Source organism: Sphaerimonospora mesophila (assembly GCF_001417795.1).
Classification (GTDB): Bacteria; Actinomycetota; Actinomycetes; order Streptosporangiales; family Streptosporangiaceae; genus Sphaerimonospora; species Sphaerimonospora mesophila.
In genome coordinates this window covers 57,672-171,062 of record NZ_BCBX01000039.1, presented here as the reverse complement: position 1 = coordinate 171,062, position 113,391 = coordinate 57,672, and the positions used below count along the sequence as shown (strand labels likewise).

106 protein-coding genes, 2 tRNA genes and 1 pseudogene (3 of these 109 only partly in view) are annotated in these 113,391 nt (G+C 69.9%); 54 read left to right on the top strand and 55 right to left on the bottom strand.

Annotated features, from left to right (window positions below):
- Positions 1–783, top strand: partial view of a hypothetical protein gene (locus tag AP234_RS21125; RefSeq protein WP_055481411.1) — the 3' portion only. The gene continues 543 nt to the left of window position 1, outside the view; the window shows 783 of its 1,326 coding nt (coding positions 544–1,326); the start codon falls outside the window, past its left edge; the stop codon is at positions 781–783.
- A 63-nt stretch (positions 784–846) separates the two neighbouring features.
- Complete coding sequence (locus AP234_RS21120; RefSeq protein WP_055481410.1) at positions 847–1,101, top strand: hypothetical protein; 255 nt, start codon at positions 847–849, stop codon at positions 1,099–1,101.
- A gap of 155 nt (positions 1,102–1,256) precedes the next feature.
- On the opposite strand, the gene AP234_RS21115 is transcribed toward AP234_RS21120, so the two are convergent.
- From AP234_RS21115 to AP234_RS21105, 3 genes are read right to left on the bottom strand one after another with little or no spacing between them, the layout of a single operon-like run.
- A complete protein-coding gene (locus tag AP234_RS21115; protein WP_055481409.1) occupies positions 1,257–2,168 on the bottom strand; it encodes a carbohydrate ABC transporter permease in 912 nt (303 codons plus the stop codon).
- Positions 2,165–3,193 carry an ABC transporter permease subunit gene (locus tag AP234_RS21110; protein ID WP_083502293.1) on the bottom strand — a complete coding sequence of 343 codons (1,029 nt, stop codon included), beginning with the start codon at positions 3,191–3,193 and terminating at the stop codon, positions 2,165–2,167. The genes AP234_RS21115 and AP234_RS21110 overlap by 4 nt, the downstream gene beginning before the upstream one ends.
- Positions 3,194–3,195: 2 nt before the next feature.
- Positions 3,196–4,866 (bottom strand): extracellular solute-binding protein, encoded by a 1,671-nt coding sequence (locus tag AP234_RS21105; RefSeq protein WP_055481408.1) that lies wholly within the window; start codon positions 4,864–4,866, stop codon positions 3,196–3,198.
- A 211-nt stretch (positions 4,867–5,077) separates the two neighbouring features.
- Between AP234_RS21105 and AP234_RS21100 the strand changes: the two genes are divergently transcribed.
- The 3 genes from AP234_RS21100 (at position 5,078) to AP234_RS21090 (ending at position 10,272) form a co-directional block, all read left to right on the top strand.
- Positions 5,078–6,289: an ROK family protein gene (locus tag AP234_RS21100; protein ID WP_152990545.1), complete on the top strand. Its 1,212-nt coding sequence runs from the start codon at positions 5,078–5,080 to the stop codon at positions 6,287–6,289.
- Positions 6,290–6,496: 207 nt separating this feature from the next.
- Positions 6,497–9,274 carry a glycoside hydrolase family 3 C-terminal domain-containing protein gene (locus AP234_RS21095; protein ID WP_055481407.1) on the top strand — a complete coding sequence of 926 codons (2,778 nt, stop codon included), beginning with the start codon at positions 6,497–6,499 and terminating at the stop codon, positions 9,272–9,274.
- Positions 9,271–10,272: a LacI family DNA-binding transcriptional regulator gene (locus tag AP234_RS21090; protein WP_055481406.1), complete on the top strand. Its 1,002-nt coding sequence runs from the start codon at positions 9,271–9,273 to the stop codon at positions 10,270–10,272. The genes AP234_RS21095 and AP234_RS21090 overlap by 4 nt, the downstream gene beginning before the upstream one ends.
- 12 nt (positions 10,273–10,284) lie before the next feature.
- On the opposite strand, the gene AP234_RS21085 is transcribed toward AP234_RS21090, so the two are convergent.
- Both AP234_RS21085 and AP234_RS21080 read right to left on the bottom strand, forming a co-directional pair.
- Positions 10,285–10,995 carry a DoxX family protein gene (locus tag AP234_RS21085; protein WP_055481405.1) on the bottom strand — a complete coding sequence of 237 codons (711 nt, stop codon included), beginning with the start codon at positions 10,993–10,995 and terminating at the stop codon, positions 10,285–10,287.
- Positions 10,996–11,042: 47 nt separating this feature from the next.
- Positions 11,043–12,572: an MFS transporter gene (locus AP234_RS21080; protein WP_055481404.1), complete on the bottom strand. Its 1,530-nt coding sequence runs from the start codon at positions 12,570–12,572 to the stop codon at positions 11,043–11,045.
- A 274-nt stretch (positions 12,573–12,846) separates the two neighbouring features.
- On the opposite strand from AP234_RS21080, the gene AP234_RS21075 reads away from it, so the two are divergent.
- A complete protein-coding gene (locus tag AP234_RS21075; protein WP_055481403.1) occupies positions 12,847–15,237 on the top strand; it encodes an AAA family ATPase in 2,391 nt (796 codons plus the stop codon).
- 119 nt (positions 15,238–15,356) lie between these two features.
- Positions 15,357–17,075: an ABC transporter family substrate-binding protein gene (locus AP234_RS21070; RefSeq protein WP_055481402.1), complete on the top strand. Its 1,719-nt coding sequence runs from the start codon at positions 15,357–15,359 to the stop codon at positions 17,073–17,075.
- Positions 17,076–17,145: 70 nt separating this feature from the next.
- Here AP234_RS21070 and AP234_RS21065 read toward each other — a convergent pair whose 3' ends face one another.
- Positions 17,146–18,645 (bottom strand): hypothetical protein, encoded by a 1,500-nt coding sequence (locus tag AP234_RS21065; RefSeq protein ID WP_055481504.1) that lies wholly within the window; start codon positions 18,643–18,645, stop codon positions 17,146–17,148.
- A 150-nt stretch (positions 18,646–18,795) separates the two neighbouring features.
- Positions 18,796–19,071 carry a hypothetical protein gene (locus AP234_RS21060; RefSeq protein WP_055481401.1) on the bottom strand — a complete coding sequence of 92 codons (276 nt, stop codon included), beginning with the start codon at positions 19,069–19,071 and terminating at the stop codon, positions 18,796–18,798.
- Positions 19,072–19,514: 443 nt separating this feature from the next.
- On the opposite strand from AP234_RS21060, the gene AP234_RS21055 reads away from it, so the two are divergent.
- Together AP234_RS21055 and AP234_RS21050 are read left to right on the top strand one after the other, a co-directional pair.
- On the top strand, positions 19,515–21,599 hold the full coding sequence (locus AP234_RS21055; RefSeq protein ID WP_055481400.1) for a SpoIIE family protein phosphatase: 2,085 nt from the start codon (positions 19,515–19,517) through the stop codon (positions 21,597–21,599).
- Positions 21,600–21,817: 218 nt separating this feature from the next.
- On the top strand, positions 21,818–23,560 hold the full coding sequence (locus AP234_RS21050) for an RNA polymerase sigma factor (RefSeq protein WP_055481503.1): 1,743 nt from the start codon (positions 21,818–21,820) through the stop codon (positions 23,558–23,560).
- 138 nt (positions 23,561–23,698) lie between these two features.
- Here AP234_RS21050 and AP234_RS21045 read toward each other — a convergent pair whose 3' ends face one another.
- Complete coding sequence (locus AP234_RS21045; RefSeq protein WP_055481399.1) at positions 23,699–24,451, bottom strand: YaaA family protein; 753 nt, start codon at positions 24,449–24,451, stop codon at positions 23,699–23,701.
- A 68-nt stretch (positions 24,452–24,519) separates the two neighbouring features.
- Between AP234_RS21045 and AP234_RS21040 the strand changes: the two genes are divergently transcribed.
- Positions 24,520–25,281 (top strand): GNAT family N-acetyltransferase, encoded by a 762-nt coding sequence (locus AP234_RS21040; protein WP_055481398.1) that lies wholly within the window; start codon positions 24,520–24,522, stop codon positions 25,279–25,281.
- Between the two features lie 72 nt (positions 25,282–25,353).
- On the opposite strand, the gene AP234_RS35185 is transcribed toward AP234_RS21040, so the two are convergent.
- Positions 25,354–25,581, bottom strand: coding sequence for a DUF7455 domain-containing protein (locus AP234_RS35185; RefSeq protein ID WP_083502290.1), 228 nt, complete (start codon positions 25,579–25,581; stop codon positions 25,354–25,356).
- A 294-nt stretch (positions 25,582–25,875) separates the two neighbouring features.
- Here AP234_RS35185 and AP234_RS21035 point away from each other — a divergent pair, with 294 nt between their 5' ends.
- Positions 25,876–27,948, top strand: a complete 2,073-nt coding sequence (locus AP234_RS21035) for a DNA gyrase/topoisomerase IV subunit B (protein ID WP_083502289.1) — start codon at positions 25,876–25,878, stop codon at positions 27,946–27,948.
- A gap of 35 nt (positions 27,949–27,983) precedes the next feature.
- Here the strand turns inward: AP234_RS21035 and AP234_RS21030 are convergent, their stop codons facing one another.
- From AP234_RS21030 to AP234_RS21020, 3 genes are all read right to left on the bottom strand, one after another.
- On the bottom strand, positions 27,984–28,310 hold the full coding sequence (locus AP234_RS21030; protein WP_055481396.1) for a hypothetical protein: 327 nt from the start codon (positions 28,308–28,310) through the stop codon (positions 27,984–27,986).
- 13 nt (positions 28,311–28,323) lie between these two features.
- Positions 28,324–29,316 carry an SPFH domain-containing protein gene (locus AP234_RS21025; RefSeq protein WP_055481395.1) on the bottom strand — a complete coding sequence of 331 codons (993 nt, stop codon included), beginning with the start codon at positions 29,314–29,316 and terminating at the stop codon, positions 28,324–28,326.
- Between the two features lie 137 nt (positions 29,317–29,453).
- Positions 29,454–29,954: a beta-class carbonic anhydrase gene (locus tag AP234_RS21020; RefSeq protein WP_055481394.1), complete on the bottom strand. Its 501-nt coding sequence runs from the start codon at positions 29,952–29,954 to the stop codon at positions 29,454–29,456.
- A gap of 258 nt (positions 29,955–30,212) precedes the next feature.
- Between AP234_RS21020 and AP234_RS21015 the strand changes: the two genes are divergently transcribed.
- On the top strand, positions 30,213–31,145 hold the full coding sequence (locus tag AP234_RS21015; protein WP_431998898.1) for an SDR family NAD(P)-dependent oxidoreductase: 933 nt from the start codon (positions 30,213–30,215) through the stop codon (positions 31,143–31,145).
- Positions 31,146–31,290: 145 nt separating this feature from the next.
- On the opposite strand, the gene AP234_RS21010 is transcribed toward AP234_RS21015, so the two are convergent.
- Positions 31,291–32,151, bottom strand: a complete 861-nt coding sequence (locus AP234_RS21010; protein ID WP_055481392.1) for an SDR family oxidoreductase — start codon at positions 32,149–32,151, stop codon at positions 31,291–31,293.
- Here AP234_RS21010 and AP234_RS21005 point away from each other — a divergent pair.
- The gene (locus AP234_RS21005) at positions 32,111–32,896 is read left to right on the top strand and encodes a TetR/AcrR family transcriptional regulator (protein ID WP_431998896.1); all 786 of its coding nucleotides are present in this window, start codon (positions 32,111–32,113) and stop codon (positions 32,894–32,896) included. The two genes, AP234_RS21010 and AP234_RS21005, sit on opposite strands and share 41 nt — an antisense overlap.
- A 246-nt stretch (positions 32,897–33,142) precedes the next feature.
- Here AP234_RS21005 and AP234_RS21000 read toward each other — a convergent pair whose 3' ends face one another.
- Positions 33,143–35,611, bottom strand: a complete 2,469-nt coding sequence (locus AP234_RS21000) for a DNA gyrase/topoisomerase IV subunit A (protein ID WP_055481502.1) — start codon at positions 35,609–35,611, stop codon at positions 33,143–33,145.
- Between the two features lie 184 nt (positions 35,612–35,795).
- Here AP234_RS21000 and AP234_RS20995 point away from each other — a divergent pair, with 184 nt between their 5' ends.
- Both AP234_RS20995 and AP234_RS20990 read left to right on the top strand, forming a co-directional pair.
- On the top strand, positions 35,796–36,230 hold the full coding sequence (locus AP234_RS20995; protein WP_055481390.1) for an ester cyclase: 435 nt from the start codon (positions 35,796–35,798) through the stop codon (positions 36,228–36,230).
- Between the two features lie 71 nt (positions 36,231–36,301).
- On the top strand, positions 36,302–38,437 hold the full coding sequence (locus tag AP234_RS20990) for a DEAD/DEAH box helicase (protein WP_055481389.1): 2,136 nt from the start codon (positions 36,302–36,304) through the stop codon (positions 38,435–38,437).
- A 22-nt stretch (positions 38,438–38,459) separates the two neighbouring features.
- Here the strand turns inward: AP234_RS20990 and AP234_RS20985 are convergent, their stop codons facing one another.
- Entirely contained in the window at positions 38,460–39,353 is an 894-nt protein-coding gene (locus AP234_RS20985) for a carbohydrate kinase family protein (RefSeq protein ID WP_055481388.1), read from the bottom strand.
- Positions 39,354–39,647: 294 nt separating this feature from the next.
- On the opposite strand from AP234_RS20985, the gene AP234_RS20980 reads away from it, so the two are divergent.
- From AP234_RS20980 to AP234_RS20965, 4 genes are all read left to right on the top strand, one after another.
- Positions 39,648–42,287 carry a GNAT family N-acetyltransferase gene (locus AP234_RS20980; RefSeq protein ID WP_055481387.1) on the top strand — a complete coding sequence of 880 codons (2,640 nt, stop codon included), beginning with the start codon at positions 39,648–39,650 and terminating at the stop codon, positions 42,285–42,287.
- Positions 42,288–42,381: 94 nt separating this feature from the next.
- Complete coding sequence (locus tag AP234_RS20975) at positions 42,382–42,972, top strand: DUF5998 family protein (protein WP_055481386.1); 591 nt, start codon at positions 42,382–42,384, stop codon at positions 42,970–42,972.
- Positions 42,973–42,993: 21 nt separating this feature from the next.
- Positions 42,994–44,163 (top strand): nucleotide pyrophosphatase/phosphodiesterase family protein, encoded by a 1,170-nt coding sequence (locus tag AP234_RS20970; RefSeq protein WP_235558305.1) that lies wholly within the window; start codon positions 42,994–42,996, stop codon positions 44,161–44,163.
- 38 nt (positions 44,164–44,201) lie between these two features.
- Positions 44,202–45,032 (top strand): sulfurtransferase, encoded by an 831-nt coding sequence (locus AP234_RS20965; RefSeq protein WP_055481500.1) that lies wholly within the window; start codon positions 44,202–44,204, stop codon positions 45,030–45,032.
- Here the strand turns inward: AP234_RS20965 and AP234_RS20960 are convergent.
- From AP234_RS20960 to AP234_RS20945, 4 genes are all read right to left on the bottom strand, one after another.
- Positions 45,029–47,671 carry a CHAT domain-containing protein gene (locus AP234_RS20960; RefSeq protein WP_152990543.1) on the bottom strand — a complete coding sequence of 881 codons (2,643 nt, stop codon included), beginning with the start codon at positions 47,669–47,671 and terminating at the stop codon, positions 45,029–45,031. The genes AP234_RS20965 and AP234_RS20960 overlap by 4 nt on opposite strands.
- Positions 47,672–47,750: 79 nt before the next feature.
- Positions 47,751–48,212 (bottom strand): hypothetical protein, encoded by a 462-nt coding sequence (locus AP234_RS20955; RefSeq protein WP_055481384.1) that lies wholly within the window; start codon positions 48,210–48,212, stop codon positions 47,751–47,753.
- On the bottom strand, positions 48,209–48,751 hold the full coding sequence (locus AP234_RS20950; RefSeq protein WP_055481383.1) for an RNA polymerase sigma factor: 543 nt from the start codon (positions 48,749–48,751) through the stop codon (positions 48,209–48,211). Before AP234_RS20950 ends, AP234_RS20955 begins: the two co-directional genes overlap by 4 nt.
- 56 nt (positions 48,752–48,807) lie before the next feature.
- Positions 48,808–49,827 carry a S8 family peptidase gene (locus tag AP234_RS20945; protein ID WP_055481382.1) on the bottom strand — a complete coding sequence of 340 codons (1,020 nt, stop codon included), beginning with the start codon at positions 49,825–49,827 and terminating at the stop codon, positions 48,808–48,810.
- Positions 49,828–50,023: 196 nt separating this feature from the next.
- On the opposite strand from AP234_RS20945, the gene AP234_RS20940 reads away from it, so the two are divergent.
- Positions 50,024–50,521 carry a DUF3145 domain-containing protein gene (locus AP234_RS20940; RefSeq protein WP_055481381.1) on the top strand — a complete coding sequence of 166 codons (498 nt, stop codon included), beginning with the start codon at positions 50,024–50,026 and terminating at the stop codon, positions 50,519–50,521.
- A 139-nt stretch (positions 50,522–50,660) separates the two neighbouring features.
- On the opposite strand, the gene AP234_RS20935 is transcribed toward AP234_RS20940, so the two are convergent.
- From AP234_RS20935 to AP234_RS20895, 9 genes are all read right to left on the bottom strand, one after another.
- Positions 50,661–52,082 (bottom strand): carboxyl transferase domain-containing protein, encoded by a 1,422-nt coding sequence (locus AP234_RS20935; protein ID WP_055481380.1) that lies wholly within the window; start codon positions 52,080–52,082, stop codon positions 50,661–50,663.
- Positions 52,083–52,095: 13 nt separating this feature from the next.
- On the bottom strand, positions 52,096–53,328 hold the full coding sequence (fabF, locus tag AP234_RS20930) for a beta-ketoacyl-ACP synthase II (protein ID WP_055481379.1): 1,233 nt from the start codon (positions 53,326–53,328) through the stop codon (positions 52,096–52,098).
- A gap of 58 nt (positions 53,329–53,386) precedes the next feature.
- A complete protein-coding gene (locus AP234_RS20925) occupies positions 53,387–53,626 on the bottom strand; it encodes an acyl carrier protein (RefSeq protein WP_055481378.1) in 240 nt (79 codons plus the stop codon).
- A 93-nt stretch (positions 53,627–53,719) separates the two neighbouring features.
- Complete coding sequence (locus AP234_RS20920) at positions 53,720–54,676, bottom strand: beta-ketoacyl-ACP synthase III (protein ID WP_055481377.1); 957 nt, start codon at positions 54,674–54,676, stop codon at positions 53,720–53,722.
- The gene (locus tag AP234_RS20915) at positions 54,673–55,569 is read right to left on the bottom strand and encodes an ACP S-malonyltransferase (protein ID WP_055481499.1); all 897 of its coding nucleotides are present in this window, start codon (positions 55,567–55,569) and stop codon (positions 54,673–54,675) included. The genes AP234_RS20920 and AP234_RS20915 overlap by 4 nt, the downstream gene beginning before the upstream one ends.
- A 145-nt stretch (positions 55,570–55,714) precedes the next feature.
- On the bottom strand, positions 55,715–56,815 hold the full coding sequence (locus tag AP234_RS20910; RefSeq protein ID WP_055481498.1) for a PucR family transcriptional regulator: 1,101 nt from the start codon (positions 56,813–56,815) through the stop codon (positions 55,715–55,717).
- Between the two features lie 154 nt (positions 56,816–56,969).
- Entirely contained in the window at positions 56,970–57,428 is a 459-nt protein-coding gene (locus AP234_RS20905) for a DUF350 domain-containing protein (RefSeq protein ID WP_235558288.1), read from the bottom strand.
- Positions 57,429–57,436: 8 nt separating this feature from the next.
- On the bottom strand, positions 57,437–58,600 hold the full coding sequence (locus AP234_RS20900) for a glutathionylspermidine synthase family protein (RefSeq protein ID WP_055481496.1): 1,164 nt from the start codon (positions 58,598–58,600) through the stop codon (positions 57,437–57,439).
- Positions 58,601–58,604: 4 nt separating this feature from the next.
- Positions 58,605–59,018: a hypothetical protein gene (locus AP234_RS20895; RefSeq protein WP_055481376.1), complete on the bottom strand. Its 414-nt coding sequence runs from the start codon at positions 59,016–59,018 to the stop codon at positions 58,605–58,607.
- Positions 59,019–59,173: 155 nt separating this feature from the next.
- Between AP234_RS20895 and AP234_RS20890 the strand changes: the two genes are divergently transcribed.
- A complete protein-coding gene (locus tag AP234_RS20890; RefSeq protein WP_055481375.1) occupies positions 59,174–59,632 on the top strand; it encodes a WYL domain-containing protein in 459 nt (152 codons plus the stop codon).
- A gap of 23 nt (positions 59,633–59,655) precedes the next feature.
- Here AP234_RS20890 and AP234_RS20885 read toward each other — a convergent pair whose 3' ends face one another.
- Entirely contained in the window at positions 59,656–61,467 is a 1,812-nt protein-coding gene (locus AP234_RS20885) for a S1 family peptidase (RefSeq protein ID WP_235558287.1), read from the bottom strand.
- A gap of 166 nt (positions 61,468–61,633) precedes the next feature.
- On the opposite strand from AP234_RS20885, the gene AP234_RS20880 reads away from it, so the two are divergent.
- The gene (locus tag AP234_RS20880; RefSeq protein ID WP_055481373.1) at positions 61,634–62,188 is read left to right on the top strand and encodes an RNA polymerase sigma factor; all 555 of its coding nucleotides are present in this window, start codon (positions 61,634–61,636) and stop codon (positions 62,186–62,188) included.
- Complete coding sequence (locus AP234_RS20875) at positions 62,185–63,021, top strand: hypothetical protein (RefSeq protein ID WP_055481372.1); 837 nt, start codon at positions 62,185–62,187, stop codon at positions 63,019–63,021. Before AP234_RS20880 ends, AP234_RS20875 begins: the two co-directional genes overlap by 4 nt.
- Before the next feature lie 70 nt (positions 63,022–63,091).
- Here AP234_RS20875 and aceE read toward each other — a convergent pair whose 3' ends face one another.
- Positions 63,092–65,854, bottom strand: coding sequence for a pyruvate dehydrogenase (acetyl-transferring), homodimeric type (gene aceE / locus AP234_RS20870; protein WP_055481371.1), 2,763 nt, complete (start codon positions 65,852–65,854; stop codon positions 63,092–63,094).
- Positions 65,855–66,292: 438 nt separating this feature from the next.
- Between aceE and AP234_RS20865 the strand changes: the two genes are divergently transcribed.
- The 7 genes from AP234_RS20865 (at position 66,293) to AP234_RS20835 (ending at position 69,622) form a co-directional block, all read left to right on the top strand.
- Entirely contained in the window at positions 66,293–66,499 is a 207-nt protein-coding gene (locus tag AP234_RS20865; RefSeq protein ID WP_055481370.1) for a DUF1918 domain-containing protein, read from the top strand.
- 9 nt (positions 66,500–66,508) lie between these two features.
- Positions 66,509–66,916 (top strand): secondary thiamine-phosphate synthase enzyme YjbQ, encoded by a 408-nt coding sequence (locus tag AP234_RS20860; protein WP_055481369.1) that lies wholly within the window; start codon positions 66,509–66,511, stop codon positions 66,914–66,916.
- A gap of 138 nt (positions 66,917–67,054) precedes the next feature.
- Positions 67,055–67,483: a DUF3052 domain-containing protein gene (locus AP234_RS20855; RefSeq protein ID WP_200926632.1), complete on the top strand. Its 429-nt coding sequence runs from the start codon at positions 67,055–67,057 to the stop codon at positions 67,481–67,483.
- Positions 67,484–67,603: 120 nt separating this feature from the next.
- The gene (locus tag AP234_RS20850; RefSeq protein ID WP_055481367.1) at positions 67,604–68,077 is read left to right on the top strand and encodes a peroxiredoxin; all 474 of its coding nucleotides are present in this window, start codon (positions 67,604–67,606) and stop codon (positions 68,075–68,077) included.
- Positions 68,078–68,159: 82 nt separating this feature from the next.
- Positions 68,160–68,516 (top strand): hypothetical protein, encoded by a 357-nt coding sequence (locus AP234_RS20845; RefSeq protein ID WP_055481366.1) that lies wholly within the window; start codon positions 68,160–68,162, stop codon positions 68,514–68,516.
- A complete protein-coding gene (locus tag AP234_RS20840; protein ID WP_235558286.1) occupies positions 68,513–69,535 on the top strand; it encodes an ROK family protein in 1,023 nt (340 codons plus the stop codon). The genes AP234_RS20845 and AP234_RS20840 overlap by 4 nt, the downstream gene beginning before the upstream one ends.
- A gap of 15 nt (positions 69,536–69,550) precedes the next feature.
- A tRNA-Val gene (locus AP234_RS20835) sits at positions 69,551–69,622 on the top strand.
- A gap of 40 nt (positions 69,623–69,662) precedes the next feature.
- Here the strand turns inward: AP234_RS20835 and AP234_RS39615 are convergent.
- From AP234_RS39615 to AP234_RS20820, 3 genes are read right to left on the bottom strand one after another with little or no spacing between them, the layout of a single operon-like run.
- Positions 69,663–70,838, bottom strand: coding sequence for a tyrosine-type recombinase/integrase (locus AP234_RS39615; protein ID WP_431998888.1), 1,176 nt, complete (start codon positions 70,836–70,838; stop codon positions 69,663–69,665).
- Positions 70,835–71,041 carry a helix-turn-helix domain-containing protein gene (locus AP234_RS20825; protein WP_055481365.1) on the bottom strand — a complete coding sequence of 69 codons (207 nt, stop codon included), beginning with the start codon at positions 71,039–71,041 and terminating at the stop codon, positions 70,835–70,837. Before AP234_RS20825 ends, AP234_RS39615 begins: the two co-directional genes overlap by 4 nt.
- Positions 71,038–71,901, bottom strand: a complete 864-nt coding sequence (locus AP234_RS20820; RefSeq protein ID WP_200926631.1) for a replication initiator — start codon at positions 71,899–71,901, stop codon at positions 71,038–71,040. The genes AP234_RS20825 and AP234_RS20820 overlap by 4 nt, the downstream gene beginning before the upstream one ends.
- 123 nt (positions 71,902–72,024) lie before the next feature.
- On the opposite strand from AP234_RS20820, the gene AP234_RS20815 reads away from it, so the two are divergent.
- From AP234_RS20815 to AP234_RS20795, 5 genes are all read left to right on the top strand, one after another.
- Positions 72,025–72,525, top strand: coding sequence for a DUF4265 domain-containing protein (locus tag AP234_RS20815; RefSeq protein WP_055481364.1), 501 nt, complete (start codon positions 72,025–72,027; stop codon positions 72,523–72,525).
- A gap of 179 nt (positions 72,526–72,704) precedes the next feature.
- Positions 72,705–73,331, top strand: coding sequence for a Crp/Fnr family transcriptional regulator (locus tag AP234_RS20810; RefSeq protein WP_235558285.1), 627 nt, complete (start codon positions 72,705–72,707; stop codon positions 73,329–73,331).
- A 68-nt stretch (positions 73,332–73,399) separates the two neighbouring features.
- On the top strand, positions 73,400–74,155 hold the full coding sequence (locus AP234_RS20805; protein ID WP_152990542.1) for a hypothetical protein: 756 nt from the start codon (positions 73,400–73,402) through the stop codon (positions 74,153–74,155).
- Entirely contained in the window at positions 74,152–76,179 is a 2,028-nt protein-coding gene (locus tag AP234_RS20800) for a hypothetical protein (RefSeq protein WP_055481361.1), read from the top strand. Before AP234_RS20805 ends, AP234_RS20800 begins: the two co-directional genes overlap by 4 nt.
- 1 nt (position 76,180) lies before the next feature.
- On the top strand, positions 76,181–77,017 hold the full coding sequence (locus AP234_RS20795) for a hypothetical protein (protein WP_055481360.1): 837 nt from the start codon (positions 76,181–76,183) through the stop codon (positions 77,015–77,017).
- On the opposite strand, the gene AP234_RS20790 is transcribed toward AP234_RS20795, so the two are convergent.
- Positions 76,998–77,570: a Pycsar system effector family protein gene (locus tag AP234_RS20790; RefSeq protein ID WP_055481359.1), complete on the bottom strand. Its 573-nt coding sequence runs from the start codon at positions 77,568–77,570 to the stop codon at positions 76,998–77,000. The two genes, AP234_RS20795 and AP234_RS20790, sit on opposite strands and share 20 nt — an antisense overlap.
- 108 nt (positions 77,571–77,678) lie before the next feature.
- Between AP234_RS20790 and AP234_RS20785 the strand changes: the two genes are divergently transcribed.
- The 3 genes from AP234_RS20785 to AP234_RS36470 all read left to right on the top strand — a co-directional run bounded on the left by AP234_RS20785 (position 77,679) and on the right by AP234_RS36470 (position 78,474).
- Entirely contained in the window at positions 77,679–77,882 is a 204-nt protein-coding gene (locus AP234_RS20785; RefSeq protein WP_063843019.1) for a hypothetical protein, read from the top strand.
- A 1-nt stretch (position 77,883) separates the two neighbouring features.
- The gene (locus AP234_RS20780) at positions 77,884–78,297 is read left to right on the top strand and encodes a PIN domain-containing protein (RefSeq protein ID WP_055481357.1); all 414 of its coding nucleotides are present in this window, start codon (positions 77,884–77,886) and stop codon (positions 78,295–78,297) included.
- Positions 78,298–78,392: 95 nt separating this feature from the next.
- Positions 78,393–78,474: transfer RNA gene (locus AP234_RS36470), tRNA-Val, on the top strand.
- On the opposite strand, the gene AP234_RS39610 is transcribed toward AP234_RS36470, so the two are convergent.
- The 4 genes from AP234_RS39610 to AP234_RS20770 all read right to left on the bottom strand — a co-directional run bounded on the left by AP234_RS39610 (position 78,434) and on the right by AP234_RS20770 (position 80,445).
- Positions 78,434–79,081, bottom strand: a complete 648-nt coding sequence (locus AP234_RS39610; RefSeq protein WP_083502288.1) for a tyrosine-type recombinase/integrase — start codon at positions 79,079–79,081, stop codon at positions 78,434–78,436. The two genes, AP234_RS36470 and AP234_RS39610, sit on opposite strands and share 41 nt — an antisense overlap.
- Positions 79,082–79,351: 270 nt before the next feature.
- On the bottom strand, positions 79,352–79,705 hold the full coding sequence (locus tag AP234_RS39605; protein ID WP_083502287.1) for a DUF6193 family natural product biosynthesis protein: 354 nt from the start codon (positions 79,703–79,705) through the stop codon (positions 79,352–79,354).
- A 46-nt stretch (positions 79,706–79,751) separates the two neighbouring features.
- Complete coding sequence (locus AP234_RS20775) at positions 79,752–80,204, bottom strand: DUF6228 family protein (RefSeq protein ID WP_200926630.1); 453 nt, start codon at positions 80,202–80,204, stop codon at positions 79,752–79,754.
- A gap of 28 nt (positions 80,205–80,232) precedes the next feature.
- Positions 80,233–80,445: a hypothetical protein gene (locus tag AP234_RS20770; RefSeq protein ID WP_152990541.1), complete on the bottom strand. Its 213-nt coding sequence runs from the start codon at positions 80,443–80,445 to the stop codon at positions 80,233–80,235.
- Between the two features lie 520 nt (positions 80,446–80,965).
- On the opposite strand from AP234_RS20770, the gene AP234_RS36465 reads away from it, so the two are divergent.
- Together AP234_RS36465 and AP234_RS20765 are read left to right on the top strand one after the other, a co-directional pair.
- Entirely contained in the window at positions 80,966–81,175 is a 210-nt protein-coding gene (locus AP234_RS36465; RefSeq protein ID WP_152990540.1) for a hypothetical protein, read from the top strand.
- Positions 81,176–81,509: 334 nt separating this feature from the next.
- Entirely contained in the window at positions 81,510–81,872 is a 363-nt protein-coding gene (locus tag AP234_RS20765) for a hypothetical protein (protein ID WP_152990539.1), read from the top strand.
- A 47-nt stretch (positions 81,873–81,919) separates the two neighbouring features.
- Here the strand turns inward: AP234_RS20765 and AP234_RS39255 are convergent, their stop codons facing one another.
- The 3 genes from AP234_RS39255 to AP234_RS20755 all read right to left on the bottom strand — a co-directional run bounded on the left by AP234_RS39255 (position 81,920) and on the right by AP234_RS20755 (position 84,653).
- Positions 81,920–82,042: a hypothetical protein gene (locus tag AP234_RS39255; protein ID WP_268778073.1), complete on the bottom strand. Its 123-nt coding sequence runs from the start codon at positions 82,040–82,042 to the stop codon at positions 81,920–81,922.
- Between the two features lie 400 nt (positions 82,043–82,442).
- Positions 82,443–83,885: a hypothetical protein gene (locus tag AP234_RS20760; RefSeq protein WP_055481354.1), complete on the bottom strand. Its 1,443-nt coding sequence runs from the start codon at positions 83,883–83,885 to the stop codon at positions 82,443–82,445.
- 105 nt (positions 83,886–83,990) lie between these two features.
- A complete protein-coding gene (locus tag AP234_RS20755) occupies positions 83,991–84,653 on the bottom strand; it encodes a class I SAM-dependent methyltransferase (protein ID WP_055481353.1) in 663 nt (220 codons plus the stop codon).
- Between the two features lie 110 nt (positions 84,654–84,763).
- Here AP234_RS20755 and AP234_RS20750 point away from each other — a divergent pair, with 110 nt between their 5' ends.
- Positions 84,764–84,964 (top strand): hypothetical protein, encoded by a 201-nt coding sequence (locus AP234_RS20750; protein ID WP_055481352.1) that lies wholly within the window; start codon positions 84,764–84,766, stop codon positions 84,962–84,964.
- 13 nt (positions 84,965–84,977) lie between these two features.
- Here AP234_RS20750 and AP234_RS20745 read toward each other — a convergent pair whose 3' ends face one another.
- Together AP234_RS20745 and AP234_RS20740 are read right to left on the bottom strand one after the other, a co-directional pair.
- Positions 84,978–85,796, bottom strand: coding sequence for a PIG-L family deacetylase (locus AP234_RS20745; protein WP_055481351.1), 819 nt, complete (start codon positions 85,794–85,796; stop codon positions 84,978–84,980).
- Between the two features lie 56 nt (positions 85,797–85,852).
- The gene (locus AP234_RS20740) at positions 85,853–87,103 is read right to left on the bottom strand and encodes an MFS transporter (RefSeq protein ID WP_055481350.1); all 1,251 of its coding nucleotides are present in this window, start codon (positions 87,101–87,103) and stop codon (positions 85,853–85,855) included.
- A gap of 203 nt (positions 87,104–87,306) precedes the next feature.
- On the opposite strand from AP234_RS20740, the gene AP234_RS20735 reads away from it, so the two are divergent.
- On the top strand, positions 87,307–88,221 hold the full coding sequence (locus AP234_RS20735) for an NAD-dependent protein deacetylase (RefSeq protein ID WP_431998924.1): 915 nt from the start codon (positions 87,307–87,309) through the stop codon (positions 88,219–88,221).
- A 12-nt stretch (positions 88,222–88,233) separates the two neighbouring features.
- Here AP234_RS20735 and AP234_RS20730 read toward each other — a convergent pair whose 3' ends face one another.
- A complete protein-coding gene (locus tag AP234_RS20730) occupies positions 88,234–88,833 on the bottom strand; it encodes a DUF1349 domain-containing protein (protein ID WP_055481349.1) in 600 nt (199 codons plus the stop codon).
- Positions 88,834–88,893: 60 nt separating this feature from the next.
- Positions 88,894–89,631 (bottom strand): annotated as a pseudogene (locus tag AP234_RS38100) (endo-1,4-beta-xylanase).
- Between AP234_RS38100 and AP234_RS38090 the strand changes: the two are divergent.
- Positions 89,615–90,253: a hypothetical protein gene (locus tag AP234_RS38090; protein WP_235558284.1), complete on the top strand. Its 639-nt coding sequence runs from the start codon at positions 89,615–89,617 to the stop codon at positions 90,251–90,253. The pseudogene AP234_RS38100 and the gene AP234_RS38090 sit on opposite strands and share 17 nt — an antisense overlap.
- Before the next feature lie 51 nt (positions 90,254–90,304).
- On the opposite strand, the gene AP234_RS20720 is transcribed toward AP234_RS38090, so the two are convergent.
- From AP234_RS20720 to AP234_RS20710, 3 genes are all read right to left on the bottom strand, one after another.
- On the bottom strand, positions 90,305–91,438 hold the full coding sequence (locus tag AP234_RS20720; protein ID WP_055481348.1) for a cation diffusion facilitator family transporter: 1,134 nt from the start codon (positions 91,436–91,438) through the stop codon (positions 90,305–90,307).
- 100 nt (positions 91,439–91,538) lie between these two features.
- Positions 91,539–92,297, bottom strand: coding sequence for an SRPBCC family protein (locus AP234_RS20715; protein ID WP_055481347.1), 759 nt, complete (start codon positions 92,295–92,297; stop codon positions 91,539–91,541).
- Position 92,298: 1 nt separating this feature from the next.
- Complete coding sequence (locus tag AP234_RS20710; protein ID WP_200926627.1) at positions 92,299–92,901, bottom strand: ArsR/SmtB family transcription factor; 603 nt, start codon at positions 92,899–92,901, stop codon at positions 92,299–92,301.
- A gap of 174 nt (positions 92,902–93,075) precedes the next feature.
- Here AP234_RS20710 and AP234_RS20705 point away from each other — a divergent pair, with 174 nt between their 5' ends.
- The 4 genes from AP234_RS20705 (at position 93,076) to ligD (ending at position 98,090) form a co-directional block, all read left to right on the top strand.
- Positions 93,076–94,023: a hypothetical protein gene (locus AP234_RS20705; protein WP_055481346.1), complete on the top strand. Its 948-nt coding sequence runs from the start codon at positions 93,076–93,078 to the stop codon at positions 94,021–94,023.
- Between the two features lie 22 nt (positions 94,024–94,045).
- Positions 94,046–94,432, top strand: a complete 387-nt coding sequence (locus tag AP234_RS20700) for a hypothetical protein (RefSeq protein ID WP_152990538.1) — start codon at positions 94,046–94,048, stop codon at positions 94,430–94,432.
- 150 nt (positions 94,433–94,582) lie between these two features.
- Positions 94,583–97,072: a S8 family serine peptidase gene (locus tag AP234_RS20695; RefSeq protein ID WP_152990537.1), complete on the top strand. Its 2,490-nt coding sequence runs from the start codon at positions 94,583–94,585 to the stop codon at positions 97,070–97,072.
- Positions 97,073–97,121: 49 nt separating this feature from the next.
- Positions 97,122–98,090: a non-homologous end-joining DNA ligase gene (ligD, locus tag AP234_RS20690; RefSeq protein ID WP_055481343.1), complete on the top strand. Its 969-nt coding sequence runs from the start codon at positions 97,122–97,124 to the stop codon at positions 98,088–98,090.
- Positions 98,091–98,181: 91 nt separating this feature from the next.
- Here ligD and AP234_RS20685 read toward each other — a convergent pair whose 3' ends face one another.
- Complete coding sequence (locus AP234_RS20685; protein ID WP_055481342.1) at positions 98,182–98,451, bottom strand: DUF1876 domain-containing protein; 270 nt, start codon at positions 98,449–98,451, stop codon at positions 98,182–98,184.
- Positions 98,452–98,565: 114 nt separating this feature from the next.
- The gene (locus tag AP234_RS20680; RefSeq protein WP_055481341.1) at positions 98,566–98,988 is read right to left on the bottom strand and encodes an Hsp20/alpha crystallin family protein; all 423 of its coding nucleotides are present in this window, start codon (positions 98,986–98,988) and stop codon (positions 98,566–98,568) included.
- Between the two features lie 187 nt (positions 98,989–99,175).
- On the opposite strand from AP234_RS20680, the gene AP234_RS20675 reads away from it, so the two are divergent.
- A complete protein-coding gene (locus AP234_RS20675; RefSeq protein WP_055481340.1) occupies positions 99,176–100,060 on the top strand; it encodes a universal stress protein in 885 nt (294 codons plus the stop codon).
- Between the two features lie 270 nt (positions 100,061–100,330).
- Here the strand turns inward: AP234_RS20675 and AP234_RS20670 are convergent, their stop codons facing one another.
- Complete coding sequence (locus AP234_RS20670; RefSeq protein WP_055481339.1) at positions 100,331–100,621, bottom strand: hypothetical protein; 291 nt, start codon at positions 100,619–100,621, stop codon at positions 100,331–100,333.
- A gap of 131 nt (positions 100,622–100,752) precedes the next feature.
- On the opposite strand from AP234_RS20670, the gene hrpA reads away from it, so the two are divergent.
- Both hrpA and AP234_RS20660 read left to right on the top strand, forming a co-directional pair.
- Positions 100,753–104,733, top strand: coding sequence for an ATP-dependent RNA helicase HrpA (hrpA, locus tag AP234_RS20665; protein ID WP_055481338.1), 3,981 nt, complete (start codon positions 100,753–100,755; stop codon positions 104,731–104,733).
- Positions 104,734–104,759: 26 nt separating this feature from the next.
- Positions 104,760–105,428: an HAD family hydrolase gene (locus tag AP234_RS20660; protein ID WP_235558283.1), complete on the top strand. Its 669-nt coding sequence runs from the start codon at positions 104,760–104,762 to the stop codon at positions 105,426–105,428.
- A gap of 45 nt (positions 105,429–105,473) precedes the next feature.
- Here AP234_RS20660 and AP234_RS20655 read toward each other — a convergent pair whose 3' ends face one another.
- Positions 105,474–106,271, bottom strand: coding sequence for a tyrosine-protein phosphatase (locus tag AP234_RS20655; RefSeq protein ID WP_055481337.1), 798 nt, complete (start codon positions 106,269–106,271; stop codon positions 105,474–105,476).
- A gap of 130 nt (positions 106,272–106,401) precedes the next feature.
- On the opposite strand from AP234_RS20655, the gene AP234_RS20650 reads away from it, so the two are divergent.
- From AP234_RS20650 to AP234_RS20640, 3 genes are all read left to right on the top strand, one after another.
- Positions 106,402–107,658, top strand: a complete 1,257-nt coding sequence (locus tag AP234_RS20650) for an SGNH/GDSL hydrolase family protein (RefSeq protein WP_063843017.1) — start codon at positions 106,402–106,404, stop codon at positions 107,656–107,658.
- A gap of 42 nt (positions 107,659–107,700) precedes the next feature.
- A complete protein-coding gene (locus AP234_RS20645; protein WP_055481335.1) occupies positions 107,701–109,287 on the top strand; it encodes a serine/threonine protein kinase in 1,587 nt (528 codons plus the stop codon).
- Between the two features lie 96 nt (positions 109,288–109,383).
- Positions 109,384–110,115 carry an NYN domain-containing protein gene (locus AP234_RS20640; RefSeq protein WP_055481490.1) on the top strand — a complete coding sequence of 244 codons (732 nt, stop codon included), beginning with the start codon at positions 109,384–109,386 and terminating at the stop codon, positions 110,113–110,115.
- A 195-nt stretch (positions 110,116–110,310) separates the two neighbouring features.
- Here the strand turns inward: AP234_RS20640 and AP234_RS20635 are convergent, their stop codons facing one another.
- Both AP234_RS20635 and AP234_RS20630 read right to left on the bottom strand, forming a co-directional pair.
- Positions 110,311–111,372 (bottom strand): Gfo/Idh/MocA family oxidoreductase, encoded by a 1,062-nt coding sequence (locus tag AP234_RS20635; protein ID WP_055481334.1) that lies wholly within the window; start codon positions 111,370–111,372, stop codon positions 110,311–110,313.
- A gap of 1 nt (position 111,373) precedes the next feature.
- Entirely contained in the window at positions 111,374–112,279 is a 906-nt protein-coding gene (locus AP234_RS20630; protein WP_055481333.1) for a proteasome assembly chaperone family protein, read from the bottom strand.
- Positions 112,280–112,527: 248 nt separating this feature from the next.
- Between AP234_RS20630 and AP234_RS20625 the strand changes: the two genes are divergently transcribed.
- Positions 112,528–113,391 carry the 5' portion of a 4-epi-cubebol synthase gene (locus tag AP234_RS20625; RefSeq protein ID WP_055481332.1) on the top strand. 105 nt of this gene lie beyond the right edge of the window, so the window shows 864 of its 969 coding nt (coding positions 1–864); it begins with the start codon at positions 112,528–112,530; its stop codon lies off the right edge, out of view.
- A protein-coding gene (locus AP234_RS20620; protein WP_235558282.1) for an ATP-binding protein crosses the window boundary here: on the bottom strand, positions 113,389–113,391 show its end. Its footprint extends 2,280 nt past the window's final position; the window shows 3 of its 2,283 coding nt (coding positions 2,281–2,283); its start codon lies beyond the right edge, outside the window; it ends in the stop codon at positions 113,389–113,391. The two genes, AP234_RS20625 and AP234_RS20620, sit on opposite strands and share 108 nt — an antisense overlap.

The following is a 113,391-nucleotide window of genomic DNA, read 5'->3' as shown; positions in this document are numbered from 1 at the left end:
CAGGGCGTGGGCCGCGTCGGCAACGTGGTGTTCCAGGTGAAGTACGAGGCGAACCAGAAGGACAAGGAAGCGGCCATCTTCTCGACGGACACCACCCAGTCCATCACCGAGGAGAACGCGCTGCGCGAGGTCGAGAACCTGCTGGGCCAGCTCGGGAAGTCGGTCACCGCGTGGCAATCCGGGCAGGCGATGCCGTTCAAGCCGCGGCCGAAGCCGAGCCCGAGTCCGTCGCCCAAGCCCACCCTGATCGCGCTGCCGGAGCCGTGCGTGAGCGTGCAGTCGCTGGTCAAGACGCTGGTGCCCAAGACCGAGGGAGTGGCGGCCCGCAGCGTGGAGGACGGCGCCACGGTCACCCAGTGTCAGTGGTGGAACGACAAGCTGCCGATCGGTCAGGGCAAGGTGCGGTGGCGGAACCTCCGGATCAACATCTACGCCTTCGCCGACGCGGATTCCGCCCGCTACCGCTTCATCGACGAGCGGGCCAAGGCCAAGACGACGGCGGCGAGCAGGATCGGCGGCATCCGGTGGGGCAAGCTGCGCAAGCTGCCGGGGTTCGGCCAGGACTCGTTCGGCCAGGCCATCCGGCAGCGCACCGACACCGCGCAGTCGAACCGCTACGAGATCTACATCCTCGACGGCACGAAGGTCGTCTGGGTGCTCTTCTCGGGCAGCGACCGGCCGGAGAACACGCCGATCAACGCGCCGGACTCGCTGCTGATGGACTCGAAGGAGGCGGCCGCCGGGGCGAGATCCGTGGCGCGGACCGTGCTGGGAGCCCTGTAGCAGGGTGTTCGCCCTGAACAGGGCGGGTATGCAACCCCTCGACTACCTGCCGATGGAGGGACCATGGCTACCTGTGAGGTCTGTGGCAACGACTACGACATGGCCTTCGAGGTCCACAGCCAGGGGGCGGTGCACGTCTTCGACAGCTTCGAGTGCGCGATCACGCGGATGGCGCCGATCTGCGAGCACTGTGGATGCCGCATCGTGGGCCACGGTGCCGAGGTGGACGGGCGGTGGTACTGCTGCGCCCACTGCGCCCGCGAGTCGGGGGCGACCACCATCGTGGACAAGGAGGTCACGGCGGCCGGCAGCCGGTAGTGCGCCGTCCTCCGACGTCAACGGGGGATCCGCCGAGCTCACCCGGTGCAAGGGAGCGAGGACCGCACGCGAAAGCCCGCCGGAGCGGGCTTTCGCAACCGGAGCCTCCTCCCGGCGCACCCCCGGGGTGGAGGGACCGGGCTCCCGGAAAGTGGTCAGCCCTTGATGGCGCCGATGATGACCCCCTTGGTGAAGTGGCGCTGGACGAACGGATAGATGATCAGCGCGGGCACCACCGCGACCATCACGATCGCCATCTTGATGGCCAGCGTCGGCGGGGCAGCCTGGCCGTAGGCGACCCCCGCGGTGCCCGCCGGCAGCGCGGCGGCGTTGACGACGTACTCGCGCAGCACCAGCGCGAGCGGCCACTTGGCCGAGTCGTCCAGGTAGAGCATGGCGTTGAACCAGGCGTTCCAGTAGCCGACCGCGTAGAACAGCGCGATCACCGCGGTCACCGCCTTCGACAGTGGCAGCACGATCCGCCACAGGATGCGGAACTCGCCGGCGCCGTCGATGCGGGCGCTGTCGAGCAGCTCATGCGGGATGTTCATGAAGAAAGCCCGCAGCACCACGATGTTGAACGCCGACACCGCCGACGGCAGGATCAGCGACAGGTAGTCGTTCTTGAGCCCGAGCGAGGCGACCAGCAGATAGGTCGGGATCAGGCCGGGGAAGAACACGAACATCAGCAGCACGCTGAACAGCAGCGGCCGGTGCAGGAACGAGCCCGGCCGCGACAGTCCGTACGCGCCGAGCACGCTGACACCGAGGCTGAAAGCGGTGCCCACCACGGTCACCCCGGTGCTGACCAGGATCGCGTGGCTCACCACGGTGTCGGAGAAGATCTGCCGGTAGGCGTCGAACGTGATGCCGTCGGGCACCAGCACGAGCCCGCCCGCCTCGTTGACGGTCTTCGAACTCGACAGGCTCGTCAGCAGGATCGTGTAGAGGGGGAAGAGCACCAGCAGCAGGACGACCACTATCGTGCCGCCCTTGCCGAGCCGCCCGGCGAGCGACCCCGGCTCCTCCCACGGCGCCCGTCCGGGCTTCCGCGCGATCGCGCTCACTTGGAATACACCCCCCGCTCGCCCAACGAGTGGGCCACCCGGTTCGCCACCAGGATCAAGATCAGGCCTACCAGTCCCTTGAACAGACCGGCCGCCGCGCCGTACCCGAAGTCCCCGGTGCGCAGACCCGAGTAGTAGGCGAACGTGTCGAACACCTCGGACACCGCGCTGCCGACGGCGCTGCGCTGCAGCATGAACTGCTCGAAACCGACGTTCAGCGCGTCGCCCAGGCGGAGGATCAGCAGGAGCACGATCACCGGACGCAGTCCCGGCAGCGTGACGTGCCACATCCGCCGCCACCGCCCGGCACCGTCGACGGCGGCGGCCTCGTAGAGGTGGGGGTCGATCGTGCTGAGCGCCGCCAGGAACACGATCGACCCCCACCCCGCGTCCTTCCAGACCGTCTGCGAGGTGACGAGCAGGATGAACGTCTCCGAGTGCGTCATGATGTCGACGCCCTCGTGGCCGTGCTCACGCAGGATCTGCGCGAGCAGGCCGGCGCCGCCGAGCATCTGCTGGAAGATCGCGACCACCAGCACCCAGGAGAAGAAGTGCGGCAGGTAGACGACGCCCTGCACGAAGGCGCGCAGGCGCGGCGACATGATGCTGTTGAGCAGCAGTGCGAGCGCGATCGGCACCGGGAAGTAGAAGACGAGCTGGAACGCGGTGATGCCGAGGGTGTTGACCACCGCGTGCCCGAACTGCGGGTCGCCGAGCAGCTGCGCGAAGTTGGTGAAGCCGATGATCGGGCTGCCCAGGATGCCCCCGCTGTAGGGGTTGTAGTCCTGGAGCGCGATCACGTTGCCGAGCGTCGGCACCCACCAGAAGGCCGTGACGAGCACGACCATCGGCGCGGCCATCACCAGCAGCGGCCAGTCCCGCCGCAGCCTGGCCCGCCGGTCGGCGGAGCGTGGTGCGGAGGGTGCGGAGGAGGGCTCGGCCCGGGTCAGGTCGGGCCGAGCCCCGTCTCTGCGATCCCGGGCTGCGCGGCCCCCGGCTCCGCGAGCCTTGGATCCGGTCGTCATGCTCACAACCGGCCGTTCTCCCGGGCGACCTTCATGTAGAACTCCCGCGCCTCGTTGCCGCCCTGCTCCTGCCAGTCCTTGACGACCTGCTTCCATTCGGAGATCGGCCGCTTGCCGCGGAAGATCTCCTGCATCTTGTCCTCGGTCGGCGTGACCAGCCCCGACATCTTCGCCGGCATCTCCACGCGGATGCCGACGAAGGGGTCGCTCTCCAGGTGGGCCGCCGCCTTGGACTGCCAGCCGTGATAGGCCTGCACGTAGTCCGGGTACTGCGACTCCGTGATCGCGCCGGGACGGCCGGACAGGAACATGTAGGTGGGCTGGGCCTCCTTCTCGCCGAGCGCGGTCCGCTGCACCAGCCCGTCCTTGATCGTGTAGTGCTCGCCCTCGACGCCGTTGGCGAGCAGGTCGGCCTCCATCGTCCCGAACGGCGCCGAGCACCAGTTGGCGACGCCGAGGATCTCGTGCATCCGATCGTCGGGCAGGCCCTTCTTGATGAAGCAGAACATGCCGGCCGGCTCGTTGCGCCAGATGATGACCTTGCCGCCGGCATGCGCGGGGTACGGATCGACGGCGGCGATGCGCAGCTTGGGGTTGTCGGCCAGGTAGGTGCCGTACAGCTCGTGCCAGGCGCCGGGACCCTCCCGGTAGATGACGAGCTGACCGGAACCGAAGAGCGGCTTGTGGTCGGCGTCCTTGTTGGCGACGACATCCGGGTGCACCCAGCCGCTTTCGAACAGCTTGACCACGAACTCGATGTGCTGCTCGAACTCGGGGGTCTCGTACTTGTAGACGAGCGTGCCGTCCGGCTGCTTGCGCCACTCCCTCGGCACGCCGAACGCCCGCTGAACCTCCTGGTCCATGCCGCCGAACGCCCAGCGCTTCTTCTTGGGGTCGGTCAGTTGCTTGCCCAGCGTGAGCAGGTCGTCGGCGCTGGCCGGCATGGGCAGGCCGAGCTCGTCGAGGATGTCCTTGCGGGCCAGGGTCAGCAGTACGTAGGGTGCGTTCTGCCACGGGATGCCGTGCAGCACCCCGCCGTACACGCCGAACTGCCAGGCCGCGGTGTCGTAGGCCGCGAGCATGGGGTAGGCCTTGGCCTTGTCGCCGGCCAGGTAGGGGGACAGGTCGGCGAAGAGCTTGTTGGCCGCCTCGGGGAAACGCGCGATCTTGTTGGCCTCCCAGCCGGGGATCTGGATCATGTCGGGCACCTCCCCGCTGGCCAGGATCGCGGTGAGCTTCTCGCCGTAGGTGTTGCCGTCCTGGATGTTGAACCGTACGACCCCGCCGAGCTGCTCGTTGACCGCGTCGTAGTAGGCGTTGTCGCCCAGCCCCGGAGGCACCTTGCCCCACAGCGGGGTCATCGCGGTGATCTCCTTGCCGCTGGTGATCGGCTTCTCGGTGATCGCCTGCACGAACGTGGCGGGCCGGGACAGGAAGCCGGGCTCGACGAAGTCGCCGCCCGGGAGGTCGGGGGTGAGGCCCGGTACGCTGAACGGGATCCGGTTCGGCACGAGCGTCTTGAGCTTGTCCGCCGCGACGGCCGTGCCCTTGGACACTTCCTTCTTCGCGGCGCAGCCCGTGAGACCGCCGGTGGCGGCCAGCACCGCGCCGGCGCCCACTATGCCGAGAAAACCTCGTCGGCTCGTCGTCGCGCCTTCGGGGGATGGTGACATGGCGCGCTCCCTTCACTGGATTCGGATAGAGTTTCCGAGTTAAAGTTAGTTAGTCTGGCAGCCAAACAAACTAGTCGAGGGGTCCGGTTGCCACAAGGGAGTGACCCGTTGATCTTTGCCGTGGCGAGGCGCCACCCCGGCGACCACGGTAGGTAAGAAGATCTATGGGAAACGACCGGAAGATGAGGCCGAGCGGGAACGGGGACGACTCTTGATCACATCGCACAACGGGCCCCAACCGGCCGACTTCGCCGACGTCCGGGCGACCAACCTGGCCGTCGTGCTGCGGTTCGTGCGGGAGAACGCGCCGTGCTCACGCGCCGACATCGCCGCCTCGACCGGGCTCAACAAGGCCACCGTGTCGAGCCTCGTCGCCGACCTGATCGACCGCAGGCTGCTGCGCGAGACCGGGCTGACCGAGCACCGGGTCGGCCGGCCCGCCACCATGCTCGTCCTGGACGGCTCGCCGTACGCCGCGATCGGGGTCGAGGTCAACGTCGACTACATCAGCGCGGTCGCCGTCGACCTCAAGGGCGAGGTGCTGGTGAACTGGCGGCGGTCCTTCCCCGGCACGACCTCGACGGCGGGGCAGGCCGTGGTCGCGGTGGCGGCGATCGCCCGGCGGGTGATCAGCCGGATGGCCAAGGAGGCCAGGCAGGTCCTGGGCCTGACCGTGGCCGTGCCCGGGCTGGTCGACCTGAACGGTTCGGTGCGGGTGGCCCCCAACCTCGGCTGGCGGGACGCCGACCTGTGCGGCGACCTCACCAAGGCGCTGCGCGACCCGGGCTTCCCGGTGCTGGTCGACAACGAGGCCAACCTGGCCGCGCTCGCCGAGCACCGGTTCGGCCGGCACGGGAACGCGTCCGACCTCGTCTACCTCACCGGCGAGGTCGGCGTCGGCGCCGGGATCATCCTGGACGGCCGGCTCAGGCGCGGCGGGCAGGGCTACAGCGGGGAGATCGGCCACATCGAGATCGACCCGGGCGGACGCCCGTGCCGGTGCGGCCGGCGGGGCTGCCTGGAGGCCGTCGCCGGAGTGGACGCGATCCTGTCCCTGACCGCGCCCGACGCCTCTCCCGCCGAGCTGGAGCCGGAGATCGACGAGGTGGCGCAGCGGGCCGGCAACGGCGAGCCGGAGATCCTGGAGTTGCTGGACGACGTCGGCCGCCACCTGGGCAGGGGCGTGGCGGTGCTGGCCAACCTGCTCGACCCCGAGGTGATCGTCCTCGGCGGCTACTACATCCCGCTCGCGCCGTGGCTGGTCGCCCGGGCCGAGGAGGAGATGCGCCGCCGGGTCATCGCGCCCGGCGGAGGCGGCTGCCGGCTGGAGGTCTCGACCCTCGGGTACGGCGCGGCCGCCCTGGGTGCGGCCGCCCGGGTGCTGGACTCGGTCGACTCCGGCCGTCTTCCGTCCCATCAGTGAAGCGGACGCCGAATGGGTCTTGACCGAGGGCGGTGCAGGGGGCACTCTTCCGGATAAGCCCGAAACGACACCCCCCGCAAGCCTTGGAATCCCTTCGAAGCGCTTCGACGAACGGCGAACGCCCGGCGCTTCCCCCCCAACCTCATCAACCCGAAACTTCGGCGCAACCGGCATCGAAGCGCTTCGACACGAAGGGCAGGTCTTCAGATGAACGAACCGCCGGCCTTCCGGAACCCCGGCCTGCCCACCGCCGAGCGCGTGCGCGACCTGCTCGGCCGGCTGACGCTGGAGGAGAAGATCGGCCTGCTGCACCAGTACCAGGCCCCGGTCGAGCGACTCGGCCTGCGGCCGTTCCGCACCGGCACCGAGGCGCTGCACGGCCTGGCCTGGCACGGCCCGGCGACCGTGTTCCCCCAGGCCGTCGGGCTGGCCAGCACCTGGGATCCGGAGCTGGTCCGGCGGGTGGGCTCGGCCACCGGGGACGAGGTGATGGCCTTCCACCACAAGGATCCCCAGGCGGTCGGCCGCAACGTGTGGGCCCCCGTGGTCAACCCGCTGCGCGATCCGCGGTGGGGCCGAAACGAGGAGGGCTACTCGGAGGATCCCTGGCTGACCGGCCTCATGGGCGCCGCCTACTCCCGCGGCCTGTGCGGCGACGGCGGCCCGGACGGCAGCGGCGTGCTGAAGACCGCGCCCACGCTGAAGCACTTCCTCGCCTACAACAACGAGACCGACCGGTGCGTCACCTCCAGCGGGCTGCCGCCCCGGGTGCTGCACGAATACGAGCTCAAGGCGTTCCGCCCGGCGATCGAGGCGGGCGCAGCGGTGGCCGTGATGCCGTCGTACAACCTGGTCAACGGGCGCCCGGCCCACCTGTCGCCGCTGATCGAGTCCGCGCTGCGCACCTGGGCACGCGACGACATCATGGTGGTCAGCGACGCCTACGCCCCGGCGAACCTGACCGGGATGCAGGCCTACCACCGGGACCTGCCCGAGGCGTACGCGCACGCGATCAAGGCCGGGCTGGACAGCTTCACCCAGGACGACGACGATCCGGCCGCCACGCTCGGCCACATCCGCACGGCGCTCGACCGCGGACTGCTCACCGAAGGCGACATCGACCGGGCCGCCCGGCACCTGCTGTCGATCCGGGTCAGGCTCGGCGAGTTCGACCCGGCCACGCCGTACGACCAGATCACGCAGGACGTCGTGAACAGCCCGGAGCACCGGCGCCTGGCCAGGGAGGCGGCCCGGAAGTCGATCACACTGCTCAAGAACGACGGCATCCTCCCGCTCGCCTCGCCCAGGACGGTCGCGGTGATCGGCCCGCTGGCCGACCTCCTCATGGAGGACTGGTACAGCGGCACGCTGCCGTACCAGATCACGGCGCGCGGCGCGCTGGCCGAACGGTGCGAGGTCGTCCACTGCGAGGGCGTCGACCGGGTGGCGCTGCGCGCCGAGAGCGGCCAGCTCGGCGTGTTCGACGTGTTCGACTGGGGTGGCGGGGCGCTCGCGTTCCGGTCGGCGGCCAACGGGCTGCACCTGTCCGTGGGGGAGGACGGCGTCCTGGTCAGCGACCAGCCCGGGCCGAACGGCTGGGAGGTGCGGCAGACGTTCCGCATGGAGGAGCGGCCGCGCGGCGTCGTGCTGCGGCACATCTCCACCGGCCACTACGTCGCCGTCGACGGTGACGTCGCCCGGATCACCGAGGACCCGGACGCGGCCGCCGTGCTGACCGTCGAACTGGTCGACTCCGGCACGGCCAGGGCGGCGGAGGCGGCGGCCCGGGCCGACGTCGCCGTCGTCGTGCTGGGCGACCACCCGCTCGTGAACGGCCGCGAGACCGAGGACCGGGCCGATCTCCGCCTGCCCGCCCGCCAGGAGACGCTGCTGCGGGCGGTCCACGCGGCCAACCCCGCGACCGTGCTCGTCCTCAGCAGCGGCTACCCGTTCGCGGTGACCTGGGCCGATGAGCATCTGCCCGCGGTCGTGTGGTCCGCGCACGGCGGGCAGGAGTACGGCAACGCCCTCGCCGAGGTGCTGTTCGGCGACGAGGACCCCGGCGGGCGGCTCACCCAGACCTGGTACCGCTCGGCCGCCGATCTGCCCGACCTGCTCGACTATGACATCGTCACGACGGAGGCCACCTATCTCTACTTCCGGGGCAGGCCGCTCTACCCGTTCGGGCACGGCCTCAGCTACGCGAGCTTCGCCTACTCGGATCTGACCCTGTCCGCCGCCGAGGTGGCCGAGGGTGACACGCTGACCGTGACGGTCACCGTGACCAATACGGGGGACCGTGAGGGCGAGGAGGTCGTGCAGGTCTACACCCGTCAGCAGCGCTCCCGGGTCAAGCAGCCGCTCGCGCGGCTGTGCGGGTTCGGCAGGGTACGGCTCGCGCCCGGCGAGAGCCGTACGGTGTCGGTGGAGATCCCGGTCGCCGAGCTGGCGATCTGGGACGTCACCCGCGGCCGGTTCGTGCTGGAGGACGCCCCGCACAAGGTGCGGGTGGGGCGGTCGTCGCGGGACATCCGCCTGTGCGCGCCGCTGCGGGTGAACGGCGAGACGATCCCGCCGCGCGCGCTGACCGCGCCGACCGGACGGGGGGGTCTGAGCGCGGCCGACAACGACGAGTACGAAGGGGTCGTGCTGTGCGCCGCCGCGATCGACGTCGGAGACGCGGTCCGGGCCGCCGAGGCGGGAGCCTGGATCGTGTTCCGCGACGCCGATTTCGGAGACGCCGGCACCGGTCCGTCCGGATGCGTGCTGAGCGTGTCGAGCGCGGAGGGCGGCGTGCTCACGCTCCGGCTCGACGACCCGCTGTGCGGGGAGGCGATCGGGGCGGTGACCGTGCCGCCCACGGCGAACCGGCACGATTTCGTCCAGGTCGGCACGCCGCTGGCGGAGACCGCCGGAGTGCGCGATCTTTATGTCGTGTTCGAGAGCGAAGGGGTGACGGTGAGCACGTTGGAGTTCGCCCGGTGAGGACGGTCACGATCGCCGACGTGGCCAAGCACGCGGGGGTCGCGGTCAGCACCGTGTCGTACGTGCTGAGCGGCAAACGGGCCATCTCCGCCACCACCCGGCAGCGGGTGCTCGACAGCGTGCGCGCCCTCGGATATCACCCCAACGCCGGTGCGCGTGCCCTGGCCAGCAAGCGGGCCAACGTGATCGCCCTGGTGCTCCCGCTGCGCGCCGGCATGAACCTGCCGGTCCTCATGCAGTTCGCGACGTCCGTGGTGACCACCGCCAGGCAGTACGACCACGACGTGCTGCTCATGACCGCCGACGAAGGGCCGGACGGGCTGCACCGGGTGGCGGCCAGCGCCCTGGTCGACGGGCTGCTGCTGATGGACGTGGAGATTCACGACGCCCGTGTGCCGCTGCTGCGTGAGCTGGTCGAGCCGAGCGTGCTGATCGGTTTTCCCGCCGACCCGGCCGGGCTCACCTGTGTCGACCTCGACTTCGCCCGCGCGGGCGCGCTGTGCGCCGACCATCTCGCCGATCTCGGTCACCGGCGGATCGCGCTGCTCGGCGCCCCGAGTGTGGTCTACGAGAGGGGCACCGGCTTCGCCGAGCGCACGCTGGCGGGGTTCACCGAGGCGGCGCGGCGGCACGGGGTCGAGGCGTGGGCACGGCCGTGCGAGGAGTCCTTCGATGAGGTGCACGCGACCGTGAAGGTGCTGCTCGACGAGCACCCCGGCCTTTCGGGGCTGGTCGTGCACAACGAGGCGGCGGTCGGCCACGTGCTGGCCGCGCTGCGCATGCTCGGCAGGCGGGTGCCCGGCGACATGTCGGTCGTGGCGATCTGCCCCGACGACGTCGCCGAGCGGGCCAGCCCGGCGCTGACCTCCGTGCTCATCCCCGCCGAGGACGTCGGGCGTCAGGCGGTGCGGCTGCTGATGGCGAAGCTGGACGGCCAGGCCGTACCGGAGTCGACCCTGCTCGAACCCCGCCTGACGGTCCGGGACAGCACAGCCTGATCACGGCGCTGATCAGGGCTCGCCTCCCTCACCGCCGGCGCGCCTGTTCTTCCGTACGCGGGCCTTGGACCCGGCGGGCGGCGTGCCCGCCCCTGGCTCGCCGTTCGCGGGCTCGCCGTTCGTGGATTCGGCGCCCGCCGGTTCGGTCTTCGCCGACCCGGTCTTCGGGGGTTCGGTGTCGTCCGACCCGGCCGTGCCGCGGGGTTCCTTCCCACGGGGCTCGCTGTCCCGGAGCCCGCTGTCCCGGGGCTCGCGCAGCGAGGCGATGACCGCGTCGGCCTCGGTGTCCGCCGCGAGGTCGTCGGCCTCCGCGGCCTCGCGCCGCTTGATGACCACCATGTGATCGACGGAAGCGCGCCCGCCGCCGGTCACGGCCAGCAGCACCGACGCCGCCCCGAGGGCCACGATCAGCCGGATGTCGCCGCCGGTGAGCGGAAGCGCCGGGTCACCGGCCGTCAGCACGAACACGGCCAGCGCCTCGGCGAACAGCAGCAGCCCGACCGTTGGTACGGCCAGGCCCGCGATCAGGAGCGTGCCGCCGACGAGCTCGATCAGCATGGTGGCGGCCGCCCACAGTCCGGGCATCGGGGCCTGCAACTCGGCGAACTGCGCCCCGGTCGAGGTGAGGCCGGCCTCGAGCTTGTGCCAGCCGTTGACGAAGAAGATCCCGCCGACGCCCAGTCGGGCGGCCAGCGCGGCCAGGTCTTGCAGGCTTCTCTTCACGATGGTCGTCCCTGGGGGTGAGGGGGGTCGCCCTTGGGTTGCGCGTCCTACACGGGAACCCGTTCCGGCTCCTCGGCGCCGGGTGGGCGGGGGATGAACACGGCCACAGCGAGCGCGGTGAGGGCGAGCATCGCCACGCTGACGAGGACCGTGGAATGCAGGGCGGTGACGAACGCGGTGCGTGCCGCGCTCAGCAGGGTCTCTCCCGTGGCGCCGTCCCCCGTCTCGTGCGCCACGTGGGCGGCGGAGGCGAGCGATTCACGGGCCTGGGCCATCAGGCGCTCGGGCACTCCGGCGACGGTGCCGAGGGCCGGCGCGTAGATGATGGTGGTGATCGTGCCGAGCACCGCGATGCCGAGCCCGGCGCCCAGTTCGTAGGCCGTCTCCTCGATGGCGGCGGCGCCGCCGGCCCGTGCCTCAGGGGCGGACGCCATGATCACGTCGGAGGCGCCGAGCAGTGCGACCTCGACGCCGAACCCGATGCCCACGAAGCACAGCGTGAGCACGACGGGATGCGGTTCCGTCCCCCAGGTCAGGACGGGGGTGAGGGACAGGGCGGTGAGCGCCAGCCCGCCGCTGATCGTGGCCCGCACGCCGGCGCGCTGCAGCACGTGCGCGGCGGCCAGGCCCCCGACGACGGCGGCGACCATCAACGGCAGCATGCGGACGGCGGCTCCCGTCGGCGACAGGCCGAGCACGAGCTGGAGATACTGGGCGAGCATGAGCTCCAGCCCGACGAGCGCGAAGATCGCCAGTGCCACGCAGGCCACGCCGGTGGAGAATCCCCGCTGCCGGAACAGCCGGATGTCGAGCAGTGGGACCGCCAGCCGGCGCTGGCGCCGTACGAACCAGACCAGCAGCGCCACGCCGCCGAGGAGCACGGCGATCGAGGCGTCGCGCCCGATCGTGTGACCGGTCCCGGCCTCCTTGAGCCCGAAGGCCACGGCCAGGATGCCGAGGGTCGACAGGGCCGCGCTGGTGGCATCCCACGGCTGGTCCGGCCGCCGCGGCGACGGCGGGAGGATCCGTACGGCCACGGGCAGCAGGATGACGAGCAGCGGCACATTGATGAGGAACACCGCGCCCCACCACAGGTGCTCGACCAGGACGCCGCCGACCAGCGGGCCGACTGCGGCTCCCGCCGCCGCCACGGCACTCCAGACGCCGAGCGCGATGGCCCGCTCCCGCCGGTCGGCGAACACCTGTCTGATGATCGACAGCGTGGCCGGCATGATCATGGCGCCGCCGACGCCGAGGAAGGCGCGGGAGACGATGAGCGCCAGCGGGCTGCCGGCGAACGCGGCCGACAGCGAGGCCAGGCCGAACACCACGTAGCCGGCAAGCACGAAGGGCCGTCTGCCGTACCGGTCGCCCAGCGTGCCGAACGTGATCAGCAACGGCGCGACGACCAGGGAGTAGCTGTCGATGATCCACAGGAGTTGCACGGCGGACGGTTCCAGCGCGGCGGTCAGCGCGGGCACCGCGATGTGCAGCACCGTCGCGTCGACGGCGATCAGGAGCAGGCTGAAACAGAGCAGCACAAGGACCGACCACCGGTTCACCCGGCGTTCGCGCACGACGCCTCCAGTGCGGACAGCGCCGGACTCGGTCTCAACCCCGACTATGATCATAGGCCGTTCAGTGCTCCTCCTCCCGTATCTGAGAGGGCCCGCTGGGACATGCGTCCGCAGCTTAGGCCATCGGAAGGGGATCTCTCAGCCCTTCCGGTGATGTCCGGTACATATCGCCGGGCCGGGGGCGGGGCCGTTCCGGCGCGCACACGAGCACGCCGGATCCAAGCATTCCGCCGTTGCTTGCGGTATAACCGGGGGGCGAAGCGGGGAGGCAGCGATGCGGGACTCCGACAGGGCACGGGCGGCGGGTCGGTTGAATCGGACCGCGGCCCATGAGCTGTTCGAACGGGTGCGCTTCCGCTATTTCCATCTGCCACCGTTCGCGCGGCGCGCCGTCTTCGCCGTGCTGCTCGTCGCGACCATGGGCGTGGCCGCCGCGCTCAACTGGTCGCTGGTCCCGACGTTCGTCAGCGCCGTCGTGGTGCTGGGTTTCCTCGCGCTCTCGCTCAGTTTCCCGCGCGCCGCGGCCACCGTGCTGGTGGTCGGGGCCTGGGGGCTCATGGTGCCGGCGCTGCTTCCCCTGGTCGGCGGCCAGCGGCTGGTGCCGTGGCTGATGACGCTGGCCATCCCGGTGGCGGTGGCCGCACACCTGATCCGATGGGTGCCGCCGTGGCTGACCACGCTGTCGGCGTTGCTCCCGGCGGGGGTGGTGGCCATCGCGATCGCCCCGTGGTCGCCGTCCGGCGCGCTCTGGGGCGCCTGCGGCGTGGCGGCCGCCGTGCTCGTCTACCGCCTCGTGCTGGCGCACCGGGTCCGCGCCGAGATCGAGCGTCAGCGGCCCGGGGACGCCGTCCAGCCCCAGCAGTGGACCGCCCAGCAGCGGCCCGGGCAGCAGAAGACCGTCCAGCAGCGGGTGCGGGCGGGCGGCCATCAGTCGGCCGGAGGCGACCCGGGGCCACCGCCGCCGATCACCGTCGAGCAGGCGCTCGGCGAACTCGAGGCGATGATCGGGCTCGAACCGGTCAAGGAGCAGGTACGGGCGATCGCCGCGTCCATCGAGGCGGCGCGCCTGCGCCGAGAGGCGGGTTTCGCCAATGAGCGCCCGATGCGGCACTTCGTCTTCGTCGGCCCGCCCGGGACCGGCAAGACGAGCGTGGCCCGTACGGTAGCCAAGATCTTCTACGCCTTCGGGCTGCTGGAGACGCCGTTCGTGGTCGAGGCCCAGCGGGCCGACCTGGTGGGGGAGTACCTGGGGGCCACCGCCATCAAGACCAACGAGCTCATCGACAGCGCGCTCGGCGGTGTGCTGTTCATCGACGAGGCGTACGGCCTGATCAACTCCGGGGACGGCCAGCCCGACAGGTTCGGCGCCGAGGCGGTGCAGACGCTGCTGAAACGGGCGGAGGACGACCGCGACCAACTGATCATCATCTTGGCCGGTTACGAGCGGGAGATGAACGAGTTCCTGTCGTCCAACCCCGGGCTGTCGAGCCGGTTCGCCGGCCGGGTGCGCTTCCCGAGCTATCTCCCCGACGAACTGCTGGAGATCACCGAGGCGCTGCAGGAGCGGCGGGGGGACCGGCTCGCCGCTGACGCGCGTCCGGTGCTGCGCGGGATGTACGAGGACGTCCGGCGGCGCGGTCTGATCGACGAGCTGGGCAACGCCAGGTTCGCCCGCAGCCTGGCCGAGGCCGCGGCTCAGGCGCGCGACGTACGGGTGGTGAGCGCGGGTGGCGCTCCACGCGGCGAGGACCTGGTCACGATCACGACGGGCGACGTCGTCAAGGCCTTCGACGAGATCACCGCGCGGTACCGCGGCTATCAGGCGACCCCGACGCTGGAGGAGGCGCTCGCCGATCTCGACCGGATGGCCGGGCTCGAACCGGTCAAGCGGCAGGTGCACGCGATCACGGCGCAGCTCAAGGTCGCGCGGATGCGCCAGGAGCAGGGCCTGCCCGTCCAGGCGCAGATGCGGCACTTCGTGTTCGTCGGTCCGCCGGGGACGGGCAAGACGACCGTGGCCCGCATCCTGGGCCGGATCTTCTCCGCGCTGGGCCTGCTGGCCCGTCCCGACGTGGTCGAGGCGTCCCGTGCCGACCTGGTGGGCCAGCACCTCGGGGCGACCGCCATCAAGACGAACGAGCTGGTCGACCGGGCGCTCGGCGGCGTGTTGTTCATCGATGAGGCCTACGGCCTGGTGAACGCGGGTTACTCGGGCGGCGACGCCTTCGGGGCCGAGGCGGTGCAGACGCTGCTGAAGCGGGCGGAGGACGACCGCGACCGCGTGGTGATCATCCTGGCGGGCTACGAGCGGGAGATGGACGCGTTCCTGGCCACCAACCCCGGGCTCGCCTCCCGGTTCAACCAGCGCGTGTCGTTCCCCTCCTATAGTCCGGCCGAGCTGACCGACATCGCCAGGTTGCTCGCGGCCGGGGCCGGCGACCGTTTCGACCCGGCGGCGGCGCGTGACCTCGCCGACGTCTTCGACTGGGTCTGCCGCGAAGGGCTGATCGACGGTCTGGGCAACGGCCGTTTCGCCCGCTCGCTCTACGAGAGGGCCGCCCTGCGGCGGGACGTACGGCTGGCCGACCAGGGGTCGGCCAACGCGGCGGAGCTCACGACGATCACCAGCGCCGACGTACGCAGCGCGGTGGACGAATTGTCGTGAAACCTGGGTAGTTGTGCGGAACCTCCGGTTTTGCCTGGTGAAGTGTCTCGATGGCCAGGGATGATTACACTCAGCTACTGATCTAATGCATAAAGTGGCTGACTGGATCGGAGACGCAAGTGAGAGCACGATGGCCGCTTGCCCTGGTCGCACTGATCGCCGTGGTGGCCTCCGGCGCCTGCAGCGGCACGCCGGCCCGGGACGGGCATGACGGCGCTCTGCCTCCGTCTCCCGTCAAGGCACTGGACATCAACCCGCTGGCCCGGGAGAAGGTGAAGGACGGCGGCACGCTGCGGTGGGGGATCATCGACTTCCCCGTCCAGTGGAACCAGAACCACATCGACGGCGACACCCACAGTGTCGACGTGGTGATGGACGCGCTGATGCCGCGCGCGTTCCGGTCGGACGAGCGGGGCCGGGTCTCACTCGACACCGACTATGTGACCAACGCGCGGGTCACCGCCACCTCGCCGCGCCAGGTCATCACCTACACCCTGAACCCGAAGGCCCACTGGTCGAACGGCAAGCCGATCACCTGGGCGGACTTCGCCGCCCAGTGGAAGGCGATGGGCGGCCGGGACCGGGCCTACCGCGTCGACTCCCACATCGCCTACGAGAACATCCAGAACGTGACCAGGGGAGCGAGCGACCGGGAGGTGGTGGTCACGCTCACCCAGCCGTACAACGAGTGGCAGTCGCTGTTCTCGCCGCTCTATCCCGCCTCCACCAACTCCTCTCCCGAGGCGTTCGGCGCCGACTGGATCAACAAGATCCCGGTGTCGGCCGGGCCGTTCCGGGTCGAGCGGCTCGACCGGAAGGGCGGCCTGCTCACCCTCGCCCGCGACCCGGGCTGGTGGGGCGACCGGGCCAAGCTCGACAAGATCGTCTTCCGCAGGGTGCGGCCGGAAGGCCTGGTCCGGGCGTTCACGAAGGGCGACGTCGACGTCTTCGACGTGGGCCCGTCCCCGGACAACTACGCCCAGGTGCGGGAGGCGTGGGACGCCGTCGTCAGGCAGGCCGCGGGCCCCGAGTACCGCCAGTTCACGTTCAACGCCGAGAGCGGGAACCTCTCCGACCTCAGGGTCCGTCAGGCCGTCGCGATGGGCCTCGACCGCAAGGCCCTCATGGAGCTCGACCTGAAGGGGCTCGGCTGGCCGACCGTGACGCTGGACAACCACTTCCTCATGAACAGCCAGCGGGGCTATCGCGCCAACGCCGGCGAGCTGGGCGTCTACAACCCGCGGCGGGCCGGTGAACTGCTCGACCAGGCGGGCTGGAAGATCCCCGTCAAGGACGGCAAACCGGGGAAGATCAGGATGAAGGACGGCAAGCCGCTGACCCTGCGCTTCGTCGTCCCCGCCGGGGTCAAGGCGACCGACTCCGAGGCACAGGTCGCCCGGCTGATGCTCCAGCGGATCGGGGTGAACGTGGTCGTCCAGGCCGTGCCGTTCAACGACTTCTTCGGCAAGTACCTCATCCCGGGGAACTTCGACATCACCGCGTTCTCGTATCCGGGCACTCCGTTCCCGATGTCGAACTCGTTCGACGTCTTCGCCGACGGCGAGAACATCAAGGGTGACGACGTGAAGTGGTACTCCAACCTGGGGCGCAGCGGGAGCCGGCAGATCGACCAGGCGATGTACCGCGCGGGCAGCTCGCTCGACGACGAGCAGGTGACCGACCTGCTGAACGAGGCCGACAAGCTGGTCTGGCAGAAGGTGAACGTCCTTCCCCTCTACCAGGTCCCGCAGAACGTGGTCGTACGGTCCGGACTCGCCAACATCGGCGCGAACGGTCTCTACGACCTCAGGTACGAGAACATCGGCTACGCCTCCTAGAACCCCGGCCCCGGCTTGCGATGAGCTGCCCCCCGGCCATCTCGGGATCGAGGGGGCGCAGCTCCCGATGTCACATCGGTGGTTCGTCCGGGATGTCGGCGATGTCGTCGAGGGCGGCGGCGAGCTCGCCGGGGTGGTCGCCGATCCGTTCGGCGATCTCGATCAGCACGTGCAGCACGTCGTGCCGGTCGTGGCCGAGATCGATCAGACGCTGGGCGGCCTCCCACAGCTGCGGGGGGTCGCCCACCCACAGCCGGCCGGCGATCTCCTCATGCCAGGCCAGGTGCTCCTCCAGGTCGGGCCGGTCCAGCTCGCCCGCGTGGTCGATCTCCAGGAGGATCCGCCGGTCCGCGTCGTCGGCCGGGTTCAGCAGGTCGAGCTTGGTCGAGCCGCGCATGCCCTGCAGCAGGGGGAAGGCGAAGGCCCGCCGGGCCAGGGCGGACAGGTCGCCGTCCGGGAGCAGCCGCTCGACGAGCGCGCGGTCCAGGCCGAAGGTCGTCGGGTCGCGGTAGGCCTCGGTGAAACGCGACATCGCCTCCCAGACCGCGTCGAGCGTGGCGCGGACGCCCTGCTCGGGCAGTCCGATGCGCGGCGCGGCGAACCGTACCCACGCCGACAGCACATGCGGCATGGCGTCCTGCTCGGCCGGGGTGAGCAGCACCTTGCGCGGCAGCCAGTCCAGCAGGAACGTCTCGCACTTGGCGGGGCTCACCCGCAGCGGCCGGCCGAGGTCGCGGTCGCAGCCGTAGTCGATGATGTGGTCCGCGCATCGGGAGGCCGCCGAGGGGTCGGAGAGGTTCTCCGCCGCGTCGGAGGCGAGGAACTCGGCGGCGAGCATCGCCCGCCGGTCCCGGCTGTAGGGGGCCTCGGCGTGCGCCGGCGCCGGACGCATCCGACCCGGCGGCAGCGCCTTGATCCGCGCCCGGGCGAACGCGTGATAGGCGCTGTAGCCCTCGCTCACCAGCCGGGGGCCCTTGCGTCCGTGCGCCGCGGCGGCCGCCTTCATCGCGAACTCCAGCAGCGCCCGCGCCTGCTGCGGCTCGATCTCCTCGAACCGCAGCAGCGGGTTGCCCGCCGCCTCGGCCCCGGCCTGCTCCAGCAGCTTGTCGACCTGGGAGGAGACCCAGGCGTCCCGGGCCATGCCGCCCATGTTGTAGTCGACGACCACGACCAGGGCGTGCGTGTCCTCCCCGTTGTAGGCGAACGTGCACAACACCGTGTCCTGGTCGCCGTAGACGTCCCTGGACACATAGCAGCCGGCCGGTTTCACCGCGCCGACGCGCTCGGCCCACCGGGGCCGGGCCACGTCTGACTCCATCAACGCCAGGGCGGCGCCCTCGGCCTTGGCGGCCTGCCGGGCGGTGCCCAGGTAGGCGATGGAGATCAGCAGGGTCAGCGCCGCCGGAGTGCCCGCCTTGGCCGCGTAGTCCACCAGGCCCTCGCCGAGGACGTGCTCGACGTCGCCGCCGCGCAGCCGCTTGCCCCACCAGGCACCGAGCATGTCGGACACCATGAGCTCGGCGTCCAGGGGGCTGCGCATGGCGAGCAGTTCCCGGGCCGCCAGCAGCATCTCCGCGAACACGTCGTCCGGCGGCCGGGTCGCCCGGGGGTCTCGTCGATGCCTGCGACTCACGGCATCTCGTTCCGCTCGCTCACGGACTCCACCTTCTCGCATTCCCGCGGGAAACCGCATCAGGAACGCGGGCCGGTGACTTCCCCGTTATGGACGCCGGCCGCCGGTGCCGTCCCGATCACGGGGCGGCGTGGAGTTCACCAGGCCGAGCAGGCGTTCCCGGGCGACGCGTTCGACGAGCTCGGGGGTGACGTCGAGCCCCAGATGCTCGGCGCACGCCCGGACGTCCGCGACGAGACGGGACAGGACTGTGGCGGGAACGGTCGCGAACTCGGCGGACAGCCGGGCGATCACGAGGTCCACGAGATCGCGCCGCGGCTCCGGGCGCCGGTCGCCACCGATACGGACTGCGAGTGCGGGCATGGGCTGCATCCTCGCTGTATGGGGACCTGCCGCCCCTTATTCCACAACTTTCCCGGCGGCTGTCAACCCTCCGTCTCCGGTCCGTTACGCTCGCGATCTTTAGACCGAATCGTGTTCGAGTGGCTCGCGGCCTCGGCTTCTGGCGCACTACGATGGCCCGACCGGAAAGGTATGGGAAGATGACCGCGGCGACGCCGGGTCGTACGGTGAGGAGGGGATGCCCGCGCCACCGAGCGGGAAGCGAGGCGGGCGACCGGGAAGTTGGCCGGACATCTTCCTGCGCGAGATGCCGGTCTTTTGACAGGATGCGTTGACCGCATGGCTGGCGGGGCTTCCGTCCGCCTATGCCGATCGCCGATGATGTAGGGCAGATCTGCGCTACCAATCACAGTTATGGAGATGTGCCTCGTGGGAGAGCCTGGCACGCGACGGAGGTGCCGACCATGAGCGCCGAAACCTCCGTGCCCCGGCCCCGGGAGTCCGGTTTGGACATCTCAGACTCCGACCTCTTCAGAGGCCTGATGTCGGAGGCGCCGTTCGCCTTTGCCTTCTTCGACTCGTCCGGTCGCTTCGTCCGGGTCAACGCGACCTTCACCGAGATGACCGGTCACCCCGTCGACCGGCATCTGGACCGTCTTCCGGCGGAGCTGCTGCCGGCCGACCTTACCGCCGTCATCGAGGCGGCGCTGCGCCGGGTCGGTGAGGACGGGCTTCCGGTCACCGACCAGCGGATCAGGACCCGCGAGGAGAACGGCGACAGCCGTCACTGGGCGGTGTCCTTCTTCCCGATGCGCGGCGGAGAGGACGGCGAGCCGGGCGTCGCCCTGTTCGGCGTCGACCTGACTGAGCAGCAGATGGCCAGAGAACTGCTGCAGCGCAGCGAGGAGCGTTACCGCTCGCTCGTGGAGTCCCAGCAGCAGCTCGTCTGGATCACGTCGCCGAGCGGCGCGGCGGTCGAGGACGCCCCGCAGTGGCGGGCCATCACCGGCCAGGGGCTGGAGGAGTACCTCGCACACGGCTGGCTGGCGGCGGTCCACCCCGACGACCGCCCCGGGGCGGAGGAGGCGTGGCGCGAGGCGCTGCGCGGCCGCACCATGTTCGAGTGGAGCTACCGGGTGCGCACCCGGGCGAGCGGTTACCGCCATTTCGAGGTCAGAGCCGTACCCATCACGAGACACGGCCGGGTGGTGGAGTGGGTCGGCGCCAACACCGACGTCACGCCGCAGCGCGAGGCCGAGGAGATGCGGGGCCGCCTCACCGACCAGCTCGGCGCCGCCGCGCTGCGCACCGCGCGGCTGCAGGGCGCCACGGCCATGCTCGCGGAGGCGCTCACGGTCGAGCAGGTGGTGCAGGTCATCATCGACGTCGGCCGTACGGCCCTGGCCGCCGACCATTCCGCCGTGGCCCTGCTCGACCCCGAGCGGGGCACGCTCAAGCTGAGCAACAGCGGCGGCCTCCCGGACGTGACCGGGGACGAGATCGAGCTGTCCCACTCCAACGTGATGACGATGGCGGTCAACAGCCGGCGGCCGGTCTTCGCCGAGTCGCCCGACAGCCTGCGGACCCAGCTTGTCGACGCGGGCGCCGACGAGGCCGGCGTCGCCGAGTTCCTCGCCCACACCGATGAGCGGGCCTGGGTGGGCCTGCCGCTGCTGGCCGCCGGTCGCGCCCTCGGCGCGCTGCGGTTCTCGTTCCTGCGGCCGCAGAAGATCTCTCAGGAGGACGGGGTCTTCTACGAGGCGCTGGCCGGCCAGTGCGCGCTCGCGGTCGAGCGGGCCACGCTGTTCGAACGGGAGCACCGCACCGCCGAGACGCTGCAACGCAGCCTGCTTCCCGAACGCCTGCCGGACGTCAACGGCCTGAAGCTGGCCAAGTTGTTCCTGTCGGGCTCGCGGCACGTGCAGGTCGGCGGCGACTGGTACGACGGGTTCGTCCTGCAGGACGGGCGGGTGGCCGCCGTCGTGGGCGACGTGATGGGCAAGGGCGTCAAGGCCGCCGCGGGCATGGGCCGGATCCGCAACGCGATGCGGGCTCTCGCGCTGACCAACCCGCCTCCGGCGGCGGTCCTCACCGGCCTCGACCGGGTCTTCGAGGCGACCGAGGAGGAAGAGCAGGTCACGACCCTGGCGTACATGGTCGTCGAGCCGGGCACGGGAGAGGGCACGCTCGCCCTGGCGGGTCATCCGCCGCCACTGCTGGTCTCGCCCCAGGGTACGGCGATTCTGCACGACACCGAGCCGGGCACGCCGCTCGGCTGGGCCACCAGCCGCAAACAGTTCCGTTTCTGCGTGCCGCCCGGGCACACGGCCGTGCTGTACTCCGACGGTCTGGTGGAGAACCGCAAGCGCGGGCTGGACGCCGGTCTACGGGAACTCGCATCCGTCGTGTCCGAAGCATCCCAGGAGGTGCTGAACAATCCGAGTATGCTGCTGGATTTCCTGGTGGAGCGCATGCTGGGCGGGTATGAACAGGATGACGATGTAACGGTTCTCGCGGTGCACGTGCCGCCGGCCACGAAGAGTGACTGAATGAATCAGTCATAACGGTTGCTTTCGGGTATCAGTGACCGCCTTTCGTACGCAGCAGTGTCTCAGGCGGCCTAGGGTGGAGGAGCAACCGGCGGGACGCGGCCGTATCACGTGCCGTGGCGTGCCACAATGGCATGTCGCGGTCCGCGCGACCTCACCACCGGAAAAGAAGAAACACCTGGGTCCATTCTCGCCATGCGTTCGTTCGAGAGGTGTTCGTGTCGCCTGCAAGTTCGACTCGCTCGAAGCCGTCGGAGCTGAACGAGCCAGTGATCCAGCAGCTCCTCGAGCGTGGGCGCTCGCAGGGTTTCCTCGAGTCCGAGGATGTCCGCAAGGCCTTCGAGGAAGCGGACATCCCGCTGTCGCACGCCGCTGGATTCCTGCGCAGCCTCAGCAAGGAGGGCGTCACCGTCGTGGTGACGGCGGCGGACTCCGCGGCGCCCAAGCGATCCCGAGGCCAAGCCAAGCGCCGTTCAGCCGCGCCCGTCAAGAAGACCACCAAATCCGCGGCCGCGAAGGACTCGCAGCCGGAGACGGTCACCGCCGTGGTGACCGAGTCCGCGCCGGCCGCCAAGCCTGAGGCGAAGCCCGCGGCCAAGCCCGCCGCGAAGTCGGCGGCCAAGCCCGCGCCGGCCAAGCCCGCGCCGGCCAAGTCCGCCTCGAAGAAGGCTCCGGCCAAGCCCGCCGCGGCCAAGAGCGCCGCCGGGAAGCCGGCGGCCAAGGCCGGGCCCGCCAAGAAGGGGGCGCCCGCCGCCCAGGACGCTCCGGCGGCAGGCCCCGCGCCGAAGGCGCAGAAGGCGGACCCCAAGCCCAAGTCCGCTGAGCTGGCCGAGGACGAGGACGACATCGACCTCGAGGCCGACGTCGACATCGAGGACTTCGAGATCGAGGTCGAAGACGACGAGGTCGAGACCGAGACCGAAGCCGAGGCGGAGACCGAGACCGAGGAGGAGTCCAAGGACGGGGCCGCCGCCCAGTCCGAGGACGAGGTACTGATCCTCAGCGACGACGATGACGACGCGCCCGTCGCCCAGGTGGCCGCGGCCGGCGCCACCGCCGACCCGGTCAAGGACTACCTCAAGCAGATCGGCAAGGTGCCCCTGCTCAACGCCGAGCAGGAGGTCGAGCTCGCCAAGCGGATCGAGGCGGGCCTGTTCGCCGAGGAGCAGCTCGCCGGCGACGGCGACGGCCTTCCCGTCGACGTCCGGGCCGAGCTGGAGTGGATCGCGGAGGACGGCCGTCGCGCCAAGAACCACCTGCTGGAGGCCAACCTCCGGCTGGTCGTCTCACTGGCCAAGCGGTACACCGGCCGCGGCATGCTGTTCCTGGACCTGATCCAGGAGGGGAACCTGGGCCTGATCCGCGCGGTCGAGAAGTTCGACTACACCAAGGGCTACAAGTTCTCCACCTACGCCACGTGGTGGATCCGGCAGGCGATCACGCGGGCCATGGCCGACCAGGCGCGGACCATCCGCATCCCGGTCCACATGGTCGAGGTGATCAACAAGCTCGCCCGGGTCCAGCGGCAGATGCTGCAGGACCTCGGTCGTGAGCCGACGCCGGAGGAGCTGGCCCGCGAGCTGGACATGACCCCCGAAAAGGTCATCGAGGTTCAGAAGTACGGCCGCGAGCCGATCTCGCTGAGCACTCCTCTCGGTGAGGAGGGCGACAGCGAGTTCGGTGACCTGATCGAGGACTCCGAGGCCATCGTCCCGGCCGACGCCGTCAGCTTCACGCTGCTGCAGGAGCAGCTGCACTCGGTGCTCGACACACTGTCGGAGCGCGAGGCCGGCGTGGTGTCCATGCGGTTCGGTCTCACCGACGGGCAGCCGAAGACCCTCGACGAGATCGGCAAGGTCTACGGCGTGACCCGCGAGCGGATCCGCCAGATCGAGTCCAAGACCATGTCGAAGCTCCGTCACCCCTCCAGGTCCCAGGTGCTGCGCGACTACCTCGACTAGCCCGACCATCGACCCGGGAATGCCGTCCGCGGGAGCGGGCGATTCCGAGGCCCGATCACCTCGGGAGGCGGCGCGGTCGGTCACGCGCCGCGATCGGCCTCGGAACCCCAGAACCTGGAACCTGGAGCCCGGAACCCCCTAAGATCCCCCGATCACGACGTCAAGTGTCCACGGCCTGCCCGGTGAGGGCGGGCCCGACAGCTCGGTCCGGTGCCCCAGACCGGCCAGCGTCTCCGCGAGTTCCCGCGGGCTCCCCGGCCTGTCGGGGCTCTCCACGAGCGAGCGGGCCACCGCCCCTCGGGTCGCCTTCGCCATGTGGCTGACGACCGTCCGCTTTCCGCCGGACTCCCTCAGGACCCGTACGGCGACCGCCCGTTCGCCCGGCTGCCACGCCGCGGCGTAGGGGGCCGACCGCATGTCCACGACGAGTCCCTTCACCGGCTGGAGGGCGGCGGTGATCGAAGGCCGCCAGAACGCGGCGAGGTTGCCCATGGGCGGCAGCCGTACGCCCATGGCGAGCCGGTAGGGCGGGACCCGGTCGGACGGCCGCAGCAGGCCCCACAGCGCCGAGAAGACCACGATCCGCCGGTTGGCCCGGCGGCGTGCCTCGGGGGAGAGCGTGGCCAGGCCCAGGTTGTCGTACAGCACGCCCGTGTAGAGCTCGGCGACGGGCAGGGATCGCGCGGTGTGCAGCCCGCGGTTGCGTTCGATGTCGCCCACCTGCCCGTCGGACAGGTCGAGCACCTCCTGGGCGCGCGGCGAACGGCACAGCGCGACCAGGGCGTCGAGCACTTCGTCGCGCGGGGACGCCAGCTCGGGGAAGCTCAGGCGCCTGCGCTCGGCGGTGCCCCAGGCGGCCTTCCCCTCCGACGGCGGAAGCAGGATCAGCACGAACTCCGACCCTATAGGGCGCGTGGGCCGGTCCCGCCGCCGGTCCCGCGTCCGGTTACCCTGTCGCGGTGGATCTCGAGCGATCGCCGTTCGACCGGCTTGTGGACGAGGGATGGCCGGCGCCGGGCCGGGTGGCGGCCGGTGGTTGGATCTACCGGCACGCGGGCGGGGTGACCAAACGGGCCAATTCGGTCCTGCCGCTGGTCGCGGACGGAGCGGGGACCGGCCTGGCCGGGGCCGTGGCCGGGGCGGAGAGGTTCTACGCGGAGCTCGGCCTGCGCTGTGTCTTCTCGATCGGGCCCGGCGCGGTCCCGGGCCTCGACGCCGAGCTCGATCGCCGGGGCTACCGGGTGGCGGACCCCACGCTGATCATGACGGCGGCGTCGGTGTGGCAGGCCGTACCGGACGGGGACGTCGCGCCCGGAAAGGTCGCGCCTGGGCCGTCGGAGCGGTGGCTGCGCACCTGGTGGCGGGTGGACGGCGGGCGGCATCACGGCGAAGGGGACGTTCCGGCGATGGAATGGGCCCGGCGGATCATGACAGGCGTCCCGGCGGGCTACGTCCGTCTTGAGACCGACGCGGGCGCAGGCGTGGGCAGAGGCGTGGTGCAGGGGGATTGGCTGGGCGTCTACTGCATGGCCGTGGAGCCCGGGGCCCGGCGCCGGGGGCTCGGGCGCTCGGTGCTGCGGAGATTGCTCGCCTGGGGGCGCGAACGCGGCGCGGAACGCGCCTACCTGGTGGTGACGGAGGGCAACGCCGGAGCCCGCGCGCTGTACGAGCGAGAGGGCTTCACCGTCGCCGGTCGTTATCACTACCGCGTCGCGCCCTGACGGCGTCTCCTCCGAGTACGGCGACGGCGCGCCGGAGGACCTCGGCGGTCGCTCCGGCACGCCGCGCTATGGTCAGCGACCGCTCTGGGCGGACGTCGGTGATTGGCTGAGTCGGGCCGACTCGTCCTGGATGTCAGCGCCTCTGTCGCGCAGTACGGCTGCGTGCTGACGCCCGTGGTGGGCGCAGAACAGCAGCTCCCCACCCACGGGCAGGGTCGCGCGGATGTAGGCCTGAGCACCGCACCGGTCACACCGGTCCAGGGCGGTCAGCGGCTTGGCGGGGGCGAGAGCTCCAGTCACGTATCGCCTTTCGGGTCGCCCCACCGTGGCGGGGACGTTGGCGTCAGTCACTTGGGACAACATCTAACCGGATAAAGGCGTTCCCAATCACCCCCCGACTACGCCGAGAGCGGAATGCGCCCGAAATGCTTCGTTACCCTGTGATGCGGATCACGTTGCGAGTCCGTGGTATGCAGGTGCACCTGGCAAGCTGTTACGCGTACAAACATGAGTGGCGATAAGCTACGTACGCGTGTTCGATTGATGGGCAGCAGGAGTCTTGAACGGTAGCTTGAACGGCAGTAGGAGTTGGGCGTGACGGCGGTTGGCGCGGAGGCGGGGTACACGGCTCGTCATCTCTCGGTGCTGGAAGGCCTGGAGGCCGTGCGCAAGCGCCCGGGGATGTACATCGGGTCCACGGACACCCGGGGTCTCATGCACTGCCTGTGGGAGATCGTGGACAATTCCGTCGACGAGGCCCTCGCCGGGTGCTGCTCACGCGTCGAGGTCGAGCTGCACGCGGACGGCTCCATCGAGGTACGCGACGACGGCCGCGGCATCCCCGTGGACATCGAGCCCAAGACGGGGCTCGCCGGAGTCGAGCTCGTCTACACGAAGCTGCACGCCGGCGGCAAGTTCGGCGGCGGATCGTACGCGGCGTCCGGCGGCCTGCACGGCGTCGGCGCCTCGGTCGTCAACGCGCTGTCCTCCCGGCTGGACGTGGAGGTCGACCGGAACGGCCGCGTCCACCAGATCAGTTTCCGCCGTGGCGTTCCCGGGCACTTCGACGGTGACGGGCCGACGGCGAAGTTCCGCAAGAAGTCGGGTATGCGCGACGGCGGCGAGGCGCCGGCGAAGGCCACCGGCACCCGGGTCCGCTGGTGGGCCGATCGGCAGATCTTCCTGCCCGAGGCGGAGGTCTCGGTCGACGAGATCCACGTACGGCTGCGCCAGACGGCGTTCCTGGTCCCCGGGCTGACGCTGGTGCTGCGCGACAGCCGCGGCGAGGAGCCGACCGAGGAGACGTTCCGGTTCGACGGCGGCATCGGGGAGTTCACCGAGTTCCTCGCGCGCGACGAGGCCGTCTGCGACGTGCTCAGGCTGCAGGGCGAGGGCCGCTTCCACGAGACCGTGCCCGTGCTCGACGAACAGGGCCACATGACGTCGACGCGGATCGAGCGGGAGCTCACCGTCGACGTGGCGGTCCGCTGGGGCAAGGGCTACGAGACGACCGTGCGCTCGTTCGTCAATGTGATCGCCACTCCCAAGGGCGGCACGCACGTGGCCGGGTTCGAGAAGGCGCTCGTCCGCACCATCAACGACCAGTTGCGCGAGACGCGCCTGCTCAAGAACGGCGACGACCCCGTCACCAAGGAGGACATCCTCGAGGGGCTGACCGCCGTGGTGACCGTACGGGTGTCCGAGCCGCAGTTCGAGGGCCAGACCAAGGAGGTCCTCGGCACGGCGGCGGCGGCCCGCATCGTGGGCCACGTGGTCACCCGGGAGCTGAAGGAGCTGTTCGCGAGCCCCAAGCGCAGCCAGAAGCAGCAGTTGCGCGCGGTCCTGGAGAAGGTGGTGGCGGCGGCCAAGGCGCGCATCGCCGCCCGGGAGCACCGCGACAACCAGCGGCGCAAGTCGGCCCTGGAGAACTCCGCGCTCCCCGCGAAGCTGGTCGACTGCCGCAGCGACGACGTGGACCGCAGCGAACTGTTCATCGTCGAGGGCGACTCCGCGCTCGGCACGGCCAAGCTGGCCCGGGACTCGGAGTTCCAGGCGCTGCTGCCGATCCGGGGCAAGATCCTCAACGTGCAGAAGGCCTCGGTCGCCGACATGCTCAAGAACGCCGAGTGCGCCGCCATCATCCAGGTCGTCGGGGCCGGGTCCGGCCGGACGTTCGAGATCGACTCGGCCCGCTACGGGAAGATCATCCTGATGGCCGACGCCGACGTCGACGGCGCGCACATCCGCTGCCTGCTGCTCACCCTGTTCCATCGGTACATGAAGCCGATGGTCGAGGCGGGCCGGGTGTTCGCCGCCGTGCCGCCGTTGCACCGCATCGAGATCACCAACCCCGGCCGGGGCAAGGACAAGTACGTCTACACCTATTCGGACGCCGAGCTGCACAGGGTGCTGCGTGACCTGGAGCGGCGGGGCAAGCGCTGGAAGGATCCCGTGCAGCGCTACAAGGGTCTGGGTGAGATGGACGCCGATCAGCTCGCCGAGACCACCATGGACCCGCGCCATCGCGTGCTCCGCCGGGTCAGGATCGAGGACGTGGAGGAGGCCGAACGCATCTTCGATCTCCTCATGGGCAGTGAGGTCGGCCCCCGCCGCGAGTTCATCGTCAGCAGCGCGTCCGACATCGACCGCGACCACATCGACGCCTGACCCGCGGCGAGGCCCGGTCCCTCACCCCGGCGTGATCAGAAGGATTCGATCTCCAGGGTGCTGAGCCGGGAGCGGGCCTCCGCCATGGCCTCCCGGTAGCGCTCGTCCCAGTTCGGGTCGTCGTCCGCGATCGCCCGGACCGTCTGCCGGGTCAGCTCGACCGGTCCGTCCCGGCCCGGGCGGACCTTCCGTACGACGACCAGCGTCCAGCCGTTCTCCATCACCGTGTCGATCTCCCAGCGAGGGCGGGTCGCCGCGGTGTCGCCGCCGCGCGCCCGGCGGGTGTCGCGCAGCAGCAGCATCAGCAGATAGATGAGCACGGCGACCACGATCAGGGTCACCGGGAGGGCGAGCAGTCGCATCGGTCCACATCCCTCACCTGGTGGGAATGGCGATCCCTCCGCCATTGCCCGGAGCGTACACGGTGATGCCCTGGGGCAGGGCCTTCAGCTTCTCGATCTCGGCGCACGTCGGGCACTTGTTGTACCCGTCCTGGCGGGCCTTGTTCGCCTCGGCCTCCGCGCGGGCCTGCGCGACCTTGGCCTGAGCCTCGGTGACCTTGGCGAAGGCGGCCTGCGCCTGGTCGACGGCCTCCTGGACCTGCTTGGGCAGCGTGACCTTGGAGAGGTTGAAGTGGATATCGGTCAGGAAGTCGGCGCCGAGCGTCGACTTCAGGTCCGCGGCGAGGCTGGTGTTCACCGCGTCCTGGATCTTCGCGATGTTCGCGTTGTTGCCCTGGGGCTGCAGCCCGGCCTGCTGCGCCGAGCTGTTGTTCTGCACCAGCGAGCAGGATGAGACCAGCTCGGCGCAGCGGAAGCTGTTGATCTGGGCGCGGAGATCATTGTCGATCACCGGGCGGATGATCTGGTCGAGGAACGCCGACCAGCCCTCGTCGCCATCCCAGGGGTAGTAGGTCTTGCCGTCGATGCTGCGGAACTTGCGGGTGCCGAACTTGTCGTCGAACGCCTTGAGCGTGTCGTGATCGAGGTTGAGACCGAAGTAGAGCGTGCCCTCGATGCCCATGTTCACCCCGTCGCTGCTGGGCACGACGACCACGTCGACGCCGGTGCGCTCGCCGTGGCCCGAGTCGGAGGTGATGGTGTAGTAGCGCTGCTGGGCGGGATAGCGGTGAACCTGGGACCACCACCCGGTCCACGTCACGCTGGAGCCGGGATCGATGACCTGGCGGACCTGGTTGTCGTCGAGCGGCCCGCCGTTGCGCACGACGGCGACCTCACCGCCGGTGGTGCGTTCGAATCCGCCGAAGGCGCCGATCACGGTCGGTACCGCGGCGACGATGAGCGCTAGCACCGCCAGCACGAGTATCTTGCGGAACGAGCCGGATCTGGCGGGGGTGCGGGTGGACATCTGCGAAATCTCCTCGGGGGGCGGCCGCCGGCGGGGGACGGGCCGCGGAGTTTAGGTGCCGATGTGACAGCAGAGCAACGTACGGCCGGCCGCACCGGGTTCCTGACCCCGTGCGGTCGGCCGTGATGTGTGACCGGTCAGAGATCTACCGGCTGCAGTCTCCCCGTCAGCACGTCGTACACCGCGCCGCCGACGGCGAGCCCGTCGGGCAGGTAGGGGCTGGCCTTGATCCGGACGAGGTCCTGCCGCAGGGCCTCGGCCTGGTCGGGCACGGTCTTGAAGACGAGGCTGCGGGTGTCCACGCCGTGCTCGTCCGCGATCACCTTGTGCACGTCCGCGTCGGTCGACTTGGACATCCGGCAGTCGGTGTGCGGCATGACCAGCACGCGGTGGACGCCGAGCAGGTAGACGGCGAGCACGAGCGTGCGCAGCACGTCGTCGGTGACCCGGGCGCCCGCGTTACGGAGGATCTTGGCGTCGCCCGCCCGCAGCCCCAGCAGGCCCAGCGGGTCGACGCGCGAGTCCATGCAGGTCACCACGGCCAGGCCGCGGCCGGCCTGGCCGGACAGTCCCGAGTGCGAGAACGTTGCGGCGTACTTCTCGTTCGCCGCCAGTAGATCGTCGAAGGCATCACTCATGAGATAAATGCTGCCGTACGGCCGCGGGCTCGATCACGACGGGGCACCCCGACACGCCCAAGACGGCTCGACGAGAACGCGGCGGGGCGCCATCCGGCCTGGTCGGAGGCGGAACCCATGCCATGGCAGAGGGCGCCGGAGCGGCACGCACGGCCACTCCGGCGCGATGCCACCCGGCTTCGGCCCGGATATCCGCGAGCCAGGCGCTCCCCGAACGACGGGCACGCGTCTGCCTGTGAAGCATGCGCGGATATGCGGATGTCGCTTCTGATTTCCGCTGCAATTGCTCGTCCGAATCATGCCGACCCGTGTCACTCGACCGCTCGTAGCGTGTTCAGCGAAGAGGCATCCGCTTTTTCCAATGGAAACCAAGATGAGAGAAGAGATATGGATCTCCAGCTTTCCGGCCGGGCCGCGGTCGTCACCGGTGCGTCCAAGGGGATCGGCCTGGCCGTCACCCGTACCCTCCTCGCCGAAGGCGTCCGTGTGGTCGCCGCCTCGCGGAAGAGCAGTCCCGAGTTGGCGGAGCTCAGCGGGGATCTGATTCATGTTCAGGCCGATCTGATGGACGCCGAGGCTCCAGGGCGGATCGTGGAAAGGGCCATTTCGGAGTTCGGCGGGCTCGACATCCTGGTGAACAATGCCGGCGGTCCGCCGCCGGGTGTGGCCCTGCCACGCTTCTCGTTTCTGACCCCTACCGACGAGGACTGGCGGGTGATGTTCGAGTTCAATCTGTTCTCGGTCGTGCGCGTCATTCGGGCGGCCATCACGCCGATGCTCTCCCGCGGCGGTGGCTCGATCGTCAACGTGTCCTCGGGCGGCGCCCGTCTGCCCGCTCCGATGAACGTCGACTACAACGCGGCCAAGGCGGGTCTCAACAACCTGACCAAGGCCCTCTCCGAGGAGTTCGCACCCCAGGGCATCCGGGTGAACACCATCTCCCCAGGTCCGGTACGTACGGCATGGTGGACGGAGAGCGGCGGCGCGGCGGACATCATCGCCGCCCAGACCGGAACCGACCGTGACAGCGTCCTCAACCAGGTGGCGCCCGAAATGATGAAGCTGTCTACCGGCCGTCTGGTCGAGCCCCAGGAGATCGCCGACGTGGTCGCCTTGCTCGCCTCACCTCGCTCGGCCAGCACGACCGGTGCGGACTTCGCCGTGGACGGGGGGTTCCTCAAGCAGGTCTGACCGCCGATCTCCGGGTCCCCGGCCGTGGGTGACGATGACGAGCGAGCCCTCGTAATCGGGCAGGGCATCCTCCGGGTCGTCTGCCAAGGCCGGGGACAGGTGGTCGGTGGGGTTCATCGGCCGAAAGCGGCGGTGTCGGCGCCGGTCAACCGGCGGTTTCCGGGGCGGGTACGGCGTGTTCGGCGGCGCGGCTGACCTGCTCCCAGGCGGCCCAGGTCCGCATCCGCCGCCGGGAGATGTCGAAGGCCAGGTCGTAGACCATGCTGCCGAGCAGCAGCCGCAGCGGCGGGTCTTCGCTGTCGACCAGCTTCAGCAGCGCCTCGGCGGCCAGACGCGGCTCGCTGTCGATCGAGCCCTCGGCCCACTGCTTCTCCAGTTCGGCGCGCAACGGGCCGTACTCCTCCAGAGGCGACGTCGCCGTCATGGCGGTGTACAGGTCGGTCCAGTAGCCGCCGGGCTGGACGATGCTGAGCTTGACGCCGAACGGCGCTGCCTCCATCGCCAGTGCCTCACTCATGCCCTCCAGCGCGAACTTGCTCGCGCTGTACATTCCGGTGCTCGGGAAGCCGCCCAGAGCGGCGATGCTGGAGATCTGCACGATGTGACCGGATCCCTGGCCGCGCAGGTGCGGCAGGACGGCCTGGCAGACCCACATCGCCCCGAAGAGATTGACCTCCAGCTGGGCGCGCGCCTCGGCCTCGGTGAACTCCTCGATCATTCCGGAGGACATGTTCCCGGCGTTGTTCACCACGATGTCGAGCCGGCCGAAGTGCTCCACGGCGGTGTTCACGGCCATGAACACCGCGTCGCGGTCGGTCACGTCCAAGGGAAGGACGAGCAGCCGATCGCCGTACCGGTCGTCGAAGTCCTGTCGCGTGACGGTGCGGGCGGCGGCCACCACCTGATCACCTCGATCCAGCGCGGCGAGAGCGAACGCGCGGCCCAGGCCGCGGCCGGCTCCCGTGATGAACCAGGTGCGGGAAGAGACGGCAGTCGGGGTGCGCATACGCAGAGCTCCAATCGGTCGTGTCCATCATCAGACGAGACGGTTCGTCTCGCTTGATGTGGAGAAGGTATCGACACTTCTGCTCTGCGTCAAGACGGTCCGTCTCGTCTCGACATTTGATAGCTTTGGCGGCATGACGACACCGCGCAAGCCCCCCTCCAACACGGCTCGCCGGAATGAGGCATCCCGGCGGGCCATCCTCACCGCGGCGTTCGACCTGGTGCAGGAGGTGGGATACGCGAAGCTGAGCATCGAGGGCATCGCGGCCCGGGCCGGTGTCGGCAAGCAGACGATCTACCGCTGGTGGCCCTCCAAGGGGGCGGTCCTCTTCGATGCCTTCCTCATGCTCAGCGAGCAACCGGACGGCGGAGGGGCAGCCCTGCCCGACACCGGTGATTTGGAGGCGGACCTGAAGGCGGTGTTGCGAGCCACGATCGAGGAACTCAACGATCCGCGATACGACGAGCCGATGCGCGCCCTGAGCACTGAGATCACGCATGATCCGACGCTCGCGGCTCTTTATTCGGAGCGTCTGGACGGCCCGATGAGAGAACTGAAGAAACAACGACTGCGCAGCGCCCAGCGGGCCGGGCAACTGGCCGACGACCTCGACCTCGAGGTGGCCGTCGACATGATTTGGGGACCGCTGCTCAACCGATGGCTCCAGCGCGGTGGACCGCTCACCCTCGACTATGCCGACAGCATCGTCGAGACCGCTCTCAACGGTCTGCGTCCGCGCCGCTGAGGCTTGTGCGCCATCCATTGGGCTCGGCACGGTGGGCCAGGTCGGCACGGGGCGGCTGTGGGACCGCCGTTGCGCATCACCGGTCTGGACGTTGTTCCGGTTCTGGTGTGGAGGACTTCGCGGGCCTGTCCGGCGACGCGGGTGATGCTTTCGCCGAACCGGGGGTCATTCCGCTCCGGCAGGACCCCCGAGAGTCATCTCGCCGGTCTCCGTTGCGGCGATCTCGGGGGTCCGAGGTCTTCGCGTCTAAAGATCCGAACTCTCCGCCGGTCCCAGTCCGCCGCCGATGGCGGCGACGGCGTGCACGAGCCGTACGCCCGAGCCGTCGCGGCGGCCGAGCTCGTCGGGGAGCGGCACCGGCTTGCCCGTCGGCGACGCCGCCTTGGCGGGAGCCGGTCCTGCCCACGCGAGCAGCAGCGCGTCCTCGCCCTTGAGGAAGCGCTGGGCGCGCACCCCGCCGGTGGCCCGGCCCTTCGGCGGGAAGTCGGCGTAGTCGGAGACCTTGCCCGCGCCCATCTGGGTGCCGGGCAGCGCCGTTGAGGAGCCCGCGACCGTCACGACCACAGACTCGCGGGCGGGGTCCACGGCGCCGAACCAGATCACCTTCGCGTCGTCGCTCAGGCGCACGCCGGTCATGCCGCCCGCCGGCCGGCCCTGGGGCCGTACGACGGAGGCGGGGAAGCGCAGCAGCTGGGCGTCGGAGGTGATGAAGACCAGGTCGTGGTCGGGGGAGGACAGCTCGACCGCGCCGACCACGACGTCGCCCTCGCGCAGGCCGATGACCTCGAACTCGTCGCGGTTGGCGGGATATTCGGGGACGACCCGCTTGACCACGCCCTGCGCCGTGCCGACCGCGAGCCCCGGGCCGTCCGGGTCGAGCGAGCCCAGCCCGACCACCTTCTCCTCCGGCTCCAGGGTGACGTACTCGGACACCGGATGCCCGCCCGCCAGCGACGGAGGGTTGGCGGTCGGCGGCAGTGTGGGCAGGTCGACCACCGACACCCGGATCAGCCGGCCATTGGAGGTGATCACCCCGACCTCGCTCCGGACACTGGAGCGGACCACCGACACCAGCACGTCGTGGACCGAGCGCTCGCCCTCCGCCGGGATCGGCGAGGCGTCGCCCGTCCGGGCGAGCAGGCCGGTCGAGGAGAGCAGCACCAGGCAGGGGTCGTCGGCCACCTCAAGCGGCACCGTGGCCGCCTTGGCCGCCTCGGACGACTCCAGCAGCACGGTGCGGCGCGGCGTGCCGTACGTCTTGGCGATCTCGGCGAGCTCCGCGGACACGACCTTGCGCAGGCGGTCCTCGGAGCCGAGGATCGCGGACAGCTCGTCGATGTCGGCCTGCAGCGTCTCCTTCTCCCGGTCGAGCTCGAGCTTGTCGTAGCGGGTGAGGCGGCGCAGCGGCGTGTCGAGGATGTACGCCGCCTGGATCTCGCTCAGCTCGAAGGTCTCCATCAGGCGGGTACGCGCGTGAGTCGAGTCGTCGGAGCCGCGGATCACCTGGATGACCTGGTCGATGTTGAGCAGCGCGATGATGAGGCCGTCCACCAGGTGGAGGCGTTCCTCACGCTTGCGCAGCCGGAACGCCGACCGTCTGCGCACCACCTCGATGCGGTGGTCGACGTAGACCTTCAGCAGGTCGCGCAGGCCCAGAGTGCGCGGCCGGCCGTCGACGAGCGCGACGTTGTTGATGCCGAAGGTCTCCTCCATCGGCGTCAGCCGGTAGAGCTCGGCCAGCACGGCCTCTGGATTGAAACCGTTCTTGATCTCGATGACCAGGTGCAGGCCCTTGTGCCGGTCGGTCAGATCCTTCAGGTCGGCGATGCCGGTGAGCTTCTTGGCGTTCACCAACTCCTTGATCTTGCCGACCACCCGCTCCGGACCGACGTTGAAGGGCAGCTCGGTGACGACGATGCCCTTGCGTCGCGGGGTCACGGCCTCGATCGTCGCCTTCGCCCGGATGCGGAACGTGCCGCGACCGGTCTCGTATGCGTCCCGGATGCCCGACAGCCCGATGACGATGCCGCCGGTCGGCAGGTCGGGGCCCGGGACGAAGCGCATCAGCTCCTCGAGCGTGGCGTCCGGCTTCTTGATCAGATGCCGTGCCGCGGCGACGACCTCGACGAGGTTGTGCGGCGCCATGTTGGTGGCCATCCCGACGGCGATGCCGCTGGCGCCGTTGACCAGCAGGTTGGGGAACGCCGACGGCATGACCGACGGCTCGGTCTCCTGGCCGTCGTAGTTGGGCTTGAAGTCGACCGTCTCCTCGTCGATCGACTGCACCATGAGCATGGCCGCCGGAGCGAGGCGTGCCTCGGTGTACCGCATGGCCGCCGGCGAGTCGTCCGGCGAGCCGAAGTTGCCGTGCCCGTCGACCAGCGGCAGCCGCATCGAGAACGGCTGCGCCAGGCGCACCAGCGCGTCGTAGATGGCGCCGTCACCGTGCGGGTGCAGCTTGCCCATCACCTCGCCCACCACACGAGAGGACTTGACGTGTCCCCGCTCCGGGCGCAGGCCCATCTCGCTCATCGAGTAGAGGATGCGGCGCTGGACCGGCTTGAGTCCGTCCCGTGCGTCCGGGAGCGCGCGCTGATAGATCACCGAGTACGCGTACTCCAGATAGCTGGCGCGCATCTCGGCGGACACGTCGATGTCGACGATCCGTTCCTCGAAATCCTCGTCGGGCGTGCGTGTGGTTGTGCGTCGGGCCATATCGAACATTGTGCCGATGACGGCGACCGGTCGCGACCGCACGTGCTTTTCCGCCCGGGTACGTCCTGGAGAGAGGGTGAATGGATCGTTTCTGGCGATTCGCGAATTTCGGGATCGGTTGATCCGTCTCTTGCCGTGATCCCGGTAGTGTGGCACTCATCTGCGAGAAGGGGGGATTCTCGCGATGCCTGACGTCGTTGACCGGCTGATCGGCGCGCTCAACGCCCATGATCTCGACGCGGTGATGCGCTGCTATGCCGGAGACGCGGTCGTCGTAGGGCCGGAGATGGAGGCGGAGAACCTCGACGAGATCGCCTCGTACCACCTGCACGTCTGGCAGGGCTTCCCGGACCATCACCTGACGGTGTGGGAGAAGATCGTCTGCCGGGACGCGATCGCGGTGGAGACGCTGGCGACGGGCACACATACCGGCCCCTACCTGGTGGCGGGCGGAGACGTCCTGGAGGCGACCGGCCGGAGCATCAGCGTGCGCTGCTCCTGGATCTTCACGGTGGAGAGCGATTTCATCCTCACCCAACGCCTCTACTTCGACCAGTTGGAGTTGTACAGCCGTCTCGGCGCCCAGCTTCCCCTCAAGTTCGCGCCCGTCGTCTGGTGACTCGAACGGGGGGAGACGGCCGGGGACGCGGTCGGGGGGAAACCGTCGGCGAGACCTGGTACCAATGACGGGTGGGTGAAGAAGAGACGCTGCGGGAAGAGGCCGAGGCCCGGCTGAGGGCGCTCGCGGGCGACGAGGCGCGCCTGCGTGACGATCAGTGGGCGGCGATCAAGGCGCTGGTCGTGGACCGCCGCCGTGCGCTCGTCGTGCAGCGCACCGGGTGGGGCAAGTCGGCCGTCTACTTCATCGCCACCGCGCTGCTGCGGGAGCTGGGCGAGGGGCCCACGGTCATCGTCTCGCCCCTGCTCGCGCTGATGCGCAACCAGATCGCGGCCGCTGAGCGTGCGGGCATCCACGCGGCGACCATCAACTCGGCCAACCCCGAGGAGTGGGAGAAGACCTACGGACAGGTCGCCGAGGGCGTGGTCGACGTGCTGCTGGTCAGCCCGGAACGGCTGAACAATCCCGACTTCCGCGACCAGGTGCTGCCCGAGCTGGCCGAGACCGCCGGCCTGCTGGTGATCGACGAGGCGCACTGCATCTCCGACTGGGGTCACGACTTCCGTCCCGACTACCGCAGGCTGCGCACGCTGCTGGCCGATCTCCCGCCCGGGATACCCGTGCTCGCCACGACCGCGACCGCGAACGCCCGCGTGACGCGCGACGTCGCCGAGCAGCTCGCCGCCGGGCCCGAGTGGGACGGCCCTCCCGATGCCCCCGACACCGCCGGCGGCTCAGACGACGGCGTGCTCGTCCTGCGCGGCCCGCTCGAGCGGGAGAGCCTGCACCTCGGTGTCGTACGGCTCGGCGGTTCCGAACAGCGGCTCGCCTGGCTCGCCGGGGCGCTGCACGAGCTGCCGGGGTCCGGCATCGTCTACACGCTGACCGTCTCCGCCGCACAGGAGATCGCCGCGTACCTGAGGGAGCAGGGGCATCAGGTGGTCGCCTACACCGGGCAGACCGAGCCGGCCGATCGGCTGGCCGCCGAGGAGGACCTGCTCGCCAACCGGGTCAAGGCCCTGGTCGCGACCTCCGCCCTGGGCATGGGGTTCGACAAGCCAGACCTCGGGTTCGTCGTCCACGTCGGTGCGCCCGCCTCGCCCGTGGCGTACTACCAGCAGGTCGGCCGGGCCGGCCGCGGGGTACGGCGAGCCGAGGTGATCCTGCTGCCCGGAGCCGAGGACCGGGCGATCTGGGCCTATTTCGCCTCGCTCGCCTTTCCCCCGGAGACGGTGGTGCGGGCGACGATCGAGGCGCTGGCGCAGGAGGGCGTGCTGTCCACCGCCGCGCTGGAGAGCAGGGTCGACCTCAGCCGCGGCAGGCTGGAGATGATGCTGAAGGTCCTCGACGTGGACGGCGCGGTCCGCCGGGTCAAGGGCGGCTGGGAGGCGACCGGCGAGTCGTGGAGCTATGACGCCGACCGCTACGCGCGGGTGTCGGCCGAGCGCGCCGCCGAGCAGGAGGCCATGCTCGGCTACCTGACGACGACCGAGTGCCGGGAGCAGTACCTGCGGCGGCACCTGGACGACGAGGCGGCACGGCCGTGCGGGCGCTGCGACAACTGCACGGGCGCCCACCGGTCCGCCGACGTGGCGGCGGAGGCCGTACGAGCCGCCCTCGACCGGCTGACCCGGCCCGGCGTCGAGGTGGAGGCGCGCCGACAGTGGCCGACCGGCCTGCCGGACCTGAAGGGGCGGATCAAGCCCGAGCTGTCGGCCGAGCCGGGACGCGCGCTGGGCCGCCTCACCGACATCGGCTGGGGCACGCGGCTGCGTGAGCTCCTGGCGGCGGGTGACGGCCCGGTCCCGGACGAGGTGTTCGACGCCATGGTGGCGGTGCTTCGGGCATGGGACTGGGCGGAGCGGCCCGTCGCGGTCGTCAGCGTGCCGTCGGCGACCCGGCCGACCCTGATCCGCGGCCTCGCCGAGGGGATCGCGCGAATCGGCCGGCTGTCCTATCTCGGCGAGCTGGGATATCGGCAGGGCCCGCCGGGCCGGCAATACAACAGCGCCCAGCGGGTCGCCGCGGTCCGCGGGACGCTCGCGATGCCGAGAGAGCTCGCCGAGAGGATCTCGGCGGCGGGCGGGCCGGTGCTGCTCGTCGACGACCAGATCGACACGGGCTGGACGATGACGCTGGCCGCGGCCCACGTGCGCAACGCGGGCGCCCGCGCGGTCCTCCCCCTGGTCCTGGCGACCGTGAGCTGAGACGGGTCAGAGCAGGGGCGGATCAGAGCCGGGGGCGGGCGCCGAGGTTCGAGATGCACTTGGCGGCGAGCGCGTTGCCGGCCGCCAGGGCCTCGGTCGGCGGCTTGCCCGCCAGCCAGGGCGGCAGGAAGCCGGCGGTGAAGGCGTCCCCGGCGCCGGTGCCGTCCACCACCCGGTCGATGGTCTCGGCGGGGACCCGGATGGGCTCGGCGCGGCTGTTGGTGTACCAGAGCGCGCCCTCGGCGTTGAGCTTGATCACGACCTGGGGGAACCAGGCGGTGAGGACCTTCGCCGCCGCTGTCGGCTCGTCCCGGCCGGTCAGCACCTTGGCCTGGTCGATGTTGGCGAACAGCAGCTTGGCGCCGTGCGTCCACTCCAGGAACGGCTCGGCGCCGGTCCGCTCGACGGGGGCGGCCGAGGCGCAGTCCACCGAGATCGACATGCCGGCCCGGCGGGCCAGGTCGAGCGCGGCCAGTCCCGCGTCGCGCGATCCCTCGTTGAGCAGGGTGTAGCCGGACATGTGCAGGTGGCCGCTGGAGGCGAACAGGTCGCGCGGCAGGTCCTCCGGGGACAGCGCGGCGTTGGCGCCCGGGTCGGAGAGCATCGTCCGCTGACCCTTATGGGTGACCATGACCACACAGGTGCCGGTGGGCCGCTCCGGATCCATCACGAGGCGGGCGTCGACGCCGTAGCCCATGAGCTCCATGTCGCGGTTCCGGCCGGTGATGTCGGCGCCGCGTCGCCCGATGAAGGCGACCTCCGACCCTTCGACCGCAAGCCAGGAGGCGATGTTCGCACCCGAGCCGCCACCGTGCATGGTCACGACGGCCGGGGTGTCGCTCGCCCTGGCGAGAGGGAACTTGGCGCGGGCGAGTGCGTCAGTCATGAGATCGCCCACCACGACGACCCGCGTCATGATGTCACCACCTTGCCAACGTGCGATGAGGCCGACCCCAAGAAACCTAACAGTTCCCGGCCACATCATGGGAGGTGGATCAGACAGCCCGATGGAGTCGATGCACAAGCGTTGCCCAATTCGCCCCCGTAAGGGCGGTAAATCCCGTACCGTAGCCGCCTCGGGCGGCTACGGACCACAGCCGTGAAGGGGCGAGGCGTGAACGACCACGAGAGGCCCCTCACGTCACATGGTTCTCCGGCGGTAAGGAACATCTCAACCCATACCGGGTCGGGCGGCGCTAACCTCGGGATCGTGCGACCTCAGTACCCCGCTCACTGGGAGGCGGACGTCGTGCTGGCCGATGGCGGCACGGCACACCTGCGCCCGATCAGGCCGGACGACGCCGGCCTGCTGCGTGCGTTCTACTCACGTCTCTCCGCGGAGTCGATCTACTTCCGTTACTTCGGCCCCCGACCCCACCTCACCGACCGGGACGTCACCTGGTTCACCAACGTCGACTACGACAACCGGCTGGCGCTGATCGCGACGATCGGCGCGGAGATGGTGGCGGTCGTACGGTACGACCGGGTGGAGCCGAAGGACCACGCCGAGGTCGCGTTTCTCGTGGAGGACGCCCATCAGGGCAGGGGCGTGGCCGCGGTGCTGATGGAGCACCTGCGGGCGGCGGCCCGCGAGCACGGGATCCGGACGTTCATCGCCGACGTGCTGCCCGGCAACCATCGCATGCTCCGCCTGTTCCGCCAGGCCGGATACACCGCGCAGAGCCAGTTCGAGGACGGCGTCGTCCGGATGACCCTCGACCTGTCCAGCACCGAGACCGCGCTGGAGGTGCGGCTCGCGCGCGAGCACCGGGCCGAGGCGCGCTCGATCGCCCGCCTGCTGACACCCGACTCGGTCGCGGTCATCGGAGCGAGCCGCGAGCCGGGCGGGATCGGGCAGACCGTGCTGCGCAACCTGCTCTCCGCCGACTTCACCGGACCGGTCTACCCCGTGCACCGGCAGGTGCGGGCCGTCGCGGGAGTCCGGGCGTACCGGAGCGTCTCCGCGATCGACGGGGAGGTGGATCTGGCGGTGCTGGCCGTTCCCGCCGAGGGTGTGCTCGAACTCGTGGAGGAGTGCGCGGAGAAGGGCGTCAAGGGCCTGGTCGTGGTCTCCTCCGGGTTCGGCGAGACCGGCCCCGAGGGCCGCGCCAGACAGGAGGAGCTGGTCCGCATCGCGCGGGCGTACGGCATGCGCGTGGTGGGTCCCAACTGCCTGGGCATCGCCAACACCGACCCGGCCGTACGGCTCAACGCCACCCTCGCGGCGACCCTGCCCGGGCGGGGAAGGGTCGGCTTCTTCAGCCAGTCGGGTGCGCTCGGCACCGCGCTGCTGCAGCGGGTGGCCCAGCGGGGCATGGGCATCTCGACGTTCGTCTCGGCCGGCAACCGGGCCGACGTGTCCGGGAACGACCTGCTGCAGTACTGGGAGGAGGATCAGGCGACCGACGTGATCCTCCTCTACCTGGAGTCCATCGGTAACCCGCGCAAGTTCACCCGGCTGGCCCGCCGGATCTCGCGGCGCAAACCGATCGTCGTCGTCAAGAGCCGCGGAGCGCCCGACGGCCACGCCGCCCCGGTGCTCGGCCTGCCCGAGACCGCCCAGCGCTCGCTGTTCGAGCAGGCGGGGGTGATCCGCGTGGACGACCTCACCCAGCTCTTCGACGTCGCCCAGCTCCTCGCCCATCAGCCGCTGCCGTCCGGCCCCCGGGTCGGCGTCGTGAGCAACTCCGACGCCCTCGCGCTGCTGGCGGCGGACGCCTGCCTCGGCGCCGGCCTGGAGCCGCGCGGCCCGGTGAACCTGGGCGCGCGGGCGGGGGCGGCCGAGTTCGCCGCCGCGTTGGCCGACACGCTCCCCGATGTGGACGCGGCAGTCGTCGTCTACATGCCGCCGATCCCCGGGGACGCCACTCAGGTGGCGGCCGAACTGGTGCGGGTGGCGCGCGACTGCGGCAAGCCGGTGCTGGCCACCTTCCAGGGCGAGATGGGCATGCCGCCGGAGCTGCGCGTCGACGGAGAGGGCTCGCCCGCGCGCGGATCCATCCCGTCCTATCCCGCGCCGGAGGAGGCGGTCCGGGCACTCGCCCACGTCGTCCGGTACGCCTGCCGGAGCCGGGAGCCCGCCGGCCTGATCCCCTCGCCCCCGGGAGTGGACCTCGCCGGGGCCCGCCGGATCGTGGCCGACGCCCTGGCCGGGTCCGAGGCGCCTGACGACCACCATGAGCGTGAGGTGGAGATCGACGCCACCGGGCTGCTGGCGTGCTACGGGATCGAGGTGTGGCCGGCGCAGATCGTGCTCTCGGCCGACGAGGCGGTGGCCGCCGCGAGCCGTCTGGGGTCGCCGGTCGTGATCAAGTCGGCCGATCCGGTGGACGCGAGCCGGGCGGGCACCGTACGCATGGGGCTCACGGAACCGGTCGCGATCCGGCAGGCGTACGCGGACCTGGCCGCCCTCCTCGGGCCGGGCGCGCGGCTCGCCGTCCAGCGCATGGCCCCGCAGCCGGCGGTGCCCACCGTCGTCGGCGTGGTGCAGGACCGGCACTTCGGCGGCGTCGTGTCGTTCGGGCTCGGCGAGGTTGCCGCCCGCCTTCTCGGCGACCAGGCCTACCGCCTCGCCCCGCTCACCGCCGAGGACGCGTCGACCCTGGTGCGGTCGCTGCGCGCCGCGCCGCTGCTGTTCGGCCGGTACGGCTATCAGCCGGTGGCGGTCGAGGCGCTCGAGGATCTTCTCGTCCGGGTCGGGCTGCTGGCGGACGCGCTGCCGGAGGTGGCCGGGATGACGCTGGATCCGGTGCTGGCCGGCACGTCCGGTGTGGTGGTGCTGGGCGCGCGTGCGGTCCTGCGGCCCGTCACCGGGCCCCGTCCCGACGTCGGGCCCCGGCGGCTGCGTTGATCATGGGCAGGGCCGCGGCCGGTCGGGCCGTCGTCAGGGAAAACCATCCGGTCCGGGTGTGAAACAGGTGTCCCTTACAGGGCAGGATGGACCCATGAGGGAAACCCGAGTCTCGGCCGCGGGCTTGCGCGAGGCCATCGACCGCAGCGGCTACTACCCGGACCTGGTCGCCGACGCCGTCGACACCGCGCTCGGCAGTGAGCAGGTCATGGCGTTCGTCGTGCATCACGAGGCCACGTTCGACCCGGCGATGGAGGTGCGCAGGCACGTGACGGTGCTGGTGCTGTCGCCCACCCGGCTCATCGTCTGTCACACCGACGAGCACCCGCCCGCCGAGGGCATGCCGGCCTCGCACGCCTCCACCACGACCGAGGCCGTACGGCTCAGCCGCATCCAGTCGGTCGCGGTGACGCGAGTGGTCCCCGATCCGGCGGCGTACGTGCCGGGGGTTCCTCCGGTCGAGGTGACGCTCACGATCGGCTGGGGCGCGATCTCCCATGTCGACCTCGAGCCCGCGACCTGCGGCGACGAGAACTGCGAGGCCGATCACGGCTACACCGGCGCGATCACCGCCGACGATCTGTCGCTCCGGGTGAGCGAGGCGGCCGACGGCCCGGAGGCGGTCGGTCACGTGCTCGCCTTCGCCAAGGCGCTGTCCGAGGCGACCGCCCGGGCCGCGTCCTGAGTCCAGCCCGGAGGCGATGTGATCGATCCCGACCCCGCCGGGCCGACCGTGCCCGAAAGCGCGCCGGAGGCCCCATCCGGCGCCGTTCCGTTCGTGCCGGCGTACGGCGAGGCGTCGCTGGCGGATCTCCCCGGATCCCTGCTCGCCTCGCTCGGCGTGCCGACCGGCAACACGCTGGGCCTCGGCCCGGCCCGCCGGGTGTGCCTCTTCCTCGTCGACGGCCTGGGGGCCGAGCTCCTGGCCGCGCACCCGGACGTGGCGCCCTTCCTGTCCGCGCATCTGCGGCGGACGCTCACCGCTGGCTTCCCGTCCTCGACTCCGACGAGCCTGGCCACGCTCGGCACCGGGGCGCCCCCGGGAGAGCACGGCATGGTGGGCATCCAGATGGCCGTGCCGGGGGAGGGCCGGCTGTTCAACTGCCTGCGCTGGACCGCGCCCGGCCTGACCATCGACCCCGAGGTGTGGCAGCCGGCCGAGACCGTCTACGAACGGATGGCGGCACTCGGCGTCGATCCCGTCTACGTGGCGCCCGCCCTGTTCGACGGCAGCGGCCTCACCCGTGCGGTCTACCGGGGAATGCGCTACTGGTCGGCGGAGACGGCGGACGAGCGGATCGAGGCGGTACGGCACGCGCTGCGGGAAAGCTCGTACGTCACGGTCTACTACGGCGACGTCGACCACATGGGGCATGTGAAGGGATGGGGCAGCCCCGAGTGGCTGGACCGGCTGGCGGTCGTCGACCGGATGGCCGAGGCCATCGCCGAGGCGCTGCCGCCGGGGTCGGCGCTGTACGTGACAGCGGACCACGGCATGATCAACGCCGGGGAGAAGGTCGACTTCGACCACCGGCCCGACCTTCGCGAAGGCGTGCTCATGCTCGGTGGCGACAGCCGGGCCCGGCACCTCTACACCGCGCCGGGTGCCGCCGAAGCCGTGCTGGAGACCTGGCGTGAGGCACTGCGTGGCCGGGCGTGGGTGGTCACGCGGGAGGAGGCGGTCGACCAGGGCTGGTTCGGCCGATCCGTCCGGGGCGAATGGCTCGGGCGGATCGGCGACGTGCTGGCCGTGCCGTACGGCGACTGCGTGATCGTCGCCTCCGAGGCGGAGCCGCTGGAGGCCGCCCTGATCGGCTGCCACGGCTCGCTCACTCCGGCGGAACAGAACGTGCCCCTGCTGGAGATCCGCCGATGACGGGCACGAAACGGCATGACGACCGCACGGAGGCGCCGATGAGCCCGAGTCCCGCGAGCCCGCTGATCCGGCCGGAGGAACTGGCCGCGCTCGAAGGCGACGTCACGATCCTCGACGTGCGATGGCGGCTCGGCGGCCCACCGGGGATCGAGTCCTACCGGGAGGGGCACATTCCGGGCGCCGTCTTCTGCGATCTCGACGCCGACCTCGCCGCCCCGCCCGGTCCTGAGGGACGGCATCCGCTGCCGCCCGCCGCCGCGTTCCAGTCCGCGATGCGCCGCCTCGGTGTGTCGGACGCCCGACCGGTGGTCGTCTACGACGACGCGGACTCGACCGCCGCGGCCAGGGCGTGGTGGACGCTGCGCTACTTCGGACACGGCGACGTGCGGGTGCTCGACGGCGGGATGCGCGCCTGGACCCAGGTGGGTCTCCCCGTGGCGGGGGACGCGGAAGCCGGGGAGCCGGGTGATTTCACCGCGAGGCCGGGCGGCATGCCCGTGCTCGACGCCGACCGGGCGGCCGAGCTGGCCACATGCGGGGTGCTGCTCGATGCCCGGGCCGCGGAGCGATACCGCGGCGAGGTCGAGCCCGTCGATCCGGTCGCCGGTCACATTCCGGGGGCCGTCAGCGCCCCCACGGCCCAGAACGTCGAGCCCGGCGGTCGGTTCCACGACAGGGAGTTCCTGCGGGAGCGGTTCAACGTGCTGGGCGTCGTCGAGGGCGTCCCGGTCGGCGCCTACTGCGGCTCCGGCGTGACCGCCGCCCACGAGGTGCTGGCGCTGGAGATCGCCGGGTTGCCGGCCGCGCTCTATGTCGGCTCGTGGTCCAACTGGGTGGCCGACCCCGCCCGGCCCGTCGCCACCGGCTAGGTAGGGCGGCGGCCGTACGGGTCGCCGAAGCAGACGAAGCCGCCGACGGCGGTCTTGGCCGCCGCGACGCCGAGGGCCTCGGCGGGGGAACGGCCCTCGGCCAGCACGGCGTGGAAGACCGTCATGAGCGTCAGGGCCTCGTCGTCCCGGACCGGCACCACGCCGGCGATCACGCAGGCGGCGCCCCGGTCGAGGAAGGTCCCGGCCAGACCCAGCGCGGCGCCGTCCACGGGGGCGTGGGCCATGCCGGCGTCGCACGCGGACAGCACGACGAGCCGCGGCACCCGATCGGCCCGCAGCAGGTCGTACGCCATGAGCGGCCCGTCGTCGAGCGTGAGGCGCGAGAGCATCGGGCTGCGCGGGGAGGACATCCCGTGCGCAGCGACATGCAGCACGTCGGCGCGTTCGAGCGCGGTGAGCACCTCCCGCCGCGTGGCGCCGACCCGCTCGGCGCCGGCATGGGTCATGACGACCATGTCCGCCTCGTCGCGGGCGTGCCGCAGCCCCGGCCCGGCGACCGCGAGCACCAGCGGCCTGCCCGCCCTCCCGCCCCCTATCGGACCCTCTTCTGCCGGACTCCCTCCCGACGGCCTCCAGGAGGTGGCGTCGGGGGCGACGGACACCGGTCGTCCGACCAGCGCGGGCAGCAGCGGCCAGGGGAGCGTGCACAGCGCGCCCGTGGGCACGATCACGACCGGGCCGCACGAAGCGCCAGGGCCGTCGACGGCGAACGAGCCGTCGAGGGCGACCCGGCCGTCGAAAGTGAACGGGCCGAGCAGCCGTTCGCCGAGCGCGGCGAGCTCACCGTCCATGATCTCCGAGACCGTGCCCTCGCGGTGGTCGGCCCTCTCGCCGCAGTGGCCGAGGTCGCGCAGGTTCCGCCGGCGCAGGCCGTACCGCACGCGCACCGTCGCCTCCACCGCCGACCGGTAGGAGCCGAGCGGCCGCAGCACGCACCGAGTGCCCCCGGCCCGTGCCCCGGCCGGCGCCGGGGCGAGGAGGACGCCCCACAGTTCGTCCCCGTTGCGCACCAGCTCGATCAGCGTTCCCGGACCGTTCTGCGGCGCTTGCCGTGGGCCGGACAACGCTCCGGGGCGTAACGGAGCGGGAACCGGCCTGCCCCGCACCAGCGCCCGCCAGCGTTCGGCCCAGTCCAGGACCGTCCACGCGTCCCCGGTCTCCAGCGCGAGATCCAGCCCGAACGCGGCGAGATCCTCGGCGGGGCGGACGGCGTACGCCCTGAGCTCCGCGTCGCGCCCGGCACTCCCCGCGGCGGCGAGGGCCTCCACACCCACGCGAGCCGATTCGAGGGCGCCGGGCAGGTCCCCGTCCAGTCGGCGGAGCATCGCCAGGGCATGCCACCTGACCATCGGCGGGGTGACGGTCTCGGTGAGGAGATCGAGCTGCGCCCGGGCGACGGCCCGATACCCGGCCGGCAGGGCGGCGCGGGCCGCCGTGAGCCGGAGCGCGGCAGCGGCGCCCGGTCGGCCGTGTCCGTCCAGGTCGGCCGCGCAGGCCAGGACGCGGGGCAGCAGAGACGCCACCTCCGCGTCCGTCGGCGGCTTGGCGAGGCGGGCGCGCAGCACCACCTCGGTGGCCAGCGGGGCCACGGCCGCCCTGCCCTGCGCCTGCAGCTCCGCCAGGGCGGTCCGCGCCGTCGCCGCGGCCTGTTCCGCTTCTCCGGCCAGCAACTGGGCCTGGGCGAGCAGCAGCCGCGCGTCCGGGATCGCCGCGCGGGCTCCGCAGGCCACCAGATCGGGGAGGGCCTGCTCGAGCAGCGCCCTGGCCTCTCCCGGCAGGTGGGCGGCCACCAGCGCCTCGGCGAAGTCGGCGCGCATCGCGGCCAGCCGCTCCGGATAGCCGGTCATGCCCGCCTCCGCCACCTCATAGCGTGCGAAGGCGGCCGCGATGTCGCCGCGCCGGGCCGCGACGAACGGCAGATTGCCCTCCGCGAGCATGGCGACGTGATCGAGGCCCGCCGCCCGGGCGATCCTCGCGCACTCCGACAGGTTCGTCTCGGCCGCGCCGTACTCCTCCAGATAGGTGAGGGCGACTCCTCGGTTGAGCAGCCCGCCCGACTGGAACCAGGGGTCGTCGCCGAGGCGGCTGACCGCCCGGTCGCAGTGGCGCACCGCCTCCCGATATCGGCCGAGCAGCGTCAGCGCGACCGAGCGTTGCACGTCCAGCCGGGCCGGGTCGGTCCCGGTGAGATGCCGCTCGGCCAGATCGGCGAGGCGCAGGCCGCCTTCGGGATCTCCGAGCAGTGCCCGGACCGCGACCAGGGACATCCGTGCCTGCGCCACCCGCACCGGAAACCGGCGTCCGGCCTCGATCGCCTCCCGCAGTCTCTCGTCGGCCAGCCGCAGGTCGCCGAGCTCCCGTGCGGCCAGCGCGGCGGCGCGCAGCGCGACGGACATGGCCTCGCCGTACGCCCAGGCGTCCGGGCCGACGGGTCCCCTGCCCACGGTCTCCATACCGGCCCCGGCCTTGGCGAGCATGGTCCCGGCTTCGGCCGGTACGGCCCTGGCCTCGGTCAGTACGGCCCGGGCCCGGACGAGTGCCAGGCGGGGGTCGGTCCCGGACAGCCGTACGGCCTCCTCGGCCCGGGCGACGAGGACGGCGGGCGATACCGAGATCATGGGCATCCCTGTTTCAGCGGCGTGAGCGGGCAGCGGGATGAGGGGAGCAGGGGCGTGAGCGGGTCAGGGGTTGCGGAGGTCAGGGGCGTACGTGCGTCCAGCGGGTGAACACGGGCGGGTGTCCGGGCCGGTGGCAGACCACGCTGATCCATCCGGCGGGCAGCCCGGTGACCACGAAACGGCCGCCCTCGGAGGGCACGCGGCTGTCGCTGACGTGCGGCGTCCGCACCTCGACCAGTGATCCGGCGCCGGGGGCGGGGGAGATCTGCCCGGCCACGTCCACCCGGCCGGCCGCGACGACCGGCTCGATGTCGATCGTGAGACCCGCGGCGGCGTACCGGTGGGCGTGCGGCCTCTCGTGGGGCTGCGCGGATCGGGCTCCTTCTCCGGCCGCCGTCGCGAGTGGGACGGCGGCGATACCGCCGGGCAGGTGAAGCGCGAACACGGACCGCGCGTCGGCCGAGACACGGTCGGGCACAGGATCGGTCCCGGCCGCGATCCGCAGCGCGGCCAGGAGATATTCGTCGGCCGGTGCCGTCACGAGGGTTCCTCCAGCAGGGCTCTGAGCCGGGACAGGCAACGGGCCCGGGTGGGGCCGATGCTGCCCACGGGCAGCTCCAGACGCAGGGCGATCTGGGCATAGCGGGCTTCCGGGTGCAGCGCGCAGAGGCGCAGCAGCGATCGGCACGGCTCGCCGAGCAGATCGAGCCGTCGCCACACCTGACGGCCGTAGTCGGCGTCGACCACGGCCGCCGCCGGGTCCGGCGCGCTGGGGTCGGGGACGTCGGCGACCTCGTCGGCGGGTCCCGATCCTGCCCGGGACCGGCTCAGCCGGGCCGCCTCGTGCCGGGTGGTGGTGATGAGCCAGGCTCCGATCCGATCGGGATCCCGGATGGCGCCGAGACCTTCGACCAGCCGCAGCCAGGCGCCCTGGACGGCGTCCGCCGCGTCCGCCGGGCTCAGCCCGAACGCCCGGGCGACCGCCCACATCCGTCCGTCGAACCGTGCGACGAGGTCGTCCCAGGCCACCCGGTCGAGCGGCGGCCCGGACGGTGGGCGGGGTGAGATGTCTGGGGGCATGCCTGGTCACAAAGAGTGTCGGAGTGTCACTGTGAGTGTTCGACACTCTAGCGATCTCACCGGACGCATACTCCGAGATCGGGGATTCGCCGGCCGCCGGAGAGCAGGAGCCGTACGGCCTGCGCGGGCGGCAGTTCGCGGCTCAGCCGGGCGACGGCCCCCGTGACCGTCGCACAGGCGAAGGAACTGCCGCTCCATGTGGCGTAACCGCGGAACTCCCCGAACTCCACGAAGCTGCTCGTCAGGCCGACGCCCTGGGCGCAGGCGTCGACCCACGGGCCGTACGCCGAGAAGGACGCCCTGGCGTCCCCGTCGAGCGCGCCCACGGCGACGACGCCGGGCAGGGCGGCCGGCCAGAAGGGGCGGGACCGCCCGGTGTTGCCGGCGCAGGCCACCACGGCGGGAAAGCCGGCCAGCGCCTCGGCCAGCCCCAGCGGCGGCCGGTCGTCGAAGGTGTAACCCCCGAAGGACAGGTTGAGAACGTCGACGCGCTCGGCGCCGAGCCGGGTGAGCGCGCGCAGCAGCGCGGCCTCGTCCGCGACGCCGTCGCTGTCCAGGAACCGCACCGGGCACAGCCCCGCCCCGGGGGCGCGCCGCAGGATCAGCCCGCAGACGAACGTGCCGTGTCCCGCCTGGTCGTCGAGACCGCCGTCCCCGTCGGCGTCCGGGGTGTCGGCGGCGTCGTCCCGATACCAGCGCGCCAGCCACGGATGGGGGACGATCCCGGTGTCCAGCACGGCGACCGTCACGCCGGAGGGCGGGCCCGGCTCGTACGGCACCGCCGGAGCGGGCGACGGCGCGCCCCGCGGGCCGCCGAAGAACAGCGGCTGCCCGGCGAGGACGTGGTTGGGCGAGGCCGGAAGCCCGCGGTCGCGCAACGTCGCGACGAGGTCGAGCACGTCGGCGTCCGGCGAGAGCCGGACGTGATGGACCACGCGCGCGTGATGGGCCGGGGAGTGGACGGGTGAGGCGTCGAGGGTCCATCGGGCGACCCTGGCCGGCGCGGTGGTGAGCAACTCGCCGGGCCGGATGAGAGCGGGCCTGTCCGGGAGGGGCTCCACCAAGCGCGCGCGCATCACGACACCCTTCCGATCTCCTGTTTACGGACCGTATCCTTCCCGTTCCATTACGTTTCCATGCGTCAATCGGTATGACCCTGCTCTGGTGTCGCGTTACGACGGACGGTAGTCTCTCCTACTAGTCATCCAATCGTGATCATCCCTTGTATGAGGCCGTTGGGGAAGGCGCACCTCATGCGATTTGGGAGGTCCGGTGGCTGCTGCTCGTGGCGTCCTGTACGTCCACTCGGCTCAGCCTGCGCTGTGCCCGCACATCGAGTGGGCCGTCGCAGGTGTTCTTGGCGTGCCCGTCGACCTGACGTGGACCCCTCAGCCCGCCGCGCCCGGGACCCTGCGGGCCCAGGCCGAGTGGGAGGGCCGTCCCGGTACGGCGGCGGCGGTCACGTCTTCTCTCATGGGCTGGCAGCGCATCCGCTTCGAGATCACCGAAGACGCCTCACCCGGCGTCGACGGGTCCAGACATGCCTACACGCCCACCCTGGGCGCCTTCACCGCCGTCGTCGGCGCGAACGGGGACATCCTGATCCCCGAGGACCGGCTGCGCAACGTGATGCTGATGGCCGCGCAGGGCCGGGTCGTCCTGGAGGAGGAGCTCGACCGCCTCCTCGGCAAGCAGTGGGACGAGGAGCTGGAGTCGTTCCGGTACGCGGGGGAGGGCGCACCGGTCCGCTGGCTGCACGCCGCCGTCTGAGCCGCCCCCTCCCGGGGCGCCGGCCCCGTCGGTCCCCTCGGTCCGGCGGGTCGCGAACACCTCGGGGCACGCCGCGAACGCGAAGAAGCGCCGATCCCGGAGGACCGGCGCTTCTCCCGTCGTTTTGACCTGGGACTTCTCAGAGCGGGATGTTGCCGTGGGCGCCGCGGGCCGGTGTGGCCTGCGCGAGGACCCTGGCGATGGCGCCGCGGGTCTTCGCCGGGTCGATCACCTCGTCCACGACCCCGAGGTCGACGGCCCGCTCGAGCCCGCCGGCGGCCTTCTCGTGCTCCTCGGCCAGCCGGGCCTCCAGCGCAGAGCGCTCCTCCTCCGGCGCGGCGGCCAGCTCGCGCCGCTTGAGGATGCGGACGGCCGCGACCGCGCCCATCACGGCCACCTCGATGTCGGGCCAGGCGAACACGCGGGTCGCGCCCAGCGCGCGGGAGTTCATCGCGATGTAGGCGCCGCCGTACGCCTTGCGGGTGATCAGCGTCACCCTCGGCACCGAGGCCTCGGCGAACGCGTGCAGCAGCTTCGCGCCGCGCCGTACGATGCCGTCGTGCTCCTGGCCGACCCCGGGGAGGTAGCCGGGGACGTCGACCACGACCACGAGCGGCACCCCGAAGGCATCGCACATCCGGACGAACCGGGCGGCCTTCTCCGCTGAGGTGGAGTCGAGGCAGCCGCCGAGGCGCAGCGGGTTGTTGGCGATGACCCCCACCGTGCGGCCGCCGAGGCGGCCCAGCGTGGTGACGATGTTCGGCGCCCACTTGGGGTGGAGCTCCACACCGGGCTCGTCCAGCAGCCCCTTCACGAGCGGGTGCACGTCGTAGGCACGGCGCCGGTTCTCCGGGAGCAGGCTGTTGAAGTCCACCTCGTCGACGTCGCCGCGCACCCGGCCCTGGTGACCGAGGAGGACGGCGAGCTGACGGGCCCTGAGCAGGGCCTCGCCCTCGCTCTTGGTGGTGACGTGGACGACCCCGCTGCGCTTGCTGTGCGGCTCGGGGCCGCCGAGCGAGGCCATGTCGGTCTCCTCGCCCGTCACGCTGCGCACGACGTCGGGCCCGGTCACGAAGATGCGGCCGTTGTCGGCGAGGATCACGATGTCGGTCAGGGCCGGGCCGTACGCGCCGCCGCCGGCCACCGGACCGACCACGACGGAGATCTGCGGGACGACGCCGGAGGCCTTGGTCATGGCGGTGAACACCCGCCCGACCGCGTGCAGGGACTCCACGCCCTCGGCCAGGCGCGCACCGCCCGAGTGCCAGACGCCGATGATGGGGACCCGCTCGCGTACGGCGACGTCGTAGGCGTGGACGATGTGCTCACAGCCCTCTGAGCCCATCGCGCCGCCCTGGAACCTGGCGTCGCTGCAGAACGCCACGACGGGGACGCCCTCGACCCGTCCGGACACGGCGAGCACGCCGCTCTTGTCCTCGGGGGAGATCAGCCGGATGGAGCCTTCGTCGAGGAGATGTCCCAGGCGTACGAGGGGGTCTCTGGGATCGACGGCCTCCGCGTCGGAGGCATCGTTCACCACCCGGTTGTCAAGCACGGTCATGTGGGACTCCTAGTCACACGGTGGTGAAGGCCACGGCGACGTTGTGTCCGCCGAACCCGAACGAATTGTTGATCGCGGCGAGCTGGTCGCCGTCGAGCTTTCGCGGCTCGCCGCGCACGAGGTCGACCTCGATGCCGTCCGCGGGATCGTCGAGATTGGCGATGGCCGGCACGATCCGTTCGTGCAGCGCGAGAATGGTGAAGATCGATTCGACGCCGCCCGCGCCGCCGAGGAGGTGGCCGGTCATCGACTTGGTCGCGGTGACGATCGCGTGGCCGCCGATGGCCTCCTTGATCGCACGGGCCTCGATCTCGTCGCCGAGCGGCGTCGAGGTGGCGTGGGCGTTGACGTGGACGACGTCCGCCGGGGCGATGTCCGCGTGCTTGAGCGCCGCCAGCATGGCGTTCTTGCCGCCCTGGCCGTCGGGGTCGAGGCCGGTGATGTGGTAGGCGTCGCTGGTGTAACCGACTCCCGCGGCCGCGGCGTAGATCCGGGCGCCGCGCACCCGGGCGTGCTCCTCCGACTCCAGCACCACGATGCCGGCGCCCTCACCGAGCACGAATCCGTCCCGGCCCTTGTCGAACGGGCGCGAGGCCCGTTCCGGTTCGTCGTTGCGTGTCGACATGGCGCGCGCCGCGGCGAACGACGCCAGGTTCAGGCCGTGGATGGCCGCCTCCGTGCCGCCCGCCACCACCATGTCCGCCCGGCCCGAGCGGATCATGTCGATGCCGTATCCGATGCACTCGGCGCCGGTGGCGCAGGCGCTCACCGCTGCGTGCGCCCCGGCCTTGGCGCCCAGCTCGATGCTGATCCAGCCGGCGGAGCCGTTCGGCATGAGCATGGGCACGGTGAACGGCGAGAGCCGGTTCCAGCCCTTCTCACGGTAGAGGTCGTAGGCGGACAGGATCGTCCCGATGCCGCCGATGCCGCTGCCGACCACGACGCCGAGCCGCTCCCCGTCGATCTCCGGGGCCCCCGCGTCCTGCCAGGCCTGCCTGGCGGCGATCAGCGCGAACTGCTCGGCGCGGTCGAGCCTCCTGGCCTCGGGCCGGGGAAGCACCTCGCCGGGGTCGACGGCCGCCACGCCGGCGAACTTCACCGGTACGGTGTCGACCCAGTCCTCGGTGAGCGTCCGGATGCCCGACCGCCCGTCGAGGAGCGCCGACCAGGTGGATGCGACATCTCCACCGAGAGGCGTCGTCGCGCCGAGCCCGGTGACGACGACACGTACCCGGTCCTTACTCACTTGTCCGCACTCCTCTGGTTGTTCTTCAGTGACCCGCCGTGGTCCGGGAACCCGGCGTTCAGGCCTGGATGAAGTTGATGACGTCCTTCACGGTCTTGAGGTGCTTGAGCTGGTCGTCGGGGATCTCGACGCCGAACTCGTCCTGCGCCGCGACGGCGATCTCGACCATGGAGAGCGAGTCGATGTCGAGGTCGTCGACGAAGCTCTTCTCCGGGGTGACCTCCGCCGCAGGGACGCCGGTGATCTCGTTGACGATCTTGCCGAGGCCGGCGAGGATTTCCTGCTCGGTCATTGCCATGGCGCGACTTCTCCTTGATTTTTCTGATTTTCCGATGTTCCGGAGCATTTTTCCGGATCTGTACGGCGGTCCGTACAGGTGTTGGAACACAACCTAAGGGATCTCGATCACCTGCGAGGCATAGGTGAGACCGGCGCCGAAGCCGAGCAGCAGTGCGAGGCCGCCCGAAGGCACCTCGCCGCGCTCGATCATGCGGGACAGCGCGAGCGGGATCGACGCGGCGGAGGTGTTGCCGGCGAGGACGATGTCCCGGGCGACGACCGCGTTGTCCGCGCCGAGCTTGCGGGCGATCGACTCGACGATCCGCAGGTTCGCCTGGTGGGGGACGAAGGCGGCCAACTCGGCCGGGTCGACTCCGGCCCGCTCGCACGCCAGCGCGGCCACCGGGTGCAGCGCGGTGGTGGCCCAGCGGAACACGGACTGGCCCTCCTGGTACAGGAAGGACCGCCGGTCCTGGATGGCGACCACGTCGGCCTTGTCGCCGGCGCTGCCCCAGGCGACGGGCCCGATGCCGGGCGTGTCGGACGGACCGACGACCGCGGCGCCCGCGCCGTCGGCGAAGATGACGGCGGTGGCCCGGTCGTCCCAGTCGACCCACTGGCTGAGCTTCTCCGAGCCGACGACCAGGACGTTGGTCGCGGAGCCGGCCCGGATCGCGTCACTGGCCGCGGCGAGCGCGTAGCAGAACCCGGCGCACGCCGCGTTCACGTCGAAAGCGCCGGGGGCCTGGATGCCGAGCCGGTGGGCGACCCGGCCGGCGGCGTTGGGGATCTGCGCCTCCAGCGTGCACGTGGCGACGATGACCAGGTCGATGTCGGCACTGGACAGGCCGCTCGCGGCCAGGGCCTTGCCGCCGGCCTGCACGGCGAGGTCGATCTCCGACTCGTTCGGTCCCGCGATGCGGCGCTCCTGGATCCCGACGCGGGTGCGGATCCAGTCGTCGGACGTGTCGATCCGCTTGGACAGAGCGTCGTTGGTCACGATCTCGGCGGGCTGGTAGCCACCGAACGCGAGCACCTTCGCGCCCGGAGCGCCTTGACTGATCCTCACTTGAGCACCTCTCGCGCCGTGTCCAGATTGTCAGGGTTCTTCAGGGCCACGGTCTTCACGCCGGGCAGGCCCCGCCGGGCCAGGCCGGTCAGCGTGCCGCCGGGCAGCAACTCGATCACCGTGGTGACGCCGCGCTCGGCCATCGCCGTCATGCAGGCGTCCCAACGGACCGGGCTGGCCACCTGGCCGACGAGCCGGTCGACGAACTCGGCTCCCGTGGCGACCGCCGCGCCGTCCGCGTTGGACAGCACGGTGATCTGCGGGTCGCGAGGGGTGAGGCCGGCGGCCGCGTCACGCAGGTGGTCGACGGCCGGGGCCATGTGCACGGTGTGGAAGGCACCGGCGACCGACAGCGGGCGCACCCGCGCACCCGCCGGCGGGGCGGCCTTGAATGCCTCGACCTGCGCCAGCGTGCCGCCCGCCACGATCTGGCCGGCGCCGTTGATGTTGGCGGCGGTGAGCCCGTGCGCGGCTATCGCGGCGAGGACCTCGTCCTCGGCCCCGCCCAGCACCGCGAGCATCCCGGTCTCGGCGACCGAGGCGGCCTTGGCCATCGCCCGGCCGCGCTCCCTCACCAGGCCCAGGGCCTCCTCCGGGGTCAGCACTCCGGCGATCGCCGCCGCCGCCAGCTCTCCCACGCTGTGGCCGGCGACGAGGTCGGGCCGCACCCCGAGTGCCTCGTAGGACGCCAGTGCGGCCGCCACGAGCAGGGGCTGCGCGACCGCGGTGTCACGGATCTCGTCGGCGTCGGCGGTCGTCCCGTACGAGACGAGGTCGAGCTCCACGATTTCGGACCAGGCGGACAGCCGGTCGCGGAATCCGGGGAGTTCGAGCCACGGAGTCAGGAAACCTGGAGTCTGGGCGCCTTGGCCCGGAGCGACGATGACGAGCACGTAGTCCACCCTGCCCTGTAGGAGTTCGCCACACCGATGGTGATCCGAACGAACTTTGCCGCGGGTAGTTTGTGTGGTCCCTACAGTTTCGGTGTCACCCAGGTTACGGCCGCCCGGAACCGCCCGCACATCCGCGCCGACCGTCTCAACCCACGGACAGGCGGCCGAGAATGAGCCCCACCTGGAGGGTGAACGCCGAGCGCCCCTCGGTGGGCTGGTAGCCGGTGAGCTCGGTGATCTTCCGCAGCCGATACCTGACCGTGTTGGGGTGGACGAACAGCAGCCGCGCCGTGGCCTCGAGCGAGGTCCCCTGCTCGAGGTAGGTGGCGAGCGTGTCGAGCAGCGGGGTTCCGGCGAGTGGCTTGTAGACGTTCTCCACGAGCTGGGCTCTGGCGTCCTCGTCCCCGTCGAGGGCCCGCTCGGCCAGCAGGTCCTCGGCGAGCACCGGCCGCGGCGCGTCCGGCCAGGCGGCGGCGGCGCGCAGGCCCGCGATGGCGGCCCGCGCCGAGCTGGCCGCCGCGTGCAGATCGGGGACCTCGGGGCCGATCACGATCGGTCCCGGGCCGAAACGGGGCACGACGAGGCGGGCGGCGTCCTTGATGCTGTCGGCCCCGCCCACGATCACGATGAGCCGGTCGCCCTGCACGCCCGCGAGGAGTTCGTGCCCGACCCGGCGGCCCTTGTCGCGCAGCCCGTCGATGATGCTCTGCGGGTCCTCGCCGGAGGTGTGGCCGGCGAAGACCACGACGGGCACGGACGTCCAGCCGAGCGCCGCGGCCCACGAGTGCAGGCCGTCGTCCACCTGACCGCGGACGAGCGCGTCGACGATGAGCGCCTCCAGCCTGGCATCCCAGGAGCCGCGCGCCTCGGCCTCCCTGGCGTACACCTGAGCGGCGGCGAACGCCACGTCACGGGTGTAGCGGAGCATCGCGTTGCGGAGCAGTTCCGCGCCGCCGGGCGCGGCCAGCTCCTCCACCTGGGCCTCCACCACCTCGACGACGATGCGGACCAGGTCGACGGTCTGCTGGAGCGACACGCTGCGCTTGAGCTCGCGCGGGGCGGTGCCGAAGAACTCGATGCTCGGCGTCGGCCGCCCCTCGCCGGCGTGGCCGAACCACTCCACGAACGCCGCGATGCCCGCCTGGGCCACCAGGCCGACCCACGATCTGTCCTCGGCCGACAGCGCGCGGTACCAGGCGAGCTGATCCTCCATGCGGGCCATCGCCGCCGTGCCCAGGCTGCCCATCGCGCGGTCGAGCCGCCGCGCCGTGTCTTCCCTGATCTTGTCGCCGATCCGGTCTGTGCCCCGCTCACTCACGCCCTCTAGCGTGCCAGGTCATCCCCTCGGCCGCGCTTTCCGCATCGCGCTTTTCCGTCAGCGCGGCCGAGCCGTACCGGGGTCAGATGACCGCCACGGCGGTGATGAGGCCGATCACGAAACGCGTCACCGACAGCAGGATCGCGGCCGGTTGCAGCGTGCTCTCGCGGACGAGCTCGGCCACGGAGAATCCGGCGATCTTGTCGAAGGCGAACATGCCGAGCGTCTGCGCGGCGATGCCGACCAGGCCGAACGCCAGGGTGACGAGCAGTCCCTCACGCAGCGCCCCGCCCGAGGACCAGATGGACGCGGCGACGATGAGGCCGACGCCGGCCATGCCCGAAGCGGCGATCAGGGTCGCGTTCGGGTTGCGGTCGTTGCGGATCACTTTGCTCAGCCGCCCGGGCGTGGCGAGGTCCACCACGTAGAACCCGGCGGCGAGCAGCAGCACCCCCAAAATCGCGTAGGCCATGATCGCCAGGGCGCCGTTGCCGAGCACCTCGGCGAGGGTGAGGGTGTCAGGGGTGTCGATTCTGTTCACGGAGAGCCTTACATCTGGATTCTGTGGGGGACGAACGAGGAGGTGTCGTCGGTGATCAGGCCGGAGGTCTCGCGGATGCCGAGCCCGGCGGACTCGTCGCCGACCATCCAGGCGCCGAGCACCGGATGCCAGCCGTCGAAGTCGGGGAGCGGCGCGAACTCCTGGTGGACGTAGCCCTCAGCGCCGTACCCGCCGTCGGTGCTCACCTCGACACCGGGCGCGACGATGCTCATGGACGCACCCTCACGGCCGAGCAGCGGCTTGCTGATGTAGCCCGGTCCGTCGGCCAGCTCGCGCGGGCCGTCGAGGTAGGCGGGAAGCAGGTTCGGATGCCCCGGGTACAACTCCCACAGGATCGCCAGCAGCGCCTTGTTGGACAGCAGCATCTTCCACAGGGGCTCGATCCAGGCCATCGAGGGCTGCAGGGCGAGGGCGTGCGACCCGAACGGCTCGGCGACGATCCACTCCCAGGGATACAGCTTGCACAGCGATCTGACGATGCGGTGCTCCATGTCCACGAAACGGTGGTTGAGCACGTCCCAGCCGATGTCCTCGACGGCGATGGCGACCGTGGCCAGGCCGGCCTGCTCGGCGGTCTCCTGGAGGTAGCCGATCGTCATCGCCTCCTCGCCGGTCTCGTCGGCGTTGGTCCACCCGAAGTGGACCGGGCCGGTCGGCAGCGCGAAGGACTTCCAGCGGTCGATCAGCCGCTCGTGCACGGAGTTCCACTGGTCGTCGTCGGGGTGTACGTCCCGCAACCAGAACCACTGCACGATCGAGCTCTCGACCAGGCTCGTCGGGGTGTCGGCGTTGTACTCCAGCAGCTTGACCGGCCCGGTCCCGTCGTAGTGCAGATCGAAGCGGCCGTACAGGTACGGGTCGCGCCGCCGCCACGACTCGGCGACGGCCGCGCGGCAGGCGGGTGGGATGGCGAGGTCGGCGAAGCGGTCTTCGGCGACGATGTGGTCGGCGGCGGCGAGGCACATCCGGTGCAGTTCCTCGACCTGGGCCTCCAGCTCCAGCACCTCGTCCATCGTGAACACGTAGTGGACGCTCTCGTCCCAGTACGGCCTGGCCAGGCCGTCCGGATGGGCGGACCGGTGGAAGGCGAGGCCCTGTGACTCGACGATGACCGGCCAGTCCTCGCGGGGCGGCGATGTCTGCCTGCGCATCCGGTCAGCCTCCGCGTCCGCCGACATGGAAGCCGAAGCCACCGCGCTGGATCACCCGGCCGGATCTGGTGGTGATCTGCGCGTCGGCCGGCTTTGCCGTGGTCCCGCCCCGGACCCGGCCTCCGTTGCGGCTGCCGCCGTAGTACCAGCGATAGGCGCCGTGGGAGCCGTGGTAGCGGTAGGAGGAATCGTCGCAGTGGTCGTCGTCGACGACGGCGTAGGACCCGTCGGGCAGGGGCCTGGACGTGTCGACGCAGTCGGCGTTGACCTTCTGGGTCCGCTGCGCCGTGCAGAAACCGACGACGAGGATCGAGAGCACCCCCACGGCGCCCAGCTTGACCACGGTGGACGACTTGGGGCCGCCCCCGGACGACTTCGGTTGAGGCGGTGGTGACGGGTGTGCCGGGGGGACGGCCATCAGGCTCCTGATATCGGATTGTCGAGAAAGGACACGGTCGGTTGGAAAAACGAGGACGACCGGCGAAGGGTTCCCTTTGAGGTGATGGGGGTGTGTCGGGTGAGTTAGGGGATTTAAGAGTGGTTTTACCGGGAAGGTCGACGTAGTTTCAAATCATGAAGCGCCGTGACGCACTGGTGGAGGAGCTCAGAAACGCCGGATGCCTGTCCGCCCGGCAGTTGGCGTCACGGCTCAGGGTCAGCAAGAGCACCGTGGTGCGGGATGTGGCGAGGCTCCGGGAGGCGGGCGTGCCCATCCGGCTCGGTCAGCCCGGATACGCGCTGGCCGGGCCCGAGATCGTGCGGCGGGAGATCGACCGTGCGCTGCTCGGACGGCGGGTGCTGCGGATCGAGTACCGCGGCGCCGACGGCGCGGTGACCTCCAGGGAGGTCGAGCCGAGCATCTGCCTGGGCGGCCGGGGCGGCCGCTGGTATCTGGTCGCATGGTGCAGGCTGCGCGACGACGTACGGGTCTTCCGGCTCGACCGGATCGTGTCGGCGGCCGTCACCGACGAGCGCCACCCGGAGCCCGATCAGGGCCCCCTGGAGACGCTCGCCGGGTTGACGGAGGGCTGAGCGGCCGATCCGGCCGGTGGGCGTCATGCGCCCGGCGGGCGCTGATCCAGCCGGCGGCGCAGTTCGGCGATCTCCTGTTCGAGGGCCGCCACCGACTGGGGCTGACCGGTCTGGGGCTGACCGGTCTGGGGATGGCCGGCCTGCGGGTGGCCAGGTTGTGAATAGCCAGGTTGTGAATGGCCGGGCTGTGGCTGGACGGGGTGGGGCATGGTCGGCGGCATCGCCTGCGGACTCCCCGGCTGCGGGTATCCGTACTGCTGACCGCCCGGCTGGAATCCCGTCTCCACGACCGGCGGCTGCCCGGCCTGCTGGGCCTGCTGGGGATGCTGAGGGTGGTGCCAGCTCTGGGCGGGAACGTTCGCCTGCTGCCATTCCTGCGCCGATGCGTACGCGGGCGCCTGGACGGGCGCGGCCCCCCGCGCGCTCCTGCGGCGGCGCAGCAGGAGCACCGCCACCACGACTCCCGTGACCACCACGAGGCCCCCGGCGCCGATCGCGATCCACACCCACAGCGGCTGGGGGGTCTCGTCCTTGCCCGACGAGATGGCCTGCTGGGAGTCGGTGATGTACTTCGCGACGTACGGATGGTTCGGGTGCAGCGCCTGGACCTCGCGGAACTTGGGCAGCGCGTTCTTGTAGTGCCGCAGGAAGAAGTCGTTCAGCGCCTCGTCGTACCTGATGCTGGTCAGCGACTGCGTCGGCTTGATGTTCTTCTCGTTCAGCTTCTCCTTGATGATCGAGACCGGCAGCACGAAGCTCTCGCTCTCCGAGGCCTCGCCGGTCTCGCTGACGGTTCCGGCGATCAGCATGCCGATCACCTTGCCGTCCCTGCTGAACACCGGTCCGCCCGAGTTGCCTTGATAGGACGGCGCCTGCGTCTGGATGTACGGCACGCCCTCGTGCGTGGTCCGCTTCGCGTTGTACGGACCCTCGGTCAGCGCGGGTTCGAGCTTCGACTCCAGGCTGAAGAACGGCGTGTTCGTCACCAGGCCGGGGAACCCGCTGATGTAGAGCGTGCTGCCGGTCGTCACGTCGGAGTCTTCACCGAGTGGGACCGTCGGGAGGTTCTGCTGGCCGTTGACCTTGAGCAGGGCGAAGTCCTTGCCCGGATAGCTCTCGCCCACCGACACGAGCTCGGCCGGAACCGGCTTGGCCGTCTTGTCCACACCGCCGCCCGGCAGGCTCTGCACCACAGAGAGGTCCCTGCTCAGGCCCTGGATCTTCAGGTGGCCGGTGTTGAAGTTCACGTAGACCTGCTGGGCGAGCTGGATCAGCTCGGCGTCCGCCTCGATGCCGCGCAGGCCCGTGATGATCTCCTTGGCGTCCTGCTCGTTGAGCTCGGCCAGGGCCTGCTGGGCGAACGCGTTCGTGAGCTGCTGGTCGGACAGCTCGACGCAGTGCGCGCCGGTGACCATGTAGCCGTCCGGGGTCACCCACCAGCCGGTGCACAGCCCGCCGACCTCGGCCTTGACCGTACGCTGCGGGCCCGTCGGCTTGAGATAGCGATTGACGTCGGCGGCCATCCGCTGGAACAGGTACTTGGCGATGCTGCGCTCGTCCGAGGAGATCTTGCCGTCGATCACGGCGGCGGTGGCCTGCTGCACCAGCTGGTTGAACGGCCCCTCCTTGATCGTGCCGGTCGGGACGACGACCTGGCCCGAGTAGGTCAGGGTGGTGAGCTGCACCGCCGGATGGGTGCGCGCGGCCAGGCGTGTCCCGACCGAGACGTCGTCGCCCGCATCCGCGGACGCCGGAGCCGCGGTCGACGCCGCCAGGGCGACCGCGGCGGCGATCAGCATCCCGCGTATGCGGTGTTTCGTGGATGTTCCGTTCACACGGGCAATGGTGCGCTTGGCCTCTTGTCTGCCACTTGGAGGTGACTTGGGACGTTCCAGTGCGTCTCGGAACGTTCCTCATTGAAATGCCTCACGGCGAGCGGGACACGTGGAGGGTGTGAGACAGAGACGCGCCGCCGTGGCGTACCGGGAGAGGAGCGAATCGTTGGGGCCTCCCGACAGAAGAAGGCAGCTCTTCGAGGAGATCTACCGGAAATATCATGACGCGGTTCTCGCCTACCTCTTACGCCGCACCGAGAGCGGCCACGACGCGGGCGACGTCCTCGCCGAGACGTTTCTCGTCGCCTGGCGGCGGCTCGACGACATCCCGGACGGTGAGCGGGCCCGGCCGTGGCTGTTCGGCGTCGCCCGGCGCACCCTCGCCAACCACCACCGGGGCGCGCGGCGGCGTAGCGCGCTGAGCGACAGGCTGCGCGCCGAACTCGCGAACGCTCCCTGCGAGGCCGCGAGCGAACCGTCCGCCCTCGCCGCCGCCTTCCGGCGTCTTCCCGAGCCGGACAGGGAGGTGCTGTCGCTCGCCGGCTGGGAGGGCCTGGACTTCGGGGAGATCGCCGTTGTGCTCGGTTGCTCCCGCAATGCCGTACGGATCCGCATGCATCGAGCGCGCAGGCGCCTGGCCCGCGAACTGCGCGGCGAGGAAGAACACGGCGAGACGGCGGGAGAACGAATGGCGAATGCGTCAGAAGGAGGCGTCGCGTGAACATCGAACGGCTCAATCCGATCTCCGAAGAGGAGGTCACCGCCATGGTGAGCCGCCAGACCAGGGACGACCTGGCCGAGCGCATCATGATGACCACGCCGGACGACCCCCCAACGGCCCCACGACATGGCAGGCGGCGGCTGCTCGTCGGCATTCCCCTGGCCGTGACGGCGGCCGCTGCGGCGGTCGTCGTGACGTCGGTCGCCGGTCCGGGCCAGCGGGTCGGCCCGCTGCCCGTCGGCCCGGACCGGGCCGAGGCCGCCGCGCTGTCCTTCCAGCGAGAGGGCGGCTACCTCATCGTCACGGTCAAGGACCCGATCGCCGACCCGGAGCGCTACCGGAGGGAGTTCGCGGCATACGGCCTGGACATCGACCTCAGGCTGGCGCCCGTCTCACCGCGGAAAGCCGGCACCGTCATCTTCATGGAGACCCCGGAGGGCGGCGACCTGGAGACGATCCTCGCCCCGGGCAGGTGCGGCAGTGAGGTCTGCGGGGTCGGCGTGAAGGTCCCGGTGGACTACAGCGGGCACGCCAGCATCGTGTTCGGCCGGGCCGCCCGCCTCGGTGAGAAGTACGACGTCGGTGAGGGCGACGCACCGGGCGAAGGCGTCGACCTGCCGGGCATCTCCGGTCGTACGGTGGCCGAGGCATGGGCCGTTCTGAAGGAGCGGAACATCACCGACGTGCTGTACCGCTATGAGTTCAGGGGGTCTGACCGGCCCTACCCCCACGGCCTCCGCCGTGACCAGGTGAAGCCGGAGTGGTACGTCCACGACGCCGTCGCCGGAACGGGCGATCGGATGATCCTGTTCGTCGGTCCCGAGAAGCGGTGAACGGGCCGGACCCCGGACGGGAGTCCGGGGCCCGGCGGGCCGATCCGCGGCGAGCCCGAGGGCTCGGGCGTCAGACGCCCATCGACTGGGTGTCGTTGGTCTCCGGCGTGGCCTGACCGGAGACCTCGGTCACGCCGTTCTTCAGGTGGTAGCGGGAGATGGCCTCCTGCAGCACCTCGGGCTTGAGCTCGCCCCGCTTCACGAGCCGGGTGAGCACGGCAAGGGTGATCGAGGCCGCGTCCACGTGGAAGTGGCGGCGCAGCGCCGAGCGGGTGTCGGACAGGCCGAACCCGTCGGTGCCCAGTGAGGACCAGTCACCCGGCACCCACTGCGCGATCTGGTCCGGTACGGCACGCATGTAGTCGCTCACGCCGACGAACGGCCCGGCGACCCCGGACAGCTTCGCCGTGACGTACGGCACGCGCGGCTCGGCGTCGGGGTTGAGCAGGTTGTGCTGCTCGGCGGCGAGCGCCTCCCTGCGCAGCTCCGACCAGGAGGTGGCCGACCACACAGCGGCCGAGACACCCCAGTCCTCGGCGAGCAGCCGCTGCGCTTCCAGCGCCCACGGCCCGGCCACACCGGAGGCCAGGATGTTCGCCTTCGGCCCGTTGCCGGCGGTGTCGGCGGCCGGGGCGTAGAGGTACAGGCCCTTGAGGATGCCCGCGACGTCGACCCCCTCGGGCTCCGCCGGCTGCGGGTAGGGCTCGTTGTACACCGTCAGGTAGTAGAAGACGTTCTCCGAGTCCTCCCCGTACATCCTGCGCAGGCCGTCCCGCACGATGTGCGAGATCTCGAACCCGTAGGTCGGGTCGTACGCCACACAGGCCGGGTTGGCCGAGGCGAGCAGCGGGCTCTGGCCGTCCTCGTGCTGCAGGCCCTCGCCGTTCAGCGTGGTGCGACCGGCGGTCGCGCCGAGCAGGAAGCCCCGGCCCATCTGGTCGCCGAGCTGCCACATCTGGTCGCCGGTCCGCTGGAACCCGAACATCGAGTAGAAGATGTAGACCGGGATCATGTGCTCGCCGTGCGTGGCGTACGCGCTGCCGGCGGCGGTGACCGAGCCCATGGAGCCGGCCTCGGTGATCCCCTCGTGGAGGATCTGTCCCTCGGTCGACTCCTTGTAGGACAGCAGCAGCTCGCGGTCGACCGCCTCGTAGGTCTGCCCGTGCGGCGAGTAGATCTTGGCGGTCGGGAACATCGCGTCCACGCCGAACGTGCGGGCCTCGTCCGGGATGATCGGTACGAACCGCGCGCCGATCTCCGGGTCCCGCATGAGGTCCTTCAGCAGGCGGACGAAGGCCATCGTGGTGGCCACGTTCTGCTTGCCGGAACCCTTGCGCAGCCCGGCGTAGACGGCGTCGCCCGGGAGCTTGAGCGGCTTGGCGCGCACCACCCGCTTGGGGAGGTAGCCGCCGAGCGCCGCCCGGCGCTCCTTCATGTAGGCGATCTCCTCGTTGTCCTCACCCGGGTGGAAGTACGGCGGGAGATCGCCCTCGAGGTCCTTGTCCGGGATGGGGAGGTAGAGCCGGTCGCGGAACTCCTTGAGCTCCGCCTTGCTCAGCTTCTTCATCTGGTGGGTGGCGTTGCGGGCCTCGAAGTCCTTGCCCAGCGTCCAACCCTTGATCGTCTGGGCGAGGATGACGGTCGGCTGGCCGACGTGCTCGTGGGCCGCCTTGAACGCGGCGTAGACCTTGCGGTAGTCGTGGCCGCCGCGCGACAGCCTGCGGATCTCGTCGTCGGACAGGTGCTCGACCATCTTGCGCAGCCGCGGGTCGCCGCCGAAGAAGTGCTCGCGGATGTAGGCGCCGGACTCGACGGAGTAGGTCTGGAACTGCCCGTCGGGCGTGGTGTTCATCTGGTTGACGAGCACGCTGTCGACGTCGGCCGCGAGCAGCGGGTCCCAGTCACGGCCCCAGACGACCTTGATGACGTTCCAGCCGGCCCCGCGGAAGAACGACTCCAGCTCCTGGATGATCTTGCCGTTGCCGCGCACCGGGCCGTCGAGCCGCTGCAGGTTGCAGTTGATGACGAAGGTGAGGTTGTCGAGCTCCTCGCGGGCGGCCACGCCGATCGCGCCGAGCGACTCGGGCTCGTCCATCTCGCCGTCGCCGAGGAAGCACCACACGTGGCTGCGGCTGGTGTCCTTGATCTTGCGGCTGAGCAGGTAGCGGTTGAACCGCGCCTGGTAGATCGCGGAGAGCGGGCCGAGGCCCATGGACACCGTGGGGAACTCCCAGAAGTCCGGCATGAGCCGCGGGTGGGGATAGGAGGGCAGGCCCTTGAAGCCGTGCGACAGCTCCTGGCGGAACGCGTCGAGCTGGGCGGTGGAGAGCCGGCCCTCGAGGAAGGCGCGGGCGTAGATGCCGGGGGCGGCGTGGCCCTGGATGAAGATCTGGTCGCCCGACTCCCCGTGGTCCTTGCCGCGGAAGAAGTGGTTGAAGCCGACCTCGTAGAGCGAAGCTGCGGACGCGTAGGTGGCGATGTGGCCGCCGACGTTGGTCCGCGCGTTGGCCCGGTGCACCATGACGGCCGCGTTCCACCTGATGTAGGCGCGGATGCGGCGCTCGACGTACTCGTCGCCCGGGAACCAGGGCTCGCGCTCGGGCGGGATCGTGTTGATGTAGTCGGTGCTGCGCAGGCCCGGCACCCCGACCTGTCGTTCCCGGGCACGTTCGAGCAGCCTGAGCATCAGATAGCGGGCGCGGGTGCGCCCCTCGGTCTTGATGACGTTGTCGAGCGATTCGAGCCATTCCTGGGTCTCGCTCGGATCGACATCAGGCAACTGGCTGGGTAGGCCGTCACTGATGATCGAAAAACGCTGGCGTCCGGAAGCCACTGGGTCTCGCCTTCCGAGAATGGACATGGTCACGTCGGTCTGATGGGTCTTGCCTGTCGGCTGCGTCCTGCCGGATCGCGGTGTCTTGTCGGGTGTGCTGGTCGTCTTCCATCCTGTCTCTTCGTACGGGAAAGTGCATCTCTACTGCCTGGTAACCAAGGGGTCCCCGCTGGCAGCGGGATTCAGCTGGCTTAGACCTCCAATGATAGGACGACTTCGATCGCCCTGTTTGTTCCAGGGTGCACTGAGCCCGCCCCGGCTATATGCGCTGGTTAGGCATGCCCCGGCCGACACGCGGGTAACCTCCTCGACGCGGGTGATCATGTCTGGTTGGTCGGTAACGTTTTGGTATGAATTGTCCCTTCCTCTGTCGGGGGAGGGGTTTCTCCTCTCTCCAGCGGGCGATAGCCGTACCAGGCTCTGAGAGGAGGGATCGAGATGCACGCCGCGGTAGGAGACCGGCTCTTGGTGCGCGGTGCCGTCGTGGGAGAGCACGACAGGCAGGGCGAGATCATCGAGGTGCGCGGGCCCGGCGGTGAGCCGCCGTTCATGGTCCGGTTCGAGGACGGGCACCAGGCGCTGGTGTACCCGGGCCCCGACGCGGTCGTCGTTCCAGCTCACGGATCGACTCACGGAGGCTCGTAGTATCGCGCTGTGAAATCGAGGGTGATCGAGGTGCGCACCGGCTCGCGCGAGCGGGTGCACGACCTGACGCGGGAGTGCTCCGACTTCGTGCGGGAGTGCGGGGGAGACGGTCTGCTGCACGTGTTCGTTCCGCACGCCACCGCGGGCATCGCGCTGATCGAGCTCGGCTCCGGTAGCGACGAGGATCTGCTCGCGGCGCTGGAGGAGCTGCTTCCGGCCGACGACCGGTGGCGGCACGCGCACGGGTCCCGCGGCCACGGCAGGTCGCACGTCATGCCCGCGCTGATTCCTCCGTACGCCACGGTGCCCGTGCTCGACGGAAGGCTCGCGCTGGGGACCTGGCAGTCCGTCGCGTTGGTCGATCTTAACGTCGACAACCCGGACAGGCGCGTGCGTTTGTCATTTTTGTCCGATTAACAGATAACGGTGCGGGTGCCTGGACGTGGCGACCGTTGACGACGGCGGGTCGCAGCGTGTGGACTGTGCCGAAACATGGCTCTCAGGAGCCGGACGACCGCGATTATTGGCGGGGTCACCCGAGCAGGAGGGATGAACGTGAGCGCGACCGCGGGCCAGGCGCAAGGTGAGCGCGGCCTGGCCGAACGACTCGGCCTCAAAGCTGGTCAGGTGGTGCAGGAAGTCGGCTGGGACGAGGACTGCGACGAGGCGCTGCGCGAGTCCATCGAAGAGCTGACCGGTAACGAGCTGGTGGACGAGGACTACGACGACGTGGTCGACGTGGTCCTGCTGTGGTGGCGCGACGGGGACGGGGACCTGTTCGACGCGCTCAGCGACGCGATGACAGCGCTCGCCGACGGAGGCCAGATCTGGCTGCTGACCCCCAAGGCGGGGCGTGACGGTCATGTCGAGCCCAGTGACATCGGCGAGGACGCGACCACCGCTGGACTGTCCCAGACGAGCAGCGTGAGCGCCGCCAGGGACTGGTCGGGGACGCGGCTCGTCGCGCCCAAGGCCCGACGCTGAAACGCCGTGGAGCGCCGGACCGCTGATCTGATCTGCTGACCCGTTCCCCTGCCGTACGGCTCGGCGACGCCGTACGGCAGGATGGTGCGCGGACCAATAGCGGGAAGGACTTGACTGCTCATGGCGGTGGAGGCGATCGAAGCGGCGCAGGTCGGCCGGCCGGCTCCCGACTTCGAGCTCAAGGACCAGCACGGCACCCCGGTCAGGCTCGCCGACCACCGGGGCAGAAAGGTCGTGCTCGTCTTCTATCCCCTGGCGTTCAGCCGTGTCTGCCACGGCGAGCTGAGCGCCATCCGTGACGAGTTCGTCCCGTCAGCGCCCGACGACGTCCAGGTGCTGGCGGTCTCGGTCGACTCGATGTTCGGCCAGCGCGCCTGGTCCGATCAGGAGGGCTTCGCGTTTCCGATGCTGGCCGATTTCTGGCCGCACGGTGAGGTCGCCCGGGCGTACGGTGTATTCGACGAGGAAAAGGGCGTAGCCCTCCGAGGCACATTCATCATCGACGGCGGGGGCGTCGTACGGTGGAAGGTCGTCAACGAGATCGGGTCGGCGCGGGATGTCGAGGAGTATCGCAAGGCGTTGGCGCGGCTTTGATCGTACGGCTCTGATCGTTTCGCCCACTGGGCGTTGACATATCCCTACCTGTTCATCCCGATCTGCCTTCAGGGGAGGGGAGATGCCCTGCTACCGATGCGGGGCCCGGCAGACCGACCCCGTCCGCGGCGCCAGTCCGTGGAAACGTGGGGTGCGCCACGAGGCGCAGGTCCTGGTCTGCCCGGACTGCCAACGCGCACACGACCTCGATCTGGACACCTGCGCGTCCTGCGGCTCCGTCGCGCTGATCTGCCGTCTCGGCGAGGTCGAGTGCCGCTCATGCGGAGCCGTACGGCTCGCCAGGTCCAATGACCCGCTGGTGCCGGCCGGGTCTCCCGGTCTCGCCGGGCCTTCCGGTGTCACGGGCACGCCGGAGAGCTCGCCCGGCTTGGCGGCCGAGGTCGAGGCCGCGCTCAACCGGGTCCTGGGCCGCTCGTGAGCTCCGACTTCAAGAGCTCGGAGCCGGCGAGCACAGACGAGGAGCATGCGGCGGACCCGCGCTACGTGGTCGCGCTCGACGTGGGCGGCACGTCGATGAAGGGCGGCCTGGTCACCCGGTGCGGTGAGGTGACCTCTCTGGAGGGTCGTCCCACCGGCCGGGACAGCGGCCCCGAGACCGTGGTGACGGCCGTCCGCGGCTACGTCGACGAACTGGTGGAGCTCGGCGTCACGCGGTACGGCGCGCCCCCCGCCGGGGTCGGTCTCGCCGTCCCCGGCATCGTCACGGCGTCGACCGCCGTCTACTCGGCGAACATCGGCTGGCACGATGTGCCGGCCACCGCGTTCGTGCCGCCGGGGATCCCGGCACGGCTCGGGCACGACGTACGGACCGGCGGTCTGGCGGAGAGCGTGCTCGGGGCCGGGCGCGGCGTGACCGACTTCCTGTTCCTGGCCATCGGCACCGGCATCGCCGGCGCCGTCGTGATCGGCGGCGAGCCGTACGGCGGCGCCGACGGCTGCGGCGGCGAGATCGGGCACGCTCCCGTGTGGCCGGCCGGGGAGAAGTGCGCCTGCGGCCAGATCGGGTGCCTGGAGACCTACGCCTCCGCCTCCGCCCTGGTGCGGCGGTACGAGGCCAGGTCGCCGAGCCGTACGGCCGCCACCGCCAAGGACGTCGTCTCGCTCGCCGTGGCCGGGGACCCGGTGGCCGGTGAGGTGTTCGGCGAGGCGGTCGAAGCCCTGGCGATCTCGCTGGCGTCGTACGTGATGGTGCTCGACCCCGCGGCGATCGTGATCGGTGGAGGTCTCGCCGAGGCGGGCGAGACGCTGCTCGACCCCCTGGGGGAGCGGCTGTCCGCCCGGCTGACCTTCCGTCAGCGTCCCCCGCTGCTCGTGGCGGCTCTCGGCATGCGGACCGGCATGCTCGGCGCCGCCCTGCTGGGCTGGCAGGCGGCCGGAGTGCCCGACGCGGGGCGCGACTGGTCGCTCGATGTGCTGAGAAGGGGTGCTGTGTCGTAAGGTGTAGTCCGGTCCGGGCGGTTAGCTCAGCGGTAGAGCACTCGCCTTACAAGCGAGGGGTCACTGGTTCGAACCCAGTACCGCCCACCTGGTGAAACGGCGTGTTGCCGATCTTGTTTTCGCGGACCTAGTGACCATCTGAGTGACTATGCCTCGAAGAGGCTGTCCATCTTCTCCGCGCCCTGCGTGAGCACCGGGCGGATCTGCTTGCGGTAGACGGTCTCGGTGACCACGGTGTTCCGATGGCCGACGAGGCGGGAGATGTCCTCGATCGGAACGCCGGAGTCCGACAGCAGCGAGACGAAGCTGTGCCGCATCTCGCGTGGGGACCAGTCCTTGCCGGGGAGGTCGGCGTCGTCGAGGATCTTGCGGAAGTCGGTCGTACGTTGTGCGCGGTGAGCGCCGTTCCGTTCTTGGTACGGAAAACGAGATCGGACTCAGTGGAAGTCCGCTCGTCGGCCAGGGCGTGAAGGGCGTCGACGCATAGGCGGGGCAGCTTGAGGGATCGACGGGACTTGACGGTCTTGGTGTCGCCCTTCTGCCGGACCGAGCGCCAGACGTGGATGGCGAACTCCTCGTGGTCCCAGCCGGCCTCGGCGACGGGCAACCACGCCTGCCGCTCCTCGTCGTACGCGACGACGTGCGACCAGGTGAGCGCGCGAAGCTCCTCGGTCCGAGCGCCGATCAGCAGCGAGAGCACGATGTACGCACGCATGCGCGGCGTGGCCTTGGCCGTCTCGTCGAGGATGGCCTGAGCCTGTGCCAGGGTGAGCGCCTTGGACGGGCGGCCCGCCCGCCCTTCGGGGATCTCGCAGAGATCGACGACGTTCCGTTTCACCTTGTCGCGGCGCATCGCGCTCTTGACCGCACGGTTCAGGATGCCGTGGATCAGCTTGAGCGACCGTGTGCTGAGTTCTCCTTTCTTGCTGGCCAGCCAGGAGTCCACGTCCTCCACGGACAGGTCACGCAGCTTGCGCGCGCCGAGCGCCGGGAGGACGTGGGTCTCCGCGAACGTCGTGTACATCCGGACCGTGCTGGGGGACCGGCCGCCCAGGCCGTGAGCGAGCCAGTAGGTCACGGCGTCGCTCACGGTGTAGTTGGTAGGTGCGATGGTCAGGCCGTCTTCGTGGTCGCGGATGATTTCTTTGAGCTTGGCCTTGGCTTCGGTCTTGGTCTTGCCGCTGGCCTTCTTCACGATGCGTTTCCCCGCAGGGGAGTAGCCCAGGGTCACCGAGGCGATCCAGCGTTGCCGCTGTTCGTCCCAGTGCAGGCCGCCATCTCCTTTGCTGCGTCGGGCGGTCATGATGCCTTCCTTGCCTCCTTCTCCAGTAGCCGGATGTAGTCGTCGATGGCCGAGGCCGGGATGAGCCGGGTACGGCCTTGGCGGACGGAGTGGAGCCGCCCCGAGCGGATGAGTTCGTAGATGACGCTGCGGCTCAGGCTGAGCAGGCGCATCGCGTCAGGGATGCGGTAGAGCCGCCGATCGGCGGATGGGGGTGGGGTCATCCGCCCTCGCGCTCTGCCCTGATGGCGCGGGCGGTCTGGACGCGCTGGCGGATGTGCTCGGCCATGATCGCCTCACCGGGCGTGTGGCCGATCCCGGCCAGGCGCCAGTGGCCGAGGACGAGCGTGGTCGCGTCGCCGAAGGCGGGCAGCCCGTGGCATTCGCGTGCTTCGGAGGCCCTGTGCTGGGCGCGAGCGCCGCGCAGGTCGCCGAGCTTGAGGGAGTAGGCGCGGCTCTTGCTGGAGAAGTGGCCCCGAAAGCCGAGCATGTGCGCCCAGGGTCGTAGGCGCAGGGCGGCGAACTCCGGGCGTCCGCCGAGGTCCCAGCAGGTGCGGATCATGCGCCGGGCGTGGTCGGTTACCGACAATGCGTCCAGGTGAAGCCCGGCTTTGAGGCCGGTTCCGTGGCAGCGCCCGCAGGTAGCAGTCAGCGTGGTCCGCCCACGACCGCCGCAGGCCGGGCACGACACGCGGTGATCGACGGTGCCGGAGGCTTCCGCACCTTTCGTGGCGTACTTGGCGATGTAGCCGCCCACCGCCCGTTCGCTGACTCCTTCCGCTCTCGGGTCGAGGAGGATGGGCCGGATGTCGAGCTGGTCACCCCAGGTCAACTCCCACCGGCCGAGGTTGCTGTCTGGTGAGGTGAGGCGGACGCGAGCGACCGCAGGCGGGACCGCCCGTACAAGTAGGCCGTGGTCGGCCCACGGAGGAGGGGGCTCGTGGGCCCCTGCCGGGCCGTCGAGACGAATGACCGCGTGGAAGTAGACCAGGCCGCGCCGTTGGTACTCGGCGACCTTGGCGAAGGAGACGCGTACCTCCTTGCCGAAGGGGACGCTGCGGATGCATTCGCCTATCGTGGCCATGAATCCATGCTAAAGACGGTTGTCTCGCTCCGCTGGTATCCGACCTCGCTATGTGGGGTACGGGCGCCAGGTTGCCTGGGGCGGATCTGTACCGGAAGGAGCGTCTCCGACAGGATCGTCAGCATGGTCTCCTCCTCGTCCGAGAGCACAGCGATGGTTGCTAATGGCAGAGTGAAGATTTGGTACCGCTTCGTACCGCGTGAGGGGTGGCCGCAGTTCGACCAGGAAGGCGTGTGGGCGACCCCGCTCGGCGGGGATCTCGCACAGGTAGACAACGTTCCGTTCTTCGTTGATGGTGCTGCCGAGGGCGACATCGTGCGATTCACCATGGACGCCGAGGGCGTCCGATGGGTTAAGGATCGCGTCGAATGGTCCGGTAGGTGCACGATTCTCGTCTTGCCGGTTCGCGGAGGGCCGAAGGCGACGGCCAAGGAGGTGCACGAGGTATTCGCCCCGTTGGGCATCGGAGCAGAGGCGTACAGCGCGGAATTCCCACTCGTTGCTCTCAGCGTGCCTCCTGATGCCGACGTCCGCGCCACTAAAGCCCTGCTGAACCGAGGCGTGGAGGCAGGGTGGTGGTTTTACCAAGAGGCATGCGTCGGAGACGCCTGGTGTACGGCGTAGCAGCTCTCTTCCGGATCGCGCTGCTGAGCGGCTTCATCAGCGGGTGTTGGTTCGGCCCCTCTTCGGTGTCATAGTGCGGGAGGGGGGTTGGAGGTGCGTCGTTGGCAACTCGCCGAGAAGATCCATGGCCGTTGGGCACGTTTCTGGCCCGGTTACCCCAAGGGATGCCGACTGACCTCATGGAGCTCGGCGCCATTTGCCGGGTCGCGGACGGCACCGCGTTCATACGTCAAGGCGAGCCGGGCACGCTCGTCTATTTGATCCTCCAAGGGCTCGTGAAGATCACGGCCCGGGCTGAGAACGGGGAGCAGGTGTTGCTGGCCGTACGCGTGCGCGGGGATCTCATCGGTGAGATGGCGGTGCTGGGAAGAGGAACCCGTAGTGCCGACGTGACGGCCTGCGGCGCGGTGAACATCCTCTCTATCCATGGAAACGCTTTTCTCAGCTACCTGCAGCGCAATCCCGTCGCAGGGTTCGCCATTTCAGGCTCCCTAAGCGATCGCCTGAAATGGGCCAACCAGCGGCGTCTCGAATTCGCCGGGTTCGGCGCTGATGTCTGCCTGGCCAGAATCCTTCTGTCGCTTGCCGCCCGGCATGGCCACGACACTGCGCTAGGCAGGGACATCGGCGTGCCGCTGACCCGTGCTGAACTCGGCGGGCTGATTGGGATCAAGGAGCCGACCGTGCGGAAGGCCATCAGGACACTGTCGGATCTCGGGCTGATCATGCGTGGCAAGCGGCGAGTGGTCATCAAGGACCTCCCCGAGTTAGTGAGGTTCGCGGAACTCCTCCCGCTCAACCGATAAAAATCGCGGTCGCTTCTCACAGGTGAGGTTCAGCCTTCTCCAGAAGGCAGGCACGCGTAAGGAGTGAGATGAACGACAGGCCGGAATATCGCGCAATGCTGAGCTACGACATCGAAAGCTACAGCACGCGCAACAATGCTGATCAGTACGCGCTGCAGTCCGCCATGATCCGCCTGCTCGACCTCGCGGCGGGAGCGGCTGGCCTCGGCCTGCTTGAATGGAAACGGCAGCCGCAGGGCGACGGCGAGTTCGTAGTGCTTCCCTCCACCATCCATCCGGCGCGGCTCGCCGGTGCTTTCGCCGATGCGTTACGCCAGGCCCTCGACGACTACAACGCCTTGTCCAAGCCGAGGCTTCGCCTGAGGCTGGCGGTTCACGTGGGACCGATCCATGTAGACGGCCCTGCAGGCTCCCCTGGCCGACATGCCGTGGCAAGCGGTCGGTTGGTGGACGCAGGACCCCTGCGGGCCGCACTTCGGATCGTTCAGGAGGCGAATCTTGGAATTGTCGTCTCCGATGACTTCTACCGTGATTACGTCGGTCAAGGCTATGACGGCCCGCCAACCGACCAGTTCCGGCGCGTGATCGTGAAGGTCAAGCAGCAGCAGTACACCGCACACATCTACCTGCCAGGACACAACGTCCATGCGATCGGGGAGCTTGAGACCCCGAGTGAGAAAGCTGACGATCAGCCGCAGCCGCCCGGCCAGGTGACGGTCGGCGGCGACTGGTACGGCGGGAACGTGGTGAACACCTCGGGTGAGGGCGTCAGCTATGTGGCCGGTCGCGACCTCACGCTCCCGGAGTGGAAGCCGCGGGGATGACCGAAGAGAACGCCCCTGCCCCTGCCGCAAGCGACGAAGGCTCTGCCGGCGATGAGTCGCTTGCCGAGAAGATAGAGCGGGAGCAGAAGGAACGCCAGCTCCGCGCTGAGATGATCGGCGTTGGGCAGAACTGGTACGGAGGCTCCGAATACCGAGCCGAAGACGGTGGCACCGTCTTCGGAGCCGGCCGTGATCTCTACATCCAGCAGCCCGAGGAGGATGTCTTTACGATTCCTATCCCTGCCAAGAGCGTGGAATGCATTCGCGCGTGCTTCGTGGAGACAGCCTCGCAGCGAGAGCTTGTGGCGCGACTGGCCAGCGGATCGGTGGCCTTGCTGAGAGGCGAACCGCGCAGTGGGAGGTGGACCGCTGCTTCGTCCGCGCTCCTGGAACTGGGTCTCACATGTCACACCCTGGGCGCCAAGGACCTCAAGAAGGTGAGGCCATCACACCTGCGCGCGGGCCACGGCTACGTCGTTCGGGCCGATGACGCCACGTGGCACCGTCATCCTGAGACCGTCCTCGATCAGCTTCGTGCCGTTGCGGTCGCGAGTGACGCCGTGATCGTCGCTCTGGTGCCAGCGGACTGCGTCGTCACGAAATCCGTTGTGATACATGAGCCGCCGGCGGCGATGGATGTCTTCCACAAGAGGATCAACTATCTGGCCGAGGGACTTGTAAGTGAACTCCACGCATATCTCCGGCATCTGCAGGAGCACATCGTCGGCTGCAGGCCGTGGGAAGCCGTGGAGATCGCGCAGCAGTTCGCGGAGGGGTACCGCCAAGGACGGGCTCTCAGCGACATGATCGACAATCTCCCGTACGCGGCCCTGACCCAGCTTGAGAAGAACCTTGAGAAGGAGGACGCCCCTAGTCTGGCGCGGCACTTCCTGATTAGCAGTTCTGTGCTCTTTGGTCTCCCCGAGGCGGTGGTGTCCGAGGCCGCGCTGGCTCTGGCCGACCGCATCAGGCAGGAGGAACAGAAGAAGGAGGAGGACGCCGAGGAGGAGCGTGTCCTGCAGGTGTGGGAGCGCCTGAGTCAATGGGTCGACTACTCGCGTTTGAGCGAGACGGAAGGAGTTCGGGGTGGACAAGGGCGGCGCATCGATGTACGCCCCGGCCTCGCCACCCGGCTGCTGCCCTCGCTCTGGGCGCAACTGCCGGCGATTCGGCCGGCGCTGTACGACTGGCTCGCCGATCTCGTGGAAGCCGAGGACTGGCGGGTCCAGGTCAAGGCGGCCTATGCCATAGGCCGCCTGGCCACCTGCGATTTTGAGGTCACCGCCGGGCGGTTTTTTACTCCGTGGAGCAAGGAGCCCGGCAAGGCCCGAGTCTTGACGTGGGCGCTGGAGGCCGCCGCCCTCGCCGACCGCGATGTCGCAGCCTTAGTTGGACGGACGCTCAACGCGTGGGCGACCGGGACTTACAACCAGCGTCTCGCCGCTGCACTCGCCTATGGGTCCGCCATAGGCGTCGGCAACCTCGACGACGCCCTTGGCGCGTTTCACACCATCGCCGTCGCCACCTCTTACCTGGAGACTTGCGACGCCGTCGCCAGATCGGTCGCCGAGGTCTACACGACGTCAACCGCCCAGAAGGTGCTGCGCGAACTCGCCCGCTGGACGAGAGGGGAGGCGGACAGCGAGCGGGTGACCGCAGCGCTCGCGTTCGTCCGGCTCGTCTCAATGCCGCAGGAGCACGAGGCGTACCCCGCCCTTCGGGATCACCAGCTGATCAGCGATCTCGTCTTGCTGTGGATCAATGCCTTGAGCTGGGGCCTCTCGAGGATGTACGGCAAGAACAGAATTCCTGCCTTCACACCCACTTCCTGGGAGCTCATGGCCGACTGGGCGCAGCAGGCAGCCACCGACGCCACCGTAGACCTCATCGTCGAGAACATCCTGGCGCGGACCACGGACAGACTCAGGAAGCCCTGGATGTTCCACCTCCACTTATGGAACAAGCGCGGGACCATCACGGCCACGCATTTCGCCCGCTACCTCCGACTTCTGAAGGACAACTGAAATGCCTTTCAAGCTGCACCGGCTGCTCGTCGTCCGCTGGCCGTTGAAGCCGATATCCGAACGCGCCCCGGCGAAGCCGCCTGAGGTGGAGGAAGAGCCCGACGTCACGCCCGAAGAGGCCTCATACGTATTCACCGCGCCATCCCAGGGTGACGGCTACAAGTTCAGGGTCAGCGTCTGGCTCTGGCGGCGCTCCACCACGGGTTCGCTCGTTTTCAGGCCGTGGAAGGAACTGAGGGAAGATAAGGATCATTCCATCAAGGATTACGTAAGGGACATCGTCCGGCGTTCACTTCGGCAGCACAGCGTTTTCGACGCGGCGCAGGCGGAGGAATCGGCCAATGTCGCTGTGCAGAACTGGCTGGCTGACCTGCCCGCAGACTCGGTGACAGGTAGGTGGCGCGCTGTGATCGAGGTTGATGTCCCCGACGAGGTGCGCAAGCTGCGGTGTGCTCACGAAAGTGAGCTCTACAAAATCAGGACGCGCGCCGAGCAGATTGCCCTGCGCATGGACAAGCTGCGGTTGTCGCGGGCCATCTGCGAGGACTTCCTCAAGGAGGCCATGGAGAGCTCGACGGCTCGGCATGCCGTACGGCTCACGCAGGCCCTCGACGACGTCGCCGACATCACTGATCAAATGCTAACCGAGCGAAGGGAGAAGACGGAGCAGCTTCTCGAGCTCTTCGCGAAGATCGTGGACGCACAGCGTCACGCGAACGCCTTCGAGCTGGTTCTGGCGAGCGAGAGCGCGCTCAGGGCGGCGTTTGCACGGCTAGATGTTCCGCTACCGCCGCCCGACCCCGATTCGCCATTTGCGCTTATGGAGGAGTCTGGCTGATCAGCAGATTGATCACGGCTGCACCGACAGTGCTCGCCATGGCGCTGAGCAAGAGCCAGAATCCCCAGCGGATGAGCCGGTATTTCCAGCTTATGATCTTGCTGACGCGCTGAAGCTGATCGGCGATACGCTCTAAGTCCAGCGTGGACGACTTCAGCAAGGCATCGGAGACGGCTTGCGGCGAATCGAAGCGCAGTACATCGGCAAAGTACATAACGGCTGCGTTGTGTTTCCTGCGGTCCAGGCGCGGGTACACCGCCGAGGCGAGGGCGATCACCGCGGCGAGGGCGGCAGCCGAGCCGAGCCACCACAGCCACTCAATAGCGTCGGCCAGTCGGGCGGGCGTCCAACTGCCCGCTAGCAGTCCACCGGCAACCGCGCCGAGTCCGATACCGACAATGCCGAGAAGTACCTGGGCCTTGCTGTCTGCCCGATTCAACTCTTCGCGGGCCTCTGTCAATAGCTGGGCGCCATAAGCGCACGCATCCTGCTCGGCGAGTTGCTGTGGGTCGAGCCTCTGCTCGGAGAGCGCCTGGGCGATGCGACGAAGCATGCCTCAGCTTTGCATCGGCGCGCTCCCTGAGTGGATCTTTCCCGGCTTTAGCGCCGGGCTACGTCTGATACGCGTGCCCTCCTTAGGCCTCAGACCTAGACTGGCGATATGAGCGTCATGCGCGAAGAGCTGCACCATCTCGTGGACCAGTTGCCGGAGTCGGAGCTGCGGCCCGCTCTGGAGTTGATCCGTGGGCGGCTGGACGAGCCTGCACCCGCGGAGCGCGACCTCCCGTTCTTCGCATCCTTTGAGGCTGAGCCGGACCTCGCCGAACGGCACGAGGAGATCCTTCGCTCGGAGATGGGCCGCTGAGGTGCTCTTGTGCGACACCGGTGTTCTTCTGGCTGCCGGCAACGTCAAGGATGAGCACCACCAGGCCTGTCTCAAGCTGCTCCGTCAGGCGGAGGGACCGCTGCTCGTGCCGTCCCCGGTCATGGGAGAAGTCGGCTATCTCCTGGAGTCGCGTGTCGGCCCGCATGCCGAGGTCACGTTCCTGAAGTCGTTCGGTGGCAATGGGTTCCACGTAGCCGAGCTGGAGGACGAGGACCTTCCTCGTATGGCCGAACTCGTTGAGAGGTACGTCGATCTTCCCCTCGGACTGGTGGACGCCGCCGTTATCGCGATCGCCGAACGCCTGGGGCTGAGGGAGGTCGCGACAGTCGACCACCGGCACTTCCGGATCGTGCGTCCACGCCACGTCGAGGCCTTCACGCTGTTGCCCGGCTGATCACGGATGCTGCTGGCTGAGTGACTATCTGGGTGACAATCGCCGTGGACGGACCTGGACGGCGGTGGACGACAATGGACCGTACGCCCAGGTCGGGGCGGGTGGCGGTGCTGGTCCCGCCCCTTCCTGGGTTGACTTACAAGCGAGGGGTCACTGGTTCGAACCCAGTACCGCCCACAACAAGCCTTCTACCTGCGAAAACAGGACACGGACCCGATCTTACCCGGTCGCTACAGCGCTCAGTGAGCGCTCGCCTCAGTTGGTAGGACTTGTGTGATCTCGTCTCCATGGCATCGGCAGTCTTGTGGTCAGCTTCCGCCACGCGGTGCTGGTAGATCATCGCGGCCCGCACGCTGGCATGGCCCATCTGTGTCATTAGGTCGCGGAGGGAAGCGCCAGCACTCGCCGCGATCGTGTTTCCGGTGTGCCGGAGATCATGAAAGTGGAGCCCGGGGACGCCGAGCTTCTTCGTCGTCTTCTCCCACTCGACTGCCCGCCGGAAGTTGCTCCGCCGGAGGATCCCGCCGTTCGCCCCGGTGAAGACGAGCGAGGTGGGTTCCGGTCCGGTGAATCTGGCGAGGTGTTGCCGAAGCGCCGGAATGATGGCCTCCGGGATCGCGACTGTGCGCAGACCGGCGCGTGACTTCGGCGGACCTACGAGCAGTTCGCCTGTGTCGAGCTCGGCATGCTGTTGCCGAACGCTGACGGTCCCCGCGTTCAGGTCAAGGCGGCGGCGCAGCGCGCCACCGCACCGCGGCCCGTCGCCCGCCCGCCGTCCGGGCATGCGGCCCAATGAGAACTACCGGGTCAGCTTCGAGCTTTGGGCAGACTCGGTAACGGTAGCCGTCGACAGGTGGGCACTCGTGCGGGCTTCCCGACTCCTCCAGCTCAAGCTCGTCCGTGACCGTTCGCACATCTGATGGTTGAGGAACGGCGGTCGGTTGAGGTACACAAAATGGGCTTGACCTTCCGTCGCCGGCCCGCTACCGCTTCGGGGTGGGTCGAGGCAGACCGGAAGATCAGGCAGGGGAGAAGCATGCAGGTCTCCACCGCACTAATCGATGGCTGATCGCTCGTACGCAGCGAGTTCTTCAGGCGTGCCAACGAAAGCAGGACCACAGTTGGACGGAAGACGTTCCACCACCATTGCAATGGCTTGTGCCGGCGTTGCTGCTGGTCCTACTGTCTCGACACGGCGAGGCCCCAACACGAGGTAGCCGCCCCCGACAGCGGGTGCGATATACGGGATGTCCCATGTCCATCGTGGAGTGGTGCAGCGGCTGAAGTGAAGTTCTCCCATGCCCGTCCAGGGAAACAACTGCCGTAGGCGTGGCTCGGAGTAGGCTGCGTCCAACAGTTCGGGGCGTACGCGTCCGTCAGCACGAACCTCCCGCCAACCAAAGCGCACATGTTCGCGCGAACTTGTGTCAGGTGCCACCCAAACTGCACGGGTTTCAGGGCCGGGCGAGGAATGTCTGGACGTCAGAGGCCAGGGCGGTCAGTTGCTGCCCACCCTCGATCCAGGTGGTGATAGAGGTCTCCCATGCTGCTTGCTGCGAGGACCAGGGGCGGAGTTTCCAGGTCAGCTCGACGTGACCGCCAGAGTGAAAGCCGGCTTCGAGCGTGAGCTGGTTGGTATGCCAGGTGCGCTTTCCGGGCCATCCGCGGAAGTCGTCGGCGAGCTGTTGCAGGAAGGCGGCCAGGTCACCGGCGCCGTCCCAGATCGCGACGGTCACGTCGGGGATCGTCGCGCGCAGTCTGTCGGCCGTGGCCTCGATGGAGAAGACGGTCTCGTCGCTATCGATGAACTGCCTGTTGCTGAGCCGAATGAGGAGATCGCGGTCCTGCGAGCAGCGGACCAGCACGTCGGGCGACCCGCCCTGTTCATCGTGATCTTTGTAGTCCACGTGAGCAGGATAGTCAGGGCCGGTCGGCTCAGCGGGTGTTGCCGGGCGGCAGGCGCCCTGCGTCAACCTGGTCAGCGAGATAGATCATGACGCTTTCGGCGGTCATCCCGAACGCGGCGGCGACGACTTTGGGGTCGAGGGTGTTGACGAGGTCGACCAGGCGGGTGCTGCGGAGTATGCGGGGCGGAACGCCGCAGGGGGTCGGGACTGTACAAAAAACAACGGTGTAACTCCTGATCAAGGAGACACCTGTGACAAGTACGGTGATCCAGGGCATCGAAGAGCTGGGACAAGAGGCATGATCGTCGTGCCGTTAGCGTGTCATTAGGGCAGCTCGGAGACGGCCGGTGGGGGAGCGGTGTCCCAGATCGGCTCGTAGGTCAGCGTGCCTTTGGAAGCGCTCTTGGCTCCTTACAAGCGAGGGGTCACTGGTTCGAGCCCAGTACCGCCCACCAGCGAAAACGCCCCGTCTCTGATCAAAAAGACGGGGCGTGTGCGATTGACTGCGTGGCGGCGTGTGAACCGCGGCAGGACGACGTGTGGGGTTTTTGTAGCGTGTTGCCTATGAGCGACGAACAGCACCCCCGTCTAATGAACGTGTATCCCGATCTCACCGCTGAAATCGTCACCCTGCTTCGAGAACAGGACGAGAACGACCCCTGGCGGACACGGTCGAGGAGTTGCCGTTCTACGGGGTGTGCACCTGTAGCGCCACATGCACGAACCTCTTGACGGCCCCGCCAGGTTCCTCGGGTTCCCGGATGGTGCGGTTGGAACGCGGTGGTGAAGACATCGTCTGGCTGAGCTTGGACTCCACCGCGACGACCATCACCGACATCGAGGTTCTCGACGGACGTGACCTCGCCCGGCGGGCCGCTGTCGGAACGCCTCTGCGTGATGACTGCGTGACAACGCTCACACGCGACCCTCGGATCGCGTCGATTGCCAAAAACCCGTTGACGACGAATTGAACTGCGGAAGTGAGCGAGTAAGCGTGTCGCGCGCGGGCCAGAACGGGCGGTCAGCGAGGGGGATTCAGGGGGTCTCGAGGAACGCGGCGTGCCCCTCGCCGGCGGTTCAGCAGGTTGAACGATCTCGTGCCGAGTATTTCCAACCCGGATGACGGTTCACCAGATCCATTCGCAAGCGTGACACGATGCTTTTGTGCATGGATCTCCTTACCTTGTGGGCGAGTTGATTCCCTCTCCGCAGTTGGTCGCCGCGTGGCATGAGCTGGGAATGATGCCCAGCGATCGAGTCCCCATGTGGGCCGCTCATTGGCTCACTCGGGGCATGGATGGTGAGATGTTGCGCATTCTCGCCGGCCTTGATGGACGCGATCCACACGAGGTGCGTGATGTGCTGGTCGAGGCTCTCGCGGATGCGGGAACGTCCATGCCGTCCAGGTCCGATGCCGTGAAGATCGCTTACGTCGATATGGCGCGATGCTGCCTCGCGGGTGAGGCCAGTGAGCGCTGGCTGGTTTGGGTGATCGAACAACTCGTGATCGAGGAGGACGATCCCGAAGAGATGCTCGCACCTCCGCTGGGTGCTCTACACGGGTTGCATGACGAATGGGAGGGTGGCTGGGGGCGAACTGAGGCTGAGTTGATCGCCGCCGTCCGAGCCGCCTGCACCGAGCAGGTAGCCCTCGACGCCGACGTCTGACGGCGATGGGGTCCCGCCGCCGCTCGACCGTTGTGAGCGCACTACTGTTAGCGCCGCTGCCGATCGTGGCGAAGCGCCAGCCTGACGGCGAGGTAGACCACCGCGAACTGCACGGCAAGGCCGATGATGACCGTAAAGATCTCGATGACACCCATACCGAACACGGCCACGCTCCAGAACCGTCGGAAATTCGAGTATTCAGGTTCGCGCCAGGTCTGTCTATAGGGTCCCTGGCGGGGCGATGTCACGCTCTCGGGGGCAGTGCGAAGAAATCTCGCAACGTCCCCGCAACGAGGGGCGGATCTCCTCCTCGGTTCCGGTTGCCGGAGCCGCCGTGGTTGAGCTTGGGAAACTCGACGCGCTCCGCGTGCGGCAAGACTCGCTCCAAAACGTCGAGAGCGGTCTTCAGGTAAGCCGGGCTTCTGCCGCCTCTCAGGAGCGACTCCGCCTTCGCGATCATGTTCCGCCGGCGTTTCTGTCGGCCGATTAGGGTGGCGAGCCCGTCAACAAAGTGACCTGCCCTTTCCCCGTGAACGGATGGCCGCCCGCCGATCGGGAGGCGATGACGCGTCAAGGCTGAGGATTTCTCCCGCGAACATCCAGGGCGTCGTGGCCGAGGACCAGGGACTCAACGCTCGGTTTCTCCCCGGCTGTTCGTAATGCGAGTGAGCGGTCGAAGGCATCGGTTCGCAGCCGGAAACGGCTTACGCCATCGACCTTGAGCGCGCGCAACCGCCACGGCCGGTCCGGCGGGTCCTGCTCACCGGCCGGGTGGGCCAGAAGAACGAGGGCGGAGGGGTCCTGCGGTCCCCGGTAAGGGAGGCGAGCAGCCGTGTATTCGGCGAGTCGGAGTTCGGCCTTCGCGGGTAGGGGAGGGGCCGGCGCCGGGACGAACTCCGGGAGGGCCGCCCCTGCCGCGGTCAGTCCGTCAATCCACTTCCCGGTGGTGTCCGGGAGTGGTTTCGAATCGGCCAGTCGGTCGGCGAACCAGGGCGACAGGGCAGGGCCGCCCCTTGTGATCCAGGTCTCGACCAGATCGCGGAATGCCATCTCACGACGATCGCCTCGCAGGGCGCCCGCAGCGATGATGTCCGTACCCGCGCCGGCGATCGTGCGGGCGAGCAACCGTACGGGAACCCGAGCGGCCTCCTCCGCATAGCGGACCATGCGGATCTGCAGCATCATCGAGTGCACGATCGTGGCGGCGACCAGGGCCGCGCCTTCCGGTAGCGGTCGCCGTCGCTCAGGGGAGCGGCGGCTCTGCTGATCACGGGGCGGGGTCCGTTGATCGGCGGCCCGGCCGGCGGTGGAAAGATGCCAGGCCTGGTCGCTGACGTATACGGTGCCGCCGGTCGCCCGCAGCCTTCCCCCGGCACCGAGGCCGATGACGATCCCTCCCGTCTCGTGATCGAGGGTGACTCCCGTGAGATCGCCGGAGTCGAAACGTACGTCGGTGACGTCCTCCAGCGACAGGTGCAACCAGGGCGGTTGGTCCGCCCATACGCCGGCTTCGTAGCGGCGCGGGGCGGCCAGGACGACCGACCCGATCAACCGGGTGCCGCCACGTTCGAGATGCAGGGCGCTGATCTCGGTGGTGGCCAGGTCGTAATCGGTGCCGAGTTCGAGTGCGGCCTCGGCGGTCAGAGGCATGAACGGCGGCGTCACCAATCCTCGGTAATCCCTTGAGCGCATGGGCTCCGCGACCGGTGGCGGCAGGAGTCGCTCCAGTGGTCGGCCCGCCGCTTCGGCCTGCTCGATCATCCAGTTCCGCCGCTCCGGCCCGAAACGAGCCATCCAGGCGAGGGCGGCGCGGGCACGCCGCTCCCGCGCGATGGAGATGGGGGCGGTCGTGGCGTGGAACAGAGGGAAGGTGTTGTTGTCCCACACGTCCGCGACCTTGTAGATCGTTCGCCGGTCGTACGTCCGCGCATCCGCCGACGCCGCCGTGATCTGTACGAGCGACCTGTCGAGCAGCGATCCCAGGGCATCCAGCGCCGCCTCAGTTCTGGTCATCTCGGCGAGATGTCACTTTCGATGTTCACCTGCAGTCGTATCGATGAAACGCCACGGGGGATTCCGCGTGCCTCCGCGAGCGACTCGGGACCGCAGAAGGTTTGTTCAGGGCTGTATGGGTCGCGGCACGGCATCGGGGTCGCCCGGCTTTCTGGCCGCGAGCCGTTCGATGAGGCCGAGCTTGAACCGCTCGTGCCGTTCTATCGCGAATCCCATCGCGAGCACCATCGGGAACGGACGGCGACTGTAGCGCTCTCCGAACATCGGCACGGTGATGGTGTCCACCAGTCGTTGCAGTGCGCGAACCGGCCAGGCGGACGACGCGACGTGATCGGCCAGTAGCAGCAGCCCGCCTGGACGGAGCACCCGGGCCATCTCGGTGAGCGTGCCCCGGTCGTCCTCGATCGCACAGAGTGAGAATGTGCACACGACGGTGTCGAAATGCCCGTCGGGGAAGCGCAGCGACCGCGCATCGCCCTGCTGGAGATCGACGTCGCGGCCGATCTCGGCGGCCCGACGCCGGGCGACCTCGAGCATCGACGGGCTCCACTCCACGCCGGTCAGTTCGACGTCGCGGGGGTAATGGTGGAGATTCAGCCCGGTGCCCACGGCCACTTCCAGGACGGTGCCGATCGCCTGTCCGCAGACCCATTCTCGAGTATCGGCGAAGAAGCGGCGTTCGACGTAGGCCATCTGCCGGTCGTACGAACCGGCCTGACGGTCCCAGTAACGGCGTAACCGGTTGTCCCGAGCGGAGGAGTCCACCATCCGATCTACCATAACCATGGAATCGCGTGGACGCGCACGGCCGATTCCCCCGACGTGGTACGGATTCGCCCGCTCGGCGCGAATCCGTAAATCGTGGCTAGTGTGTTCTCATGAAAAGAGATCCTTCCCCCGTCACCCTGCCCAACGGGCAGGAGCTGAGTTGCGACACCTGTGGGAACCGGATTTTCGAGCAGCACAGCTGGAAGCTGCAGACCACCGGCATGTCGTTCATGAATCTCGACTGGGCCAACCGCGACGCGGTCTGTTTCGTGTGCACCGCCTGCCGGCGCATTCACTGGTTCCACCTCTGAGGCGGGCCGGAAATCAGCCGCGCAGTCCGGCGAAGAGGTCGTCCTCCCGGTCCGGGGCGGCCAGGCGGGAGATCCGGCGGACGAAGAACTCGGCCGCGAAGGCCTGGTGCTGCGCCTCGGCGGGCATTCGCAGCAGGAAGATGTTCTCGCCCTGGCTTTCGTGGGCACGCAGCGCCTTGATCTTGTGTTCGACGTACGGCGAGACGTCGACGGTGGCGGTGATCAGTTCGTCCGGAGTGCCGAAGTCCTCGGGCAGGTCGAACCCGTTCATGTCCATGCCGCTCGACCGCATGAAGTCGAACATCTGCCGGATCCGCTCCCGCGGCGTGGCCGTGTAGTAGAGCTTGTCGGGGATCCCGGTCGACTCGGTCGCCGCCATTGCGATGCGGTGGGCCTGGATGTGGTCGGGGTGGCCGTAGCCGCCGATCTCGTCGTACGTCACGACCACCTGCGGCCGATATCGCTCCATGAGCTCGGCCAGCCGGGCGGCGGCGCGCTCGACCGGGACGTTGGCGAACGCCTCGGGGTGGGCGTTGCCCGTCCAGCCGTCCATGCCCGAGTCGCGGTAGCCGAGCAACTCCAGGTGGGTGACGCCGAGGTGGGTGGCGGACTCGCGGAGCTCGGCCAGCCGGCGTTCGGCCACGGCGTCGTCGTCATGACCGGGCTCGCCCGGTTTGACCCCACCCGGACCATCCCCCTGCTCCCCGTTGGTGCACGTCACCAGGACCGTACGGATGCCCTCCTCGGCATAGCGGGCGAGAATGCCGCCGGTGCCGATCACCTCGTCGTCCGGGTGGGCGTGCACGGCCATCACGGTGAGCTCTCGGTTCATCGGATCCCCCGAACTCCGGCTTCGTCTGCCGATATTCGATCAGTACTCGATCGACCCTATATCGCCCCTTGATCCTCTGTGCGGATCGAACGCGGGTTCGTCGAGGGCGTGGTCATGCGCCGGGCCACCTGCCACCACAGGACGAGTTGCAGCAGGGCGAGCGCCGCGGCGAACGGCGGCAGCGTCCATGGTCCGATGCCCTCGGCGATCGTCCCGGCCAGCCAGGGGAACACCGCGCCACCCACCACGGAAACGCCGTTCAGCAGCCCGATCGCCGTGGGCACCAGCCGGGCGGCGGTCAGCCTCGGCGCCACGGCCATCGTGGTCGGGAAGATCGGGCCCAGGAAGAAGCCGAGCAGGACGAAGCTCACGACGGCCGCGACCGGTCCCGGGAGCGACCACGCCAGCATCGCGCCTGCCGTGACCCCGGCCAGGCAGGCGAAGGTCATGCCGATGTCGGTCATCCCGAGCCTGACCGCGATCGGGCTGATCAGGAAACGGCCGAGGGTGAGCCCGAGCCAATAGGCCGAGACGGTGTAGCCGGCCAGCAGATCCCCCTGCCCGCGCCCGTCCACCAGGAAGCTGAATCCCCAGTTGCCCACGCTTATCTCCAGGCCGACGTAGACGGCCAGGAACGCGGCGCCCAACAGGACGGCGGGCTCCCGCGACGTCGCGCCGAGCAGCCCGCGCCCCGATGCCGTGTGCCGGGACGTCTCCCGGGCCTCGGACCCCTCCGGCACGGCGTGGACCTCACGCGCGGGGAGGGCCAGCCGGAAACCGACTATGAGCGGCAGACCGGCCAGGGCGAGGACCAGCCACACGGCCGTCCACGGCAGGTGGCCCAGCATCCAGGTGGCCAGCAGCGGCCCGAGCAGCGCGCCGACGCCGAAGAACGCGTGCAGCCGGTTGAGCAGGGTCGTCGCTCCCGGAAGGTCCGCGAGGTAGACGTTGAGCACCGATTCGATCAGGCCCGTGCCGTACCCGACGATCAGCTGGACCGCCACCAGGGCCAGGAACGGCGGGCGGGCCGCGGTGACCAGCCCGGCCAGAACGTACGCGCCGCAGCCGACGACGAGGGTGGTCCGTACGCCGAAACGGTGGATCAGCGGACCCGCGTTCGAGCCGGCCAGCATGAACCCGGCCGAGAATGTGAAGAACGTCGTCCCGATCGTGGCCTTGTCCAGGCCGTAGTCGTCGATCTGCGCCGGGAGGAGCACCCCGGCCACACCCGCGCTCACCCCGACCAGGATGAACGCGGCGTAGGAGAGCACGACGGGGACCCACAAGCGGCGCCGGAGTGCCGACATCCTGACCTCCCGCGGTGCGAGCAGCCTTCCGTGCACTCCCCGCGCGGGCGAATCGAGGATCCGTGCCCGGGAACGCCGGCCGTACGTCCCTGATCGCCATCGATCTGGGACATGCTATGGCAGAGCGTCCCTCCGGCGGCATCCCTTTTCTGGGTTCTCGTTCCGTCGGTTTCCATTCGGTCAGGCAGGATGGATGCGTGACATTGGCGGCGAATGAGGGGACCGAGCGCGTGACCGACGCGCCGCGTGGCCCGGCGGGCCTGTTCACCAGTCCTCGGTTCCGCCTGCTGGCCGACCTCGTCACGGATGGTGACGTGGTGGTCCTGAGCGGGGCCGGGCTGTCGACCGAGTCCGGCATTCCGGACTATCGAGGGGAGACCGGCCGCAGGCGGCGGGCCGAGCCGATGACGTACCAGACGTTCGTCGCCAGCGCGGCGGCGCGGCGGCGCTACTGGGCGCGCAGTCACCTGGGGTGGCGGGAGATCGCCCGTGCCCGTCCCAACGCCGGGCATCGTGCCGTGGCCGACCTGGAGGCCCGGGGCCTGGTCGCCGGGATCATCACCCAGAACGTCGACGGGCTGCACCAGGCGGCGGGTGCCCGGCAGGTGATCGAACTGCACGGCGCGCTCGACCGCGTTCGCTGTCTTTCCTGCGGCGAGCGCACCTCCCGGCAGTCGCTCGACCGGCGGCTGCGCATGGCCAACCTCCGCTGGCGGGCCCGGGTCGACATGATCAACCCCGATGGCGACGCCGTGCTCGCCGACGATCAGGTCGAGGGTTTCACCATCGTGGACTGCGACGCCGCCGGATGTGGCGGCGTGCTCAAGCCCGACGTGGTGTTCTTCGGCGAGAACGTGCCGCGACCACGGGTCGAGGAGTGCTACGCGCTGGTCGAGCGGGCCGGGATGCTGCTGGTGCTGGGGTCGTCGCTGACCGTGATGTCCGGCTATCGGTTCGTACGGCACGCCGCCGCGTGCGGCATCCCCATCGCGATCATCAATCGGGGCCGGACCAGGGGCGACGGCCAGGCCCTGCTGACCTTCGACGCCCCGCTCGGCGCCACCCTCACCGGGCTCGTCTCCCGGCTGGAGCGGCCGCGACGGCGCCGTCCGGGCTGACGACGACCCGGATCATTCGCCGTTGCGCAGATCGGACAGGCGCCCGGCGGTGTACCGCACCTCCTCGAAGCGTACGGTGCATCCCTTGCCGGTGGGCGACTGCGCGAGGAAGCCGACCTCGGGGTCGCCGTCGAGCGCGAAATACCTGATGAGGTGCCAGAAATCGGTCCCGGTGGCGACGTGGAAGGCGAACGCGGTGCCCACCCGGGAGACCCGCAGCCGGACGTCGTCCCCCGTCACGCCGATCGAGTTGCAGTCGTCGGACACGCCGCGGTTCACGACCGTCACGATGGTGGGCCGGCCCTGGGGGGACAGTTCGAGGCAGAACTTCGCCCACAGGTCCTCACCCGCGTAGAGCAGCAGCACGCCGGCGTCGTAGGTGGACATCAGGTCGGTCCTGATCCGCGCGCTCAGGGTGAAGTCGCCGTCGAGGCGGCCGACCAGCGCCGGGGCGTTGCCGAACCGGCCGGGACCGCCCGGATCGGCGAACAGGTCGGTCCCGGCGCCCGACGTGATCGTGAGCGCGTCGTCGCCGTCGACGTTCCACGAGACCGGGGAGTTCAGCACGCGCAGCGGAACGGGAACGGCCGGCAGGGCGACGGCATCGGACATCGGTCCTCCTCAAGGGTGAGAGCGCTCTCATTCAACCGGGCGCGCCCGCTCCTGTCGCCCTCAAAGGGATACGGCCAGGGCGATATCGCCGGGCCGGTCGAGCCTGAACGTCGTGGTCGTTCCGGCGGCCGTCAGCTCGTACTCGCCGAGGAACCCGCTGAACCGCGCCCGGCCGTCGGCGTCGGTGGTCGTCGTGGTGGGGGCCAGCCACCACTCGCCCTTGACGAGTGAGCGCAGCGCCTCGTAGGACGGCTTCGGCGTGCCGTCCGCCCGGACGAGGCCGCCGGGTGCGCCGAGCCAGGCGCCGCGGTCCGACAGCCCCCAGTACGTCATCGCCTCCACCGAGGGGTGCGAGAGCAGCGTCTTGTAGTGCCGGACGACCTCGTCGGCCTGCCGCGCCTCGCCCTCCGGCGTCGACGGCCACTCGGGGATCCGGTAGTCGTTCAGGTCGACGATCTCCGGCGGCATGAGGTGGCCGGAGACGAGCGTCGTCTCGGTGAAGTGGATCGGCAGGCCGTACCGCGAGAATCGCTCCAGGACGTCGAGGGTCTTCTCCTCGCCCCAGTAGCCCTGGTGCATGTGGCTCTGCAGGCCCAGCGCGTCGATCTCGATGCCGGCCTCCAGCACCCCCTCGATCAGGCATTCGTACGCCGCCTACATGTCGAAGTCGTTCAGCAGCAGCGTGGCGTGCGGGCCGGCCTCGCGGGCGGCGTCGAAGACCATGCGCACCATCGGGATGCGGCCGATCTCGCGGCAGATCCGGGTGATGCCGTTGTCGTACTTGTCGAAGATCGGCATGATCACGACTTCGTTGATGACATCCCACATGTCGATAAGTCCGGCGAAGTCGGTCGTCGCGCTTGATGCGGGCGACCTGCTCGCGGGCGATGTCGGCGTTCGACAGGTCCATCAGCCATTCGGCGGTCTCGGTGTGCCAGGCCAATGGGTGGCCCTTGACCACGCAGCCGCGCTCGGCGAACCAGCGCGCCGTGGCGAGCAGCCGCTCGGTGTCCGGACGCCCCCGCTCGGGCTCGAACTGACCCCAGTAGAACGGCAGCGTGGCGAAATTGAACAGGCCGGACCACAGGTCGGCCAGGTGCTCGGCCTCGGCGGCCTCCTGAGACCCGGCCGCCCATTCGCCGCTCGCGAGCGGCAGGAAGTCGAAGCCGATGCAGCCGAACAGGAACTTGTGATCGCGCTGTGCGATCGTCACCTCTCGACCGGCGAGCGGCGCACCGTTCTCCGTGACCGTGACGGTGACCTCCGCGGTGCGGTGCTTCCTGATCAACGGGTCGGGGGCGAAACCGATGTGGTCGGAGTGCGACGGCATCGCGGCGGCCTCCAGGAGTGCTCGGACGGGGGAGACGCCCTCCGGGAACGTGGTCGTTCCGGAGAGCGATTTCGAGCACGGTACCGCTAAACCCCTACATATCCACAGACCTCCCGTGTCACGTCGTGCCCGGCTGACGGATCAGCGGGGATGGTCGGTACGGAGGCCGTGCCGGTGGTCGGCGAGGAGGGCGTGATGGTCGACGCCGCCGTGGGGGAGGGGGTCGGCGTGCACGATGGCGGCGGTCAGCCGGGGGATGGCGTGGATCAGGCCGTGCTCGGCCTCGACGGCGGTCCGGTGTGCCTCGATCACGGTGCAGGCCGCGTCGACGATCACCTCGCATTCGGCCCGCAGGTGGTGGCCGATCCAGCGCAGCCGCACCTGCCCGATGTCGAGCACCCCGGGCGTCGCGCGCAGCGTCGCCTCGGCCAGGTCCACGATGGCGGGATCCACCGCGTCCATCAGCCTGCGGTACACCTCGCGCGCGGCCTGCCGGAGCACGGCGAGGATGGCGACGGTGATGAGCAGGCCGACGACCGGGTCGGCCCGGTTCCAGCCCAGCGCCGTACCGCCCGCGCTCGCCAGCACGGCCAGCGAGGTGAACCCGTCGGTGCGGGCGTGCAGGCCGTCGGCGACCAGCGCGGCCGACCCGATCTGCCTGCCGACGCGGATGCGGTAGCGGGCGACCAGTTCGTTGCCGGCGAACCCCACCAGCGCCGCGCCCGCGACCGCGCCCAGTTCGCTCACCTCCCGGGGGTCGAGCAGCCGGTCGAACGCGGTCTTGGCCGCGAACACGGCCGAGGCCGCGATGGTCAGCACGATCACGACTCCGGCCAGGTCCTCGGCCCGCCCGTAGCCGTAGGTGTAGCGCCGGGTCGGCGGGCGGCGGCCGAGCAGGAACGCGATGCCCAGCGGGACCGCGGTCAGCGCGTCGGCGGCGTTGTGCAGCGTGTCGCCCAGCAGCGCCACAGAGCCCGAGATGGCCACCACCACGGCCTGGATCACCGTGGTCGTGCCGAGCCCGGCGAGGGAGATCCATAACACCCGCATCCCTCGGGCGGAGGTCTCCATCGCCGCGTCGACCTTGTCCGACGTCTCGTGTGAGTGTGGGTGCGGCCGCAGCGCGTGCCGGATCCGCTCGCCCAGCGGCCTCCGCGACGTCTGCCCGTGCCCGTGCCCGTGCTCGTCACCAGGCCCGTGTCCGTGCCCGTGGTCACGCCCCTGCCCCTCGCCGTGGTCGTACGGGCGGCCAGGCTCGGCCTTTTCCCGGCTCATGGAGGAGACGATGCCCGCGGAACGGCCCGGAGGCACCTCGCCGGCGCAGATCGCGTACGGACCGCGGCCGGCCGGGGACGTCCGTCAGGCCATCGAGCGATCAGGCGAGCAGCCGGTCGAGCCAGGAGTTCCAGGCGGCCTCGGCGGTCTGCTCGTCCACGTCGTCGGAGAAGACGTGGTGCCCGAGGACCAGCACGTTGCCCCGTGAGGGACCGGAATGGATGAACCGGTACAACCCGTCGCCGGTGCGAACGCCCAGGAAGGTCGGCAGGCCGGCGTAGTCCACGACGCCCTGGATCACGGGGAGCCCTTCGACGGCGAGTCGTACCGGGGCGCCCTGGGTGACCGATCCGGAGAGCCCGAGCGCCCCGGTCAGCGCCGCCCACACGTGCTCGGGGTCGCCGGCCTTCGGGCGGGCGGCCGAGACGATGCCCGTCGCGGTCCGGCCCGGGAAGTGCACGAGGTATTGGGCGAGCGTGTGCAGGTACATGTCCCAGCCCACGCCCAGGGCCTCGTACTCGCTCTCCCAGTCGTCGCCGAGTACGCCGCTCTGCACGAGACGCAGGACCGTGCTGCCGCCGTCGCGGCCTTCGATGAGGTAGTCGAGGGCCATGAAGGCGCCGTCGGGGCCCTCGTCACTGCGGTAGGCGAACCGTTCGCCCGGCTTCCAGATGGTCACCGTGGACTGCTCGGCACCGCCCATCATCGTGAACCGGCTTCTGCCCCCCTCGCGTGGCTCGATCTCGGTGCGCCCCATGAACCAGGAGTCGATCCCCGGGCCGGTGGCGATGGCGTCCCACACCTGCTCGGGTGTGGCGGCCAGCTCGATCTCCTTGGACAGTTCGAATTCGTGCGCCATCTCATCTCTCCTGGGTCTCGGTGCCGGGACGGACGCTGGGGTGCAGCGCCACGACCACGCGGTGCTCACGCCCGCCCTCGGCCGTATCGTCGTGATATCTGCTCACCAGAGCGGTGACCGCTTCGGCGAGTTCCGTGGCGAAGGCGGCCCGATCGGCGGCCGAGGCGAAGCGCACCCGCCCGTCGATCGCGAACGTGGCCGTCTTCCGGCGTGCTCTGGCCGCTCCGGTGATCAACGTGCCCACGTCACGTACCAGCTGGGCGGCGAGGGCCAGCAGCCAGCGGGCCGACAGCTGGTCGGGCGCGCGCGCCGGATCCGGCGCCACCGGGGCGAGCGCCGCCGGAGAGATCACGAACGAGGCCGCGGTCGCCCGCATCACCCGTTCGGTGACGTTGCCCTTCCTTCGCTCCTCGACCAGCTCCACCAGGCCGTGCCGTTCCAGGGCCTTGAGGTGGTAGTTCACCTTCTGCCGCGGCAGGCCGATCCGGGCCGCCAGCATCGTCGCCGAGGCGGGCTCCGCCAGCTCGGCGAGCAGCCGAGCCCGCACCGGATCCAGTGAGACCTCGGCAGCGGCCGGGTCCTCGATGATCGCCACGTCCAACATGTCCCCACCCTCTCACCGAAAATAAAAATCGTCAAGACAGTAGAAGTTGTCGGTAGTCGAGCGCAAAGTTGATCTTAGAAGAGCATTACGCGCGACACATTGTGCCGCAGGGTGGTCACGCTGTGTAATCACAAAGGGCGATGAGCCAGACCTACCTGGTTCGAAGGAGTGACTATGACGTTCACAGCGATGCAACCCTCGTACATGACCACCACGCCGCTGGGCTACGCGACTCAGCAGCAGATCTCGCCCCTGCAGCTCGGCCGGCTCGCTCAGCAGCCTGGTCAGCAGCAGGCGCTCTCGATCAGTCAGTCGACCCGGCAGGAGGAGCAGATCCACCCGCAGGAGCACCTGGTGAGCCCGCAGACCTTCTGGGCCAGGATCGCCCGGGTCGGGATCCGGTACGGCGTACCGGCCGCCCGTCAGGTTCTGGAGACGGTCCTCTACCAGCAGGTCGCCCAGCAGCACGCCGTGGCGCCCCAGATCGCTCAGCTCGGCATGGCCATGCCGCAGCTCGCGGGCCAGCAGGCCTCGCTGCTCAACGGGGCGATCCAGCAGGAGGAGCAGGTCCACCCGCAGGAGCACCTGGTGAGCCCGCAGACCTTCTGGACCAAGGTCGCCCGCATGACCGTCCGGCACGGTGTCGAGGTGGCCCGCCAGATCCTGGACGTCCTGCAGACCCAGCACCAGGTCGAGCAGCAGATCCAGGAGCAGGCGGTGGAGCAGGTTCTGCGGCAGCAGATCCAGCAGCAGATCCAGCAGCAGCTCGCCCACCCGTACGCCCAGGGGCAGTACCAGCCGCAGTACGGCCAGGTGGCCCAGTACGGCCAGGCGCTCGGTCTGCAGGCCACTCCGCAGCACGCTCAGGTCTACGGCCAGCACCTCATCCCGCAGATCGCGCTGAACCCGCTGAACGCGATCAACTCGCTGGGCGCCGTGAACCCGCTGGGTGCGGTGAACCCGCTGGCCGCCGTGAACCCGCTCAACGCGTTGACCGCGGTGAATCCGCTGAGCGCGGTGAGCCAGCAGCAGTACGGCCAGCAGGTGTCGCCTCAGTACGTCACCCAGCAGCACCAGCAGGCCGCACAGCAGACGCCGGTGGCGGCCGGCGCCGGATTCTGAGCGGAGGCACATGGTGGACTCGATGGGCGGAGGAGCTCCCTGGCCCGGCACCGTCTCGGGCGGAGCCGGCATGGTGCCCGATCCGGCCATGAACCCGGGGATGGCCATGACGACCGGTCCGGCGATGGGCATGGCGGTCGGCGCGGCCACGGGGACGGCGATGCCGCCGATCCCGGGCCGTCCGGCGACGCTGATCCCAGCGCAGGTGCAGTGCGCGGTGACCCTCCAGCAGCTCTACGGCTGGTTGCAGGTGTCACTCCTGCAGGCGCCGCAGGTGGCGGGAATCATCCCGCCGCTGGTGCAGGCGGTGCAGCTGTACCGGGCCGGGCAGTACGAGGCGTGCCTGGCGCAGCTCCAGGCCGTCCTCGGCGTCGTCAACAGCGGCCGGCCCACGGTTCCACTCCTGTGACGGAGTTCGAATGAATGGCCCGGACCGGTCGCCTGACCGGTCCGGGCCCCCAAGGGGGTGTCCCGGGAACACCCCCTTGCCGTGTAATTCCCGTCGAGCCCTCTGGTGCGGCCGGCGAGACCAGCCTGAGCTGGGGAGAGTCGAGACGTTGTGACCAGTAACGACAAGCCCAAGGACGGAAGCGAGTCGCGCTCACCGGCATCGAGCAGGGGGAGGCAGCCGACCCGGCAGGTGCCGCATGTGGTGGAGCCGCGTCCGATGCGCTATATGGTGGCCGCGCTGCGACAGCCGTACCTGTCGGCGATGGGGGTGAGCGCGCCGCCCCTGGACGCCGACGGTCTGTGCGAGCTGCTGGAGAACGACCCGGAAGTGACCGTGCGTCGCCGGCTCCCGGGCCATCCGGGACCACCGGCCGGCGCCGAGCCGCAGGGACGGCATCAGGGGCCCGCCTTTCCGGCGACGGCCCCTCACCTGATGGGCGGCCCGCAGATGACCGGCTCACATGTCATGGGTCCGCAGGTGACGGGCCCTCAGGCGATGGGCCCTCAGGTAATGGGTCCTCAGGTAATGGGAACGAGCGCCCCGTTCCCCGAGATCCTGATCGTGGACATGACCGCCGAGCACGCTCTCGAGCTGCACATGAAGTATCCGCAGGTGCTCATCGAGCGTGACCGGCTGCTGACCTACACCGAGGTGCCGGGGCCGCCGCGCAGGCGCCGTACGGCCGCGGCCGTGGTGCCGTCGGGAGTGGTGAGCACCTTCACGTTCCTGGTGCGCGACGGCGACGGCAAGCCGGTGCCGGGCGCCACCGTCTTCGTCACCGGTTTCGGCTGGCCCGCCCAGGGCGTGACGGGCGCGGACGGCCGGGCAACGGTGACACTCGCCGGTGAGACGCCGGAGTCCGTCGTCAGCCTGGTGGTCAAGCCCCGCTCCGGCCACTGGAGCTTCCATCTCGACCGCCCGTCCCTGTCCACGAGCAGGGACAACCTGATCGAACTGGTGAAGCTGTCGGAGACCTTGGAGGGCTTTCCCGGGCACCAGCTCTTCGGCTGGGGCCAGCAGGCGATGAACCTCGACCGGCTGCCGCCCACGTTCCGCGGCGCAGGTGTGAAGGTCGCGATCATCGACTCCGGGGCGGCGATCGACCATCCCGATCTGCTCAACCGCATCAGCGGCGGCATCGACCTCTCGGACCGAAAGCCCGACGGCTGGGCGGTGGACACGGCCTACCACGGCTCTCACTGCGCCGCGATCATCGGCGGCGCCGACGACGGTCAGGGTGTCGTCGGCTTCGCGGTGGAGGCAGAGGTGCACGCCTGCAAGATCTTCCCGGGGGGGCGGTTCAGCGATCTCATCGAGGCCCTCGACTACTGCATAGAGCAGCGGATCGATGTGGTGAACCTGAGCCTCGGCAGCAGGCACCCGTCCCAGCTCGTCGCCGCCAAGATCGAGCAGGCCCGTGAAGCGGGTGTGGCGTGCGTGGTCGCCGCGGGCAACGACGGCGGGCCCGTGGGCTTTCCCGGAAACCTGCCCACGGTGCTGACCGTCGCCGCCATCGGGCGGGTCGGCACCTTCCCCGCCGGCACGGCGCACGCCGCCGAGATCACGGAGCCGTGCACGGGAGAGGGATACTTCTCGCCCAGATTCACCTGTCACGGCCCGGGCATCGACGTCTGCGCGCCCGGTGTGGCGGTGCTGTCGGCCGTGCCGTCCGGCGACTACGCCGCGTGGGACGGCACCTCGATGGCCGCGCCGCACGTCACCGGCCTCGCGGCTCTCGTGCTCGCGCATCACCCGGACCTGTACGACGGGTACGGCACGCGCGACGCCCGGCGGGTCGAGCGCCTCTTCCAGATCATCAAGTCGAGCTGTATGCCGCTCGACCTCGGCGACCCGGGCCGCACCGGTGCCGGGCTGCCCAACGCGCTGCTCGCCCTGGGGCCGGCCCTCGCGTTCATCGCGCCGGAACTCACCACCGACATCGGCTCCGGCGACCTCACCGCGGGCGGCGTCCAGGGCCTGCTCGACCGGCTCACCACCGAGATGGCCTGGGCCGGCCTGCTCGTGCCCGGCGCGGTGGATCCGGACGCCGGTGGAGCATGGGCGATGACGGGTGGAATGGAATACGCCGACGGGGCTCCGGTGGCCGCCGGGATCGCGGGTGAGCCGTCCGCCGCCGAGGCCGGGCCCGGCGTGGTCGCTTCGCCCGGTGGACGCGGACCGGGTGGACAGCGGACAGGTGGACAGCGGGCCGGTGGGCAGGGAAGCGGTGGACATGAAGGCGGGGTGACGGGCAAGGGCCGCGCGGTCAAGGCGCGTGGGGCGGGCGCAGCGGGCGCGGGCGAGTCACTGCACGCCAACGGGACCATCCCGGGCAGCGGACGGGGCACGCTCAACGGCCCGACGGCCGCGGGCGCGCCGCCGGCCGGGCATGCGCCCGGTGCCGCCGGACCTGCCGCGCCGTTCGGCCCCATGCCGTACGCCGGGCAGCCGGCCGCGGCCGGTCCTTCTCCGGGGGCGCCGATCAGCGGCGGGCCGATCGGCTTTCCTCCCGGCCAGGTGAACGGCGGGGGCCTGGGCCTGCCCGCGTTCTCCTGGCTGACCGAGGAGATGCGGGCGGCCGGGCTGATCACCGGGTGACCGACCGGCCTGTCCGGTTGAAGATCCCTGCGAGCGAAGTCCTGGTGGCATGAGGGGGCTCCCGGCGTACACGCCGATGATGGGGCAGGCCGGGCCGCTCCCCGAGCCCGGTGAAAACTACGCCTTCGAGATGAAGTGGGACGGCGTGCGGGCGCTCGCCTACATCGAGGGCGGCCGGGTCCGGCTGGTCTCCCGCAACGCCAGGGACATCACGGTGGCCTATCCGGAGACGCACGGGCTCGCCGGAGCGGTGGGCGGGCACGACCTGGTCCTGGACGGGGAGATCGTCGCGTTCGACCGGCGCGGCAGACCGTCGTTCGAGGCGCTGCAGCCGCGGATGCACCAGCGGCAGGCGGCGAAGATCGCTCGATTGGCGGTGGCCGTGCCGGTGGTCTACCTGCTGTTCGACGTGCTGCACGTCGACGCGGAGCCCGTGATCGCGATGCCGTACACGGCACGCAGGGGACTGCTCGAGGAGCTGGTAACGCCGGGTGACCACTGGGACGTGCCGCCGTGCTTCCGCGACGACGGCCCGCGGGCGGTCGCCGAGTCGCGCAGGCTGGGCCTGGAAGGGGTGATGGCCAAGCGGCTGGCCTCGCCGTACCGGCAGGGCAGGCGGTCGCCGGACTGGGTGAAGGTGAAGAACTTCCGCACCCAGGACATCGTCGTGTGCGGTTGGCGGTCCGGCGCCGGCCGCCGCGCCGGCATGATCGGCTCACTGCTGCTCGGCGTACACGACGAGGAGGGCCGTCTCCGCTACGCCGGCAGCGTGGGCACCGGATTCACCGAGGCGGTCCTGCGCGAGCTCGCCGTACGGCTGGCGCCGCTCAAGCAGGAGACCTCGCCCTTCGACGAGGAACCGCCGCGTGAGGACGCGCGCGGCGCCTACTGGGTGCGCCCCGTGCTGGTCGGCGAGGTGCGGTTCGGCGAGTGGACGGGCGAGGGCAGGCTGCGCCACCCCTCCTGGCGCGGCATGCGAGAGGACAAGGACCCGGAGGACGTCGTGCGGGAGGAGTGACGCTCTCCCGCACCGTCGCCCGTCCTCGGCCCGGTGACCTTCGCACCGCGCCCTGCGCGCACACTTTGCGCGCCCTGTGCGCGCCCGCCGGTCAGTGCGTCTCGTAGGCCGGTCCGGCGAGCCGTGCCACGTCTTCCGCGCCGTCCCCGAGCAGTTTCGCCGCCAGATCCGACAGCGCCCGTCCCGCCGCGAGTTCGTCACCGATCTCCGGAACGGGACGGTCCGCCGGGTTGCGTCGAGCGTGCGCGACGCTCTCGTGCCTTCTACCCGCGTTCGTGTACAGCACGGCGGTCGCGGTGGTCAGATCGTCGTTGTCGTCTTCGTCGACGAAGATCTCGACGTTCCATCTCTTGGACTCCATGAGGTCCACCTCCTCTGTTCTGCATGTCTCCGCCGTGCCGCGGTCGTAACGGGGCCCGTCCGCCTCGTCCGTGCGGACGGGCCCCGATCTCGGAGATCTTTGTTTGCCGTCCGCTTACCCGGCCGGCTTCTCCACCTCGATTCGCTTGCCGGCGGGCTTCTCCTCGGCGAGCTTCACGCTGACCTCGAGGATTCCCTTGTCGTAGGTGGCCTTGACGTCGCTGTCGTCGGCCGTCGGCGGCAGCGTGATGGACCGGGTGAACGATCCGTACCGGAACTCGGTGCGGTGTCCCTCCCGCTCCTCCTGCTGCCGCTCGGCGTGGATCATGAGAACACCGTTCGACACGGTGATCTCGACATCCTTCTCGGGGTCGATTCCGGGCAGTTCGGCACGGAGCACGTAGCGTCCGTCCTTGATGTAGTCCTCGAAGCGGATCTGCTGCCCGGCCATCGGCCGGAGCGTGGCCAGCGGCGCCTCCAACCAGTCGAAAAGGTCGGGGAAGAGTCCTCTCGATTCCCGCTTCATCGGCGCGCCCATCGCTTACCTCACCCTCTCCTCTGTCTCGGGGTCCGTCGTCTCGGGCTCCTCACCCTCCATCCCACTCCCGTCCGGGGGGCCGCGCAGGTGCCGGAGGTCCTGTCCGGCCGGGCCGTTCGGCCGCTGTCCGCCTCCCCGTTCCGGGGATGTGATGGAGTTGTCGGAACTACCCGGGAGGATTGCGAATATGTCCGGTTCGATCGTGGCGGCCGTGGACGGCTCCGAGCAGGCGCTGGCGGCGGTGGACTGGGCGGTGGACGACGCCCTGCGGCGCGGCGCCGCGCTGAAGATCGTGCATGTCCGTGAGCCGTGGGCCAACGAATATCCCTTCCACGGGGTGGCCGGCTTCAGCGAGTCGCTGTCGGACCATTGCGAGGGCGTGCTCGCCCGCGCCCGGGAGCGGGCGATCGGGCGCGCCGGGGGGCGCGAGGAGGCGCCCGGCCTCACCGTGACCACCGGCCTCGTCACCGGCACCGTGGTCGAGCGGTTGACGGACGAGTCGGAGCGGGCCGACCTCGTCGTGGTGGGCAGCAGGGGCATGGGAGGTTTCGCCGGGCTCGTGCTCGGCTCCGTCGGGCTCGGCCTGGCCGCCCGGGCGGCCGTCCCGCTCGTCGTGGTACGGGGAACCCGGCGCGAGCCGTACGACGAGATCGTGGTGGGCTTCGACGGGTCCCCGCACAGTGAGTCGGCGGTCGAGTTCGCGTTCGAGGAGGCCGGGCTCCGCGGGGCGCGCGTGCGTGCCGTGCACGCCTGGCGGCCGCCGGTGTTCGGCCCGCCCATGGCCGGATACGGTGCGATGATGACGGAGATCTCCGACGCCGAGGCCGAGTCGTTCCGCCGGCGGCTGGCGCCGTGGCGGGAGCGGCACCCCGATGTCCCCCTGGCCGAGTCCGTCGTGTGCGGGCACCCCATCACGGTGCTGGCCGAGGCCTCCCGGACCGCGGACCTGGTGGTCGTGGGCACCCGCGGGGTCGGCGAGGTCAAGGGAGCGCTGCTCGGCTCTGTGAGCCACGGCGTCCTCCACCGCGCCCACTGCCCGATCGCGATCGTCCGCGCCGAAAAGACCGAGTAGACGTTGAGCAGACGTTGAGCAGACGTCCGACCGGGTTCTTGACCAGACCCCACCCCGTGATCTTGCGGTTTCTTGCAGCTCGCCCTCCTGAACTGCGCGAATCAACTCCGTGATCTTGCAGTCGGGAGTGCAAGATCACCAATGACGTTTTCGCTGATCAGTGCACATGTCTGCGAGAAACTGCAAGATCAAAAATGTGTAGTCCCTGCTCCTGGCCCGATGTGCGAGTATTCGCAAGATCACGGGACTGGGGGTGGTCGTCGGACGGTGTCAGACCCCGGTCCGGGCGGGCCGTCGCATCTCCGCGCTCTCTTCGTGGAACTCGGGAGTCTCGTGACCCATCTCCTCGCTGAGCTCCTCCATGCGCAGGGCGATGCCGAGCGCGAAGAACGTCGGCACCCACTCACCGATGAACAGCCCCCAGCGGTCGGCCCGGTCCATGCCCGCGTTCTCGTACTGCTTGGAGACGAACCACGAAGCGATCGAGGCACCGATCGAGATGAGACCGGCTCCGTACATCATGTTGGAGCGCAGCCCCATCTGGTGGAGCATCCTGATCATCAGGTCCTCCTTTGGTGTTGAATATCCCTTTTGTGGCTACCCGTCGCTAAATGCTCCAATCCCATGGTGATCTCGCCGACGGAAAACGGATGGCGGGGCTGCGGGGGTGGTTGCCTATCCTTGAGCGTGGAATGAACACGCTCGCCGACCTTCAGGGCCGCCTACCCGACCTCATGCTGCGCGATCAGCGCAGGTTGCGCCGCCGTCTCGACGGCATGCGCAAGGTACGCGACGGCGCGGCGCGCCGGGCCGTGGCCGGTGAGATCGCCGGGGACATCGAGGCTGCGGAGCGCCGCGTCGCCGTACGCCGCGCCGCCGTACCCGAGATCAGCTATCCGCCGGAGCTGCCGGTCAGCCGGCGCAGGGACGACCTGCTCGCGGCCGTCCGCGACCACCAGGTCGTGATCGTGGCGGGGGAGACCGGCTCCGGCAAGACGACCCAGTTGCCGAAGATCTGCCTGGAGCTCGGCCGGGGCGTCCACGGCGCGATCGGGCACACCCAGCCCCGGCGGATCGCCGCGCGGACGGTGGCCGAGCGCATCGCCGAGGAGCTGTCGATCCCGCTGGGTGAGGCGGTCGGCTACAAGGTGCGGTTCACCGACCACTCCAGCGACGGCACGCTCGTCAAGCTGATGACCGACGGCATCCTGCTCGCCGAGATGCAGACCGACCCGCTCCTCCTGCAGTACGACACGCTGATCATCGACGAGGCCCACGAGCGCAGCCTCAACATCGACTTCATCCTGGGGTACGTCAAGCAGCTCCTGCCGAAGCGGCCCGACCTCAAGGTGATCATCACCTCGGCCACGATCGACCCCGAGCGGTTCGCCCGGCACTTCTCCGAGCCGGGACGGCCCAGCGCGCCGATCGTCGAGGTGTCCGGTCGCACCTATCCCGTCGAGGTCCGATATCGGCCGATCGGCGAGGACGACGACCAGACCCAGGCCATCGTCGAGGCGGTCGACGAGCTGTGCCGCGAGGGTCCGGGCGACATCCTGGTGTTCCTCAGCGGCGAACGGGAGATCCGCGACACGGCCGACGCGCTGAAGGGCCGCCCCGAGGAGGTCCTGCCGCTGTACGCGCGGCTGTCCGCCGCCGAGCAGCATCGGGTCTTCCAACCCCACCGGGGCCGCCGGATCGTGCTGGCGACCAACGTCGCCGAGACCTCGCTCACCGTGCCGGGCATCAAGTACGTCGTCGACCCCGGCACGGCCCGCATCTCCCGCTACAGCAACCGGCTCAAGGTGCAGCGGCTGCCGATCGAGCCGATCTCGCAGGCCTCGGCAAACCAGCGCAAGGGCCGCTGCGGCCGTACGTCCGACGGCGTCTGCATCCGGCTCTACTCCGAGGAGGACTTCGTCTCCCGTCCGGAGTTCACCGACCCGGAGATCCTCCGTACCAACCTGGCCAGCGTCATCCTGCAGATGGCCGCACTGGGCCTGGGGGACATCGCGGCGTTCCCGTTCGTCGAGCCCCCGGACAGCAGGCAGATCAGGGACGGGATCAACCTGCTGCACGAGCTCGGTGCGCTCACCCCGGCCACGCCCGACGGGACGCGGAAGGACGGTGGGCGGGTACGGGACACCCGCAAGGCCCCGGGTCTCCAGAAGGGTCACGGTCCGCAGCTCACGGCGGTCGGCCGCAAGCTCGCCCAGCTCCCGGTGGACCCCCGGCTCGGCCGGATGGTGCTGGAGGCCGACCGGGGCGGCTGCGCCCGTGAGGTCATGATCATCGCGGCGGCGCTGTCGATCCAGGATCCGCGCGAGCGTCCGGCCGAGAAACAGCAGGCGGCCGACGAGCGGCACCGCCGGTTCGCGGACAAGGAATCGGACTTCCTCACCTATCTGAATCTCTGGCGCTATCTGCGGGAGCAGCAGCGGGAGCTGTCGTCCAGCGCGTTCCGGCGGCTGTGCAAGGCGGAATTCCTCAACTACCTGCGGGTCCGGGAATGGCAGGACATCGACAGCCAGCTCCGGCAGGTGGCCAGGACACTCGGCATCGTGCCGAACAGCGTGGACGCCGACCCCCAGCGGATCCATCAGGCGCTGCTCGTCGGCCTGCTGTCGCACATCGGGGTCAAGGACGTCCTCGAGAAGCGCAGGCAGGACGGCCGCAGGCCGATCACCGAGTACATCGGCGCCCGCGGGGCCCGCTTCGCGATCTTCCCCGGGTCGGCGCTCGCCAAGGCGCAGCCCGCCTGGGTCATGTCGGCCGAACTCGTCGAGACCTCCAGGCTCTGGGCCCGGGTCAACGCCAAGATCGAGCCGCAGTGGATCGAACCGCTCGCCCAGCATCTGGTCAAACGCACCTACAGCGAGCCGCACTGGGAGAAGGACCAGGCCGCCGTCGTCGCGTTCGAGAAGGTCACGTTGTACGGCGTGCCCGTCGTGACCGAGCGAAAGGTCAACTACGGCCGGATCGATCCCGAGCTGTGCCGCGAGCTGTTCATCCGCAACGCCCTCGTCGAAGGCGACTGGCGGACCCATCACGGGTTCTTCCACGAGAACCGCAAGCTGCTCCAGGAGGTCGAGCGGCTGGAGGAGAAGGCCCGGCGGCGCGACATCCTGGTGGACGACGAGACGCTGTTCGACTTCTACGACCAGCGGATCCCCGCCGACGTCGTCTCCGGACGGCACTTCGACAGCTGGTGGAAGAAGGCCTCGCGCGAGACCCCCGACCTGCTGACCTTCTCCCCGGAGATGCTGGTCAACGAGGGCGCCGGGGTCAGCGCCCGCGACTACCCCGACGCCTGGCGGCAGAACGGCCAGCGGATGCGCCTCACCTACCGGTTCGACCCCGGGTCCCTGCCCACCGGGGCCGGGGCCGGAGCCGGGGAGGGGGTCCAGGACGGGTCGGCCGACGGGGTGACCGTCCACGTCCCGCTCGCCGTGCTCAACCAGGTCGAGCCGGTGGGCTTCGACTGGCAGATCCCCGGCCTGCGCGAGGAACTCGTCACCGCGCTCATCAGGTCGCTGCCCAAGCACCTGCGGCGCAACTTCGTGCCCGCGCCCAACTACGCCAAGGCCGTGCTGGAGCGGGTACGGCCCGGCAGTGAGCCGATCCTCGACGCGCTGGAGCGGGAACTGCACCGGATGACGGGGCTGGACATCCCCAGGGAGGCGTGGGCCCCCGACCAGGTGCCCGAACATCTGCGCATCACCTACCGGGTGATCGACGACCGGAAACGCACGATCGCCGAGGGCAAGGACCTGGAGGACCTCAAGCGGCGGCTCGCGCCGCGCCTGCGCGCCACGCTCTCCCGCGCCGCCGACGACCTGGAGCGCACCGGGCTGCGCACCTGGAGCATCGGCACGCTGCCCAAGCTCTTCGAGCAGGGCCGGATGCGGGCCTACCCCGCGCTGGTCGACCAGACCGACAGCGTCGCCGTCCGCATGTTCGAGACCGAGGCCGAGCAGCGCCGGGCCATGTGGGCCGGCACCCGCCGCCTGCTGCTGCTCAACGTGGTGAGCCCGGCGAAGGCGATCCTGCGTGGGCTGAGCACGACGGCCAAGCTCGCGCTCAGCCGCAGCCCGCACGGCGGCGCGGCCGCGCTGTTCGACGACTGTACGGCGTGCGCGGCCGACAAACTGATCGACGAGGCCGGGGGACCGGCGTGGGACGAGGCGGGATTCCGGCGCCTGCACGACCACGTGCGCGCGTCGCTGTTCGACACCACCGAGGAGGTCGTCGCGCGGGTCGAGCGGATCCTCACGGTCTGGCACGCGGCGCAGAGCGCACTCGCCGGGCCCGACGACATCGTCGAGGACATCAGGGAGCAGCTCGGCGGGCTCGTCCACCCGGGATTCGTCACCGAGACCGGCTACGCCCGCCTGCCGGACGTGCACCGCTATCTGCGCGCCGTGCAGCGCCGCCTGGAGAAGCTGCCGGACGACCCGCGCCGCGACCGGGAGTGGATGCACCGCGTTCACGACGTCGAGGACGACTACCGCGACCTGCTCGACGGCCTCAAGCCCGAGGAGCGTGCGGCGCCCGCCGTACGGGACATCCGGTGGATGATCGAGGAACTGCGGGTGAGCTTCTTCGCCCAGCAGCTCGGCACCCCGGCGCCCGTGTCGGAGAAGCGCATACGCAAGGCCATGGAGCGGATCTGAGCGGGGTTTTCGAGAGACCGATCCAGATGGGGGAGACGATGGTGATCCGCGCGCTCGTGTTCGACGTGGGAGAGACGCTGATCGACGAGACGCGGATCTGGTCGCGCTGGGCCGACCGGCTCGGCGTGCCGCGCCTGACCTTCATGGGCGTGCTCGGCGGCATGGCGGCCCTGGACCGGGGTCACCTGGAGGCGTTCGAGCTGATCCGGCCGGGGCTCGACCTGGAGGCCGAGATCGCGGCGTGGCGGCGGGACGATCCGGACGGTCTGCGGGAGAACTTCGACGCCGACGACCTCTACCCCGACGTCCGGCCCGGCCTCGCCGCGCTGCGCGAGGCCGGTTATCAGGTGATCGTGGCCGGCAACCAGCCGCCGCAGGCCTACGACGCGCTCGCCGCGATGGACCTTCCGGTCGACGCGATCCACACCTCGGCCGGCTGGGGCGTGGAGAAGCCCGAGCCGGGTTTCTTCGCGAAGGTCGCGGCCGTCGCGGGCCGGGCACCGCGGGAGATCCTCTACGTGGGCGACCGGCTCGACAACGACGTGCGGCCGGCCGGGCGGGCCGGGATGCGTACGGCCCTGCTGCGCCGTGGTCCCTGGGGATACCTGCACGCCGCGCGCCCGGAGGCCGCCGAGGCCGACCTGGTGGCCGACGCCCTCACCGATCTTCCCCGCCTCGTCGCCGGCCTTTCCTGACGGTCTTCCCGCCGCGTCGTGGCCTTTCCCGGCGGCCGGTCGTGCTCAGTCGCGGAGGCGGGCGCGCAGGGCCCGGGTGTCGTCGTCGGTCCAGCCGTTGGCGGCGAGCCAGCCGAGCGGGCCGCCGAACCGGCGGTCGAGCCCGGCCAGGAACCGCGTCATGTACTCGGCGCGGGGGTGATGCGCGTCCGCCGGCTGTGCGTCCAGGTCGGCCCGGTAGGTCTCGCTGGACCGCAGCCGCGCGAGCACCGCCGCCAGCCGTACGCCGGTGGCCACGTAGTCGGCGACGATCGCCTCCGGGGTGGCCCCGGCGACCGCGAGCGCCAGCGCGCTGACGACCCCGGTGCGGTCCTTGCCCGCCGCGCAGTGGACCACGGCCGTGCCGTCGTCCACCGCGAGCACGCGCAGCGCCGCCAGCACCGAGTCGGGCCGGTCGCGCAGGTAGCCGCTGTAGTAGCGGGTGAGCCGCGGTTCCGACCGTTCGTCCTCGGTGTGCTCGGCCCGCCGCGGCAGCGCCCGTTCGTCGACCGTGTCGGCTCCGGCGTCGGTGAACCGCCCGCCCTCGGGCAACAGACTGAGGTGATGGATCCCGACCTCCGCCACCCGGGTCAGCGGGCCGGGACCCTCCAGCCGCACCTCGGCCACCGACCTCAGGTCCACGACGTTCCTCAGCTTGAGGTCCCAGACCAGCCGGTCGACGTCGCCGTCGGTCAGCCCCTGCAGGTTGTCGGATCGGAGAATCCGGCCGAACCGGGTGACGCCGCCGTCGATGGTGGGCAGTCCGCCCAGGTCCCGTACGTTGACCGCACCGTTCAGATCTATCCAGCGTTCATGCTCGTTCATCGTTAAAGAGATTACGGGAGCCGGGACGGCGCGGCCGGGCGAGGTGGATGATCCGCAAACCACCCTGCCACCGGTAAAACTCTCGTAATGTAGGGGCACAATCACCCCCCATCACATCAGGAGGATCTTGATGCCCCGGCCGACTCACCGGTTGTCCGTGGTGGCTCTGGCCTTCGCCGCGGCGACAGCGACGACGACCGTGGTGGTGCTCCCCGCGACCCCGGCCGGTGCGCAGACCCAGGTAGACCGGCATGGGGACCGGGGGAAAGGCGAGCAGCCCGCCGCCTCCCACCGCCTGGTCGGCACCTGGTCGGCCTCGACCACCCGGCTCGTCGCCGCCCTCGGAGATCAGACCGTGCGGATGGTGGTGCGGACCAGCATCGGTGGTACGGGCATGCGCATCCGTCTGTCCAACCTGTTCGGATCGGCGCCGGTGACGTTGCGCGGCGTACACGTCGGCATCCAGGCGTACGGCGCGGAGATCCTCACGGGAACGAACCGGCCGGTGACCTTCGGCGGCCGTAAATCGGTCACCATCGGCTCAGGGCGGGCCACCTGGAGCGATCCGATCCCGGGGAAGATCCCCGGCGGGTCCGACGTGGTCGTCAGCTTCTACGTGCCGAGCAACGTCCGGGGCGTCACCGGGCATGAGCGTGCCTACGCGACCACGTATCTGTCGGATCCGGGTGATTTCGCCGCCGAGGAGAGCGCCGACGGCTTCACCTACACCAGCACGCAGTGGTACTTCCTGGACCGCATCGCCGTCGGCGCGCCGAAGACCACACGCTCGGTCGTCGCGTTCGGCGACTCGCTGACCGACGGCGCGGGGCAGAGCGCCGACGCCAACCGCCGCTGGACCGACTACCTCTATCACCGGCTCGGCCGGCTGCCGGCGAACCGGCGGATGGGCGTGCTCAACGCCGGCATCGCGGGCAACCGGCTGCTCCACCACGACGTCGGGCCGCGTGGCCTCGGCCGATTCAACCGCGACGTGCTGACCCAGCCGGGCGTGCGCACGGTCATCGTCTACGAGGGCATCAACGACATCTCCCGGGGCTACTACACCTCCGCCGCGCCGCTGATCGACGGCTACAAACGGCTGATCAAGATGGCGCACGCCCGGAAGGTGCGGATCCTCGGCGGGACGCTCACCCCGTTCTACGGCTTCGGCAGCTGGACCCAGGAGCGGGAGGAGATCCGGCAGCAGGTCAACAAGTGGATCCGGACCAGCGGGGCCTTCGACGGCGTCATCGACTTCGACAAGGCCGTCCGCGACCCGGAGTTCCCCGAGCAGCTCGCCGCGCCGTACGACGTCGGTGATCACCTGCACATGAGCGACGCCGGGCGGCGCAAGCTCGCCTACGCGGTCGACCTCCGCCGCCTTTGAGTGATATCGCACCGCGTCTTCTGACCGCTATCGTGCGGTCCCATGGTCGACCCCCTGGACCCCGATGACCCGCGTGCGCTGGGCGAGTTCACGCTGAACGGACGGCTCGGCGAGGGCGGTCAGGGCGTCGTGTTCCTGGGCTGGACACCGGGCGGGGAACCGGTCGCCGTGAAGGTGCTCAAGTCGGGCTTCGACTCGTCCGTCAAGGAGCGGCTGGCCCGGGAGCTCGACGCGATGCGCGGCGTGGCGCCGTTCTGCACCGCCCGGGTGCTGACCGCCATGGTCGACGGGCCGATGCCGTACGTCGTGAGCGAGTTCATCGACGGGCCCTCCCTGCAGCGGCGGGTCGACGCCGGGGGCCCGCTGCGGGGCGGCGAGCTGGAACGGCTCGCGGTCGGCACGGCCACCGCGCTGACGGCCATCCACGCCGCCGGGATCGTGCACCGAGACTTCAAACCCGGCAATGTGCTCCTCGGGCCGGACGGCCCCCGCGTGGTGGACTTCGGCATCGCCCGGCACAGCGCGAGCGACACGATCACGGCGGGTCCCGTCGGCACCCCCGCCTATCTGGCGCCCGAGCAGATCGCCGGGCAGCCGGCGACCCCCGCCGCCGACGTGTTCGCCTGGGGCGCCACGATCGTCTTCGCCGCCACCGGACGGGCCGCGTTCGGCGCCGACAGCGTGCCCGCCGTGATGCACCGGATCCTGACCGCCGAGCCCGACGCCTCCGGGCTGCCCGAGCCGCTGCGTGGAGTGGTCGAACGCTGCCTCGCGAAGGACCCGGCGTGCCGGCCGGCCTCCCGCGACGTGCTGCTGGAGCTCGTCGGCTCCGCCCCCGACCCGCTGCGGGCGGGCGTGGCCGCGGCGGCCACCAGGCCGGAGGGCGTACGGCAGGGCGAGGCGACCGCCGTCCTCACCGCGGTTCCGGCGACCCCGCCGGGCGCCGGGGCAGGCGTACGGCGTTCGCGTACCGGGATCGTCATCGGCGCTGTGGCGGCCGTCGCCGCGCTGTCGGTCACGGCCGCGCTCCTGGCGCCGCGGCTCCTGACCGATGAGAAGGCGTCCCCCACCGCGTCCCTCACCGCGGCCGCCGACGCGACGACGATCGTGTCACCGGCCGCCACCTCACCGGCGTCCGATTACAGCCAGGGCACCCCCACTTCGGGTGGCATCCCCACGCCTGACGCCACAGCGGGCGGCATCCCCGCGCCGGACGATGTCACGGAGGACGACGGGGCCATGACGGACGATGTGGTGAACGAGAACGACGGCGGCTCGGGGGACACCACCGCCACGCCGACGACCACGCCCGGGGGAACCGTACCGGCGGCACTCGCCGGCACGTGGGGCGGCCACATCGAGCCGACCGAGGTCGTTGTGGGCAGCGACGAGACCGACGTCCAGATCACGCTGGCGCCGGGCGAGAACACCGGAAGCTGGCAGGACGTGACCACCTCGTGCCAGGCCACCCTGAGGCTGACGCGCAGCTCCGGCACCGCACTCGTCTTCCGGCTCGACAGGTGCGCGGCCGGCACGGTCACCCTGGTCAGAACCGACGACGGGCTCGCCTATCGATGGGACGGCGCGAAAGGCGACGTCACATACCTGGGCACGCTCGTCCGGGACTGACCACTCCGCAGGGTGACCGACACGGTGTCTGGTTCGAGTGATGGGGGTGGTGATTGGTCAACGCACGGATAGAGACCGGGATAAGGTGCCCCAGTGATGCGTGTCGGTGTGTATGTAGACGGCTACAACCTGTACTACGGCGCACGGTCGTTGTGCGGTCGGGGTACGCTCGGCTGGCGCTGGCTCGATATCGGGGCGCTCGCACAGTCCCTCATGCAAGAGCGACACGACTGGCGTGGCGCTCTGTTGGGGCGCGTGGTCTACTGCACGGCGCGAGTGGACGCGGCCGAGAACCCGTCGAGCTATGCGGATCAGGATGTCTACCTCAAGGCCCTGCTTGCCTCGAAAAGTGTCGACCACATCGAGTACGGATACTACGTGGCGCGGGTGAAGGCGGCGCCGCTCGCAGTACGCCAGCCGAACGGTCGGCCGCGACTGGTCGGCCCCGGCTGGCCGGTGATGGTTCAGGACAGCGCAGGCTTGGAGGTCAACGACGCGCGGTTCATGGTTTCCGTCGCGCACCGCGAGGAGAAGGGCAGCGATGTCAACGTCGCCTCCCATCTGCTGCTGGACGTTCTACGTGGCAATGTCGACGCGGCGCTGGTGATCTCCAATGACTCCGATCTGCGGTTCCCGATCGAGGAAGCGCGCAAGCTGGTCCCGGTCGGGCTGGTCAATCCCTCCCCCGGACAGACTGCAGGCGCCCTGCGCGGCCTGCCGACGATGGGAGTCGGCCGTCACTTCTGGCGCAAGCTGAGTGAGCGGGACATTCGGCATCACCAGCTCCCGAACCCGGTGGGCGGGTATTCGATGCCACCGGGCTGGTGATGGAGTACACTACCCACGTAGACCACCCGGCTCCTCGTGGGCCGGGTCTTCTTTTTCTCTGGCGAAAAACCTCGGAACGTTCTTTACTCACCCAGTGTGGATCAGGCAAGAATCGCAGGAGATGCGTCGCCTGGCCTTAGGGGCTTGGGGCGGCGGCTCTCAGCCCGGCCCAAACAAGATCGCTGGCCGATCACCTTAGCCGGCTTTCTCGGCGGGGATGGGAATGACCGTGCCGGTGGCGGCCGACAGTCTGGCGGCCTCCAGGAGGGCGAGGGTCTCGATGACGCTCTCCACCGAGACGGGCGGCGGCGCGCCGTCCCGGAGGCAGGCCACGACGCCCTCGTAGAACCGTTGGTAGGCCCCCGGCTCGGTGGGCACCGTACGGCTGTCTCCGTCGACGCCGAGCGTCCCCCACCGCTCGGCGGGTTCGACCCCCCAGCCCTCGGCCGGGCGCTCACCCGCGCGCAGCCGCTCCTCCTGGGGGTCGAGCCCCCACTTGACGTAGGCCGCCGTCGATCCGAGCACCCGGAACCTGGGGCCGAGCCGACCGGCGAGCGCGCTCATCCACAGGTGTGACCGCGTGCCGGAGGCATGCGTCAGCGCGATGAAGGCGTCGTCGTCGGCCAGCACGCCGGTCCGCCGCGTGTCGGCCTCCGCGTACACGTGGGAGACGGGCCCGAAGAGCTGGACTGCCTGATCGACCAGGTGGCTGCCGAGGTCGTAGAGAATCCCGGCGATCTCCTCCGGGCCGCCCGACTCCCGCCAGCCGCCCTTGGGCACCGGCCGCCACCGCTCGAACCGCGACTCGAAGCGGTGCACGTCCCCGAGCTCGGGCAGCAGGCGGCGGACCGTCAGGAAGTCGCCGTCCCAGCGCCGGTTCTGGTACACCGCGAGCATCAGGCCGCGATCGCGCGCGAGCCGGAGGAGATCCCGAGCCTCGGCGGCGGTGCCCGCCAGCGGTTTGTCCACCACGACGGGCAGACCGGCCTTGAGCGCCTCGACGGCCAGCGGCACGTGGGTGCGGTTCGGCGTGGCGATCACCACGAGGTCGCACCGGTCCCACAGCTCGTCGGCCGCCCCGACGATCTCGGCGTCGGGGTGCTCGTGCCGTACCCGCTCGGCCCTGGCGGGGTCGCGGGTGACCACGGCCGCCAGCCGCAGCCCGGGGACGGCGGCGATCAGGGGCGCGTGGAAGAACGCGCCCCCGGTGCCGTAACCGGCCAGACCGACCCGGATGTCGGGCGCTCCAGCGATCATCTCAGCCGTCCCGCTCGTCGCGCTCGGCGAGGAACGCCTCGAACTGGGCGGCCAGTTCGTCGCCGGTCGGCATCGGCATGCTCTCCGCGAGCAGGCTGTCCCGCTCGGAGCCCGACTGGAAGGCGTCGTACTGCTGCTCCAGGCCCTGGATCGCGCCCGACAGCTCGGCCGACGCGCTGATCTGCTCGGCGATCTCGTCGTCGGTCCGCGCGGCGGCCTCCCGAAGGGTCTCCAAGGGGAACACCAGACCGGTGCTGCCGGTGATCGCCTCCAGTGCCGCCACCGCGGCCTGGGGATACTCCGCCTGGGCCAGATAGTGCGGCACGTGTACGGCGAAGCCCACCGCGTCGTGGCCCTTCGCGCCCAGCCGGAACTCGATGAGCGCCGCGATGCTCCCGGGCACCTGCACCTTGCCGAAGGGGCTTGGCCGGCCGGTCATGAGCTCGGGGCGGCTCGCGTGCGCGGTGTGACCGAGCGGACGGGTGTGCGGCACGCCCATGGGGATGCCGTGCACGCTCACCAGCCTGCTCACACCCAGCCGGGTGACGAGTGTGGCGACGGCGTCGGTGAACAGCTCCCACTCGCGGTCCGGCTCCGGCCCCGACATGACCAGGAACGGCGTGCCGGTGGTGTCGCGCACGAGATGGACGGCCAGTTCCGGCGTCTCGTAGTCGATCCAGCGGTCGGTATCGAAGATCATTACCGGTCGCCGGGACCGGTAGTCGAGCAGCCGGTCCACGTCGAACCTGGCGATGACCCGATGCTCCAACTCGGCGAGGAGGTGCCCGATTGCCAACCGGCCCGTGGCACCGGCGTCCACGAACCCCTCGAAGTGGTATAGCAGCACCGGATCGGTCAGCTCGGGGAGGTTCCCGTCGAGCCGGTAGAGATCCGTGGGGTCGAACACGTCTCCAGCCTTTCTCAAGGGTCCTTTACCTGATGAACCTAGTGCAGCACAGTACGGATTCCCGCGCGGACTCGTGGGTCCGCCCTGTGGACGACGGTCCTGGGGCATCCCGCCGACGCCAGAACCAGCCCGATGTTTCGGACACGGATCTACAGATCCCTGATTTCGGACATGATGTAAACTGACCTAAACTTTCCGTAATGTAGGACAGTCTGGTCTTCGTCCTGCACGCTGGTCATGCTGGGCTGATGCCGACGACTTCCAACATCACGCAGGCCTTCCGTCTCCCCGAGCTCACCTGTCCCTTCCACAGCGACGTGAACCCCCACGTCGACGAGGTCGACCGGGACACGATGAGCTGGCTGGCGGCCTCCGGGATGATCGCCGACGGCGAACAGCTGGAGCGCTTCCGGTCGGCCGGATACGGATGGCTGGGCGCCCGCACCTACCCCTACGCGGCCCGGGAGCTGTGCCAGGTGGTCACCGACTGGTGCGTGTGGCTGTTCGCCTTCGACGACGTCTACTGCGAGTCCGATCGGAGGGCCGCCGAGATCGCCCGGGCGCTGCCGCGGCTCTTCGAGGTCATCGACGACCTCACCGGCGCGGAGCCGGTCGACGACGTCTTCGCCCGCGCGCTGCTCGACATCAAGGCCCGGATCACCGCGTATGGCACCGCCGACCAGCTCGACCGCTGGCGCGCGGCGACGAAGGACTACCTGTTCGCCCAGGTCTGGGAGGCGGCCAACCGGGAGGACGACGTCATCCCCACGTTCGCCGACTACGTCTTCATGCGCCGCAGGACCGGGGCCATGCTCACCGTCTTCGCGTTGATCGACCTGACCGCCGAGGTCTGCCTCACCTGGGACGAGTGGCGCCATCCCGCGGTGCGGGCGATGACCCAGCACGCCAACGACGTGGTCGTGTGGGACAACGACCTCATCTCGTACGCCAAGGAGCGTGACGCGGTCAACGGCCGAAACAATCTCGTGAGCGTGCTGGTCACCCACGCGGGCTGTTCGGTGCAGGAGGCGATGGACCGGATCGGGGTGATGCGCGACCGGGCCATCGCCGAGATGGTGGCCCTGGAACCGGCCACGGCGTCGCTGCGCTCA

What these genes read in the sequence shown, in the direction of transcription:
- AP234_RS20755 (WP_055481353.1), bottom strand. Translation starts at nt 84,653, where the DNA reads ATGGTGGACTCCTCCGCTCGGGACAACCGGTTACGCCGTTACTGGGAC.
- AP234_RS20895 (WP_055481376.1), bottom strand. Translation starts at nt 59,018, where the DNA reads ATGGCCGTCCCCCCGGCACACCCGTCACCACCGCCTCAACCGAAGTCG.
- AP234_RS20925 (WP_055481378.1), bottom strand. Translation starts at nt 53,626, where the DNA reads ATGGCAATGACCGAGCAGGAAATCCTCGCCGGCCTCGGCAAGATCGTC.
- AP234_RS20660 (WP_235558283.1), top strand. Translation starts at nt 104,760, where the DNA reads ATGGGGGAGACGATGGTGATCCGCGCGCTCGTGTTCGACGTGGGAGAG.
- AP234_RS20655 (WP_055481337.1), bottom strand. Translation starts at nt 106,271, where the DNA reads ATGAACGAGCATGAACGCTGGATAGATCTGAACGGTGCGGTCAACGTA.
- AP234_RS20730 (WP_055481349.1), bottom strand. Translation starts at nt 88,833, where the DNA reads ATGTCCGATGCCGTCGCCCTGCCGGCCGTTCCCGTTCCGCTGCGCGTG.
- AP234_RS20900 (WP_055481496.1), bottom strand. Translation starts at nt 58,600, where the DNA reads ATGCGCAGGCAGACATCGCCGCCCCGCGAGGACTGGCCGGTCATCGTC.
- AP234_RS20965 (WP_055481500.1), top strand. Translation starts at nt 44,202, where the DNA reads ATGAGCCCGAGTCCCGCGAGCCCGCTGATCCGGCCGGAGGAACTGGCC.
- AP234_RS20740 (WP_055481350.1), bottom strand. Translation starts at nt 87,103, where the DNA reads ATGTCGGCACTCCGGCGCCGCTTGTGGGTCCCCGTCGTGCTCTCCTAC.
- AP234_RS20745 (WP_055481351.1), bottom strand. Translation starts at nt 85,796, where the DNA reads ATGAACCGAGAGCTCACCGTGATGGCCGTGCACGCCCACCCGGACGAC.
- AP234_RS20635 (WP_055481334.1), bottom strand. Translation starts at nt 111,372, where the DNA reads ATGATCGCTGGAGCGCCCGACATCCGGGTCGGTCTGGCCGGTTACGGC.
- hrpA (WP_055481338.1), top strand. Translation starts at nt 100,753, where the DNA reads ATGAACACGCTCGCCGACCTTCAGGGCCGCCTACCCGACCTCATGCTG.
- AP234_RS36465 (WP_152990540.1), top strand. Translation starts at nt 80,966, where the DNA reads ATGGTGCGGTTGGAACGCGGTGGTGAAGACATCGTCTGGCTGAGCTTG.
- AP234_RS20705 (WP_055481346.1), top strand. Translation starts at nt 93,076, where the DNA reads ATGACGTTCACAGCGATGCAACCCTCGTACATGACCACCACGCCGCTG.
- AP234_RS21075 (WP_055481403.1), top strand. Translation starts at nt 12,847, where the DNA reads ATGCGGGACTCCGACAGGGCACGGGCGGCGGGTCGGTTGAATCGGACC.
- AP234_RS20680 (WP_055481341.1), bottom strand. Translation starts at nt 98,988, where the DNA reads ATGGGCGCGCCGATGAAGCGGGAATCGAGAGGACTCTTCCCCGACCTT.
- AP234_RS20650 (WP_063843017.1), top strand. Translation starts at nt 106,402, where the DNA reads ATGCCCCGGCCGACTCACCGGTTGTCCGTGGTGGCTCTGGCCTTCGCC.
- AP234_RS21015 (WP_431998898.1), top strand. Translation starts at nt 30,213, where the DNA reads ATGTCGCTTCTGATTTCCGCTGCAATTGCTCGTCCGAATCATGCCGAC.
- AP234_RS20720 (WP_055481348.1), bottom strand. Translation starts at nt 91,438, where the DNA reads ATGAGCCGGGAAAAGGCCGAGCCTGGCCGCCCGTACGACCACGGCGAG.
- AP234_RS21030 (WP_055481396.1), bottom strand. Translation starts at nt 28,310, where the DNA reads ATGCGACTGCTCGCCCTCCCGGTGACCCTGATCGTGGTCGCCGTGCTC.
- AP234_RS20645 (WP_055481335.1), top strand. Translation starts at nt 107,701, where the DNA reads ATGGTCGACCCCCTGGACCCCGATGACCCGCGTGCGCTGGGCGAGTTC.
- AP234_RS20950 (WP_055481383.1), bottom strand. Translation starts at nt 48,751, where the DNA reads ATGCCCCCAGACATCTCACCCCGCCCACCGTCCGGGCCGCCGCTCGAC.
- AP234_RS20865 (WP_055481370.1), top strand. Translation starts at nt 66,293, where the DNA reads ATGCACGCCGCGGTAGGAGACCGGCTCTTGGTGCGCGGTGCCGTCGTG.
- AP234_RS20810 (WP_235558285.1), top strand. Translation starts at nt 72,705, where the DNA reads ATGGAGCTCGGCGCCATTTGCCGGGTCGCGGACGGCACCGCGTTCATA.
- AP234_RS21065 (WP_055481504.1), bottom strand. Translation starts at nt 18,645, where the DNA reads ATGCTGCTGGCGGCCCGGGAACTGCTCGCCATGCGCAGCCCCCTGGAC.
- AP234_RS20975 (WP_055481386.1), top strand. Translation starts at nt 42,382, where the DNA reads ATGAGGGAAACCCGAGTCTCGGCCGCGGGCTTGCGCGAGGCCATCGAC.
- AP234_RS20825 (WP_055481365.1), bottom strand. Translation starts at nt 71,041, where the DNA reads ATGACCCCACCCCCATCCGCCGATCGGCGGCTCTACCGCATCCCTGAC.
- AP234_RS20670 (WP_055481339.1), bottom strand. Translation starts at nt 100,621, where the DNA reads ATGATCAGGATGCTCCACCAGATGGGGCTGCGCTCCAACATGATGTAC.
- AP234_RS21095 (WP_055481407.1), top strand. Translation starts at nt 6,497, where the DNA reads ATGAACGAACCGCCGGCCTTCCGGAACCCCGGCCTGCCCACCGCCGAG.
- AP234_RS20750 (WP_055481352.1), top strand. Translation starts at nt 84,764, where the DNA reads ATGAAAAGAGATCCTTCCCCCGTCACCCTGCCCAACGGGCAGGAGCTG.
- AP234_RS39615 (WP_431998888.1), bottom strand. Translation starts at nt 70,838, where the DNA reads ATGACCGCCCGACGCAGCAAAGGAGATGGCGGCCTGCACTGGGACGAA.
- AP234_RS20700 (WP_152990538.1), top strand. Translation starts at nt 94,046, where the DNA reads ATGGGCGGAGGAGCTCCCTGGCCCGGCACCGTCTCGGGCGGAGCCGGC.
- ligD (WP_055481343.1), top strand. Translation starts at nt 97,122, where the DNA reads ATGAGGGGGCTCCCGGCGTACACGCCGATGATGGGGCAGGCCGGGCCG.
- AP234_RS20805 (WP_152990542.1), top strand. Translation starts at nt 73,400, where the DNA reads ATGAACGACAGGCCGGAATATCGCGCAATGCTGAGCTACGACATCGAA.
- AP234_RS21055 (WP_055481400.1), top strand. Translation starts at nt 19,515, where the DNA reads ATGAGCGCCGAAACCTCCGTGCCCCGGCCCCGGGAGTCCGGTTTGGAC.
- AP234_RS20685 (WP_055481342.1), bottom strand. Translation starts at nt 98,451, where the DNA reads ATGGAGTCCAAGAGATGGAACGTCGAGATCTTCGTCGACGAAGACGAC.
- AP234_RS21105 (WP_055481408.1), bottom strand. Translation starts at nt 4,866, where the DNA reads ATGTCACCATCCCCCGAAGGCGCGACGACGAGCCGACGAGGTTTTCTC.
- AP234_RS20760 (WP_055481354.1), bottom strand. Translation starts at nt 83,885, where the DNA reads ATGACCAGAACTGAGGCGGCGCTGGATGCCCTGGGATCGCTGCTCGAC.
- AP234_RS20890 (WP_055481375.1), top strand. Translation starts at nt 59,174, where the DNA reads ATGAAGCGCCGTGACGCACTGGTGGAGGAGCTCAGAAACGCCGGATGC.
- AP234_RS20785 (WP_063843019.1), top strand. Translation starts at nt 77,679, where the DNA reads ATGAGCGTCATGCGCGAAGAGCTGCACCATCTCGTGGACCAGTTGCCG.
- AP234_RS20790 (WP_055481359.1), bottom strand. Translation starts at nt 77,570, where the DNA reads ATGCTTCGTCGCATCGCCCAGGCGCTCTCCGAGCAGAGGCTCGACCCA.
- AP234_RS20850 (WP_055481367.1), top strand. Translation starts at nt 67,604, where the DNA reads ATGGCGGTGGAGGCGATCGAAGCGGCGCAGGTCGGCCGGCCGGCTCCC.
- AP234_RS21020 (WP_055481394.1), bottom strand. Translation starts at nt 29,954, where the DNA reads ATGAGTGATGCCTTCGACGATCTACTGGCGGCGAACGAGAAGTACGCC.
- AP234_RS20715 (WP_055481347.1), bottom strand. Translation starts at nt 92,297, where the DNA reads ATGGCGCACGAATTCGAACTGTCCAAGGAGATCGAGCTGGCCGCCACA.
- AP234_RS20795 (WP_055481360.1), top strand. Translation starts at nt 76,181, where the DNA reads ATGCCTTTCAAGCTGCACCGGCTGCTCGTCGTCCGCTGGCCGTTGAAG.
- AP234_RS20675 (WP_055481340.1), top strand. Translation starts at nt 99,176, where the DNA reads ATGTCCGGTTCGATCGTGGCGGCCGTGGACGGCTCCGAGCAGGCGCTG.
- AP234_RS21110 (WP_083502293.1), bottom strand. Translation starts at nt 3,193, where the DNA reads ATGACGACCGGATCCAAGGCTCGCGGAGCCGGGGGCCGCGCAGCCCGG.
- AP234_RS20960 (WP_152990543.1), bottom strand. Translation starts at nt 47,671, where the DNA reads ATGATCTCGGTATCGCCCGCCGTCCTCGTCGCCCGGGCCGAGGAGGCC.
- AP234_RS39610 (WP_083502288.1), bottom strand. Translation starts at nt 79,081, where the DNA reads ATGCCCGGACGGCGGGCGGGCGACGGGCCGCGGTGCGGTGGCGCGCTG.
- AP234_RS20800 (WP_055481361.1), top strand. Translation starts at nt 74,152, where the DNA reads ATGACCGAAGAGAACGCCCCTGCCCCTGCCGCAAGCGACGAAGGCTCT.
- AP234_RS20640 (WP_055481490.1), top strand. Translation starts at nt 109,384, where the DNA reads ATGCGTGTCGGTGTGTATGTAGACGGCTACAACCTGTACTACGGCGCA.
- AP234_RS21120 (WP_055481410.1), top strand. Translation starts at nt 847, where the DNA reads ATGGCTACCTGTGAGGTCTGTGGCAACGACTACGACATGGCCTTCGAG.
- AP234_RS20985 (WP_055481388.1), bottom strand. Translation starts at nt 39,353, where the DNA reads ATGACGCGGGTCGTCGTGGTGGGCGATCTCATGACTGACGCACTCGCC.
- AP234_RS20995 (WP_055481390.1), top strand. Translation starts at nt 35,796, where the DNA reads ATGCCTGACGTCGTTGACCGGCTGATCGGCGCGCTCAACGCCCATGAT.
- AP234_RS20845 (WP_055481366.1), top strand. Translation starts at nt 68,160, where the DNA reads ATGCCCTGCTACCGATGCGGGGCCCGGCAGACCGACCCCGTCCGCGGC.
- AP234_RS20815 (WP_055481364.1), top strand. Translation starts at nt 72,025, where the DNA reads ATGGTCTCCTCCTCGTCCGAGAGCACAGCGATGGTTGCTAATGGCAGA.
- AP234_RS20945 (WP_055481382.1), bottom strand. Translation starts at nt 49,827, where the DNA reads ATGCGCGCGCGCTTGGTGGAGCCCCTCCCGGACAGGCCCGCTCTCATC.
- AP234_RS20765 (WP_152990539.1), top strand. Translation starts at nt 81,510, where the DNA reads ATGTTGCGCATTCTCGCCGGCCTTGATGGACGCGATCCACACGAGGTG.
- AP234_RS20910 (WP_055481498.1), bottom strand. Translation starts at nt 56,815, where the DNA reads ATGGGCAGCCTGGGCACGGCGGCGATGGCCCGCATGGAGGATCAGCTC.
- AP234_RS21010 (WP_055481392.1), bottom strand. Translation starts at nt 32,151, where the DNA reads ATGCGCACCCCGACTGCCGTCTCTTCCCGCACCTGGTTCATCACGGGA.
- AP234_RS20710 (WP_200926627.1), bottom strand. Translation starts at nt 92,901, where the DNA reads ATGTTGGACGTGGCGATCATCGAGGACCCGGCCGCTGCCGAGGTCTCA.
- AP234_RS20820 (WP_200926631.1), bottom strand. Translation starts at nt 71,901, where the DNA reads ATGGCCACGATAGGCGAATGCATCCGCAGCGTCCCCTTCGGCAAGGAG.
- AP234_RS21060 (WP_055481401.1), bottom strand. Translation starts at nt 19,071, where the DNA reads ATGCCCGCACTCGCAGTCCGTATCGGTGGCGACCGGCGCCCGGAGCCG.
- AP234_RS21000 (WP_055481502.1), bottom strand. Translation starts at nt 35,611, where the DNA reads ATGGCCCGACGCACAACCACACGCACGCCCGACGAGGATTTCGAGGAA.
- AP234_RS21025 (WP_055481395.1), bottom strand. Translation starts at nt 29,316, where the DNA reads ATGTCCACCCGCACCCCCGCCAGATCCGGCTCGTTCCGCAAGATACTC.
- AP234_RS21005 (WP_431998896.1), top strand. Translation starts at nt 32,111, where the DNA reads ATGAACCAGGTGCGGGAAGAGACGGCAGTCGGGGTGCGCATACGCAGA.
- AP234_RS20935 (WP_055481380.1), bottom strand. Translation starts at nt 52,082, where the DNA reads ATGACCGTGCTTGACAACCGGGTGGTGAACGATGCCTCCGACGCGGAG.